The 114717-nt window shown below is 59.6% G+C and carries 110 protein-coding genes, 2 tRNA genes, 2 pseudogenes and 1 riboswitch (2 of these 115 running past the window's edge); of the genes and pseudogenes, 68 read left to right on the top strand and 46 right to left on the bottom strand.

The annotated features are described in order from the left end of the window. Together KBX13_RS05830 and KBX13_RS05825 are read right to left on the bottom strand one after the other, a co-directional pair. Positions 1-244, bottom strand: the 5' portion of a protein-coding gene (locus KBX13_RS05830; RefSeq protein ID WP_143110583.1) for a hypothetical protein. 107 nt of this gene lie to the left of the window's left edge; the window shows 244 of its 351 coding nt (coding positions 1-244); it begins with the start codon at positions 242-244; the stop codon falls past the left edge of the window. A 153-nt stretch (positions 245-397) separates the two neighbouring features. Then, positions 398-577: a hypothetical protein gene (locus KBX13_RS05825; protein ID WP_177224281.1), complete on the bottom strand. Its 180-nt coding sequence runs from the start codon at positions 575-577 to the stop codon at positions 398-400. Positions 578-642: 65 nt separating this feature from the next. Between KBX13_RS05825 and KBX13_RS05820 the strand changes: the two genes are divergently transcribed. The 6 genes from KBX13_RS05820 (at position 643) to KBX13_RS05795 (ending at position 7431) form a co-directional block, all read left to right on the top strand. Then, positions 643-1686, top strand: coding sequence for an ATP-binding cassette domain-containing protein (locus KBX13_RS05820; RefSeq protein ID WP_034666007.1), 1044 nt, complete (start codon positions 643-645; stop codon positions 1684-1686). Beyond that, positions 1683-2435, top strand: coding sequence for an ABC transporter permease (locus KBX13_RS05815; RefSeq protein WP_034666004.1), 753 nt, complete (start codon positions 1683-1685; stop codon positions 2433-2435). Before KBX13_RS05820 ends, KBX13_RS05815 begins: the two co-directional genes overlap by 4 nt. Continuing rightward, positions 2432-3169, top strand: coding sequence for an ABC transporter permease (locus KBX13_RS05810; protein ID WP_070362737.1), 738 nt, complete (start codon positions 2432-2434; stop codon positions 3167-3169). Before KBX13_RS05815 ends, KBX13_RS05810 begins: the two co-directional genes overlap by 4 nt. A gap of 73 nt (positions 3170-3242) precedes the next feature. Further along, positions 3243-3926 carry a trans-aconitate 2-methyltransferase gene (locus KBX13_RS05805; protein ID WP_034668635.1) on the top strand — a complete coding sequence of 228 codons (684 nt, stop codon included), beginning with the start codon at positions 3243-3245 and terminating at the stop codon, positions 3924-3926. Continuing rightward, positions 3923-5701 (top strand): ABC transporter ATP-binding protein, encoded by a 1779-nt coding sequence (locus KBX13_RS05800; protein WP_256021218.1) that lies wholly within the window; start codon positions 3923-3925, stop codon positions 5699-5701. The genes KBX13_RS05805 and KBX13_RS05800 overlap by 4 nt, the downstream gene beginning before the upstream one ends. Next, a complete protein-coding gene (locus tag KBX13_RS05795; RefSeq protein ID WP_256021217.1) occupies positions 5698-7431 on the top strand; it encodes an ABC transporter ATP-binding protein in 1734 nt (577 codons plus the stop codon). Before KBX13_RS05800 ends, KBX13_RS05795 begins: the two co-directional genes overlap by 4 nt. Positions 7432-7463: 32 nt before the next feature. Here KBX13_RS05795 and KBX13_RS05790 read toward each other — a convergent pair. Together KBX13_RS05790 and istA are read right to left on the bottom strand one after the other, a co-directional pair. Continuing rightward, positions 7464-7721, bottom strand: a pseudogene (locus KBX13_RS05790) (transposase); the annotation flags it as partial. A 94-nt stretch (positions 7722-7815) separates the two neighbouring features. Continuing rightward, entirely contained in the window at positions 7816-8820 is a 1005-nt protein-coding gene (gene istA, locus KBX13_RS05785) for an IS21 family transposase (protein ID WP_256021215.1), read from the bottom strand. 493 nt (positions 8821-9313) lie between these two features. On the opposite strand from istA, the gene KBX13_RS05780 reads away from it, so the two are divergent. Then, the gene (locus KBX13_RS05780) at positions 9314-9595 is read left to right on the top strand and encodes a type II toxin-antitoxin system RelE/ParE family toxin (protein ID WP_070362732.1); all 282 of its coding nucleotides are present in this window, start codon (positions 9314-9316) and stop codon (positions 9593-9595) included. Positions 9596-9629: 34 nt separating this feature from the next. Next, on the top strand, positions 9630-9890 hold the full coding sequence (locus KBX13_RS05775) for a HigA family addiction module antitoxin (RefSeq protein WP_070363545.1): 261 nt from the start codon (positions 9630-9632) through the stop codon (positions 9888-9890). 54 nt (positions 9891-9944) lie between these two features. Here the strand turns inward: KBX13_RS05775 and arfB are convergent, their stop codons facing one another. Together arfB and KBX13_RS05765 are read right to left on the bottom strand one after the other, a co-directional pair. Beyond that, positions 9945-10388: an alternative ribosome rescue aminoacyl-tRNA hydrolase ArfB gene (arfB, locus tag KBX13_RS05770; RefSeq protein WP_070362731.1), complete on the bottom strand. Its 444-nt coding sequence runs from the start codon at positions 10386-10388 to the stop codon at positions 9945-9947. Positions 10389-10458: 70 nt separating this feature from the next. Beyond that, positions 10459-10656: a putative glycolipid-binding domain-containing protein gene (locus KBX13_RS05765; protein WP_369415166.1), complete on the bottom strand. Its 198-nt coding sequence runs from the start codon at positions 10654-10656 to the stop codon at positions 10459-10461. A gap of 472 nt (positions 10657-11128) precedes the next feature. On the opposite strand from KBX13_RS05765, the gene KBX13_RS05760 reads away from it, so the two are divergent. After that, the gene (locus KBX13_RS05760; RefSeq protein ID WP_070479383.1) at positions 11129-12109 is read left to right on the top strand and encodes an NAD(P)-binding domain-containing protein; all 981 of its coding nucleotides are present in this window, start codon (positions 11129-11131) and stop codon (positions 12107-12109) included. 78 nt (positions 12110-12187) lie between these two features. On the opposite strand, the gene KBX13_RS05755 is transcribed toward KBX13_RS05760, so the two are convergent. The 4 genes from KBX13_RS05755 to KBX13_RS05740 form a co-directional block, all read right to left on the bottom strand. Beyond that, positions 12188-14080, bottom strand: coding sequence for a cation-translocating P-type ATPase (locus KBX13_RS05755; protein ID WP_256021212.1), 1893 nt, complete (start codon positions 14078-14080; stop codon positions 12188-12190). Next, positions 14077-14436: a helix-turn-helix transcriptional regulator gene (locus KBX13_RS05750; protein ID WP_046646453.1), complete on the bottom strand. Its 360-nt coding sequence runs from the start codon at positions 14434-14436 to the stop codon at positions 14077-14079. Before KBX13_RS05750 ends, KBX13_RS05755 begins: the two co-directional genes overlap by 4 nt. A gap of 187 nt (positions 14437-14623) precedes the next feature. Continuing rightward, entirely contained in the window at positions 14624-15172 is a 549-nt protein-coding gene (locus KBX13_RS05745; protein ID WP_256021210.1) for a DUF488 family protein, read from the bottom strand. 10 nt (positions 15173-15182) lie between these two features. Beyond that, positions 15183-16673: an HNH endonuclease signature motif containing protein gene (locus tag KBX13_RS05740; protein WP_256021208.1), complete on the bottom strand. Its 1491-nt coding sequence runs from the start codon at positions 16671-16673 to the stop codon at positions 15183-15185. A gap of 147 nt (positions 16674-16820) precedes the next feature. Between KBX13_RS05740 and KBX13_RS05735 the strand changes: the two genes are divergently transcribed. Together KBX13_RS05735 and KBX13_RS05730 are read left to right on the top strand one after the other, a co-directional pair. Continuing rightward, entirely contained in the window at positions 16821-17030 is a 210-nt protein-coding gene (locus tag KBX13_RS05735; protein ID WP_256021206.1) for a hypothetical protein, read from the top strand. Positions 17031-17168: 138 nt separating this feature from the next. Next, positions 17169-17663 (top strand): 2'-5' RNA ligase family protein, encoded by a 495-nt coding sequence (locus tag KBX13_RS05730; protein WP_256021205.1) that lies wholly within the window; start codon positions 17169-17171, stop codon positions 17661-17663. Between the two features lie 3 nt (positions 17664-17666). Here KBX13_RS05730 and KBX13_RS05725 read toward each other — a convergent pair whose 3' ends face one another. Then, complete coding sequence (locus KBX13_RS05725; RefSeq protein WP_256021203.1) at positions 17667-18725, bottom strand: FUSC family protein; 1059 nt, start codon at positions 18723-18725, stop codon at positions 17667-17669. 150 nt (positions 18726-18875) lie between these two features. Between KBX13_RS05725 and KBX13_RS05720 the strand changes: the two genes are divergently transcribed. Further along, positions 18876-20174, top strand: coding sequence for a nitrate/nitrite transporter (locus KBX13_RS05720; protein ID WP_256006421.1), 1299 nt, complete (start codon positions 18876-18878; stop codon positions 20172-20174). On the opposite strand, the gene KBX13_RS05715 is transcribed toward KBX13_RS05720, so the two are convergent. Continuing rightward, the gene (locus tag KBX13_RS05715; protein WP_256021201.1) at positions 20171-20968 is read right to left on the bottom strand and encodes a spermidine synthase; all 798 of its coding nucleotides are present in this window, start codon (positions 20966-20968) and stop codon (positions 20171-20173) included. The two genes, KBX13_RS05720 and KBX13_RS05715, sit on opposite strands and share 4 nt — an antisense overlap. Positions 20969-21005: 37 nt before the next feature. On the opposite strand from KBX13_RS05715, the gene KBX13_RS05710 reads away from it, so the two are divergent. After that, positions 21006-21425, top strand: coding sequence for a GNAT family N-acetyltransferase (locus KBX13_RS05710; RefSeq protein WP_071573323.1), 420 nt, complete (start codon positions 21006-21008; stop codon positions 21423-21425). Here the strand turns inward: KBX13_RS05710 and KBX13_RS05705 are convergent. Next, positions 21422-22864 (bottom strand): DHA2 family efflux MFS transporter permease subunit, encoded by a 1443-nt coding sequence (locus tag KBX13_RS05705; RefSeq protein WP_256021199.1) that lies wholly within the window; start codon positions 22862-22864, stop codon positions 21422-21424. The two genes, KBX13_RS05710 and KBX13_RS05705, sit on opposite strands and share 4 nt — an antisense overlap. 62 nt (positions 22865-22926) lie before the next feature. Here KBX13_RS05705 and KBX13_RS05700 point away from each other — a divergent pair, with 62 nt between their 5' ends. Further along, positions 22927-23880: a Dyp-type peroxidase gene (locus KBX13_RS05700; protein WP_256021197.1), complete on the top strand. Its 954-nt coding sequence runs from the start codon at positions 22927-22929 to the stop codon at positions 23878-23880. On the opposite strand, the gene KBX13_RS05695 is transcribed toward KBX13_RS05700, so the two are convergent. Both KBX13_RS05695 and KBX13_RS05690 read right to left on the bottom strand, forming a co-directional pair. Further along, a complete protein-coding gene (locus KBX13_RS05695) occupies positions 23877-25109 on the bottom strand; it encodes a DUF4185 domain-containing protein (RefSeq protein ID WP_256021195.1) in 1233 nt (410 codons plus the stop codon). The two genes, KBX13_RS05700 and KBX13_RS05695, sit on opposite strands and share 4 nt — an antisense overlap. A gap of 279 nt (positions 25110-25388) precedes the next feature. Next, positions 25389-25886, bottom strand: a complete 498-nt coding sequence (locus KBX13_RS05690; RefSeq protein WP_256021194.1) for a ferritin — start codon at positions 25884-25886, stop codon at positions 25389-25391. 154 nt (positions 25887-26040) lie between these two features. On the opposite strand from KBX13_RS05690, the gene fdnG reads away from it, so the two are divergent. The 3 genes from fdnG to nrfD are packed head-to-tail and all read left to right on the top strand — an operon-like array spanning position 26041 to position 31413. Next, positions 26041-29310, top strand: coding sequence for a formate dehydrogenase-N subunit alpha (fdnG, locus tag KBX13_RS05685; protein WP_205634829.1), 3270 nt, complete (start codon positions 26041-26043; stop codon positions 29308-29310). Positions 29311-29319: 9 nt separating this feature from the next. Continuing rightward, a complete protein-coding gene (locus KBX13_RS05680) occupies positions 29320-30318 on the top strand; it encodes a 4Fe-4S dicluster domain-containing protein (RefSeq protein ID WP_070362714.1) in 999 nt (332 codons plus the stop codon). Continuing rightward, the gene (gene nrfD / locus KBX13_RS05675) at positions 30319-31413 is read left to right on the top strand and encodes an NrfD/PsrC family molybdoenzyme membrane anchor subunit (protein ID WP_256007830.1); all 1095 of its coding nucleotides are present in this window, start codon (positions 30319-30321) and stop codon (positions 31411-31413) included. Positions 31414-31498: 85 nt separating this feature from the next. Here nrfD and selD read toward each other — a convergent pair whose 3' ends face one another. Further along, entirely contained in the window at positions 31499-32488 is a 990-nt protein-coding gene (selD, locus tag KBX13_RS05670; RefSeq protein WP_256007829.1) for a selenide, water dikinase SelD, read from the bottom strand. Positions 32489-32512: 24 nt separating this feature from the next. Here selD and KBX13_RS05665 point away from each other — a divergent pair. The 3 genes from KBX13_RS05665 (at position 32513) to selB (ending at position 35706) form a co-directional block, all read left to right on the top strand. After that, positions 32513-32607 (top strand) — tRNA-Sec (locus tag KBX13_RS05665). A 29-nt stretch (positions 32608-32636) separates the two neighbouring features. Further along, on the top strand, positions 32637-33926 hold the full coding sequence (gene selA, locus KBX13_RS05660) for an L-seryl-tRNA(Sec) selenium transferase (protein ID WP_070479411.1): 1290 nt from the start codon (positions 32637-32639) through the stop codon (positions 33924-33926). A gap of 7 nt (positions 33927-33933) precedes the next feature. Then, the gene (selB, locus tag KBX13_RS05655; RefSeq protein WP_256021192.1) at positions 33934-35706 is read left to right on the top strand and encodes a selenocysteine-specific translation elongation factor; all 1773 of its coding nucleotides are present in this window, start codon (positions 33934-33936) and stop codon (positions 35704-35706) included. Positions 35707-35724: 18 nt separating this feature from the next. On the opposite strand, the gene KBX13_RS05650 is transcribed toward selB, so the two are convergent. The 4 genes from KBX13_RS05650 to KBX13_RS05635 are packed head-to-tail and all read right to left on the bottom strand — an operon-like array spanning position 35725 to position 39060. Next, positions 35725-36150, bottom strand: a complete 426-nt coding sequence (locus KBX13_RS05650) for a cupin domain-containing protein (RefSeq protein WP_071573330.1) — start codon at positions 36148-36150, stop codon at positions 35725-35727. A gap of 49 nt (positions 36151-36199) precedes the next feature. Further along, a complete protein-coding gene (locus KBX13_RS05645; protein ID WP_256021190.1) occupies positions 36200-37213 on the bottom strand; it encodes a hypothetical protein in 1014 nt (337 codons plus the stop codon). A 38-nt stretch (positions 37214-37251) separates the two neighbouring features. Continuing rightward, on the bottom strand, positions 37252-38139 hold the full coding sequence (locus KBX13_RS05640; RefSeq protein WP_256021189.1) for a DMT family transporter: 888 nt from the start codon (positions 38137-38139) through the stop codon (positions 37252-37254). Positions 38140-38151: 12 nt separating this feature from the next. Next, positions 38152-39060 (bottom strand): DUF808 domain-containing protein, encoded by a 909-nt coding sequence (locus KBX13_RS05635; RefSeq protein WP_070362706.1) that lies wholly within the window; start codon positions 39058-39060, stop codon positions 38152-38154. A gap of 268 nt (positions 39061-39328) precedes the next feature. On the opposite strand from KBX13_RS05635, the gene KBX13_RS05630 reads away from it, so the two are divergent. From KBX13_RS05630 to KBX13_RS05595, 8 genes are all read left to right on the top strand, one after another. Then, on the top strand, positions 39329-40936 hold the full coding sequence (locus tag KBX13_RS05630) for an ABC transporter substrate-binding protein (RefSeq protein ID WP_070362705.1): 1608 nt from the start codon (positions 39329-39331) through the stop codon (positions 40934-40936). Between the two features lie 118 nt (positions 40937-41054). Further along, positions 41055-41981: an ABC transporter permease gene (locus KBX13_RS05625; protein WP_256021186.1), complete on the top strand. Its 927-nt coding sequence runs from the start codon at positions 41055-41057 to the stop codon at positions 41979-41981. Then, positions 41974-42939: an ABC transporter permease gene (locus KBX13_RS05620; protein ID WP_083290976.1), complete on the top strand. Its 966-nt coding sequence runs from the start codon at positions 41974-41976 to the stop codon at positions 42937-42939. The genes KBX13_RS05625 and KBX13_RS05620 overlap by 8 nt, the downstream gene beginning before the upstream one ends. Next, positions 42936-44615, top strand: a complete 1680-nt coding sequence (locus KBX13_RS05615) for an ABC transporter ATP-binding protein (RefSeq protein WP_070479428.1) — start codon at positions 42936-42938, stop codon at positions 44613-44615. Before KBX13_RS05620 ends, KBX13_RS05615 begins: the two co-directional genes overlap by 4 nt. A gap of 97 nt (positions 44616-44712) precedes the next feature. After that, positions 44713-44828, top strand: a riboswitch (TPP riboswitch). Then, positions 44824-45423 (top strand): ECF transporter S component, encoded by a 600-nt coding sequence (locus KBX13_RS05610; protein ID WP_070362701.1) that lies wholly within the window; start codon positions 44824-44826, stop codon positions 45421-45423. It overlaps the preceding riboswitch by 5 nt. Before the next feature lie 5 nt (positions 45424-45428). Next, a complete protein-coding gene (locus KBX13_RS05605) occupies positions 45429-46787 on the top strand; it encodes an ABC transporter ATP-binding protein (protein ID WP_256021185.1) in 1359 nt (452 codons plus the stop codon). Next, positions 46784-47545, top strand: coding sequence for an energy-coupling factor transporter transmembrane protein EcfT (locus KBX13_RS05600; protein WP_256021183.1), 762 nt, complete (start codon positions 46784-46786; stop codon positions 47543-47545). The genes KBX13_RS05605 and KBX13_RS05600 overlap by 4 nt, the downstream gene beginning before the upstream one ends. Positions 47546-47548: 3 nt before the next feature. Next, positions 47549-48028, top strand: a complete 480-nt coding sequence (locus KBX13_RS05595; RefSeq protein ID WP_256021182.1) for a (d)CMP kinase — start codon at positions 47549-47551, stop codon at positions 48026-48028. Here KBX13_RS05595 and KBX13_RS05590 read toward each other — a convergent pair. Further along, the gene (locus KBX13_RS05590; protein ID WP_070362697.1) at positions 48025-48561 is read right to left on the bottom strand and encodes a DUF402 domain-containing protein; all 537 of its coding nucleotides are present in this window, start codon (positions 48559-48561) and stop codon (positions 48025-48027) included. The two genes, KBX13_RS05595 and KBX13_RS05590, sit on opposite strands and share 4 nt — an antisense overlap. 7 nt (positions 48562-48568) lie before the next feature. Further along, a complete protein-coding gene (locus KBX13_RS05585) occupies positions 48569-49258 on the bottom strand; it encodes a hypothetical protein (protein ID WP_070362696.1) in 690 nt (229 codons plus the stop codon). Positions 49259-49439: 181 nt separating this feature from the next. On the opposite strand from KBX13_RS05585, the gene typA reads away from it, so the two are divergent. Genes typA through KBX13_RS05550 form a run of 7 tightly spaced genes read left to right on the top strand, consistent with a single transcriptional unit; the run spans position 49440 to position 56319 of the window. Beyond that, positions 49440-51356, top strand: a complete 1917-nt coding sequence (gene typA / locus KBX13_RS05580; RefSeq protein ID WP_070362695.1) for a translational GTPase TypA — start codon at positions 49440-49442, stop codon at positions 51354-51356. Positions 51357-51386: 30 nt separating this feature from the next. Continuing rightward, the gene (locus KBX13_RS05575) at positions 51387-53066 is read left to right on the top strand and encodes an ABC transporter family substrate-binding protein (protein ID WP_256021180.1); all 1680 of its coding nucleotides are present in this window, start codon (positions 51387-51389) and stop codon (positions 53064-53066) included. Continuing rightward, positions 53050-53925, top strand: a complete 876-nt coding sequence (gene mshB, locus KBX13_RS05570; RefSeq protein WP_070362693.1) for an N-acetyl-1-D-myo-inositol-2-amino-2-deoxy-alpha-D-glucopyranoside deacetylase — start codon at positions 53050-53052, stop codon at positions 53923-53925. Before KBX13_RS05575 ends, mshB begins: the two co-directional genes overlap by 17 nt. Further along, on the top strand, positions 53922-54299 hold the full coding sequence (locus KBX13_RS05565; protein WP_256021177.1) for a hypothetical protein: 378 nt from the start codon (positions 53922-53924) through the stop codon (positions 54297-54299). Before mshB ends, KBX13_RS05565 begins: the two co-directional genes overlap by 4 nt. A 13-nt stretch (positions 54300-54312) precedes the next feature. Beyond that, positions 54313-54639: a ferredoxin gene (gene fdxA, locus KBX13_RS05560; RefSeq protein ID WP_070362691.1), complete on the top strand. Its 327-nt coding sequence runs from the start codon at positions 54313-54315 to the stop codon at positions 54637-54639. Between the two features lie 6 nt (positions 54640-54645). Then, entirely contained in the window at positions 54646-55752 is a 1107-nt protein-coding gene (gene dapC, locus KBX13_RS05555) for a succinyldiaminopimelate transaminase (RefSeq protein WP_070479440.1), read from the top strand. A 30-nt stretch (positions 55753-55782) separates the two neighbouring features. Further along, complete coding sequence (locus tag KBX13_RS05550; protein ID WP_070362689.1) at positions 55783-56319, top strand: GtrA family protein; 537 nt, start codon at positions 55783-55785, stop codon at positions 56317-56319. A 13-nt stretch (positions 56320-56332) separates the two neighbouring features. On the opposite strand, the gene KBX13_RS05545 is transcribed toward KBX13_RS05550, so the two are convergent. From KBX13_RS05545 to KBX13_RS05535, 3 genes are all read right to left on the bottom strand, one after another. Then, positions 56333-57703, bottom strand: coding sequence for an amino acid permease (locus KBX13_RS05545; protein WP_070362688.1), 1371 nt, complete (start codon positions 57701-57703; stop codon positions 56333-56335). After that, positions 57700-59130, bottom strand: coding sequence for an amino acid permease (locus tag KBX13_RS05540; RefSeq protein ID WP_256021175.1), 1431 nt, complete (start codon positions 59128-59130; stop codon positions 57700-57702). Before KBX13_RS05540 ends, KBX13_RS05545 begins: the two co-directional genes overlap by 4 nt. 93 nt (positions 59131-59223) lie before the next feature. Beyond that, a complete protein-coding gene (locus tag KBX13_RS05535) occupies positions 59224-60162 on the bottom strand; it encodes a succinyltransferase (RefSeq protein WP_070362686.1) in 939 nt (312 codons plus the stop codon). Positions 60163-60277: 115 nt separating this feature from the next. On the opposite strand from KBX13_RS05535, the gene KBX13_RS05530 reads away from it, so the two are divergent. From KBX13_RS05530 to KBX13_RS05505, 6 genes are read left to right on the top strand one after another with little or no spacing between them, the layout of a single operon-like run. Further along, positions 60278-61081 (top strand): TIGR00730 family Rossman fold protein, encoded by an 804-nt coding sequence (locus KBX13_RS05530; RefSeq protein ID WP_070362685.1) that lies wholly within the window; start codon positions 60278-60280, stop codon positions 61079-61081. Between the two features lie 3 nt (positions 61082-61084). Beyond that, positions 61085-61921 (top strand): dihydropteroate synthase, encoded by an 837-nt coding sequence (gene folP / locus KBX13_RS05525; RefSeq protein ID WP_256007819.1) that lies wholly within the window; start codon positions 61085-61087, stop codon positions 61919-61921. Beyond that, positions 61921-62694 carry a glucosyl-3-phosphoglycerate synthase gene (locus KBX13_RS05520; protein WP_256021173.1) on the top strand — a complete coding sequence of 258 codons (774 nt, stop codon included), beginning with the start codon at positions 61921-61923 and terminating at the stop codon, positions 62692-62694. Before folP ends, KBX13_RS05520 begins: the two co-directional genes overlap by 1 nt. 9 nt (positions 62695-62703) lie before the next feature. After that, positions 62704-63060, top strand: coding sequence for a cell division protein DivIVA (locus KBX13_RS05515; RefSeq protein WP_256021171.1), 357 nt, complete (start codon positions 62704-62706; stop codon positions 63058-63060). Beyond that, positions 63032-63199 carry a DUF3117 domain-containing protein gene (locus KBX13_RS05510; protein ID WP_070362681.1) on the top strand — a complete coding sequence of 56 codons (168 nt, stop codon included), beginning with the start codon at positions 63032-63034 and terminating at the stop codon, positions 63197-63199. Before KBX13_RS05515 ends, KBX13_RS05510 begins: the two co-directional genes overlap by 29 nt. Before the next feature lie 32 nt (positions 63200-63231). Next, on the top strand, positions 63232-64095 hold the full coding sequence (locus KBX13_RS05505) for a methyltransferase domain-containing protein (protein ID WP_256021169.1): 864 nt from the start codon (positions 63232-63234) through the stop codon (positions 64093-64095). A gap of 21 nt (positions 64096-64116) precedes the next feature. Here the strand turns inward: KBX13_RS05505 and KBX13_RS05500 are convergent, their stop codons facing one another. Then, on the bottom strand, positions 64117-65505 hold the full coding sequence (locus KBX13_RS05500; protein WP_256000423.1) for a GH32 C-terminal domain-containing protein: 1389 nt from the start codon (positions 65503-65505) through the stop codon (positions 64117-64119). A 24-nt stretch (positions 65506-65529) separates the two neighbouring features. Then, the gene (gene glgA / locus KBX13_RS05495; RefSeq protein WP_256021168.1) at positions 65530-66687 is read right to left on the bottom strand and encodes a glycogen synthase; all 1158 of its coding nucleotides are present in this window, start codon (positions 66685-66687) and stop codon (positions 65530-65532) included. A gap of 121 nt (positions 66688-66808) precedes the next feature. Between glgA and glgC the strand changes: the two genes are divergently transcribed. Continuing rightward, positions 66809-68032 (top strand): glucose-1-phosphate adenylyltransferase, encoded by a 1224-nt coding sequence (gene glgC, locus KBX13_RS05490; RefSeq protein ID WP_070479448.1) that lies wholly within the window; start codon positions 66809-66811, stop codon positions 68030-68032. A 72-nt stretch (positions 68033-68104) separates the two neighbouring features. Here the strand turns inward: glgC and KBX13_RS05485 are convergent, their stop codons facing one another. Further along, positions 68105-68797 carry an O-methyltransferase gene (locus tag KBX13_RS05485; RefSeq protein ID WP_070363543.1) on the bottom strand — a complete coding sequence of 231 codons (693 nt, stop codon included), beginning with the start codon at positions 68795-68797 and terminating at the stop codon, positions 68105-68107. A 101-nt stretch (positions 68798-68898) separates the two neighbouring features. On the opposite strand from KBX13_RS05485, the gene sigE reads away from it, so the two are divergent. The 3 genes from sigE to tatB are packed head-to-tail and all read left to right on the top strand — an operon-like array spanning position 68899 to position 70339. Beyond that, positions 68899-69522 (top strand): RNA polymerase sigma factor SigE, encoded by a 624-nt coding sequence (gene sigE, locus KBX13_RS05480; RefSeq protein WP_256021165.1) that lies wholly within the window; start codon positions 68899-68901, stop codon positions 69520-69522. Positions 69523-69567: 45 nt separating this feature from the next. Next, on the top strand, positions 69568-69909 hold the full coding sequence (locus KBX13_RS11445; RefSeq protein ID WP_070362675.1) for a zf-HC2 domain-containing protein: 342 nt from the start codon (positions 69568-69570) through the stop codon (positions 69907-69909). 10 nt (positions 69910-69919) lie between these two features. Then, positions 69920-70339, top strand: coding sequence for a Sec-independent protein translocase protein TatB (gene tatB / locus KBX13_RS05470; RefSeq protein ID WP_252931059.1), 420 nt, complete (start codon positions 69920-69922; stop codon positions 70337-70339). 11 nt (positions 70340-70350) lie between these two features. Here the strand turns inward: tatB and KBX13_RS05465 are convergent, their stop codons facing one another. Continuing rightward, positions 70351-71499 carry an Mrp/NBP35 family ATP-binding protein gene (locus tag KBX13_RS05465; protein ID WP_256021162.1) on the bottom strand — a complete coding sequence of 383 codons (1149 nt, stop codon included), beginning with the start codon at positions 71497-71499 and terminating at the stop codon, positions 70351-70353. Between the two features lie 60 nt (positions 71500-71559). Between KBX13_RS05465 and KBX13_RS05460 the strand changes: the two genes are divergently transcribed. Together KBX13_RS05460 and KBX13_RS05455 are read left to right on the top strand one after the other, a co-directional pair. Continuing rightward, positions 71560-72111, top strand: coding sequence for a general stress protein (locus tag KBX13_RS05460; protein WP_070362672.1), 552 nt, complete (start codon positions 71560-71562; stop codon positions 72109-72111). A 53-nt stretch (positions 72112-72164) separates the two neighbouring features. Continuing rightward, complete coding sequence (locus KBX13_RS05455) at positions 72165-72905, top strand: hypothetical protein (protein WP_256021161.1); 741 nt, start codon at positions 72165-72167, stop codon at positions 72903-72905. 83 nt (positions 72906-72988) lie between these two features. On the opposite strand, the gene KBX13_RS05450 is transcribed toward KBX13_RS05455, so the two are convergent. After that, positions 72989-76702, bottom strand: a complete 3714-nt coding sequence (locus KBX13_RS05450) for a multifunctional oxoglutarate decarboxylase/oxoglutarate dehydrogenase thiamine pyrophosphate-binding subunit/dihydrolipoyllysine-residue succinyltransferase subunit (protein WP_256021159.1) — start codon at positions 76700-76702, stop codon at positions 72989-72991. Positions 76703-77262: 560 nt separating this feature from the next. After that, positions 77263-78162 carry a hypothetical protein gene (locus KBX13_RS05445; protein WP_256021157.1) on the bottom strand — a complete coding sequence of 300 codons (900 nt, stop codon included), beginning with the start codon at positions 78160-78162 and terminating at the stop codon, positions 77263-77265. 102 nt (positions 78163-78264) lie between these two features. Here KBX13_RS05445 and KBX13_RS05440 point away from each other — a divergent pair, with 102 nt between their 5' ends. Together KBX13_RS05440 and KBX13_RS05435 are read left to right on the top strand one after the other, a co-directional pair. Further along, positions 78265-79830 (top strand): carboxylesterase/lipase family protein, encoded by a 1566-nt coding sequence (locus KBX13_RS05440; protein ID WP_256021156.1) that lies wholly within the window; start codon positions 78265-78267, stop codon positions 79828-79830. 54 nt (positions 79831-79884) lie between these two features. Continuing rightward, positions 79885-80484, top strand: coding sequence for a hypothetical protein (locus tag KBX13_RS05435; RefSeq protein WP_256021155.1), 600 nt, complete (start codon positions 79885-79887; stop codon positions 80482-80484). A gap of 8 nt (positions 80485-80492) precedes the next feature. Here the strand turns inward: KBX13_RS05435 and KBX13_RS05430 are convergent, their stop codons facing one another. Further along, positions 80493-80954 (bottom strand): hypothetical protein, encoded by a 462-nt coding sequence (locus KBX13_RS05430; protein ID WP_070362666.1) that lies wholly within the window; start codon positions 80952-80954, stop codon positions 80493-80495. A gap of 124 nt (positions 80955-81078) precedes the next feature. Here KBX13_RS05430 and KBX13_RS05425 point away from each other — a divergent pair, with 124 nt between their 5' ends. Continuing rightward, positions 81079-82287 (top strand): MFS transporter, encoded by a 1209-nt coding sequence (locus KBX13_RS05425; RefSeq protein ID WP_256021153.1) that lies wholly within the window; start codon positions 81079-81081, stop codon positions 82285-82287. Between the two features lie 9 nt (positions 82288-82296). After that, a complete protein-coding gene (locus KBX13_RS05420) occupies positions 82297-83109 on the top strand; it encodes a nucleoside hydrolase (protein ID WP_256021151.1) in 813 nt (270 codons plus the stop codon). A 61-nt stretch (positions 83110-83170) separates the two neighbouring features. Here the strand turns inward: KBX13_RS05420 and KBX13_RS05415 are convergent, their stop codons facing one another. From KBX13_RS05415 to KBX13_RS05385, 7 genes are all read right to left on the bottom strand, one after another. Continuing rightward, positions 83171-84169 carry an L-lactate dehydrogenase gene (locus KBX13_RS05415; RefSeq protein WP_070362663.1) on the bottom strand — a complete coding sequence of 333 codons (999 nt, stop codon included), beginning with the start codon at positions 84167-84169 and terminating at the stop codon, positions 83171-83173. 129 nt (positions 84170-84298) lie between these two features. Continuing rightward, on the bottom strand, positions 84299-86194 hold the full coding sequence (locus KBX13_RS05410; protein WP_256021149.1) for a DUF3427 domain-containing protein: 1896 nt from the start codon (positions 86192-86194) through the stop codon (positions 84299-84301). Positions 86195-86256: 62 nt separating this feature from the next. Further along, the gene (locus KBX13_RS05405) at positions 86257-87198 is read right to left on the bottom strand and encodes a DEAD/DEAH box helicase family protein (RefSeq protein WP_256021148.1); all 942 of its coding nucleotides are present in this window, start codon (positions 87196-87198) and stop codon (positions 86257-86259) included. A gap of 29 nt (positions 87199-87227) precedes the next feature. Next, positions 87228-87623, bottom strand: coding sequence for a (deoxy)nucleoside triphosphate pyrophosphohydrolase (locus tag KBX13_RS05400; RefSeq protein ID WP_256021146.1), 396 nt, complete (start codon positions 87621-87623; stop codon positions 87228-87230). Between the two features lie 7 nt (positions 87624-87630). Next, positions 87631-89013, bottom strand: coding sequence for an amino acid permease (locus tag KBX13_RS05395; RefSeq protein ID WP_176754835.1), 1383 nt, complete (start codon positions 89011-89013; stop codon positions 87631-87633). Between the two features lie 84 nt (positions 89014-89097). Next, a complete protein-coding gene (locus tag KBX13_RS05390) occupies positions 89098-89982 on the bottom strand; it encodes a trypsin-like serine protease (RefSeq protein WP_256021144.1) in 885 nt (294 codons plus the stop codon). Positions 89983-90001: 19 nt separating this feature from the next. Beyond that, positions 90002-90973 carry a hypothetical protein gene (locus tag KBX13_RS05385; protein WP_256021143.1) on the bottom strand — a complete coding sequence of 324 codons (972 nt, stop codon included), beginning with the start codon at positions 90971-90973 and terminating at the stop codon, positions 90002-90004. Positions 90974-91086: 113 nt separating this feature from the next. On the opposite strand from KBX13_RS05385, the gene KBX13_RS05380 reads away from it, so the two are divergent. The 5 genes from KBX13_RS05380 to KBX13_RS05360 all read left to right on the top strand — a co-directional run bounded on the left by KBX13_RS05380 (position 91087) and on the right by KBX13_RS05360 (position 96965). Then, positions 91087-91770 carry a response regulator transcription factor gene (locus KBX13_RS05380; protein ID WP_256021141.1) on the top strand — a complete coding sequence of 228 codons (684 nt, stop codon included), beginning with the start codon at positions 91087-91089 and terminating at the stop codon, positions 91768-91770. Next, positions 91767-92909 carry a HAMP domain-containing sensor histidine kinase gene (locus KBX13_RS05375; protein WP_070479476.1) on the top strand — a complete coding sequence of 381 codons (1143 nt, stop codon included), beginning with the start codon at positions 91767-91769 and terminating at the stop codon, positions 92907-92909. The genes KBX13_RS05380 and KBX13_RS05375 overlap by 4 nt, the downstream gene beginning before the upstream one ends. Then, on the top strand, positions 92906-95041 hold the full coding sequence (locus KBX13_RS05370; protein ID WP_070479477.1) for a DEAD/DEAH box helicase: 2136 nt from the start codon (positions 92906-92908) through the stop codon (positions 95039-95041). Before KBX13_RS05375 ends, KBX13_RS05370 begins: the two co-directional genes overlap by 4 nt. Positions 95042-95130: 89 nt before the next feature. Continuing rightward, positions 95131-95949, top strand: a complete 819-nt coding sequence (locus KBX13_RS05365; RefSeq protein ID WP_070362655.1) for a trypsin-like serine protease — start codon at positions 95131-95133, stop codon at positions 95947-95949. 611 nt (positions 95950-96560) lie between these two features. Then, on the top strand, positions 96561-96965 hold the full coding sequence (locus KBX13_RS05360) for a hypothetical protein (protein WP_256021139.1): 405 nt from the start codon (positions 96561-96563) through the stop codon (positions 96963-96965). A gap of 3 nt (positions 96966-96968) precedes the next feature. Here the strand turns inward: KBX13_RS05360 and KBX13_RS05355 are convergent, their stop codons facing one another. From KBX13_RS05355 to putP, 3 genes are read right to left on the bottom strand one after another with little or no spacing between them, the layout of a single operon-like run. Then, positions 96969-97454: a DUF2269 family protein gene (locus KBX13_RS05355; RefSeq protein WP_070479480.1), complete on the bottom strand. Its 486-nt coding sequence runs from the start codon at positions 97452-97454 to the stop codon at positions 96969-96971. Between the two features lie 30 nt (positions 97455-97484). Beyond that, a complete protein-coding gene (locus tag KBX13_RS05350) occupies positions 97485-98120 on the bottom strand; it encodes an HNH endonuclease family protein (protein WP_070976274.1) in 636 nt (211 codons plus the stop codon). Positions 98121-98122: 2 nt separating this feature from the next. After that, a complete protein-coding gene (gene putP / locus KBX13_RS05345) occupies positions 98123-99709 on the bottom strand; it encodes a sodium/proline symporter PutP (RefSeq protein WP_256021137.1) in 1587 nt (528 codons plus the stop codon). A gap of 105 nt (positions 99710-99814) precedes the next feature. Between putP and KBX13_RS05340 the strand changes: the two genes are divergently transcribed. The 9 genes from KBX13_RS05340 (at position 99815) to KBX13_RS05300 (ending at position 111350) form a co-directional block, all read left to right on the top strand. Then, on the top strand, positions 99815-102940 hold the full coding sequence (locus KBX13_RS05340) for a DEAD/DEAH box helicase (RefSeq protein WP_256021135.1): 3126 nt from the start codon (positions 99815-99817) through the stop codon (positions 102938-102940). Then, positions 102937-103800, top strand: coding sequence for a hypothetical protein (locus tag KBX13_RS05335; protein WP_256021133.1), 864 nt, complete (start codon positions 102937-102939; stop codon positions 103798-103800). The genes KBX13_RS05340 and KBX13_RS05335 overlap by 4 nt, the downstream gene beginning before the upstream one ends. Next, entirely contained in the window at positions 103800-105005 is a 1206-nt protein-coding gene (locus tag KBX13_RS05330) for a DNA repair exonuclease (RefSeq protein WP_256021132.1), read from the top strand. The genes KBX13_RS05335 and KBX13_RS05330 overlap by 1 nt, the downstream gene beginning before the upstream one ends. Beyond that, positions 105006-107642: an AAA family ATPase gene (locus KBX13_RS05325; protein WP_256021130.1), complete on the top strand. Its 2637-nt coding sequence runs from the start codon at positions 105006-105008 to the stop codon at positions 107640-107642. It abuts the gene before it with no gap. A gap of 54 nt (positions 107643-107696) precedes the next feature. Then, positions 107697-108170: a MarR family winged helix-turn-helix transcriptional regulator gene (locus KBX13_RS05320; protein ID WP_256021128.1), complete on the top strand. Its 474-nt coding sequence runs from the start codon at positions 107697-107699 to the stop codon at positions 108168-108170. Positions 108171-108191: 21 nt separating this feature from the next. Next, on the top strand, positions 108192-108425 hold the full coding sequence (locus tag KBX13_RS05315) for a PspC domain-containing protein (protein WP_256000447.1): 234 nt from the start codon (positions 108192-108194) through the stop codon (positions 108423-108425). A gap of 88 nt (positions 108426-108513) precedes the next feature. After that, on the top strand, positions 108514-108672 hold the full coding sequence (locus KBX13_RS05310; protein WP_177221736.1) for a hypothetical protein: 159 nt from the start codon (positions 108514-108516) through the stop codon (positions 108670-108672). Positions 108673-109658: 986 nt separating this feature from the next. Next, complete coding sequence (locus KBX13_RS05305; RefSeq protein WP_256021127.1) at positions 109659-110108, top strand: hypothetical protein; 450 nt, start codon at positions 109659-109661, stop codon at positions 110106-110108. Between the two features lie 573 nt (positions 110109-110681). Beyond that, positions 110682-111350, top strand: coding sequence for a hypothetical protein (locus tag KBX13_RS05300; RefSeq protein WP_256021125.1), 669 nt, complete (start codon positions 110682-110684; stop codon positions 111348-111350). A gap of 158 nt (positions 111351-111508) precedes the next feature. Here the strand turns inward: KBX13_RS05300 and KBX13_RS05295 are convergent, their stop codons facing one another. Further along, the gene (locus KBX13_RS05295) at positions 111509-111886 is read right to left on the bottom strand and encodes a hypothetical protein (protein ID WP_256021123.1); all 378 of its coding nucleotides are present in this window, start codon (positions 111884-111886) and stop codon (positions 111509-111511) included. Then, positions 111849-112052, bottom strand: coding sequence for a hypothetical protein (locus KBX13_RS05290; protein WP_256021122.1), 204 nt, complete (start codon positions 112050-112052; stop codon positions 111849-111851). Before KBX13_RS05290 ends, KBX13_RS05295 begins: the two co-directional genes overlap by 38 nt. 888 nt (positions 112053-112940) lie before the next feature. Here KBX13_RS05290 and KBX13_RS05280 point away from each other — a divergent pair. The 3 genes and pseudogenes from KBX13_RS05280 to KBX13_RS05270 all read left to right on the top strand — a co-directional run. Beyond that, positions 112941-113345: a hypothetical protein gene (locus KBX13_RS05280; RefSeq protein ID WP_256021120.1), complete on the top strand. Its 405-nt coding sequence runs from the start codon at positions 112941-112943 to the stop codon at positions 113343-113345. Then, complete coding sequence (locus KBX13_RS05275; protein ID WP_210575394.1) at positions 113338-113667, top strand: transcriptional regulator; 330 nt, start codon at positions 113338-113340, stop codon at positions 113665-113667. The genes KBX13_RS05280 and KBX13_RS05275 overlap by 8 nt, the downstream gene beginning before the upstream one ends. Positions 113668-113792: 125 nt before the next feature. Continuing rightward, positions 113793-113987, top strand: a pseudogene (locus KBX13_RS05270) (IS256 family transposase); the annotation flags it as partial. A gap of 180 nt (positions 113988-114167) precedes the next feature. Here KBX13_RS05270 and KBX13_RS05265 read toward each other — a convergent pair. Both KBX13_RS05265 and KBX13_RS05260 read right to left on the bottom strand, forming a co-directional pair. Continuing rightward, positions 114168-114241: transfer RNA gene (locus KBX13_RS05265), tRNA-Arg, on the bottom strand. An 85-nt stretch (positions 114242-114326) separates the two neighbouring features. Then, positions 114327-114717, bottom strand: the 3' portion of a protein-coding gene (locus KBX13_RS05260) for an alpha/beta fold hydrolase (protein WP_070976305.1). The gene runs 1205 nt beyond the window's last position; the window shows 391 of its 1596 coding nt (coding positions 1206-1596); its start codon lies beyond the right edge, outside the window; its stop codon occupies positions 114327-114329.

The following is a 114717-nucleotide window of genomic DNA, read 5'->3' as shown; positions in this document are numbered from 1 at the left end:
GGACCATCAGGCCGCCAACCTCGTGAACGGCGCTGGCCAGCTGGGAAATAAAGTCGGCGGGCAACTCGAGGCCCACAGCGGTTTCCACGTGCGCCGCGAAGACGATGGAGGGGTGCTCAGCACGCACCTTCGGTTTCGAGCCATTACCAGAGCGCTTATCCGGAGAAGCCTTCTGCTCCCACTCCAGCGGGATAGTGATCGTCCCCTGAGTACGGGGACTCCCCGGATTTACAGGCTGATTCACCGAGAAGATTGTTAACAACGCCTGCGGATTCTTACGCCCATCCTTGGTCTTCGTCCACTCGCCACTCAATGGTGTGCTGGTTTTGCGCGATCTCGGTTTCAGCAATGTCCATCAAACGCACGAGACGGGACTTGACCCACATGCGAGGTTAGGCTAACCTAACGTAAGAATGACTGTCATCGTCTGAGAGGACAACACGCTGCCGCCACCGTTGTGGCGGTCGCGGGGAAGCCGGTCGCGCCGGGGTGCCGGGATCTCGTCGGCCACCCCCGGCTCCTCGAACCGGTCCTCGCCTTCGCCCGCGATGCGGGCATCCATATCGAGGTGCCACATGACAACCCGACCACGGGGCCGCTGCCGACAGCGGCCCACTGCGATACCAAAGAAAAGGGGAAACGATGACGGATCAAGCTGAACGAGGTGCGGCGATCGTCGTCCGCGACCTCACGAAGAGCTACCCGATTGCGGGCAAAGCGGGCACCCCGCCCGAAGGCGGGGCAGGTGCCCCGCCGGACGGCGGGCGCAAGGGAAAGCGCGGTGCCCGGATGCGCAAGCATGTGCTCGACGGCGTGAGTTTCACCGTGCCCACCGGGGCGATCGTGTCGTTCCTCGGCCACAACGGTGCAGGCAAGACCACCCTCATCCGAATCCTGTCGACGCTCATCACCGCCGACTCCGGCGAGGTGAGCATCTTCTCGCGCGACGTGAAAGAGGACCCGGCGGGCGTGCGCGCTGACATTGCCACCACCGGCCAATTCGCGGCGATCGACGAGAACCTCACCGGCCGGGAGAACCTGGAGTTCTTCGGGCGGCTGCGTGGACTCGACCGCGCCGCCGCGGCCGCCCGCGCGACGGAACTGCTCGCGCAATTCTCGCTCGCAGACAGTGCCTCGACGCTGGCGTCGGCCTATTCGGGTGGCATGCGGCGCCGCCTCGACATCGCCGCGTCGCTGTGCGTCGTGCCCAGGCTGCTGTTCCTCGACGAACCCACGACGGGGCTGGACCCGGTCAGCCGCGAAGAGCTGTGGGGCTTCATCCGGCAACTGCGGGACGACGGAATGACCCTGGTGCTGACCACCCAGTACCTGGAAGAGGCGGAGGCGCTGGCAGACCACGTCCATCTACTCAAGGATCGCCGCATCGTCGCCAGCGGAACGCCGGAGGAATTGCGCCGCGCCTTCGGGTCGCACGTGCTCCGCGTGTCCTTCGCCACCGCCGCCGAGGCGGAGGCGTTCGCCCGCTGCCTCGGGGGAACGTGCCTGGACGGCGCCCGCGTCGCGGGGAAGTCGGTGTCCCTCGACGTCGACCCCGGACCGCGGGTCCTCGAGGCGGTGGCGCAGGCGATGGAGGCCTCGGAAGCGTTGCCGGATTCGCTGAGCGTGTCGCCGCCCACCCTCAACGAGGTGTTCATATCGATGAACGCAGGGGGTGCGGCGCGATGAGTGCGACGTCGGTCGCGGCGTTTCTCCGTCGGGATCTGCTGCTGTTGCGACGCAACACCGCGTCGCTGATCTCCATGTTCGTGGTTCCGCCCCTCTTCCTGCTGTGCCTGTACGCGGTGTTCGGGTACTCGGCGGAGCAATCCGGCTTCGGGTACCTGCGTTTCGTGCTCGGCGGCTGCCTGTTCCAGGCGGCGATGTTCACCGCCGCGGCGTCGGCGATGGCGGTGGGACAGGACGTCGAATCCGGGCTCGTTGACCGCGTGCGCGTGTTGCCCGGGGCTACAGGCGGCTATGTCGCCGGCAGGCTCGTCACCGATGTGCTGCGGATGTCCGCGTCGATCGCGGCGCTGCTGGTCGTCGCGTGGGCCTGCGGCCTCGACATGGCTGTCGGTGACGTCGCGTGGACTGTCCTGTGGTCGCTGCTCGCCGCGGCGGTCCTGTCCCTGGTCACGGACGGGGTGATCCTGATGGTGCCCGCCCCGGTGTCGACGGCCTCATCGATCCAGGCGCTGGAAATGCTGCTGCTCATGTTCTCCACCGCGTTCATTCCGGCGACCGCTTTGGACGGCTCCCTTCGCGACGTCGTGCGCCACATGCCTTTTTCGCCGGTGATCGAGGTGATTAGGGCGGCGTCCCCGGACGCCTTCCCGGATCGCGCCGGGGAAGAGGCCGCCCTGTGGCTCGGTGTCGCGGCGGTCGCCGGAATCGTCCTGTTCATCCGCCGGTTCACCTCGAGGAGCGAATCATGATTGGCGCCATCTTCGTGCATCTGCGGCGCATCGCCCACATTTGGCTGCGGCGCCCCGACTTCTGGTTCATGACGTTCATTGCTCCGCTCGTGTACCTGTTCATCGTCAACCGCATGTTCGGTGGCCTGGTCAGGCAGCTCACCGGAGAGTTCGAACTCCGGAACGCGGTCATCCTGGTCGTGACGGCGTGGGCGTTCATCCTGGCCATCACGGGATCATCCACCGTGTTCGTTGAACGCAGCAATGGCTTCCACGAGCGGTTGATCACCATGCCGGCGCCGTACGCGGCCGTGCCGGCCGCACGGATCATTGCCGAGTTCATCCGGATCATGGCGATGACGGCCGTCGTCGCGGCGGTGGCCGCCTTGCTTTCCGACGGCCCACCGGAGGTGTCCTGGTGGTGGAGGATCACGGTGACCGGCGCGATGGTTGCCGCGGCGGCCGCATGCACCGGCACGTACATCGCGTTCTCCATCACCAGCCCCCAGGGATCCGTGGCCCTTATCCCGTTGATAATCGTTGCGATGTTCGTCAATACGGTGCTCATGCCCGCCGACCACTTCCGTCCCCTCCTGCGCGGAATCGCCGGGCACACCCCCGTATCCGCGGCCGGTGAGGCCGTCAACGGTACCGGGGCTGCGGGTCTGGTGGTCTGCGCGGCCTGGTTCTTAGGCATCGCCGTGCTCGCGGCGTGGGGCATCGCCGTGAAAACGAGGCCGGGGGAGTCTGCATGACGGCCCGCGAATCCGAGCATCTAACCCGAAACCGCCGCGTGGACGCGGCCCACACACCCGGAGACAGAACCAGATGAAGTCGATCGCCCAGATCGTCCAGAACAACCGCAGGCTCCTCGCGGCCTACGAGGACAAGGTCCAGCCGAGGTTCCTAAGCCGCTATGCGCGCGAACCGATGGACGCCGCCGCCGTGTACCGGAAGCTCCGTGCGCTGGATCCCGGGCCGGATGCGCCGGCCCGGGTCCTCGACCTCGGTTGCGGAACCGGGTGGCTCGCCCGCACGCTCGCCGCTGAGTCTCGCTATCGCAGGGCGAACATCGTCGGCTACGACCTGTCGCCCAATGCGATCCGCATCGCCCGCGAACGCGCCGCCGCCGACGGGCTTGGGGCCCGGACGGAATTCCACGTTGCCGACATCCTCACGCCGCTCGCGGGAGAGCCCGGCGGGGCCTGTGAAATCTGGGTGTGTGGCGCGCTCCACCAAATGAAGGATGCGGGAGCCGCGCTCGGCAGGGTCTCCGGGCTGCTCGCCGACGGCGGCATCGCTTACGTGCAGACGTTCGTCGAGGATCCCGACGTGAACGAGCGGGTCGACATGGCCGTCATGGCGAAGATGGGCCACCGGGTGTTCCGGGGCAGCGAGCTCGAGGACCTCGCCGAAGCCAACGGGCTGAAGCTGGACGGAGCCTCACGCGCCGGCATGGTGTATTTCTGCACTCTCGCGAAGAAAAGCGCGATCGGGGAGGCGGGGAAGTGAGCGCCGTGGACGGGACCGTAGGCCCGTGGTCGCTGCTCGCCCCGATTCGGACCCGGATGCGTGCGGTGGTCGCGTTATCCGTCCTGTCGTCGGTGGCTACCGTCGCTTCGCTGGTCGGCATCATCGACATCGCGATGACGTACCCGGAGGCCCCGGTGCATCGGACGTGGTTGGCCGTGGCTGTCATCGTCGTCGCCGCAACGGTGCGCATGGCCGCGGACGGCGCCGCCGGCATGCTCTCGCACCGGGCGGATAACGACCTGCAGCTCCACCTCCGGCGCCGGCTGGTCGCCCAAATCCGGAAGTTACCGCTGGGCTGGCTGGACGCCCGGCGCTCGTCGGGAATCATCGAGTCGGTTGAGAAGGACGTCGCGGCTGTCCACCAGCTCATGGGCCACACCGTCGGTGAGACCGTGGTGGCGGTGCTGGTTCCCCTGCTTTCCCTCATCGCGCTCGTCGCGGTGGATTGGCGGATCGCGGCGGTGGCGGTCGTCCCGGTGCTGGTCACCTTCGCCCTGATGGGCGTGATGATTTCGCGCGGAGCCGGTCTTCAGCGCGACTACGAGCGAGCCTCCGAAGGAGTGACGGCCGCGGTCATCGAGCTGGTGCGCGGTATCCCGGTGATGAAGTCCTCCGGACGCGCCAGCCAGGGCGCGGGTCGCTACGATGCCGCGGCGTTGTCGTTCGTCCGCGCGTGGTCCGCCTGGTCCCGGCAGTCGAACATCTATCTCGGGCTCATCGACGTGGTGACGTCCCCGACCACAGTCCTCGCAGTGGTGTGCGGGGCCGGCCTCGCTTTGAGGGACGCCGCGGGCGGCATACCGGAGGGTCTCGTCGCCGGGCTGGTTCTCGGCCTTGGACTCTCCGCGGCGATCGTGAGGGTGGCTATGAACTCCGAACCCATCATCGCGGGGATCGCCGCCCTGAAGTCCATCGCGGAGGTGCTGGGCACGCCGCCGATCGCCGAGCCCGCCGATCCGGTGCCCGTGCACGGAGGCGCGCTCGAGGTCCGGAACCTGGTCTTCTCCTACGGGGATGGGCCGCGGGTCCTCGACGGGATGTCCGCGACGTTCGAACCAGGGACCCTCACTGCGCTGGTGGGGTCCTCCGGTTCCGGAAAGTCCACCGTCGCCCGGCTGTTGGCGCGTTTCCACGACCCCGTTGAAGGCTCGGTGCTGCTGGGCGGCGCCGATCTTCGCGACATCGCCGTGCGCGACGTGCACCGCTCGGTGTCGGTGGTGTTCCAAGATCCGCAGTTGTTCACGCTGCCGTTGCGGGAGAACATCCGGCTGGCCAGGAGAGACGCCACCGACGACGAAATCATGGCGGCCGCGAAGCTCGCGAACCTCGATACGGTCATCGCGGCGCTGCCGAAGGGCCTGGATTCGGTGGTCAACGTCGACGTAACCTTTTCCGGTGGTGAGGCGCAGCGCGTGGCCATCGCGAGGTCGATCGTCACGGACGCGCCGGTGCTCATCTTCGACGAGGCAACCGCTTACGCGGATCCGGCTTCCGAGGCCCTCATCCAGTCCGCAATCGAGCGTTTGGCCCGTTCGCGGACGGTGATTGTGATCGCGCACAGGTTGAGCACGATCCGCAACGCCGACCGCATCCTCGTTCTCGATGGGGGAGCGGTCGCGGAGGCGGGTACCCACGACGAGTTGCTTGCGCGCGGTGGCCGCTACCGGGATTTGTGGCGCGCGTTCGCGCTCGACGACGAACCATCCGCCCCGCGGGGCACTGAAGCAGACGATGAAAAGGCGGGGAATCGATGATTCGGGACTTGTGGTCGATGACGGATCGGCGCTCGAGAATGACGCTGGTGTGGCTCATTGCGTTGGCCGCGCTTGCCGCGCTGGCCCAGGGAGCGGCGTTCGTCGCGCTGCTGCCGCTGCTGTCGGCTCTGGCCGAGGGAGATGATGCGACGGCGTGGCGTTTCACCGGCGTCATCGCCGGCCTCGCGGCCGCCCATGCGGTGTTGTCCCTCGCCGCGGGGACGGTCGGCAGGGCGAATTCCGCAGCGGTGCTGTCGTCCCTGTTGCGTTCCCTGGGCGAACGCGTGCTGACGTTGCCACTCGGGTACGTCACCAAGTCCACGGCCGGCCGCTTCTCGGAGATGGCGTCGTCGGGTATCGCGTTCGCGGCGTCCGTGCCGCACGTGATCCTGCGGCCCGTCATCGCCGCGGTGGTTACGCCGACCGTCATCGCTCTCGGAATTCTGGCGGTGGATTGGCGCGTCGGTTTGGTTCTTGTCGCGTCGGCGCCGGTGCTCTTCTTCGCCTACCGGGCCATTGGCCGGGTCGGCGGGGAGTCGGACGAAGCGCATGCTGACGCCGTCGCTGCCGTCTCCGGCAGGCTGATCGAGTTCACCCGCGGCCAGCAGGCGATTCGCGCCGCGGGCGACGGTTCGGCGGCGGACGCGATGGTGGATGAGGCGATCCAGGCCCAACACGATGCGTTCGCGAAGGCGACGTCGACGCAAGGCGCGGCCATCGGACGGTTGGGCTCGGTCGTCCATGCGGTGTTCACGGCGGCGGTGATCGTCGCCGTGGCAGTCGCCGCGACGGGCGGGATGGCGCCGGCGCATTTGACGCCGATACTCATCGTGGTCGTCCAGTTCACCGAACCGATCACCACCGCGGGAGCGTTGTCCGGCGGTTTCGGTGCGGGCCGCAACACGTTGACTGCGTTGCGTGACCTGCGGGCAATCCCCGCCCTTCCCGAACCTGCCGCACCGGAGCTGCCCGACGGGCATGACGTGGAGTTCCGCGGCGTGAGCTTCGGGTACGGGGATAAGAAGGTTCTCGACGGCGTCAGCTTCCGTGCACCTCAGGGAGCGCTGGTCGCCATAGTGGGACCGTCGGGGGCGGGCAAGACGACGGTCATGCGGCTGCTGTCGCGTTTTCATGATCCGGACTCGGGGGAGATCCTCATCGGCGGGGTGCCCTTGCCTCGGATCGGCACCGACGGCGTGAACTCGCTGGTGACCCCGGTGTTCCAGGAGACGTTCCTTTTCGACGCGTCCGTGCGGGACAACGTGGTCTTCGCCGACCCCGGATTCGGTTCCAGGCCCGGTGACGGAGACCGCTTGCGCGAGGCCGCCCGGCGATCCGGGGTGGACCGCATCGTGGAGCTGCTGCCTTCCGGGTGGGATACCCCGGTGGGGGAGGAGGGGACGCTGCTGTCGGGAGGCGAGCGGCAGCGCGTCGCCATCGCCCGGGCGCTTCTGAAGGATTCCCCGGTGGTGCTTCTCGACGAGCCGACGTCCTCGCTGGATGCGGCCACTGAGCGGGCGATCGTCGGCACGATGGAAGCGTTGCGCGGCGATCGCACCGTGATCGTCGTCGCCCATCGCCTGCACACCATCCGCGATGCCGACCTCATCGTCGTGCTTTCGGAGGATGGGACGGTCGCAGAACGGGGCACGCACGATGAATTGCTGGCGAAGGGCGGCCGCTACGCCGAGTCGTGGACGTGCCGGACGGGAGGCTCCCCGGGCGCCTGATCCTCATCATCTGGTCGATGCCCCTCACGGGCGCCCTGCCGCAGCTTCGGTACTGCCACATCGATCGTGCCGACACGGGTGTCGAGCTCGCGGTGGCGGTACCCGTTGCGGTGGTTGACCCGCTGTTCAGAAGCCACGCCGTATTCGGCGCCGCAGACGGTGTCGGCCTGGGCGGAGAGGATCTGGTTGATAAACCCTTGCAGCATCTGCCGCATCAGGTCAGGGGAGGCTTGGGCGAGTAGATCGTCCAAGTAGGTTGCTGGGTGGATAGAATGCGGTGCAGCGGTCATCGTCATGTGCCTTTCGGTGAGATGTGGTAGTTGAGTCGAAAGGTTGACTGACGGTGGCCGCCCCACTATTTCCGAAGCCCACCATCAGCAAGCGTTACACCACACTAAGGGACGCAACCCACGGGGTATCGGGAAGTGATGTCAAAAGGTGCTTTTCATGCGCATCAAAAATGTCTCTGCGGCTTGACTGCTGGTGACGAAACGGCACCGCCTGGTTGATCTGGTCAACCAGCTGTTTAATGCGCGAGTTGAGCTCGTCTAGATCGACGCACTGGTGGCCATCGAGTGCGTGGATGACCTTGTGGGTGACGATCTTGACTGCAGCTTCGACAATGGCTTTGTCTTTCGGCCGTCTCGACCTCGTGGGCAGTGCTGCGGCGTTGTAATGCTCCAAAAACTGCTCGTAGGTGTCGTTGACCTTGCGGTTTCGATCCGCCGCGCTGATCGCGTTCGACGCAGTCGAGGCATTATCCGGCACCACAACCTCAGGCACGCCCCCGAAGTAGGCGAACGCGTGGTGGTGGGCATCAAGCCAGGAATGCTGGCGCTCATCCGGACACGCGAGGGCAAAAATCATCCCGGAATACGGCATTGAGGCGACAAACACGCTGACCTTGATCCCCGGTGTGCCGTCAGGGTCGAACAGGCGCATCTTGGTGCCTGCCCAATCCACCTGCATGGTGTGCCCCGGAGTGTGGGTGATGCGTGCGGTCAAACCGGCCGCGTCGACATGGGACGCCACCAACTGGCGAAACCGGTCGTAGCTGTAATGGAGCTGGCCGGGTAAAGCAGGTGTGGTGGTGTAGCGCGCCCACAGCACTTGCAGTGTCTGCTTGTCACGCCCCGTGCGGGCTTTGACCACCGCATCGAAATCGATGGGGACGAATTCGCCCTGGCCGGTGCTGCGCCCATCGACGAATAACTCGTCGAGCTCATCATCCGTCAGCGCCAAAACCTGGTCGACGGTGCGAATCCCGAGGGATCGAAGCACCTGGTTCGACCGGGAAATCGCGCGGTGCGAGCACCCGAGCTGTTGTTCAATCTGGCGGTACGAACGCTGCTGCACAAGCAGCTTCATCACCGTCCGGTAATCCGTCATCAGCGGACTCCTTCCGGTAACCGGCTACACCCCTGTGGTGCAACCACCCGAAAGCATCACCCGCCACCGCCAACCCCGCTACCGGATACCCACTAAACCGCTACCCGAAAGTCACCACACCGCTACCAAATAGCCGGTCGCAACATTTTGGGCTACTTTTCAAAGAGCGCTGACACTCTGAAGTCGGCCATCTAGCCGTCCTCCTTCAAAACAGGTCAGACACGGCACCACCGAATTGCGATGCCGCCGAAATCCAACCTGCCCCAAAGCAGTACCAACTACACGGAAAACCAGTACCAACTACGCAGACACCCCGTACCAACTACACCAAAACGGCACCGGGAGCGATAGCGCCATGACCGCATCCTGCGGTACTTCTCTGGATTTACTTACTGTCTTTCGCGAAAAGGTTTCTTTGCGCCGACACGCCGTCGAGTTCAAATTTAACGTGTAGCGTTATTGACGCTTCGCGTTATGGGAGATAGGGTGAAGCGTGATCCAGTCGTTCGCTGACAAAGACACTGAGCGTTTGTGGAATCGAGAGCGGGTTCGCTCGATCGATTCCCGCATTCACTCAGTAGCGCTGCGCAAGCTTCGCCAGCTTGGGTACGCGCAGACTGTTGATGAGTTACGGATTCCCCCGGGGAACCGGCTTGAGGCGTTGAAAGGTGATCGGCGGGGTCAGTTCAGCATTCGAATCAACGACCAGTGGCGGATCTGTTTTCGGTGGTCTGCCGCGGGGCCAGAGGAGGTTGAGATCGTTGACTACCACTGACAAGCTCCCTCCGATTCACCCCGGTGAGATCCTCATGGAGGACTTTCTCAAGGAAATGGGGATCACCCAGCACAAGCTCGCAGTCTCCATCGGCGTTCCGCCCCGCCGGATCAACGAAATTGTTCACGGTAAGCGCGCTGTAACCGCGGACACTGCTCTTCGCTTGGCTAAGTTCTTCGGAATGAGCCCCCAGTTCTGGCTCGGGTTACAGACCCAGTACGACCTGGATGTGGCAGAAGACAAAATCCTCGCCGAGATCGAGAGGATTCAGCCGGTTCACGCTGTCTCGGCGTAGCAGTTACCCGAACCAGGTCCGTCAGCGTGAGGATATGCACGCGGATGGTTCGAACTAGGGAATTTGGGGACGCCGTCGCGTGGACTTGAGCTCCGAGCGCCGCTTTTTCGCTTCGAGACGGCGCCGCACCGAGCCGCGCGTCGGCTTCGTTTTCCGCCGCGGGGGAGGCGGTGGGGCGAGCGCCTCGCGCAACAAGATGGCCATGCGTTCCCGCGCCTCGGCACGGTTGCGGACCTGCGACCGCTGCGTCGATGCGCTCACGGTGAGCACCGTGCCGTCCAGGCGGTGTTCGAGGTTGTGGAGAGCGCGGCGGCGTTGGGTGTCGGAAAGCGATGCGCATTCCGCGATGTCGATGGACAGCTGCACCTTACTGTCGGTGGTGTTGACGCCCTGGCCGCCCGGGCCCGATGCCTTCGCGAACCGCTCCGACAGGTCCGCCGCGGCGACGACGAGGCCACCGGGGATCCCCGGTCCGGGCGCGATGGTCAGATCGTTCATACCGCCCAGCGTAGTTAGAGTTGTTTCCGGATCAGACCCGACGTGCGAGATCAGGGTAATGTACGACCACTCAGTCACCGTCGACCTCCAACTCGACGTCGACTCCCCGTGTTCCGCTTTCGTATCGGACATTTTCAGCATCGACGGAGCTGTAGTACTGGTCTGATGCGATCACCTGGAGGGACGGTATATCAATCCAAGCCATGATCAGCTGCGTTTTCGGAACCTGAGTCTCAAGCAGCGTCAAGCGACGAATAGGCATTGTGATGGTGAGAGGACACAGACCGAGATCGCAATCGAGTACGGCTTTCAGGTCGGCGGACTGGACGATACCGGGGAGGGCAGATCTTCAGGCTGGGCGCCCTCTTCATTGGTTTCCGCCGACCACACGCCTTGCTCGGACCTAAACAGCTCGAGGCTTCGCCCCATCCGTCGCCTTCAACGTTCACCGACACACGTTCGGTCACGCAGTTCTCCGCGGCGCGCAGCTCCCACTTATACGTGCGCTCCGTGGTGAGGATTTTACTACGCTTGATGGTGCGAAAAGGCAGGTAGCTTTCGACTGAAACTCGGTCGAGTTCAAGTTCAACGTGTAACGCGGGGCATTAAGGTGGAGATCGTTGATTACCATTGACAAGCTCCCCCGTTGGTGAGCTCGAGGAGACACACCTGGGCGGGCATGTGCCCGATGAGAAACGACACTGAGTGGCGCTTCCGGGAGATTCTGGAGGGATGATCGATTGGCTGAGCATCACACGGCTATCGTCGTCGGTGGTGGCCAGTCCGGCCTAGCCACGTCGTACTACCTGCGACGCTACGAAGTGGACTTCTTGGTCCTAGACAACCAGGAGGAACCTGGTGGAGCGTGGTTGCATACGTGGCCGTCATTGACGCTTTTCTCCGCCGCGGAATTCTCCAATCTGCCCGGCTGGCCCATGCCGCACTACCCGGGGTACCCGCCTGCAAGTCATGTCATCGACTATCTGGAAAGCTACGAAAAACGGTACGACCTCCCGGTGAGGCGCCCAGTGCACGTTCGAAGCGTGTCCCACGAGGGAGGGACGTTCACCCTAGATTCGACCGCCGGTCAATTCACGGCGGAACACGTTGTCGCTGCCACAGGCACGTGGTCCGCGCCCTTCGTGCCCTACTATCCCGGCACTTTTCACGGACGCCAGTGGCATTCGTCGACCTACCCTGGTCCCGAACCATTCCGCGATGCGAAAGTTGCGGTGGTCGGTGGGGCGAACTCGGGTGCTCAGATCGCCGCGGACCTCATCGGGACGTCGGAGGTCACATGGTTCACACGTGAGCAACCGCGCTGGATGCCTGATGATGTCGATGGTCGCGATCTCTTTCTCCGCAGCCGCCGCCGGATTCTCGGTGGCGATGCCGACCCGAACCTCGGGGACATTGTCGCATTGCCTCATCTACGTGAGCTCCGCAACTCCGGTCAGCTCACCGCTACCCCCATCTTCGATAGCTTGAACGAGCTGGACCACGACCACCTGATCTGGTGCACTGGTTTTCGCCCAACCCTCGGTCCATTCCGCCACCTCATGCGCGGCCGCGAAGCCGCGGTGAAGAATCTGCATCTAGTCGGTTATGGCAACTGGACCGGCGACGGCTCGGCAACGCTGATGGGTGTGGGGCCTTTTGCCAAACACACTGCCCAGGTTGTTGCGGGCCGTGTCGATAAAGCTCGGCATCAAAAGTTTTGAGATGACGCTTGGTCCCTGAGCAGAACGATCCTTCTAAGATCCGCGTTGGGGAGCCAGCGCGCTGGACGAAAGTGTGGCTCAGCGCTTCGCTTGTGCAGCCCGCAGGCCGTTCAAGATCACGATGACTTCGGCGACCTCGTGAACCAATACGACGGCGGCCAAGCCCAGCACGCCGCTGATCGCCAGCGGCATCAACACGATGATGATAGCCAGAGACAGCACGATGTTCTGGTTGATGATCCTGCTGCCTCGGCGGGCGTGTTGCAGTGCCTGAGGGATCAGCCGGAGGTCGTGGCCGGTGAAGGCGACGTCAGCGGACTCGATCGCGGCGTCAGAGCCGGTCGCTCCCATCGCTATACCCACCGTTGCGCCCGCCAGTGCCGGAGCATCGTTGATGCCGTCGCCGATCATGGCCGTCGGTGTCTTGGAGGAGAGTTCGGCGACGATGCTTGCCTTGTCCTCTGGGCGTAGCTCGGCGCGCACATCGTCGATCCCGGCGATCTCAGCCAGCGCCCGGGCGGTGCGAGTGTTGTCGCCGGTGAGCATGCTCACCTTCACGTCGTTAGCGTGCAGGGTCTGCACAGCTTCGGGAACCTCGGGACGCAGCTCGTCGCGGACCCCGATCGCTCCGGCGAGGGTGTCATCGACGGTGACCAGGACGCAGGTCTGACCTTCGGACTCCATGCGCTCAACGTCTGCCTTCAGTGGCCCGGCGTCGATCCACCGGGGGCTGCCCACCAGCACCCGTCGACCTTCGACGGTGCCGCCGATGCCATGACCGGCTTCCTCGCTGATGTCCGAGGCGGCGGGTGCTTCGGGCGCCGCTGCCGCGATCGCCGCGGCGAGGGGGTGCGTCGATTGCTGCTCAACTGCCGCTGCGAAGGAAAGCACCTGGGCCCGATCGAATCCGTCCGCCGGGACCACCCCGGTAACCTCGGGCTGGTTGCGGGTAAGAGTTCCGGTCTTGTCCACCGCCAGGTGACGGATGCCGCCGAGCCGCTCGAACGCAGCGCCGGACTTGATGACCACGCCAAACTGGCTGGCCGCGCCAATCGCGGCCACGACCGTCAGCGGCACGGAGATTGCCAGCGCGCACGGCGACGCTGCGACCAGGACCACCAGCGCGCGGGTGATCCACGTCTCGGGGTCGCCGAGCAGCGAGCCGATCACGCCCACTAGCACCGCCAGGATCATCACCCCGGGCACTAGGGGTCGGGCAATCCGGTCGGCGATCCGGGCGCGGTCGCCCTTTTCCGCCTGTGCCTGCTCGACCAGGTCCACGAGTGTGGTCAGCGAGTTGTCAGTTCCAGCTGCGGTCGTCTCGACCTCCAGCACACCGGCGGAGTTGATCGCTCCCGCGGGCACCTCGTCGCCCGGTGCGACCTCCTCCGGAATGGATTCTCCGGTGATCGCTGAGGTGTCAAGGCTGGAGCGTCCGGAACGAATGATGCCGTCCGTGGCGATCCGCTCCCCGGGGCGTACAAGCATCAGCTCGCCAACTACGAGGTCCTTCGCTGCGACCTCGACCGCCGTGCCGTCGCGCAGCACCGTCGCGGTCTGCGGCACCAACTTCAACAGTGCTCGCAGTCCGCTCTGCGCCCGGTCCATCGCCTTGTCCTCCAGCGCCTCGGCGATCGAGTACAGGAACGCTAGCGCCGCGGCCTCTCCGACGTAACCGAGGATCACCGCGCCGCCCGCGCTGATTGTCATCAGCAAGCCAATGCCGAGCTTGCGCTTCGTGACAAGGTTCCGGGTAGCGCCGGGCGCGAACGTATACGCCCCTAGCAGCAGGCCGACCCAGAACAGTACTGTCGCGGGTGCCTCTAGCCCAGACCAGTCCAGCGCCAGGCCTATGACGAGGGCTATGCCGGAGAAGATCGGCAGTAGCAACTCGGGGTCCTTCCACCATGGCCGATCGAGAGCTTCGATTTCCGTGGCTGGTTCGTGTTCGCATCCACATGCTGAAGTCATGCGTCCACTCCTTTTCCGTCGCAGCCGGGCACCGAGCACTCAGGGTCGATGCACGGGGCATTCTCGTCGACAGCCAACGTCGCGTTCACTAGCGCGTTGAGCGCTGTCGCGAGGTGCGGATCGGCGATTTCGTAGCGTGTCTTGCGGCCCTCCGGCTCGGCGACGACGATGCCGCAGTCACGCAAGCAGGTCAGGTGGTTCGAGACGTTCGAGCGGGTCAAGTCCAGGTCGCGCGAAAGCACAGCCGGGTAGCTCGGGCCGTCGAGTAGGGTCATCAGGATTCTGGAGCGCGTCGGATCCGCCATGGCCCGGCCGAGCCGGTTCATGACATCGAGGCGCGAAGCAATAGTCAGCATGCGCTGAACTATACAGTCAATACTGAACTATTTCAAACGCGCTGAACTGACATTGAAGCGAAGAGTTTGCTACCTGTTCAATCAATGCGTTTTTAGAGGCTTTTTGAGAGGTTAGCGCCCCTCTAGCTAAAAATGGGCGCGTACTGCGGAAATGGGAACAGGGGCAGCGGTGGGTAGTTGAAACGTGCTACTTGGTCTCTTGCTCCGGGTAGCGCACTTTCTTATCCTCGCCGACGACAGCTCCGTCGTTGAACTTCGCTGCACTTAGGGTGGGGCCGTGCTGTGTCATTCCCATGATGTGCTGCACGTTGTCGCCGTGGGCCAGGAGGTGGTCGGCGATGATGCGTCGGTGGCAACGCCACCAGACTGCCTCTGAGCACATGATTACTGTTGGGCATGTCCTGGCTTGTTCCCTGAGCGCTTGGAGTGACTGTGCGAATTCGTCGCCAAGGGCGTGGTCCGCGTAGTTGTGAAAGCTTCGGTTGCGCCAGTTGCCGTTCACCTCGAAGGGGACTGTTTTGGACACGTTGCGCCGCCCGGTGAGCCCTTCGTTTCGGGAGTATTCGATGCCGTGCCCAGGTAAGTGTTGGGCAAGTTGATCGTCGTTGAACCAGGGGTACTTCCTGGAGCCGGGAAGCTTGCGCACGTCCACGACTGCACGCACGCCGGAAGCCTCGAGCATGCCCACGAATTGGTCAAACTCGAGGTTTGAATGGCCGACGGTAAAGATCTTCATGCCTCCGACCCTAGGCGCTTTGAGATAGTGGAGCCGTAACGGGAGGTGAGAGGCCTGGCGGATACAAGGCGGGGTCACGCTCTCCGGTCCGTACGCAGTTGCACCTGCCTTTTGCGGCGTAGATTCTGCTGACTGCCGAGTGTTTCGCAGGCACCGATTGGTTGAATTTCATTGGATCGGACGGGTGCTTTCGGTATCCCGCTTTGCCTGTTTGCGGGTCGAAATCCATGTAGCCCTTGTCAAAGGAGCCGTCTCTGTTGTCGTTGTTGCATCTGTGGTGCTCGCGGCAAAGACCAGTGAGGTTTTCGATATCGGTGTGTCCGCCCTTTATCCAGGCGAGGATATGATGTGCCTCACATTCTGACATAGGGGTGGTGCAGCCGAGCCAGGAGCATACTCCTTGGATGGCGAACATTGCGATTCGCTGTTCGACCGATGCGAGCCGGGTGGTTCTCCCCATCCACAGTGGTACTGAGGTGACGCCGTCCACTTGGAGGAGGAAGTCTGTAGTTCCGTCCATACCGAGGCGTACAAGATCGAAACAGTCGACTTCGATGCCGGTGTTGGTGCCGTAAAGCATGGAAGCATCGCCGTCGGCGAGGTCGTCGAGAGTAAGTGCAATGACCACCGAGGCAGCGCCGCCGTTCGCCTTCTGGTGCGATTGCTCGTGTTGTTTGAAAATGGCGAAGAACTGGTCGAACCGACGTTGCTGCCGGGTGCGGGAGTCCACTTCGTCGTGCATCGCTGCTGGAAGGTTGGAGTTTGGCGCGAGGCCCTTGTCTGTGTGCGCTTTGATCAGGGCGGCATCTCCAGCCGTAGCGTTGATGTAGATGTCTACAGTGCCATCCGATTTGCGACGACCAATGGACATGCCACGATTTTCATACCCGGCATTAGGGTTGGTATGTGGGGCGTGTTTCCGGTTGACGTCGCTGACTGCGCGGCGAACGAACTGCCGGAGGTCTTCGGGGTTGCGACGTAAGCCCTCGGTCATGGCTGCGGAGTAGATGCGGGTGCGTTCGTCCACGCCAGCTTTGAGCAACTTGTCGAGTTCGCGCCGGATGATGTTTTGCTTCTCTGCACTAACCTGGGAAGACGTTCTTCTGGCAGTTGCCTGCTGCTGCTCCACTTCATGGGTGCGAGCGAAAAGCTCCTCGGTGCTTTCCTCGCTGGCCGGGGGAGTGCTAGGTGCTGGCGGCTGGCCGAAGAGGAGTCGGCCGCGTTCAAGGCGGTTGTAGGCTTCGCCCTTTGACAGGTCGAGGCACTGCTGGAGGTACGCGTTGGGGTAGTTAGCGCCGACAATTCGGCCAGCTTCTTCGCGCTCGGCGATGAAGGCGAACGCGGCGTCGATAGTTGCCTTCTTTTTGAATTGCTCCTCGAGGCGTTCCATTTCGTGCCGGATATCACTGAATGTGAGGGCGGAGGGGTCGGCGAAAAGCTCACTTAACGTGCGCAGCGCTGCCGAAATATCGTTGACGCATCGGGTGATTGTGCTGGTCATGCCCCCCTCCTTTCGTGAGTTGCTCTCACCCTATCAACCCCCGCCGACACAGATCGGCACGATTCGAACAAGTGAACGAACTTTCTGGCGGTTTGGTACGTTGAGACGTGGCAGACAATCACTTGAGGGTGGAGGCGCTCGACGAACATGGCAAGCAATGACAGTGATGATCGCTACCGGTACATGGGTCTCGAGATGATTCCGACGCCATGTTGCAAAGCGAAAACCAGTGAGCCTTGCCCAGGGACGGGGTGGATGTGGCGGTTTGGAAACGGTGTCATGGCGCTGAAGTTCAACGATGACAAAGTGCTCACCGGCACTGGATATGGGTTTGATGACTACAAAGATTGGGGCTGAGGAGGCGACCTGCAAGACGTGATCTTAAGCGCTGCCGCCGACGGGCTGAGCCTTCCCGATGCCCTCGAGCGTGTCCGCAAGGCGTTCGGCAACCCCGACGTTATCGTGGACCTGAAAGACATCAACGAGTGAGGTCGTATGTCCCCGGAGAACATTTTGCTGCGCTTGCCGAAGACGCAGGAGCAGGAGATTCGCAAGATTTATGAGGAGCTGGCGCAGCGCGGATTTCCCGTTCAGCAGCGCCCGCACGTGTCAGTGACGTTCGCTCCTCAGATGGCTCGAAAGGTGATCGCCCGAGCAGGGGAACTCCTGCCCCAGTTATTGCCTGCGCGTCTGGACAGGGTAGGCACGGTGGTGTTCGGGACGAAGTCGAAGCAGACGGTGGCGTGGCTGCTGCAGGGCCCGGACGAGCTTGAGCGAGCAGCGCGGGAGCTCAACGAGCTCAATCCCGATGGCCGTGGTGCTCGGTGGATTCCGCACCTAACGATGGGGCTGCGCCTGCCGAAGGCGATCGTAGGGGACCATATCCAGGCACTTGCTGAAGTGACATCGCCACACTTCAGGGCTGTGGATGTGGAGTATGCGGCGCTGTACCAGCCGCGGTATGGCTCCGAGTATCGGTTTGAGGTTTAGGCCTTAGGCTTTAGGGGTGGCAGCCTTGAGGCGTTGGCGTACCAAGTGCGGGTTGGTTCTGGTATATCCGATGGCGATAATTACGAGCGCTGAGGCAGCACCGAGGATGGTTTCCGCACTGCGCGCAAGGAGCATTGGCGCGACGGGGGCAGGTTCGACGGCTTGGATCATCAGCAGGGCGGTCGGGGTGATGAAGCTCGCTGCCAGCGTGTAGTTGCGGGTGACATAGGTTTCTGTCAAGAACTGCAGGATGATGATCCATACCACGAACTGCCATTCCTGCATGTGGTGCGAGAGGAGGAACCCGGCGACGAGAATGCCGGAAAGGGTGCCGAGCATACGTTGCAAGGCACGAAAGTACTGCACGCGGTAGCGGTTGTTGACCAGCGGAACTACCGCAGCGACCATCGCCCAGTAGAAGTGCGACAGCGGGTCAATGAGAGCGACGGAGATGATGCCGATCGTTCCAGCGAGCAGGGGAGCGAGGAAGAATCGCGCTGCCTCTCGCTTCAGCGCCTGCTTATCGACGCCCACTTCCTCCCCTCGCGGTTCACGCACATTGGGACCTTCCCCTATGAGGTGCGATATTCTCCCGAGCCCAAAGCAAAGACCGGCCGTCGCAGCAGCGACTGCTGTAGCGATCAGTGGGTGTGCCGGGTGGGCAAGGGACCCCACCGCGGCGATTGCGAAGAGTACGAAGACGGACCCGGTTGGGCGTGTACCTGACCACAGCGCGATGGTCGCCCACACCGAGGACGCGACGGCAGAGATGAGCATAATGAGCCATTGGTTGGTGTGGGTCCAGGACATCGTCGCGCCAATTGCGATCGCGACCACGATGGCGGTACCAGCAAGGAGCTGGTGGCGTGCCCTATCCTGTCGGGTTTCGTGGCGTCCATAAACACCCGTAAACGCGCCAAAGTTGGCGTAGATGGCAAGGTCGAAGCGGCCGATCCAGAGCAGGAGTAGGAGTGGGATGGCTACTCCGGCGGCTGTGCGGAAGGCAGGGATATGGTCCCGGCGTGCGGGTGCCATCGTGAACATGGCGCGAAAATGGTTCAAAGATCAGCCCTTTCTCCCGGAAGTAACAGAGTTGTTACCTTAGCCCTCTGCCAGCCCTCTGTCACAGAACCCAAAAACGCCAATTGTGTCGGAGGCGGACGTACACTAAGTCCATTCAAATTCTCTTTTGACTGCGAGGGAGTAGCGGACATGGCTGCGACTGAAGGGCATATTCAATCCGCTGGGAAAATCCCGGCACGTCACCTGATGGTCATTATCGGTGCCTTGCTGGTAGAGGTGGCGTTTTCAATAACGCTGACTGGTCTGAGTTTCTTTACACCGGCGGTGCTCGGGGACTTTCCTGGGACCCGTGCAGGTGCGTTCATGATTTATTTCACTTTGTATGGCTTCGCTTCCGCGGCGTCAATGCCGGTGGCTGGCATGCTCATTGACCGAATCAAGGCGCCTGGCTTGTTGGTCCTTGGTGGTCTCATTGCTGCGGGTGGCTTGGTTGTCTTTTCCGCCGCACAATCTCTGTGGTGGTTTTATGCAGCCGGAATCGTCATTGGTATCGGCGTGGGGCTTTCGCTGCAGTACGTCCCGATCGTCGTTATCAATCGCTGGTTTGTGGCTAAACGAGGAACCGTGTTGGGCATCGTCCTGGCGGGAACAGGAGTGGGCGGTGTGATCCTCGGCGTAGTAGTGCCGATCCTGCTGAGGACCGTTGGATGGAGGACCTCGATGGTGATTATGGCCGTCGCAATGGTTGTGCTGACAACGGGACCGGCGTTGTTCCTGATCCGCAGCAATCCTGAGGATCTCGGCCTACGCCCGTACGGTGCGGAGGTGGCACCGGCAGATGAAGTGACCACGAAAACTGGTAACGAGCCGGGAATGACGCAGCGGGAGGCTTTTGGCAGCATCTGGTTCTACGTATTGGCGGCCTCATTGCTGTTGTTGGGCGCGATCTACGGGATGACGCAACACTTCGTGAACTATCTTTCTGGCAAGCCGTGGGGTGTGGAGCTTCGCCCAGAGGAAATTTCAACAATCATTATCACGGCAACGATTTGTCTGATCGTGTTCAAACCGTTTCTTGGCTGGTTCATCGATAAAATCGGCCTGGAGCGGGCCCTGTGGATCGTGCTGCTGATTGCGGCCGGCGCGACCGCGGCGTGGGCATACATGACCACGCTCCTGCCTTACGTGTTCTTCGTGATCTTCATCTTCCTCGGTACTGCAAGCGGCACCGTCGCCCCACCACTGATCGCAGAGCACTCGTTTGGTCAGAAAGAGTTCTCGAAGATTTGGGGCACGCTGGGGATGGCCTACCCAATTGGGCTTTCAATTGGTGCGGCTGTCTGGGGGTGGGTGAAAGACTACTTCGGCTCCTACGGCTACGGCTTTGTCTCTGTGCCGGTGTTCACATTGTTGGTGCTGCTCGGAGTGAGCGCAACGTTCCGCGGTGCCCGCAAGCTTTGGGTGCCGGAAGCGCAGCAGTTGGCCTAGTCGCGCCGGGCAAGGCTATCGGTGGAAACGCCCGTGAGCAGGGCCGTACCGTCTTTCACGGCCACGGTGGGGTCGGAGGTGGCGTCGAAAAGTAAGGGTGCGTTGCTCGCGGCGACGATGACGTTGCCGTACTCGTGGCCGTCGAGCATCGCTGGTGGTGCGACAACCGCGGTGTGGGGGAAGACCTCGAGGAGCCCGGCTATTTCGGCTCGGGTGTTGGGAAGCTGCTGCCTATCGCCGATGTTTGCGATGTAGATGCCTCCCGGGCGCAGTGCCACGGTGCACGCGCGGAAAAACTCGACGGTGGTCAGCGGGCGAGGGGTGGAGGGGCCGCTGAAGACGTCGCGAATGATGACGTCGAGGCTGCGTGGTTGGCAGGCGTGAGTGAACGCGCGTGCTTCTGCACAGCGAATCGTGACAGGCTCGACGTTTTCGTGAAAGGCCCAACGCACGAGCTGCGCAAGCCTGTGGTCGATCTCCACCGCCGTTTGATGGCTTTCGGGGTAGCGGTGCGCGAAATGCGCAGGCAGCGTGCACGCGGCCCCGCCGAGGTGGACTGCGCGGAAATCCGAGGGCACGGTGTCGCCGGGGCGGATGAATCGCGTGATCCACTGCATGTAGTCGAACGTCAGCACCTCCGGCGCACCGAGTACAACGTAGGAGCTGGGGACGCGGTTGAGTTCGAGGGTGTAGCCGCCGTCGCGAAGTTTGTCGGCGATGATGGTCGCTCTGCCGGTGTCTACGGGGAATGTTCCCGTAATGGATTTCTTTGGGGTGCGGGGTTTACGTCGCATTTCATGCTCTACCTTTCAGCGTTTATTCTTACCTGTTATGTACACATTGCGTGAAGCCCGCCCTGAGGACCGCCAGGCGGTCGTGGATGTTTGGGACGAATCTGGCATTACCCAGGAATGGAATGACCCGCCGACTGACTTCGATCTTGCGATGGAAAGCCCTGGTAGTACGGTGCTCGTTGCTGAGTCTGCAGAAGGTGTCGTTGACGGTGCGACTATCGTAGGTTTCGACGGCCACCGCGGGTGGATTCACATGACAGGAGTGCGCCCTAGCGCTCGGGGAGGCGGCGTGGGGCGCTTGCTTTCCGACGGTTGCGTGCAATGGCTGCGCGAACGTAAAGCCCCAGCAGTGCACCTGATGGTGGCAGAAGGCAACGACGCAGGGCGTGCTTTCTGGGAGCACCTCGGCTACTTCAAGATTGAGCCACCTGTGTACATGATTTCCCTGGAAGATTAATCGTTCCAAGACTGGGTGCGCACAAATCTGGTGGAAACCAGTACACCAACGATGACGAGGCTCAACGGCAGAAGCATAGACGTGGACATCGCCTGCGCGAATGGTTGGTGAAGCACGTCGGGGAGCGCTTGGGTGCTCCCGCCGCCGGAAAAGTCGGCAGCCGCCGGCCCGAGTTGGTGCGCAATCTGCTGTGACATCATCGCCGCGATCCCTGCTGAGCCAATGACCGCGCCGAGCTGTCGCACGGTGTTATACACGCTGGAACCCGCCCCGGCCAGGCGGGGATCGAGGTTTCGTGTCGCGATCATGGACAATGGCCCCCACACCATTGAGTTGCCAAACCCGTTGATCACGGAGACCACGAGTAACCACATTGGGGAGACACTCGGGTCGGTAATGAAGGCCGCGGCACCAATCGCGACCGCGACGAGCGAGAGCCCTGCGATCGCGAACGGCTTGGGCTGATGCGTGTTGGTGAGCTTGCCGACCCAAGGCGAGAAGCATCCAGAAATCAATCCCGCGGGAAGCAGGAGCAACGCTGCTTGGGTTGGCGAGTAGTGTTGCACGTTTTGCACGTAGATCATCCACGGAATGACGTAGGTGGAGATTGCAAACCCAACCGTAGAAATTGCTACGCAGGCGAGGGAAAAGTTTCGGTCAGAAAACAGCTCCAACGGCACCAATGGATCCCGGGTGGTTTTTGTTTGCCACCATACGAAGAGCGACAGCAACACGGCGCCGGTGCAAATGAGTGCAACGATGGCGAAGCTCCACGAAAATGTCTGTCCTTCCTGGATGCCGAACACCAGGCAGAACATGCCCGAAGCCGACAGAGCGACGCCAACCCAGTCAAATGTCCGTGCATTCTGCTCGAGCTTCGGCACGAAGACCCACGCCAATGCGATGCCAACAATGCCCACCGGGACGTTGATGATGAAGATCCACGCCCAGCCCCAGGCGTCCACGAGGAGACCGCCGAGCAGCGGCCCAACGATTGTCGCTACCCCTGCCGTTGCGCCCCAGACGCCCATGGCGCCACCCCGCTGCTGCGGTGCGAACGTGCGCAGCATCACCGACATCGTCTGCGGTGTCACTAGGGCACCGCCAAAGCCCTGCACAGCCCGGGCAAGAATCAGTGCCTCGATCGAGGTTGCCAAGCCGCACGCCAGCGAGGCGACCGTGAACAGGCTCAAGCCACACAGGTAGACAGTTCGTGGTCCCACCCTGTCACCGAGCCGCCCCGTAATCAGCAGCGGCACCGCGTACGCCAGCAAGTACGAACTGTTCACCCAGATAATCTGGCTGTAGGTGGCGTTAAACGCGGTGGAAATCGCAGGAATAGCGACGGCAACGATCGTCGAGTCCACCAGAATCACGAAAAACCCGACCATCATCGACCACAACGCCGCCCAGGGCCCTGTGCTGCGGGAAGTCTCCATCGCACTGACTCTACCGGGTGGTCGCCAGTGGCGAAAGAGCATAGGGGCATATGATGGCACCTATGAGCGACATACATTCGACAGAAGTCTCCCAGAACGTCATCCTGCCGCAGTCAAAAGACGCAATCTTTTTGACGTTGACCATCGCGCCGGGTCATGAGGGGGAGGTGGTGGACATCATCGGTGGCCTCGCGGGGCTCGTCAACGGCGTCGGCTTCCGCTGGCCCGAGGCTCACTTGAGCGCAGTGCTCGGCATCGGTGCCAAGATGTGGGATCGCCTCTTCACCGTGGAAAAGCCTGAGGGCCTCCATGAGTTCGTTGAACTGCAAGGAGAGAAGCACCACGCGCCGTCGACACCGGGCGACCTGTTCTTCCACATTCGTGCCGACGAATACGACGTCGCCTTCGAACTTGCGCGCCGCATCACGAAACAGCTCGGCGACGCCATCGAAGACTTCGATGAGACGCACGCCTTCCAGTACCAGGACTTCCGCGACCCACTCGGGTTTGTCGACGGCACCGAGTCCCCGCGTGGCCAAGACGGCATCGCAACGGCGATTATCCGCGAAGGAAAGTGGGCGGGTGGCAGCCACATCGTGCTGCAAAAGTACGTCCACGATCTGAAAGCCTGGGACGATTTACCCGTCGAGGAGCAGGAGCGTGTCATCGGCCGAACGAAGCACGAAGACATCGAGTTCGACGACGACGCGAAACCGGCCAACAGTCACGTTGCTGTGAACTCGATCGAAGATGAAGACGGCGAATCGTTGGAGATCGTCCGCAACAACCTCACCTTCGGTGACGCAGCCGGCCAGCAGGGCACATTCTTTATGAGCTACGCGAAGGACGTCGCCATCACCGAGCGGATGCTGCGCCGCATGTTCATCGGAGAGCCAGTTGGCAACTATGACAGAATCCTCGACTTTTCCACGGCACTCACCGGGTGCAACTTCTTTGCCCCGCCGAAGGCATTCATGGAAAACGTCGAGGATTACGTGAGGGACGAGCTGCGCTAGCCCACGAGTTGCTGCAGCTGCGGTGGCAGGTACTGGCGGATGGTGGGCCACGTCACCGCAGCGATTAAGCCCAGCCCGGCGAGCACACCAACCGTGATGAGCGCCGCCTTCGTCTTGGAACTGCCCTCCGAGGACATCAGGTTATCTTCGGCGTCCATGTCATCGGTCTGCGGTGGGTTTGGTGTGACGTTGACGTCGACATCGTTTTGGTCGTGCGGGCGCATCGCTTCAGGGTCAATACCGAAGAACGTGTCCAGGCCCTTGACGTTGAACTGCGTCGACATGTAGCGTTCGTTGGTGTTCGTGTTCCACTGCGAAATGACGACGTCGAGGTTCGCGATCGTGGAACCCGGTACGATGTACCCACCGTAAGGTTGGGAGAAATTCATCGGCGTCTGCTGAAAGTCCCAGTAGCCATTCTTGGCGATTGTCGCGACAGGCACGTCGTTCCAGCTTTGTGGCAGCGTATCCGAAATGCGGACCTCGACGGCGAGCGTGGCCTCGTTGAACATCACGAACACCCAGTGGTTGTCGATGTATCGCAGGTTCATCTCGCCGGCCTTGATCTTGTTACCGTGCAGGATCGCGCCAGCTTCGTTGCCCCACTCGCCGGTGTTCGGATTAAACAGTTCCCAACTTGGCTGGTCGCCGATCTGGTCCTCGGTGAACCGAGCCAGGTACACCGGGTGCTCGCGCTGGAAGCCGGACATCACTGCGTAGATGTAGCCGTCTGGCCCTTTTTCCCAAGAGATGAGCTGGCCAAGGCCATTGAGGTAGTAGTTAGGGGTGCGCCCGATGCTCTTCCAGGTTTTCCCCTCGTCTGTGGACTTCCATGTCTGTGTCTCGAGCACATTGCCGATGCCACGGTTCCACATGCCCTGCATGTACAGCGTTCCGTTGATGTTGATCACGTCGGACGGGATGAGGGTCAGGTTGTCGCCTTCTTTCCGGTAGTAGTTGATCAGGCCGTATGCGTCACGGTGCCCCTTGAGCGGGCGAAGGATTTCGATCTGTCCGTTATTCATTCGCGCAACCACGCCAATGGGGCTGATCCAGTCGCCTTCCCCAAACTTTTTGCCGCGGAATGAGTCGCCGAAGATCATCGCGAACTCATCACCGTTGAGCGGGGTCATCGTACCTAGATCGCCAGCCCCGATACCGACGTGCGCGGCCCACGGGCCGAGCACATCACCCATGATTTGGACGACGGTGCCATCTGGCATCTTCATCGGTTTTTGCTTTGGCTTCGATGGAAGGTCTTCGGGTCCATTAGGACGGACAGTAGGCCACGCGGGCAAAATCGAGTTGGTTTGCGCCTGCGCGCAGGGAACCGAAATCCCCGTCGCAGCAAGAGCAAGAGTAGTGGCACAGGCGATAATTCGGGTCAAAGGCGGCAAAGGCATGGGGCTCCTGGGATGAAACGTCGTGAGGCAAAATATTCGACGTCCCCTTTCACCGCAGCAGGCTGTGGGGAAGTGGACGTCGATAATTATTGGGCGAATATTGGGTTAGTTCGAAGAATCGTTGCGCTGACCAAGACCCGAGTCCAGGCGCAGCAGTCCAGAACCATCATTGCCGACAAGTGTCAGCTGGTCAACAATCTCGGAAACCGTTGCCTCTTCGCCGATCTGCTCGTCGAGGAACCACGTGATGAGGGAGCGGGAATCGAAGTCCTTGACCTCATCGGCGATGCCAGCGATGTTTCGAATCATCGCGGAGACCTTGCGCTCGTGCTCCAGCGCTGCCTTGAACGCTGCGAGCGGGGAATCGATCGATGGAGCGTCGAGTGCGACGGTGTGCAAGGTGACGTCGTGACCCCGGTCGATGAGGTGCGTTGCGAACTTCTCCGCGTGGTCGCACTCTTCGTGTGCCTGCTCTGCAAACCAAGAGGCGAAGCCCGGGAAAGACTGTGCCTCCATGGTGTAGGCGAGCTGGCGGTACAGCAGTGCCGCCTGGTATTCCGCAGTGACCTGCTCGTTCATTGCATCTTGCAATTTCTTGTCCATAGTCAAGCTCCTTTGAAGGTGTAGTTGAAAACTGATGTTACGGCGCTATTTTACGCCTGCGAGGCAAAAATGCATCAAAAGTAAGGGTATCCTAATCAATGACCTGGGGGTATGTCGATGGGGAACCTTCGCAAAATGGGCTATCCTTGCCGGTATGTCTCGTTTTAGTCCCTTAAATTGGCCGGTTGTGCGCCAGATACGCGGTGGTGACGCCTTCGCCCGAGGCGAAAACACCGAATCTGCGCGCAGCCAAGAAATGGAAGGCCGCATTGTAGAAGCGGATCGCGTTGTCAAGAGCGTGTGTCCGTACTGCGCTGTTGGCTGTGGCCAGCGCGTATATGTAAAAGACAATAAGGTCATTCAAATTGAAGGCGACCCGGATTCTCCGCACTCACGCGGACGCCTGTGCCCGAAGGGTGCAGCTTCCGAGCAGCTCGTCAACGCGGAAAACCGCGTGACCGACATTCTGTACCGAGCACCGCGCTCCAAGGAATGGGTCAAACTTGACCGAGAAACCGCCATGGAGATGGTCGTCGACCGCTTCTTGGAAGCTCGTGAAAACGGCTGGCAGGATTTTGACGACAAGGGGCGCCCAGTGCGTCGAACCATGGGCATCGCAGGCCTGGGCGGCGCCGCGATGGACAATGAGGAAAACTACCTGATTAAGAAGCTGTGGACTGCAGCGGGCGCGGTGCAGGTAGAAAACCAAGCTCGTATATGACACTCTTCCACGGTTCCCAGTTTGGGATCCTCGTTTGGACGCGGTGGAGCGACCCAGCCACTGCAGGACATGGCGAATGCGGACTGCATTGTCATCCAAGGGTCAAACATGGCCGAAGCGCACCCAGTTGGGTTCCAGTGGGTCATGGAGGCGAAGGCGCGTGGCGCACGAATCATCCACGTCGACCCTCGATTCACGCGTACGTCGGCGATGGCACATAAGCACATCCCGATTCGTGGTGGTACCGACATTATTCTGTTGGGTGCTGTCATCAACTACGTGCTGGAAAACAATCTGTACTTCGAGGAGTACGTCAAGGCATTCACCAACGCTTCGACGTTGATCAGTGAAGACTTCCAGGATACGGAGGACCTTGAGGGTCTGTTCTCTGGATACGACCCTGAAACGGGTGGCTACTCCAACGATTCGTGGCAGGCGCGTAAGAAGTGGGATGCGCAGACTTCGTGGGACGTTGAGAAGGATGAAACCCTTCAGGATCCGCGAACAGTCTTCCAGATTTTGAAGCGCCACTACTCCCGCTACACCCCGCAGGTTGTTGCTGAGTCGTGTGGTATTTCCGAGGAGGACTTCTACTTCCTCGCGAACTCGATTGCGGAGAACTCTGGCCGCGATCGCACCACCTGCTTCGCGTACGCGCTTGGCTGGACTCAGCACACGTTGGGCGCACAGTTCATCCGTACGTGTGCGATCCTGCAGACGCTGATGGGCAACATCGGCCGTCCGGGTTCGGGCATCATGGCGCTGCGTGGCCACGCATCGATCCAGGGCTCCACGGACGTGCCGACGCTGTTCCACATCCTGCCTGGCTACCTGCCGATGCCTCAGTCCACGCACCAGACGTGGGACGAGTACTTGGCTGCAGTGTCGAAGCGTGATCAGAAGGGCTTCTGGCAGACCGGCGACACCTTCGCTGTGTCGTTGATGAAGGCCTACTGGGGTGACGCCGCAACCGAGGAGAACAACTGGGGCATGGACCTCATGCCAAGGTTGACTGGTGCGCACTCGACGTACCACACGCTGCAGCTGATGAACCAGGGGCTTGTCGACGGCTACTTCGTCTTCGGCCAGAACCCTGCGGTTGCGCAGTCGAACGGTCGCATTCAGCGCATGGCGCTGACCAAGCTGAAGTGGCTCGTCGTACGTGATTTCTCTGAAATCGAAACGGCAACGTTCTGGAAGGACTCTCCAGAGGTGCAGTCCGGTGAGATTTCGCCGGAGGAGATCGACACTGAGGTGTTCCTCTTCCCAGCTGCGAACCACGTTGAGAAGGCAGGTACGTTTACCCAGACCTCGCGCGTGCTGCAGTGGCGCTACAAGGCCAAGGATGCGCCGGGCGATGCCGAGAGTGACCTCGAGTTCTTCTACGACTTGGGACTTCGCTTGAAGGAGCGAGTCAAGGACTCGACCGACCCGCGCGACGTGCCGTTGCAGAAGATCACCTGGGACTACGAGTGCGATGAGCACGGTGAGATTCTGCCGGAGTCGGTGCTGAAGGAGATCAACGGCTACTATCTCGACGGTCCTCGCAAGGGACAGCTTGTAGACAAGTTTGCGGATCTCAAGGCTGACGGCTCAACCTCCTCTGGTTGCTGGATTTACTGTGGTGTGTACGCTGACGACGTCAACCGTTCGGCGAACAAGCGCCCAGGCCAGGAGCAGAACGCGATGGCGTTGGAGTGGGGCTGGGCATGGCCAATGAACCGTCGCGTGCTCTACAACCGTGCTTCTGCGGATCCGGACGGCAAGCCATGGTCGGAGCGCAAGAAGCTGGTCTGGTGGAACGAGGACAAGGAGCTGTGGGAGTCCGACGATGTTGTGGACTTCCCGGTCAACCGCGCACCTGGGTTTAAGCCAGAGCGCGACGCGGTCGGTCCTGCAGCGCTTGCAGGCGATGATGCGTTCATCATGCAGGCGGACGGCAAGGCCTGGCTGTTCGCGCCAACCGGAATGGTTGACGGCCCGATGCCGACGCACTACGAACCACAGGAGTCCCCGTTTGCGAACCCGCTGTACAAGCAGCAGCAGTCGCCGTCGCGAATTGTGATGCGTGGGGAGGACAACCTCTCGGCGCCGAACTTTGGCGAGCCGGGTGTTGGCGTGTACCCGTACATGCTGAACACTTACCGTCTGACGGAGGCGTACACCTCTGGTTCGATGACGAGAAGCTTGCCGTTCTTGGCGGAGTTGCAGCCGGAGCTGTTCTGTGAGGTCTCGCACAAGCTGGCCGAAGCGGTCGGGCTCAAGAATGGTGACTGGGCGACGATCATCTCGCCGCGCAACGCCATCGAGGCGCGAGTGCTGGTCACGGAGCGCATGAAGACCCTGGTCATCGACGGTCATGAGTTCCAACAGATCGGTATGCCGTATCACTTCGGCGCAGGTTCCTACGCCGAGGTCGAAGGCGATGGACCGAACGACCTTTTGGGCATCATGCTGGACCCGAACGTCAACATCCAGGCGTCGAAGGTTTCCGCGGTTGATATCCGGCCGGGCCGACGCCCGCGCGGCGAGGACCGCATGAAGCTGGTGCGTGAGTACCAGCGCCGTGCGCGCCTGACGGAGGACACCGGTACCAAGCTGACCGACGAGTCGAAAGACGTCATCGTTGGTGAGCAGCTCGGTGACACAGAGGCGGCGAAGTACGACTCGACGAAGAAGAATATGGCGAACGGGGAAGGATAGGTTTTGACGATGAAAACGAAGAATCAGATCACCGAATCCCCAGCCAACATCGGGTACGAGAAGGAAGCTCGTAAGGCTTTCTTCACGGATACGTCGATTTGTATTGGCTGCAAGGCGTGTGAGGTTGCATGTAAAGAATGGAACCGAAACCCGCAGGACGGCTACAAGTTGTCTGGTAACTCCTACGACAACACCGGTTCGCTGAACGCGGACACGTGGCGCCACGTGGCGTTCATTGAGCAAGGCGAGGACCGGATTCTGCAGGCTCGTGAAGAGGGTGCAAAGCTCGTCGGGCTTGGAATGCCGAGCGTCAAGCCTGCCGAAGAGGCTTCCACCCGCGCGGTATTGCCGGATACACCGGATTTCCGCTGGCTGATGTCCTCCGACGTGTGCAAGCACTGCACGAACGCTGGTTGCTTGGACGTGTGCCCGACGGGTGCGTTGTTCCGCACCGAGCACGGCACCGTCGTCGTACAGGATGACGTCTGCAATGGCTGCGGTACCTGCGTTGCTGGCTGCCCGTTCGGCGTCATTGAGCGTCGTAGCGATGGTGGCGTTCGCAAGCGCAACGAGCGTTCCGGCAAGGGCGAGGACTTCACACCTGGTGAGAGCGCGCCGATTAAGAACATCGGGGTGGCCCAGAAGTGCACCATGTGCTTCGACCGCCTTCAGGTCGGCGAGCAGCCAGCATGTGCCAAAACCTGCCCGACGACGTCGATCAAGTACGGCACGTACGACGAAATGCTCGCGCTTGCGAAGGCGCGCGTGAAGGAACTGCACGCGCAGGGCATGACGGAAGCTCGCCTGTATGGCGCAAACCAGAACGACGGTGTAGGCGGTACAGGCTCAATCTTCCTGCTGCTGGATGCGCCAGAGGTCTACGGGCTTCCGCCAGACCCAGTGGTTCCAACGGCGAACTTGCCGGAGCTGGCGAAGCGCGGCGTCATTGCCGCAGCCGGAATGGTTGGCACTATTGCAGCCGCGGTCCTGATCGGAGGTAGGAAGTAAATGGCTGAGTTTGATAGCTACCGTCCACCGCAGGAGCCGCGTCGTCCGCGGCGACGTGATCAAGCGGAAGGCGAGCGCCCACGTGGCCCGAAGAAGCGTCGTGGCGAGGAGCTAATGGTGCCGGAGGCAAGCTTTGAGCACTTTGACTCCTACTACGGTAAGCCGATTGTGAAGTTCCCTCCGTGGGAGTGGCCGATTGGTGTCTACTTCTTCCTCGGCGGCCTCGCCGGAGGCTCCTCCTTGTTGGCCGTAGGAGCTGACGCGACAGGCAACAAGGAGCTGCGTCGCAACATGCGGATTAGTTCGATGGCTGCCGCCGCGGTGGGCTCCGGTTGCCTGGTGCTTGACCTTGGTCGCCCGGAGCGTTTGCTGAACATGTTCCGCGTGTTCAAGCTGTCGTCGCCGATGAGTGTCGGCTCTTGGTTGCTGGGCTCGTTCTCCTCGTTGCAGGGGCTTGCTATGCTTCCGGAGCTCGACGAGCTGACTGGCAAGAAGCTGCCGCTGCCAAGCCCGCTGCGCTCGTTTATTGAGTTCGCAGCGACCCCGGCTGGTATTGCTGGCGGTGTGCTTGCCTCGCCGCTCGCGGCGTACACCGCGGTGCTGATCGGCAACACGTCGGTGCCTGCATGGCAGGAGGCGGGAAAGAATTTACCGTTCGTGTTCGTATCATCTGCGACCGCAGCGACGGGCGGCATGGGCTTGCTCACCACTTCGACGGAGAATGCCGCTGTGCCGCGAGCACTCGGTGTCGTGGGCGCAGCCGCCGATGTAGCAGCGACGTCCTACATGACGAGCCAACTGGACGACGTCTCTAAGGAAGCGTTTTCCACGGGAAAGGCAGGCAAGCTTTTCAAGGCTTCCGAGGTTTGCCTCGCGGTTGGTGGCGTTGGCGCGCTGTTCAGTAAAAAGAGTCGAGTACTCGCAGGTATTTCGGGTGTCGCGTTGATGGCGGGTTCCTGCCTGACTCGTTTCGCGGTGCTCGAGGCCGGTAAGCAGTCCACCGAGGACCCGAAGTACGTCGTTGAACCGCAGCGGGAGCGCCTGCGCAAGCGCCGTGAAGCGGGCAAGGTTGATGACGGCATCACTACCGCCTAGCTGCGACTGGAGCTAACACACAACACTGCCCCTCTCACACACCGTGTTGGAGGGGCAGTGTTGTATTTCTAGTTTGGTATTTCGGCTACTTCACCTGAACGCGGCCGGTGCCTGCGACAGTTTCGCCGATGACGGGGTAGCCGGGGATCTCGCCGATGACGAGCAGCCCGCCGGAAGTCTGGGCGTCCGCAAGGAGCAGCAACTCGTCGCCGTCCAGATCAGAGTCGATGTTGGGGCGTACCCAGTCGAGGTTGCGCTTCGAGCCTCCTGGGATGTAGCCGGCCTCGAGCGTTTCACGGGCGCCGTCGATAAATGGGACCTTCGTGTGGTCGATGACGGCGTCGATCCCGGAAGCGCGTGCCATCTTGAACAAGTGGCCGAGGAGGCCGAAACCAGTGACGTCGGTAGCGGCTTTCACACCGGCGGCGACTGCCTTTTCGGAAGCTTCCTTGTTCAGCGTGGTCATTACTTCGATGGCCTGTGGGAAGACATCGCCAGTTGCCTTGTGGCGGTTGTTCAGTAGGCCAGAGCCGATCGGCTTGGTCAAGGTGATGGGCAGGCCGGCCTCTGCGGCGTCGTTGCGTATGAGCTTGGCCGGGTCCACGATGCCGGTGGCAGCCATGCCGTAGATCGGCTCAGGTGCGGTGATCGAGTGCCCGCCGGTCACGCTGATGCCGGCTGCGGTGGCAGCGTCCATGCCACCGTGCAGTACGTCGCGGATGAGCTCTGAGGGGAGGACATCCCGTGGCCAGGCGAGCAGGTTGATGGCGGTGATTGGGGTGCCGCCCATCGCGTAGACGTCAGAGAGCGCGTTGACGGCCGCGATCTTGCCCCAGGTGTAGGCGTCATCGCAGACCGGGGTGAAGAAGTCGGCTGTGGAGATGACGGCGAGGTCGTCGCGGACGTGAATCGCGGAGGCGTCGTCGCCGTCGTCGAGGCCAACGATCACGTTCGGGTCAGCGAAACCAACCAGTCCCTGGACGGCTTCTTCGAGCTCACCGGGTGGAATCTTGCACGCACACCCGCCACCGGATGCGTACTGGGTCAAACGAATCTTAGAATTATCAGCAGCCATACCTACATGGTAGCGTTGCTTTTCGGAGGCGTACGTGTCCTGGTGGCCACCCCAGTCTTCAAAACTGGTGAGGTCGAGCATCTCGGCCTGGCAGGTTCGATTCCTGTCCGTCTCCGCCAAAACGTTGTGTTGTTGTAAGGGGAAGCACATGAATGATCCTCGCCGTCGAATCCCTCGCACAGACGCACTGCTTACGCTTGCAGCGCAGGAGCACACCGCGTTGGCGCCACACGCGCTTAAGGCGCTCGCAGGGAAGTTGCAGCAGCGCGCCCGCGACGGCGAGATCACCCCTGAAGAGGTCACCCCGGAGTTTCTCCACGCTTGTCGACGCCACCCCGGGTCCCTGACGCCAGTCCTCAACGCAACAGGCGTGGTTGTGCACACCAACATCGGCAGAGCACCGCTTGCCCCGCAGGCAATAGACGCGATGGTGGATGCCGCGCAATATGTGGATGTAGAGATGGACCTCGCAGCAGGCGTTCGATCCCGCGATAGAGGCAGGGCCGCCACGGATGCAATCCTGGCTGCATGTCCAGCGGCGGAGGACGCGCTGGTAGTAAATAATGGCGCAGCGGCGTTACTCCTTGCCGTGGCTACGTTCGCCGAGGGGCGTGACGTCGTTATCTCTCGCGGCGAACTTATCGAGATTGGGGCGGGGTTCCGCCTGCCTGAGCTCATTGAGAGCGCACGAGTGTCTTTGGTTGAAGTCGGCGCGACAAACCGTACGCATCCCTTCGACTATGAGCGGGCGCTCGACAACGCGGGAGCGGTGCTGAAGGTGCATCCCTCGAACTACAGGGTGCACGGGTTTACCGCGGAGACCACTATCGCGCAGCTTCGCGAGCTTGTCCGGCCCCGCGGCTGCGCCCTGATCGCTGACATCGGCTCGGGCCTGCTTCACCCTGATCCGCTGCTGCCGGACGAGCCAGATGCCACCACAGCTTTGCGCGATGGCGCGGACGTGGTGCTGTTTTCCGGCGACAAACTACTTGGTGGGCCGCAGGCAGGCGTTATGGTCGGAACGAAGAACGCCATTGCGAAGCTGAAGCGGCACCCGCTGGCGCGCGCAGTGCGCATCGACAAGCTGCGCCTCGCGGCGCTGGAGGCAAGCCTGAACATCGCCAGCACACCAGTCCACGACTACCTACACGCAAACTCCGACCAGCTCAAAGCCCGCGCAGTAGCGATTGCAGCGGAGGTTGGAGGCAGTGTGGTTCCGCACGACGGCCGCGTTGGAGGAGGCGGCGCGCCGGGCTTCCCACTGCCCGGTTGGGCTGTTGCGCTTGATCAGTCGTTGGCAGCCCCGCTACGGGCAGGTACCCCGGTTGTGCTCGGACGTGTCCACGAGAATGAGTTGTTGATTGACCTGCGCTGCGTGCCACCCGAGCGCGACCACGAGATCGCAGCCGCGATTCGAGCGGCCCAAGGAAAGGACTGAGTGTTACGTGTTTGTAGTTGCGATAGCTGGCCACGTCGACCATGGAAAGTCCACCCTGGTCAAAGCGCTTACCGGAATGGAACCGGACCGCTGGGAGGAAGAGAAAGACCGGGGGCTCACGATCGACCTCGGGTTCGTGTGGACCAACGTCGATGGTGAAGACATCGCGTTCGTGGACGTCCCTGGGCACGAGCGCTTCATCGCGAACATGCTCGCGGGTGTTGGGCCAGTCACGGATGTCTTGTTTGTCGTCGCTGCGGACGAGGGCTGGATGCAGCAAACATTGGACCACCGGGACGCTATCAATGCGTTCGGCGTCCAGCACGGTGTGATCGCGATGACACGGGCGGATAAGGCGGATGCTGGGCGTCGACAAGCTGTGGCTGAAGAAACTCGCCGGAATGTCGCTGGTACCAGTATGGAGCGTTGGCCTGTCGTCGAAGTTTCTGCCAAGACGGGCGAGGGGGTTGAAGAACTCAGGAGTGCGCTTATAGCGATGCTTCGGCAACAGCCGACGGCGGACCCCGCCGGGCGAATCCGGATGTGGGTCGACAGGGCGTTTCACATCAAAGGTGCCGGCACCGTTGTTACGGGGACGCTCACCAACGGAACAATTCAACCTGGGCAGACGCTGACGCTACAGACCGCTGCAGGTCAACGCGAAGTCACCGTGCGTGGTATCCAGTCGGAGGACACCGCAGTTGAAGAAGCCAAGCCGACGATGCGCGTCGCGCTCAACCTTCGCGGAGTGAGCGTCGACGAAGTTTCGCGTGGCGCGGCGCTGTGCACGCCAGAGAAGTGGCACACGACCTCTGTGGTGGATGTGCGCCATACCCACGGGGCTGCACTGAACGACGTGCCGCAGGAGGTTGTGGTGCACGTCGGTACTGCAGGAGTCAGCGCGAAAGTGCGACCGTTCGGTGCAAAGCACGCCAGGCTCATCCTCGAGCACGACCTGGTGCTGAGCATCGGGGACCGGTTGGTGCTGCGAGGCTCCGGTGCGCAGCAAATTCTCGGCGGGGTAGAGGCTATCGACGTCGACCCGCCCGCCCTTCCCCGGCGCGGCGACGGGCGGAGGCGCTCGGCGCAGCTTGAGGAGCTGCCGGATATCAACGTGGAGATCGCCAGACGGGTGGCCGTGCGGCCAGAACTGTTGGCAAGCCTTGGATTTGAGGTCGGCGATAAGCCCCCGCAAGGTACCGTGGCGTTTGCCGGGTACTGGATTCGCGCGCAGCAGGTAATGGAGTGGAAAGACACGTTGCTGCAGGCATTGCAAGCACACCTTGCGGCGCATCCACTGTCGGCTGGGTTAGCTACTGGCGCGGCCGTGGAAGCTCTGCATCTGCCAGACGCGAAGCTGTTGCCGCTTGCTGTCGCCGCTGCGAAACTCAACACTCGCGACGGGTACGTCTGCAACACCTCCGAGGTCGATCTCGGGGAGGCAGAGCCAGGGGTCCAGAAACTCGAGGCGCAGCTTCGTGCCCATCCATTTAAGGCGCCCGAGGCGCGCGATCTCGAACGGCTCGGCCTGGGGGCGAAAGAGCTTGCGGCAGCGGAGCGGGCCGGAAGGATTCTACGACTCGGTGGCGGCGTAGTCGTTGCCGCAGATGCGATCACGCTTGCAACCGCGAGGCTGCGGGACTTGCCTCAGCCTTTCCGCACGACGGACGCGCGCCAGGCGCTCGAAACGACCCGCCGCGTTGCCATCCCGCTGCTCGAGCTTCTAGACGCACGCGGAATCACCCGCCAGATAGAGGCGGGTGTTCGAGTACTGACGTAGCAGCCTCGTTCGGCTGTTCTAGTGTTCGTGCTCGTCTGCGTCCGCGTCGGCCTTCGTCTCGTGGACAGTGCCAGGCTTATGCTCTGGAGCGGCGTAGATTGAGTACACCTTCGCCGGGGCGTCGGACTCGTTCACGAAGTTGTGCCACTGGCCAGCAGGAACGAACGCTGCGTCATCGTCGCCGATGACCTTGTCAACAGTCAGATTGTCTTCGGATGGGCCGATCATCGCGCGCAGCTTGCCGGATTCGACGCGAATGAACTGGTCGTGATCGTCGTGAATCTCTGCGCCAATCTCGCCACCTGCTGGGATGCTCATGACCGTCAGCTGAAGGTGCTTTCCGGTCCACAGAGTGTCACGAAATGCATCGTTATCAAGCGTTGCCTGCTCAATGTCGAACGTAACTGGGTTCGGCCCGTGGTCAGTGCGCAAAATCTTGGACATGATTCCTCCTCGCAAATAGGTTCGGTTTCACTCCACAGCATAGCGCGCTTTAGGGCTTGCGGTGCCGGCCTGCGTCTTGGCTGCGGCGCCGCCGTGCTTTTTGAACCTCGGTCAGGTAATCGCCGTCGTCGCTGCTAGGGGGCTCAGCAGTAGCTGTCTCAGCAAGTATCGACGCCTCTTCGTCCTCCACGACGTCGATGTCCACCAGCGGTGCAGGCTCAGCACCCTGAGTGTTCGTTCGCGGCCGGGTAGGAACTGCGGCACGGGAACGATCAACGGTGACAGCCCACGAGCCGTCGGGGAACTGAACCGTTTCAAATTGTTTCCCACCGTCCGGGCTAGAGTGCGTGAGGTCAGGCACGTGCAGCCACATCGGGTCTGCTGCGTCTGAATAATCAGCAATGTCGAGGGCCGCCATGCCATCCAAGAAAAATGCGCGGGCGACTACACATCCGTTGTCGGGCGAAGGGGCGTCGAGAAGCATGGCACGAACATCGTCAAGGTCAGCTGCCGAGACGCAGCCGAGCACGCGCTCACCCAACGTCACTACGACGTCGGCGTCACCCGCGGTTTGTAGTCCAACAAACCACTGGCCCGGCGCGAGACTTGCGAGCTGCTCTGCGCTGAACTCGCCTCGCTCCGTATCGATGATCGCCATGTCACCGCTTGGCAGCACAAGGCAATCAGGACCCGCATTGTTGCGAGGGACAGCGAGCTGAGGCGGTGGCAAAATCACATCGACGGCGAACTTGCCGTGCTCAGCATCGAACTTCACCGCAGCCAACGTCATCGGTAGCAGCTGCGACTGATGGATTCGCTCCAAGTCGACGTAACGGGCTCGGTCGAATTGAGCAATCTCTCCAAGAACACCGGCGCTGAGCCTTCGTACCCGCCAGTTTTCCTCGACCGCGTTTGGCTCGAGCACTACCGGCACGTATGACGTGTGGCGCGTGCCGCCGAATGCAGCAAACAAAGGCGACTGCACGACGTCAACGACGGTCACCTCCTCGCCAGCGCCCCACGTCGATGGCGCAAGCGGGTACACGGGGAGAGAGAGTTCCACAGCGTCATACTCCTATCTGCATCCAAAAAGTCACAACCTCATTGCTGCGGCCAGCGCCGCGGGGCCTGTTCAACAGGCGGCGGGGGAGCAGCGCCAAACCATGCGATTACAACACCCGCGACCGTGACACACAAGATACCTAACACCAGATGGGGAGTGAGCACGTCACCGCGAAACACCACGCCGAGAACCGTGCCCAGCACCGGCTCCATCGCGAACAACGTGCCGACAATCTGCGCCGATGTAAACCGCGCAGCCAGCGTGTCCGCCATATAGGGGATGACGACGCCAACGAAGCCCGCCAACGTCAGGAGCATCCAGCTATGCGCATCGAGCTTGACTGCATCATGAATTGAAAAAGGCAGCGTGAGCAAAGCTGCGATCGTGATTGCGATTGCAAGCTCTCCCATTCCACCCGAGGACTTGCCCACCTTTTCCGCGAAGATTGTGTAGAGCGCACAGAACGCGGCGCCGCACAACGCGAACACCACTCCCAGGGGATTGAGCCCCGACGAAGGCCCAGCAATCAATGCAACCCCGGCGAGGGCAACCAGCGCCCACAGCCGAATCCACCATTGCCGAATACCAAAAAATGTCACGCAGCACGGGCTCAAGAAATCGATAGTGATTGCAGCACCCAGGGGGATACGCGCGATAGCTGCGTACAAAAACTGATTCATCAGCGCGATCGACGCGCCGAAGATGAATGCCTGCTTCCACTGCTCTTTCGACATCTCACCAGGGTTCGGCCGAAAAAGTACGAGAAGAATAACGGCGCCCAGCAAGAAGCGCAGTGTTGAAATGCTGACGGTACTAGCGACGACGAACAGGGAAGCAGCTAGCAACGCGGAGACCTGATTGCCCAGGGACCCAACGAAGATAAGGCCAATGGGGCGAACCAACGTACGGGTCGAGCGCGCTGCCATGGAACCTCCCCCTTACCGGACGCGCCGAATCGCGGACACCACACCGACCACGATCAGGCCAACTACCAGGCCCGCGGTCAGAGAAATCCCAGTCTCCACGAACCAACCAAGGACACCGTTATGCACGGTGTTCACAGCGCGTTCGATCACCTCATGAATCACATGCAGTCCAAAGACCTCGTCGAGGCCACGAAGGATGAGGTGCCCGCCAACCCACAGCATCGCAACGGTGCCGATCACACCGATCGCCGAAAGCACAACGGGCATTGACTTCACCATTGCGCGCCCCAGCCCCGCTGCGCGATCGCGTTGGATCATCGCTCGGCCGATGTCATCGATCTTGACTAACAGCGCCACAGCGCCGTAGACCGCAAGGGTGATGAAAATGCCCACCGCAATGAGCACGGCAGCTTCCATCCAAATGGATTGATCCGCCACCTCGTCAAGGGAGATGATCATGATCTCCGCGCTCAAGATGAGGTCTGTTCGAATTGCGCTTTTCACGAGTGCATCTTCGTCCTGAGCAGTACGGTGTACGGCCGCATCTTCGTCAGCCTCAACATCACTGGTCAATTTGTGCACGATCTTCTCGGCGCCCTCGAAACATAAATATGTGCCACCAATCATCAAAATTGGCACCATTGCCCACGGCGCAAACGCGTTGAGCGCCAACGCGATCGGCAAAATGATGAGCAACTTGTTCCGTAGCGAACCTTTCGTGATCTTCCAGATCATTGGAAGTTCGCGCGCCGGGGTGACGCCGGAAACGTATTGGGGCGTGACGGCGGCGTCGTCGATGACGACACCTGCGGCTTTGGCAGACGTTTTCGCCGTGAGGGAAGCCACATCGTCTGCAGAAGAAGCTGCGGTTCTGGCGATGAGGGCGACGTCGTCAAAGAGGGCGAGGAGACCTCCGGCCATGTGTATTTCCCTTCCTAGGAATCGTTGCGGTGGGCGACCGAAAGTCTACACGGCGCTCTCTAGATACCTTTGTGCGCTCAAGGGCGAAGGAACTGTGAAAAGGCTGTCAGTAAGCACCCCCAAAAGTGTAGAACCATGTCAGAAACCTGAATTATTTACCATTGTCGCAATCTTATGTGGTGGAATAGAATGCATCTCATCGGGTGTGATGTAGTCCACTTGAATGAAGGTAATTGAAGCTAGCTAACAACAATCTGAAGGAGGCGCTGTGCGGACAGTAAAAGCTGCAGCGATCTTGGCGGTAGGAACCCTCACACTCGGATTGGCTGCGTGTGGTGGATCCGGCAACGATGAGGCTGCGAGCGGTCAGACTGAGTCGACCGGCGGCGACAACTATGTACTGGCATACGGCACCGAGCCACAGAACCCACTGATTCCGGGCAACACGAACGAGACTGGTGGCGGACGCATTATTGATGAGATCTTCTCGGGCCTCGTCTACTACGACACCGAGGGCAAGATCCACAACGACCTTGCAGAGTCCATCGACCTTGAGGGCGACACCCTCTACAAAGTCACGCTGAAAGACGGCGTGAAGTGGCAGGACGGAACTCCAGTTACGGCGAACGACTTTGTTGACGCATGGAACTACATCGTTGCGAATTCGCTGCTCGGCGAGAGCTTCTTTGAATCCATCAAGGGCTACGACCCAGAAGGCGTGCCAACCCTTGAGGGCCTCAACGTCATCGACGATAAGACCTTTACCATCGAGCTGAGCCAGCCTGAGGCGGATTTCCCAACCCGCCTTGGCTACTCCGCGTTCTTCCCAATGCACCCTTCGGCGTTCGAAGACATCGACGCCTACGGTGAGAACCCGATCTCCAACGGCCCATACAAGCTGGCGGAGTGGAACCACAACCAGGACGCAACCATCGTTCCGAATGAGGAGTACGCTGGCGACAAGAAGCCGCAGAACGATGGCGTGACTTTCGTCTTCTACGCACAGCAGGATGCTGCATATGCTGACCTGCTCGCGGGCAACCTGGACGTTCTCGACGCTATTCCAGATTCCGCATTCGCAAGCTACGAAACGGAATTGGGTGACCGCGCAGTAAACCAGCCTTCGGCAATCTTCCAGTCCTTCACCATTCCGGAGAACCTGGAGCACTTCAACGGTGAGGAAGGACAGCTGCGTCGTCAAGCTATCTCGATGGCGATCGACCGTGATGAAATCACGAAGACGATCTTCCAGGGCACCCGCACCCCGGCGACCGACTTCACCTCGCCAGTCATCCCTGGCCACTCTGATTCGCTCAACGGGGCAGAGGTACTCGAGTACAACCCAGAGGAAGCAAAGCGCCTGTGGGCTGAAGCAGACAAGATCAAACCATTCACCGGCGAGTTCTCCTTGTCCTACAACGCTGATGGCGGCCACCAGGCATGGGTCGATGCAGTTGCAAACTCCATCCGCAACACCCTTGGCATCGATGCAGTTGGCAACGCATACCCAGACTTCAAGTCCCTGCGTGATGACGTCACGAATAGGACCATCAAGGGCGCATTCCGTACCGGCTGGCAGGCAGACTACCCATCGCTGGGTAACTTCCTGAGCCCGCTGTACGCCTCCAATGGTGGTTCCAACGACGGTGACTACGCTAACCCTGAGGTGGACAACCTGCTGAAGGAAGCCGCTGCTGCGGGCGACGTCGAAGCCGCTACACCTATCTACAACAAGGTGCAGGAGCAGCTCCTGAAGGACTTGCCGGCAGTTCCGCTGTGGTACGCGAACGTCAACGGTGGCTCCTCGGAGAACGTTGAGAACGTCGCGTTCAACTGGAAGTCCGTTCCGGTGTACACGCAAATCACCAAGAAGTAACAAAACCCCTACGCTCTGACCCATCCCACCCCGCCTGCGTACAAGCATGCGGGGTGTTGGGTTTGGGTGCGTCCATAAGCTCATGTTCAAAACGAAGAATTAAGGAGAGCCTGCAACCATGTTGCGATATATCGGGCGACGGCTCCTTCAGATGATTCCCGTGTTCTTTGGGGCCACGCTGCTGCTCTATGCGCTGGTGTTCCTCATGCCCGGTGATCCTGTCCAGGCCCTCGGCGGCGATCGTGGCTTGACCGAGGCCGCGAGAGCGCGCATTGAAGCCGAATACAACCTCGATAAACCTTTCATCGTCCAGTACCTGCTCTATCTGAAGGGCATTATGGTTGGCGACTTCGGAAAGACATTCTCTGGCCAGCCCGTCGCCTCTGTGATGGCAAATGCGTTTCCGGTGACCATCAAGCTCGGCCTGATGGCGCTCGCGTTTGAGGCGTTCTTCGGCATTCTCTTCGGATTCTTCGCAGGAAGCCGCCGCGGTGGAATTTTTGATTCGACCGTGCTGGTTGTGTCCCTGTTTGTAATCGCAGTGCCGTCCTTTGTCATCGGCTTCGTGCTGCAGTACCTCGTGGGCGTGCGGTGGGGCTTGCTCCCCGTGACAGTGGGCAGGAATGAGTCTTTCATTGCCTTGTTGATGCCGGCCGTCGTGCTGGGCGCCTTATCGTGCGCGTACGTGATTCGGTTGACCAGACAATCCATCAGCGATAACCTCCGCGCGGACTATGTGCGCACCGCACGTGCTAAGGGTCTGTCTAAGGGCACAGTGATGTCCCGCCACGTGCTGCGAAACTCCCTCATTCCAGTGGTGACGTTCTTGGGTGCTGACCTCGGTGCGCTCATGGGCGGTGCGATTGTGACAGAAGGCATCTTCGGCATCAACGGTGTCGGTGGCACGATTTACCAGGCCATCATTAAAGGTGAGCCCGCGACAGTCGTGTCCTTTACCACCGTGCTGGTGATCATCTACATCGTTGCCAACCTGATAGTTGACCTGCTCTACGCAGTACTTGACCCAAGGATCCGCTATGCATAACTCTCAAGATCTCACAGCAGCTGCCCGCGCTGGGCAGGAGTATTTCATCGCGGAAACGGACGAAACCGGACTCGGTGCTGTTGACGCAGTCCAGGACGAGTCCGCTCCTACAAGCCAGTGGGGCGAGGCCTGGCGCGCGTTGCGACGCCGTCCTCTGTTTTGGGTATCCGCACTCCTGATTTTGTTCGCCATTCTGCTTGCCTTGGTGCCGGGCCTGTTTACTAGCGTGGACCCGCGTGAGTGCATGTTGTCGCGCTCACTTGGCGCGCCGGAGTCCGGTCACCCGTTTGGCTTTGACCGTCAAGGCTGTGACATTTACGCTCGCACAATTTATGGTGCGCGGGCATCGGTCACAGTCGGTGTGCTTACTACGATCGTCGTGACGGTCCTAGGTTCACTGATCGGCGCGATCGCCGGTTTCTACGGCGGTATCTGGGACACCTTGCTGTCTCGCCTGACGGATATCTTCTTCGCTGTACCACTCGTGCTGGCAGCGATCGTGGTGATGTCCATGTTCCAGAACCAGCGCTCCATCTGGATGGTGGTGTTCGCGCTCTCTATGTTCGGTTGGACGCAGATCGCGAGAATCGCGCGCGGCGCGGTGATGGGTGTGAAAAACGACGAGTTTGTGACTGCCGCCCGCGCATTGGGTGCGAGTGACGTGCGGATTATCTTCTCGCATATCTTGCCCAACGCGGCAGCACCGATCATTGTGTACGCTACCGTCGCGCTGGGTACGTTCATCGTCGCAGAGGCAACGCTGTCGTTCCTCGGCATCGGTTTGCCGACGACAGTCGTGTCGTGGGGCGGCGATATTTCTGCCGCACAGGCATCCCTGAGGACCCAGCCCATGGTGCTGTTCTACCCTGCAATTGCTTTGGCACTGACAGTGCTGAGCTTCATCATGATGGGTGACGCCGTACGCGACGCCCTTGACCCTAAATCGAGGAAACGATGAGCGAGTTACAAGATCAACCGCTACTCGAGATAGCGGACCTGAAAGTTACATTCGAGTCAACTACCGGTGTTGTCGAAGCGGTGCGTGACTTCGACCTGACGGTGTATCCAGGCCAGTCGATCGCTATCGTGGGCGAGTCCGGGTCGGGAAAGTCCACTGCAGCGATGTCCATCCTGGGATTGTTGCCCGGAACAGGCAAGGTCACCAATGGTTCCATCAAGCTCAACGGTGAAGAGCTCACCGAGCTTGATGAGAAGGGGTGGCAGAAGGTTCGGGGTAACAAGATTGGTCTGGTGCCACAGGACCCGATGAGCAACCTCAATCCAGTGTGGAGGATTGGCACACAGGTAGAGGAGTCCCTCCGCGCAAACCATGTTGTGGAGGGCTCTGAACGTCACGCACGCGTCGTCCAACTGCTCGAGGAAGCGGGACTTCCAGAGGCCGAACGCCGCGCCAAACAGTACCCGCACGAGTTTTCGGGTGGTATGCGACAGCGTGCGCTCATCGCTATCGGTCTCGCGGCACGCCCAGAGTTGTTGATTGCCGACGAGCCAACATCCGCGTTGGATGTGACGGTGCAGAAGAAGATTCTCGACCACCTGGAGACGCTGACGGAGGAACTCGGCACAGCGCTGCTGTTCATCACGCACGACTTGGGACTGGCCGCCGAGCGCGCAGATCACCTGCTAGTCATGCACCGCGGACGCATCGTTGAAAAAGGCCCGAGCCTGCAGATTCTGCGCAACCCGCAGCACCCGTACACGAAGCGCCTCGTTACTGCCGCACCTTCCTTGGCATCCGCTCGTATCCAGAGCGCGAAAGCTCAGGGCATTGAGTCCAGCGAGGAGCTCGCCTCGGGACACCACGACTCCGAAGAAGTGGTGCTGAGCGTGCAGAACTTGGTGAAAGAGTTCGACGTCCGCGGGCAGAAGGGCAAGCAGAAGGTGCTTCGTGCTGTAGACGACGTCACGTTCGATGTTCGCCGTGGCACAACGCTTGCGCTCGTCGGTGAGTCCGGCTCCGGTAAGTCCACGGTGGCGAACATGGCGCTTCGCCTCTTGGAGCCAACGAGTGGCCGTGTCTTGTTTGAAGGACAAGATATCGCGAAGCTTAAAGGGCGCGAGTTGTTTGAAATGCGCCGCAAAATGCAGGTGGTGTTCCAGAATCCATATGGTTCGCTGGACCCGATGTATTCCATTTACCGCTGCATTGAGGAACCGTTGACGCTGCACAAGGTCGGTAACCGAAAGGAGCGCGAGGCGCGAGTCGCCGAGTTGCTTGATTTGGTGCAGATGCCGCGATCGGCGATGCGCCGATACCCGAATGAGCTATCCGGTGGCCAGCGCCAGCGCATCGCAATTGCACGCGCGATGGCATTGGGTCCGGAAGTGATTGTCCTCGACGAGGCTGTTTCGGCGTTGGACGTGCTCGTTCAAAACCAGATTCTCCAGTTGCTGACTCAGCTGCAGGAGGAGATGCGCCTTTCATATCTGTTCATCACTCACGACCTAGCGGTGGTTCGCCAGACTGCTGATGACATCGTGGTGATGCGGCAGGGTAAGGCAGTGGAGCAGGGCCGGGCCGATGACATCTTCGATAACCCTCAGGATCCGTATACACAGAACCTGATTAATTCGGTGCCTGGTCTCAACATTGAATTGGGAGTAGGAGAGTAGGTCCCACCTGCTGATTTGTTACGTGCGTTACGCCACAATCGCAGCGATGAATACTGCGATTGTGGCGTAGCGTTTAGGGAATGTACAGTATTGTCACAACTTCATACACGGGTGTCTTCGTTGGAGAGAAAAGCGAAGGCTGAGATGCACAAGCGAACCGTTGAACCTGATCCGGGTAATGCCGGCGTTTAGGAAGGAATGTAAGCGTATGAATACGCGTGGAAGCCATTCGTGGCGTGTCATTGATATTGTTACTGCAGCCGTTTTGGGGGTGGCATGCGGGCTCATTTTTTGGATGTGGAACAGCGTCGGGTACGCAGGATTTAAGGCCTTTGATGCGCTCACCCCGGGGCTTGGTGGCCTGTTCACCGGTATCTGGTTCCTCGGTGGCACGCTTGGTGGGTTGGTAATTCGCAAGCCTGGCGCTGCGGTGTTCGTGGAAGTGCTGGCGGCGTCTGTGTCCGCGGTCATCGGAAGCCAGTGGGGGATCGAGACGCTGTATTCAGGATTGGCACAGGGTCTCGGTGCAGAGATCGTGTTCCTGATCTTCGCCTACAAGAAGTTTTCGACGACTGTGGCGGTGCTTGCCGGTATGGGCAGCGCAGTGGGCGCGTTCGTGCTTGAGCTGTTCCTGTCTGCCAACTTCGCGATGGGCCTGGCGTTCAACGTGATTTACCTCAGCTGCATGCTGGTATCGGGCGCGTTGCTTGCTGGTATTGTCGCAAAACTCTTGGTTGATGCTCTAGCCAAGACTGGTGCGCTTGACCGCTTCGGTGCAGGACGCGAGCGGTTCCAACAGGAGGTGTAGCCTCGGTGGCTACGGGGGACCAGGTCATCCAGGCACAAGGCCTGGGCTATAAACACGCGACTCGCCCGAAGCCTGCGTTTACCGGGGTGGACTTGACCGTCTCTCGTGGGGAGCGCGTGCTGCTCACGGGAGATTCTGGCGCTGGCAAATCAACGCTGCTTGCCGTACTAGCTGGGTTGGCGGCAGATGGTGAGGAAGGCCAAGTTCTTGGCACCGTGAGTGTCAACGGCACGGTTGGCATGGTGATGCAGGACCCAGAGGCGCAAACGATTTTGACTCGCGTTGGCGACGACGTTGCGTTTGGTGCCGAGAATATGGGGATTCCGCCAGAGGAAATCTGGCCCCGTGTGCGGGCTGCGCTGGATGCAGTGGGCCTGGATGTGCCGTTGGACCACAACACCGCGCATCTTTCTGGTGGGCAGAAGCAGCGACTCACATTAGCGGGAGTATTGGCCATGGGTGCTGACATCATTCTGCTGGATGAGCCGACTGCAAACCTTGACCCGGAAGGGCGCGACGATGTTGTGCGGGCAGTCGATGCCGTGTGTCGCCGCACAGGGGCGACCTTGATTGTGGTGGAGCACCGACCTGCGCACTGGGTAGGTTTCGTGGACACGTTCTACCACCTCACCGCGGATGGGCTACAGCCCAGCGGCCCGGATCAGCTCCCAATGCCACCGCAGTTGCCGCCAGCGGTGAAGGTCCCTGCCAGCGCGGTAAGCGCGCTGCGTACTGAGAATCTCCGGGTTGCATTCGGTTCACCCCGCAACATCGCGGTACCAGAGGGCTTTTCTACCGTGATTACAGGCAAGAACGGTGTTGGAAAGACGACGCTAGTGCAAGCGCTCGCTGGGCTCGTCGCGCCACTCAGTGGCACTTTGGAGTACTCGCCGCGGATTCGAAGCGGGCTGACTACACCGTCGCACCGCTGGAAGTCGAAGGACTTGGCCCAACGGATTGGTTATGTGTTCCAGGAACCGGAGCATCAGTTCGTGACCGCGAATGTGCGCGATGAAGTTGCGTTGTCGGGTGCGTCGGCACACCGCGTCGATGAGCTGTTGCAACGACTGAAGCTTGAACACGTAGTAGCAGCAAATCCCTTTACACTTTCAGGAGGAGAGAAGCGCAGGCTTTCGGTAGCGACTGCGCTAGTGAATGCCCCTGAGCTCCTCATTCTTGATGAGCCGACCTTTGGGCAGGATGACAAAACCTTTGTAGAGGTAGTTTCATTGATCCGCGAGTTGGCCGACGAGGGGAAAACCATCATCTCAATTACTCACGATGAGGCCTTCGTCAGTTCGTTGGGCGACCATATGGAGGAGCTGCGCAACGAGACGAATGCGGAAGGCGGGGTGCGGGAATGAACGTGCTCAATGGGGTGAATCCGGTAACACGGATTCTGGGATTGGCGTTGCTGACTACACCGCTTATGGTGACGATCGATTGGGTTTCTGCAGTTGTCGCCATTGCGTTTACGCTGGCAGTCGTGCCGCTGTGCGGGCTGTCATTTAGGACGTTTTTCAAACGCGCGTTACCAATTCTTGTTGTTGCCCCGCTCGCGGGTATCCCGATGGCGCTATACGGCCAGTCAGGTGGGGAAACCTACCTTGAGTGGGGTCTCATCCATGTGACGGAGCTGTCCATTTCGCTCGCATTATCAATGGTGCTTCGCGTGTTTGCCATTGCGCTGCCCGTCATTGTGTTGTCTGCGCACGTGGATCCAACGGATCTTGGCGATGGGCTGTCCCAGGTGTTGAAGCTGCCAGAGCGCTTCGTTCTGGGATCAGTCGCTGCGTTTCGTATGTTGACGCTGCTTCGTGAGGATGTTGAGGCGATGCGAATGGCGCGCCGTGCCCGTGGCATTGCTGATACGGGACGCGTGAAGTATTGGTTTTCGTTGGCTTTCGGCTTGCTGGTGATGTCTCTGCGCAGGGCAGGCAAGCTTGCCACCGCGATGGAGGCTCGCGCATTCGGTGGCCCGCAAAAGCGTACGTGGGCTCGAGAGTCGCGGCTTACCAGGCGCGATTGGGTTGTCATGGTTGTATGCATCGCTGTCGCCTGCGTCGCGCTGGGGCTTTCGGTTGTCACGGGGTACTTCCGGCCAGTGTGGAGCGTCTCGTAGCTCATGGCTTACACACTGCTTATCGACGGCCCCTCCGGCGCCGGCAAAACCACACTGGCGGAGCAGATCGGTGCAGCTCTGGGGATACCGGTGGTGCATTGCGATGAGTTTTATCCTGGCTGGAGCGGGCTTGAAGAAGGATCCAGAATTGTGGAGCGGGATGTACTTTCGCTCAATGAGCCGGGATACTGGCGTTGGGACTGGGAGCGTCAACGCCGCGGGGAGTGGGTCAGCCTTGACCCAGAAGGCGACCTTATTATTGAGGGCGTTGGTGCAGTGACCGAGGCGTCGATCGCGGCGGCGCGGGCGCGTGGCTGTGTGAACACGCTGTGGGTAGAGGCGGCAGAGTCGCTGCGTCGTTCGCGGGCGTTGCAGCGTGACCCAGGGTATGCGCCGTTTTGGGATATGTGGGCGGCCCAGGAGCAGGAGCACAGAGCTAGGCGAGGTGCCGTTTACTTCGACGTGACTATTGAGCGGCGTTAGTCAGCCGGGGTGAGCGTGACGCGCTCTGCCCAAGTGAGGTCGATGCCGAGGCTGGAGAGCCACCGCATCGCGTCGTCGCCGTGGCGGGTAATTCCCTCGACGGCGTTGAGGGTCACTTCCATGGCGCGTTCAGCTTCTTCTGCAGTGATAAGCCCTGCGGACGTCGCCGCGGCAAGCTCGTCGATGTCAAGGACTTCGATCGGACGTCCGGTCAGGGACACTAGGTCGACGTAGAGGTCGCGCGTCTGCCAGACGCCATCTGTTTCGGTGATATCTGCGACGTCGAAGTAGAAATCTTGTTGTACATCGATGCCTTGGCGGAAGTGGAAGATGTTTGCGCGGAGACCAAGCGATGGAAGCAGCCAGCTTTCCAAGTATCCAAACCGTGGGTGGTTTGCGCCTCGGGCCATGTAGAGGCCGAAGTTGGTCGTCGTGAAGACATCCACCTGGCGCAGGAACCCCTTCGGATCGGTGTTGACCTTCGCGGAGATGTCGAAGGTTTCCTGCTTCACTGGATGAAGATCGACGGTCATAGGCTGGCTACCTTACGTTGAACTGTGCTGCTGTTGGGGCGAAGTGACAGACATTGTTTTCGGTGCGCGCGGCACCATTGATCACTGCGAGGACTTTGCCGGGCCCTGTTTTTGCGGTTGCGGACAGGGTGGTTGGTCCTGTTGGGTTTATCTGATTATTCGCAAGCGGCGTTACACCGGTCTTGCCCGAGTTGAGGTTGATCCAGTACGCGTTCATGAGGCCTTGACGCTCTGCCGCTGGTGGAGTACCGAGGGCGGTAAACACGAATGTGGCTTCCCCAGCTTTGGCGCCTGGGGCTGGTGCGGGTGCGGGTCCAGGTACAACGAGTGCGGAGGCCGTGGAGTGCAGGCCTGGACCGATACAGTTACTAGAGACCGTCGGCCAGTAGAACTGCGTAAACGCCGGTGCGTCTTTTGGCAGTGGCGGGCCGCCAAGTTCGCCTGTACCGGCGAAGAAGTTTACGGCGGTGCGCAGTGCGTTAGCTACCTGTGGCGGTACGAAGGGTTGATCTGCGAATTGGTTGACGCGAGCAACGGTGTTGTTCGTGGGGCGTCCGAGTCCATCAACCGCGGATGAGAGAGATGACGGGATGCTGGGCTGTTGAGCGCTCGCGAGTGGTGCAGTAACGAGGGCGCACGCAGCGCAGAGCGTAGTAAGGCGGATCGCGGCGCGACGCGTGAAGTGGGAGGGGCGCACGTGGTGACCTAACTTTCCTTCGCATGACAGGTAGGGTGGCCGTCGAAAAGCCATAACCCTAGTCACAATAGTCACTTTTGTAACAGGGTCAAGTGGGGAGCGGGCTACAAGGTGCATGTTTTGTGCTTTGCGAGTAGCATTTAACCGTTATTTCCACCTATGCGAAGGAGCACCGGTTTCAGTGTCGCATCCTGAATTTCGAAACGTAGCGATTGTCGCTCACGTTGACCACGGCAAGACTACATTGGTCAACGCAATGCTGGAGCAGTCCGGCGTATTCTCTGACCACGGCGAACACGGTGACCGCGTGATGGATTCCGGCGAGCTCGAGTCCGAGCGTGGCATCACCATTTTGGCGAAGAATACCGCTATCCGCCGCAAGGGGAAGGGCAAGAACGGTACAGACCTTGTTATTAATGTGATCGATACGCCGGGTCACGCCGACTTCGGTGGTGAGGTCGAGCGTGGCCTGTCCATGGTTGACGGCGTTGTCTTGCTTATCGACGCCTCCGAAGGCCCACTGCCGCAGACTCGTTTCGTGCTGGGCAAGGCACTGGAGGCGAAGAAGCCGGTCATCATCTGTGTAAACAAGACCGACCGCCCGGATGCCCGCATTGACGAAGTTGTTGAAGAGGCCCAGGACCTGCTGCTCGAGCTTGGTGCGGGGCTGGAGGATCCGGAGGCAGCAGAGGCCGCGGAGAACCTGCTCGAGCTCCCTGTGCTGTACACGTCGGGTCGCGCTGGCCGGGCTTCGCTCGAGAACCCAGGCAACGGTAATCTGCCTGACAATGATGATCTGCTCCCGTTGTTCAACGTCATCTACGACGTGCTGCCGGAGCCTTCCGCTGAGATCGATGCACCGCTGCAGGCGCAGGTCACGAACCTTGACTCCTCTTCGTTCCTGGGCCGTATCGCGCTGATTCGCGTGTACAAGGGCACCGTCAAGAAGGGCGACACTGTTGCTTGGGTGCACTATGACGCCGAGGGTGAGCAGCACGTGAAGAACGTGAAGATTGCCGAGCTGCTGGTCACCGAGGGGCTCGACCGAGTTCCGGCGAAGGACGGCGTCGTCGCGGGTGACATCGCTGCAGTGTCGGGCATCGACGAAATCATGATTGGTGACACGCTGTGCGACGTCGACCACATTGAGCCGCTCGAACGCATCAAGATTGACGATCCCGCAATTTCTATGACGATCGGTGTGAACACCTCGCCGATGGCTGGGCGCAACGGTGGCGATAAGCTGACCGCCCGCATGGTCAAGGCGCGCCTGGACCAGGAGCTCATCGGTAACGTCTCCATCAAGGTGTTGCCGACCGAGCGTCCGGATACCTGGGAGGTGCAAGGACGCGGTGAGATGGCCCTGACCGTGTTGATTGAGACGATGCGTCGTGAAGGCTTTGAGCTGACCGTTGGTAAGCCACAGGTCGTGACCAAGGAGATCGACGGCAAGGTGTACGAGCCGTACGATCACATGGTTATCGACGTCCCCTCCGAACACCAGGGTGCTGTTACCCAGCTGATGGCGGCCCGCAAGGGCCAGATGACGGCAATGGGCAACACGGGCTCCGGCGATTGGGTTCGCATGGAGTTCGACGTTCCGGCTCGTGGCCTGATTGGCTTCCGTACGACGTTTCTGACCGAGACCCGTGGCGCTGGCATTGCGAACTCCTACTCGATTGAGCACCGCCCATGGGCGGGCGAGATCAAGGGCCGTCCGACCGGTTCGCTGGTCGCTGACCGCTCTGGCCAGGTCACCGCGTACGCGCTGACGCAACTCGCGGACCGTGGCGATTTCTTCGTGGAGCCTGGTGCAGAGACCTACGAGGGCATGGTCGTTGGTGCGAACAACCGTGATGAGGATATGGACATCAACATCACGAAGGAAAAGAAGCTGACGAACATGCGCTCCGCAACTGCCGACGCGACCGTCACGTTGGCGAAGGCCCGTACGCTGTCCTTGGATGAGGCAATTGAGTTCTGCGACGAGGATGAGTGCGTTGAGGTCGCTCCGGAGGCGATGCGAGTGCGCAAGATCATCCTCGACTCCACGGAGCGTGGCCGTGCCCGTTCACGTGCAAAGCAGCGCAATAAGTAGTTACGCACTGGTGCGGTAGTATCTACTGCGATGAATCCGCACATCTTTTCAGCGCCACGTCGCTCGCGATCACTGCGAGTCGGCGTGGCGCTGTTTGCGTGCTCTGGCGTGGTTGCGCTTTCTGCATGCGCCGCGTCGCCTGGCCCGCCGCCTCTCGTTGATCCGAACGATGTTGCTGCTCGTGAGATGTATGAGCAAGAGGATTCCACGACTACTTCCGCTCGACCGGAGGGCAAGACTCGCGTGCGCTCCCAGGTGGAGGTTGGTGTGGATTCGCTCCGAAACGGGCTGAACCCGCACCTTATCGCTGATGAATCTGCGGTTGTGAAGAGTGTGGCGAATCTGGTGCTTCCCAGCGCATTTCATGATGGGGTGAGAAATTCCGCACTGCTCAATGGGGCGACGGTGCTCTCAGAATCGCCCCGTGCAATGACGGTGCGCTACATCATTCGCGAGACCGCGCAATGGTCTGATGGCACGCCGGTGACCGGTGCGGACTTTGTGTACCTGTGGCGGGGGATGCGGGACACGCCAGGAGTACGAAACCCGGCCGGGTATCGCGCGATCGATGCCGTGCGTGTCAGTGGCGCGACGGGCAAGGTCGTCGACGTTGACTTCGCTGTGCCGGTTGCGGATTGGCGTGGCCTTTTCGACCACTTGCTGCCGGCGCATGTGTTTGCAGCCGACGGCTCTGATTTCGGGGTGGCGCTGCGCGACACGATTCCGGTTTCTGCTGGCCGGTACATGGTGCGCGGGGTAGACCGCGGTCGTGGAACGATTACGCTGAACCGCAATGATAGGTTTTGGGCGGCCAATCCTGCCAAGATCGATATTTTGACGCTGCACGCGGTACGCGGGACCACCCAGATTGCAGATCAGCTGCGCACCGGCCAGCTGGTGTTTGTGGATCGGGTTCCTAGCGAGACGACCGGGCGCGTGCTCAGCCTGGTACCGGGTGTGCAGACGCGGATGCTCGATACGCCACGGGTGCTAGGCGCTGTGCTTTCTGCGACGTCTGGGATGTCGCCTGAGGTTCGTTCGGAGCTTCGTTCGCTGATCGACGTTCCGTTGCTTGCAAGCATTGCGTTGGACCGCACGGCTGATGTTTCGGTTGAAAAGCACGGTCAAGTGAGTACGCATGAGCCGCACGCGGTGTATCAACACGTTGCGGCTCACGGTGCGATTCGCATTGGTGCCGATCTTGCAGATCCCGCAGCGGTAGCAGCGGCTCGATCGATGGCGGACATGCTGCACGATCGTGGAGTGTCGGCACGAGTTGTCGCGACGGATTTCGGTTCGCTGATTCGCTCAGGTCTCGAGGAAAATACCGTTGATGTTTTGGTGGCGTGGCAACACGATCCGGAAAATTTGCCGGATGCTGCGAGTCGCTTGGACTGCGTCGCTGGCGCCCCTCGTGCAGGCAACCTCGCCGGTTTTTGTGAACCTCAGTCGGTGGGGCTTGCGAAAGAAATCTTGGCCGGTTCGTACGGGCTTAAGCAGGCCACCGAGGCGGTCAATGAGGTGCTCGAGCAAGAGGCACTATGGATGCCGATTGCGCGCGAGCGTCGTATTATCGCCCTCGGGGAGGGCATCATCGGGGCGGATGCAGATTTGAATAACTGGAAAGCAGGCTTATCGACGGCCGCTTCGTGGCGCCTGCAACCGAAACGAAACGAAGGAGATCGGATTAATCATGCACAACTCCCGTGACCTACAGGGCTACCGGGTGCTCGCCGTGCACGCGCACCCCGACGACGAGTCCATCACCATGGCGGGAACGCTGTTTGACCTCGCGCGACGCGGCGCGGACGTACTAGTGGTGACCTGCACGTTAGGGGAGGAAGGCGAGGTCATTGGAGAGCCTTACCAGCTGTTGACGAATGACCATGGTGATCAGCTAGGCGGGTTCCGCATTGCGGAGCTGCACGGCGCGCTCCAGGCAATAGGTGTTCGTGGCGAGTTTCTCGGCGGAGCAGGATGTTTCCGTGACAGTGGGATGGCGGGGTCGGAGGCCAGCAAGAACCCACGTGCATTTGTCAATAGCGGGCGTCGCGCAGTCGACGCGTTGCTGGAAGTACTGCGCCGGGAGCGTCCACACCTCGTTTTGACCTACGGCCCCGACGGTGGGTACGGGCACCCGGATCATATTCGTGCGCACGAGATCGTGCACGAGGCCGCTGAGGAGTTTGATATCCCGCGCATCCTGTGGGCAGTGCGCAAGAGGGAGGAAACCGACGCACTTTTGCCTGAGGTCGCGCCTGAAGGCTGGCGCTTGCCAAAGCCTGGCGAGCTCGACGGCGTGGACAGCGTCGATGTTTCGGTGCGCCTGGACGGTGAGGCGTACAGCGCCAAGATCGCTGCGATGGCGGCGCATGCGACACAAATCTGGGTTGCGGACGGGCGGACCAGCGCGACGAACCCGCACGCGGTGCTGGGCAAGGGGCCAGTGATGTACTACGCGCTGTCCAACTTGATTGTGCAGCCGATTCAGCCGTGGGAGCATTTCCAACTGGGCGGTGGCGAAGCGGTCGTCGATACGTCGGATGTGCTCAGCGGACTTGAGCGATGACTGAAACCCGTTGCAAGGCGGACATTGCCCGCGGCGAGAAAGCAGCAGGTCTCATCTGGCTTTCTGTCGGCGCGCTCATTTCACTTTTGTTAGAAGCTGTCAACTTGGACACACGTATTGTTGGAATCGCGGTGCCGTTTACGGTAGTCATCGCTGCGCTCTTTAATGCGGTGCTCACGAAGACTGCGGCGCTGTGGTCAGATCATCTGCTGGTCAAGCTCGTTCCACTCATTGTTTGGGTGGTAGGTTTCTTTGTTCTGCTTATCGCTCTCCCGGCGCGGGGAGCGGTCGTGCTCCCCGCGAGCCCGCTGACGCTGCTGCTCCTTTTTGCGGGTTTGGGTGGGGGCGTTTGGCCCCTTTTCGGTCGAAAGTGACATACTGGAACGCATGACTTATGTGATTGCTCAACCATGCGTGGACGTAATGGACCGCAGCTGCGTCGAAGAATGCCCAGTCGACTGCATCTATGAGGGCAAGCGCATGCTCTACATTCACCCAGACGAGTGCGTCGACTGCGGTGCATGTGAGCCAGCTTGCCCGGTAGAGGCCATCTTTTACGAGGATGACACCCCGGAGGAATGGGCCGAGTACTACGACGCAAACGTCGGCTTTTTCGACGAGCTCGGATCGCCAGGCGGGGCGACAAAGCTTGGGCCACAGGATTTCGACCACCCATTCGTGGAGGCGCTACCACCGCAGAACCAGGACGGTTAAACCTGCATGAGCACGCACCATCGCGCCGGCTTAGAGGAGCAGCTACCGGAGTTCCCTTGGGATACCATCCTCGATGTCAAGCAGAAGGCAGCCAGCCATCCCGGCGGACTCATTGACCTCTCGGTCGGGACACCGGTAGATTCAGTCGACCCTTCCATCCAGCTTGCCCTGGCTGAGCATGCCGCTGCGCCTGGCTACCCGCCGACGCAGGGGTCGGCGGAACTACGCCAAGCGATTGCCGACTCGCTGGAGCGCCGATACAACATTCAGGACCTGCACACAGACGCTGTGCTTCCCGTCATCGGCACAAAGGAGGCTGTCGCGTGGCTTCCAACCCTGCTCAACCTGCGCGGTGGCATAGTGGTGATCCCGGAGATCGCGTACCCAACCTACGAGGTGGCCGCGATCATAGCGGGATGCAAGGTCGTGCGATCTGACGTTCCAGTCGATGGTGCGTCCCTAGTATTCTTAAACACCCCGAGCAACCCAACCGGTCGCGTCCTCTCCGCAGAGGAGATGCGCGTATGGGTTGACTACGCGCGGGACACCGGCGCGATCATCGTTTCAGATGAGTGCTATATGGGTCTGGCGTGGGACGAAGAGCGTGCGCCAGTATCTTTGCTTGACCCGGCGGTCAGCGGTGGTGACAACACCAACCTCTTGGTCTTGCATTCGCTGTCAAAGACATCGAATATGGCCTCCTACAGAGTCGGTTTCATCGCTGGTGACGAGAAGCTGGTGCAAGAACTTCTGCTGTTGCGCAAGCACACCGGAATGATGGTGCCAGGACCAATCCAAGCAGCAACGCTGGCTGCACTCCGCGACGATCAGCACGAAACACTCCAGCGGCTTCGCTACGCCAACCGTCGGGTGACACTCTTGCGCGCGCTGCTCGCGGCAGGGTGCAGCGTTGAGCATTCCGAGGCCGGGCTGTACCTGTGGACACGCAGGGAAGGCGCTGATGCCCGCCAGACGCTCGACTGGTTCGCGCAGCGTGGAATCCTCGTTGCGCCAGGGGACTTTTACGGCCCTGGCGGCTCGCAGCATGTTCGAGTTGGCCTCACGGCTTCCGACGAGGCCATCGCTGAGGCCGCACAGCGACTCTCGGAGTAACACGTGACCACTCCAACAGAGCATCGTGGGATGCGTGCGCTTCGAAGCCTGCGCGAGTTTTTGCGCTTCGGCATTGTGGGAGGCTCCGGCGTCCTGGTCAATCTTTTGGTGTTCTACCTCACCAAGAAAGCGATCGAAGTCGGCTTCAATCTGCATGAGGGCGACATCTTCTTCAACCTTTTCGGCACCCGCTTTAACGTCCGCTGGTATCACGTGCTTGCTACCGTGGCGTTTCTCGTGGCGAACACATGGAACTACCAGCTCAACAGGTCGTGGACCTTCCGGGGCCCGCAGCGGCGTTCGTGGATCCGCGGGTTTTTCCCGTTCCTCACCACCGGCGTGATGGCATTCGTTGTTTCGCTGGTGTTCTTGACGTTGTTTATGAACCCGAACTCCCCAATTGGTTTGCCGGACAGCATTTTCGACGACTCCACCGGTCTTCGCACGAAGTCCTACTGGTCGCAGGGCCTGGCGACGCTGATCGCGACACCGGTGAACTACATCATTAATAAAATTTGGACGTTTTCGAAGCCGAAAACAGCTCCGAAAACGTCCGCGTCTTCCTAGTTGTGCTTGCCCGTTAGACGCTTTCCTTGGATGGGCGCACCAGGAAAGATGCGCCGATCAATACCGCGGAGACGATGAGGACCGCGATAATTTGGCCTCTGGTGGAGGCGTCGAAAAGCATGAGGATGGTGAGTCCCACGAGGGCAATCAGCGTTGCCCACGGAACCCAGGTCGCTCCGCGTACCTGCACTGCGGAGTTCTTGATCTGCGGGTGCAGTCGGATGTAGCTCAGCGTGATCATTACCCACGTGACCATGAGGCAGCCGCCGACGGCGTTCATGAGGAAGTCGAGCAGCCCTGGTGGGTTCCACCACTGCAGGCCGACTGCGGCGAAGGCGAAGAACATCGACACCAATACGGAGTTCATTGGGACGGCGTTCTTGTTCGTGGCGCGAAGCCAGCGCGGCGCGTCGCCTTCGAGTGCCTGCTGGTAGGCGAGGCGAGACGTGCCGTAAATCTGGGCATTGAACGCGGAGAGCAACGCCAGCACGATGACGGCCTCCATGAACCCGACCACGCCTGGGATGTTTGCCATGCTGAGCACCTGGGTAAATGGTGAATCTGCTGCGGAGTCGGCACCGTCGATTTGAGCATATGGGATCAGCAAGATGATGACGATGATGCTTCCGATGTAGAAGAGCGCGATGCGCCAGATAATGGAGTTGACCGCGCGCTTGACGGCCTGCGCGGGGTTCTCCGACTCTGCCGCCGCGATGGTGACAACCTCGATACCGCCGAAGGCGAACGCCACGGCGAGCAGCCCAGCGGCGACGCCGGCGAAGCCGTTCGGCATGAAGCCCGACTCCCGGACGTTGTCCAGGCCGACGAAGTCGTGGCCGGGGAGGATGCCGAGGAAGAGCGCGGCGCCGATGGCCAAGAAGAGGATAATGACGGCGACCTTAATCATGGCGAACCAGTACTCAAACTCGCCAAAGCCTTTCACCTGCGCGAGGTTGATGACAGCGAAGAATACCACTGTGACCAGCGCTGGAACCCATTGGGGGACGCCAAACCAGCCAGACATAATTGCGGCTGCGCCGGTGATCTCGGCGCCACCAACCATGATGAGGAGGAACCAGTAGAGCCAGCCCAACAGGAAGCCGGCCCAGTGGCCGAACGCCTGGCGCCCGTACGTCGCGAACGAGCCGGAAGACGGGCGGGCTGCAGCCATCTCGCCGAGCATGCGCATAACCGAGATAACAATCAGGCCTGCGATCGCGTATGCGACCAAGATGGCGGGGCCTGCGGCCCGGATGCCGACGCCCACTCCGAGAAAGAGACCGGCGCCTACCGCCATGCCCAGACCCATCAGGGTCAGGTGACGCGATTTGAGGCCGGTGCCCAGCGTGGCGTCGTCGGATTCAGTGTTGCGTTGAGTTGTCATCGGATGTTCCTCTCGGCGGCGTCCTTAGCGCGTTGTTGGAAAGTGTCGGTGCGGGTCCAGAGGACGCCAGCGATTGAAATGATGCCCACGACGACTGCTACCGCGAACATTTGGAAGCGGCCGTCAGGGTTGGTCAGCATGAGCACCACGATGGCTCCAGCCAGTACAACCGTTGCCCACGGCAAGACTCCTGGAGCCCACATGCGAACGTGCGTGATCTCGTTGCGCTTCACTAGCTGCGGGTGAATGCGCAGGAACGAGAATGTGATGGCGAACCACAACACGATCAGGCAGCCGCCTACCGCGTTGAGCAGGAATGCGAGCAGTCCAGGGGGATTCCAGTACTGTAGTGCGACAGCTACGAAGCCGAAGAACACGGAGAGCACGACGGCGCGCATCGGTACGCCGCGGTGGTCGGTGCGTGCGAAAGCCTCGGGGGCGTCGCCGCGCAGGGCCAGGTTGTGGAGGAACCTGGAAGAACCGTAGATCTGTGTGTTGCACGCGGAAAGCAGCGCGATGACGATGACTGCTTCCATAATGCCTACCGCGCCCGGAATGTTTGCCAAGTGCAGCACGGCGGTAAACGGGGACTCGGAAGCGTCGTTCGCCCCACCGATGTCTTCGTATGGCAGCAGCAAGACGATAAGCAACACTGATCCAATGTAGAAGACGCCGATTCTCCAGATGATGGAGCGGATCGCAGAGTGCACGGCAACCTCGGGGTCTTCGGATTCGGCCGCCGCGATGGTGACCAGCTCAATACCGCCGAATGCGAACGCAACTGCAAGCAGTGCCGTGGCGACGCCACCCCAGCCGTTCGGCATGAACCCGAACTCGGCAATGTTCGTCGTGCCGACGAACGACGTTCCCGGCAGGAGCCCCAGCCACAGCGCCACGCCGAGGGCGAGGAAGAGACAAATCACGGTGACCTTAATCAGGGCAAACCAGAACTCGAATTCGCCGAGGTTTCGCACTGCGGCGAAGTTAATCGCCGTGAAGATAACAATCGCTGTCAGCGCCGGGATCCACGGAGACACCGCGAGCCATGATGCGATGATGGCGGAAGCGCCGGTGATCTCGACGGCCATGATCATGATCATCATGAACCAGTAGAGCCAGCCGATGGCAAAGCCTGCCCACGGACCGAAGGCCTGCTCCGCGTAGGTAGAAAACGTGCCCGAAGAAGGGCGCGCGGCAACCATCTCCGCGAGCATCTGCATGATGCACACGGTGATTGCGCCAGCGATCATGTACGCAATGATGACAGCGGGGCCTGCTGCGGCGATACCCACACCAGTGCCAAGGAAGAGCCCGGCGCCAATTGCTGAGCCGAGGCCCATCATGGTCAGGTGCCGGGTCTTCAGTCCGCGCTGTAACGATGTCGACGCCTGAGTTGGGGCAACAACCGGTGAAGCTTTCAAAGACATGGCAATTACCTTAAACACTCATGTACATTCATGCCTATCATTCCCCGATGTGTCGCTCCGTGCACTGCGAATTCGGCCCGTAAAACTAGAGCGTTAGCTGCTTCGCGCGCGCAGTACGGGCGTGGTGCTTGCCGGCTCTTGGTGGATGCTGATATCACTCTGACCAGCAATCTCACTTGCTGGAATATGTGTCTCATTTCTTGTGTCGTAGATAATTGTCGACGGCTCCAGCATCACATTGACACCGATCTCGCAGTTGTCCCCGAGATCCACCCCGATTACACCCGATGCGGGGTGAAGCGTGCAATTGCGTCCGACTCGTAGCGGGATCCGGTTATGTCCGCTGCCGCGCGCAGCCATCAGCACCGCCGACAACGCAACCTCGGTACCTTCACCAACCGTGACAGCGGAGGAGAGCCGCCCCTCAATCTTTGCCGGTCCAAGAGCGCCGGAGTTGTGCGAGACGTAGCCCTCACGGATCACGGACGTTCCTGGAGCCAAGTAGGCCCCGAGGCGGACGCGCTCCGCCTCAGAGATTGAGACCCCAGTCGGCACCACGTAGTCGACCATGCGGGGAAGCCGTTCGATACCGTAGACATGGATGTTGCCCCTGCTACGCAGGCGAGTTCGCACGAATTCGAAGTTATCCGCCAAGCATGGACCCTTATTCGTCCATACCACCGGCTCGAGGTGTTCGAGGCAGTCTTCCATGTTGACTTCGAAGGGGCGCACCAGGCGGTGGGAGAGCAGGTGGAGCCGAAGGTATACGTCGTGGGCATCCACAGGGGGTTGGGACAGGTCCGCGATTGTGGTGCGCACCGGCACGTGCTCGACGAGCCGGTCCGAGTCCATGCCCACCAGGCTGAGGAATGCGTCCCCAAGTTCGTGCGCGCTGACTCTGCGGGATCCGGAAGTGAGGCCGGAGGGGTCGTCGATAAGTGAAGGGGAAGGGTACCAGGTGTCGAGTACCGTACCGTCCAGCGAAATATTGGCAATACCTGTGGCCTGCGCTCCTTGTAACATGCTTGTCATCTTAAACGCACAGTCACAAAGGGCCGGACTCGGACGACAAGCGGGGGAGGGGTTGGCCTAGCATATAAGTTTTTGGCAGAGTCGAACTCAACGTGTTTTGAGGAAGGAAGGACCCATGGCACCTCACAAGTCACCGCGACCGGACAAGGAGCGAAAACTGCGCGGCCCAATCATGTTGCGAAGCGAGGACACCGAACAGCCGACGACGCACGACCGTCGCCTCCTGGAGTCCTTGGGCTACAGCGATCACGACTGGAAGCACGCGGACCCGTGGCGTGTGATGCGAATCCAGTCTGAGTTTGTCGCAGGCTTCGACGCACTGAGCGACTTGCCGAAGGCGGTCACTGTGTTTGGCTCCGCACGCCTCAACGAAGGCACGGAAGAGTATGCGCTGTCATGCGAGGTAGGCAAGGCGCTCGTCGAGGCGGGATACGCGGTCATCACTGGTGGCGGTCCAGGCTTGATGGAGGGGCCGAACCGCGGTGCCCACGATGCCGACGGCATCTCGGTGGGGCTCGGCATTGAGTTGCCGTTCGAGCAAACGCTTAACGATTGGGTCGACCTCGGCCTGAACTTCCGCTACTTCTTCGCGCGCAAGACAATGTTCTTGAAGTACTCGCAGGCGTTCATCGCGCTGCCGGGCGGGTACGGGACCATGGACGAGCTGTTCGAAACGCTCGTGATGGTGCAAACCCAAAAGGTTACCAACTTCCCGATAGTGCTCATGGGTACCGAGTTCTGGTCCGGCCTGGTTGCGTGGATTGAGGAGCAGCTGCTTGGCCGCGGCCTCATCTCGCCGGGCGATGAATCCCTGTTCTACGTCACCGACTCCGTCGACGACGCGATCGCGCACATCGTGCACGCACATAAGGTGATGACAGACGCGCGCCTGCGAGATGCTCACAACGAGGACGTCTAAGAGATGCCTGGCCGCATCGCAGAGGTTATGGCGATCATCAACCGGACGCCAGATTCGTTTTACGACAAAGGAGCAACGTTCGCGATAGAGCAAGCGCTGGATCGAGCCGATACGGTGATCGCGCAGGGAGCGTCGATTGTCGACGTCGGCGGGGTAAAAGCAGGTCCCGGCGACGAAGTCGACCCCGCAGAGGAGATCGAACGCGTCGTCCCTGTCATCCGGGGCATCCGCCTCCGGCACCCGTCAATACGCATCAGCGTGGACACCTGGCGCGCCGACGTTGCACAGACTGCAATCGAGGCGGGTGCCGACCTAATCAACGACACCTGGGCTGGCTACGATCCCGAGCTCGTCGAGGTCGCCGGAGCGCATCGCGTTGGGTACGTCTGCTCCCACACCGGCGGTGCGGTACCTCGCACACGCCCACACCGCGTCCACTACGACGATGTCGTCGCCGACGTCATCCGGGAAACCACAGCGCTCGCCGAGCGCGCCGTTGCTTGCGGCGTGCCCGAAGAGCTCGTGATGATCGACCCAACGCACGACTTCGGCAAGAACACCTTCCACGGACTGGAGTTGCTGCGCCGAGTCGACGAGCTCGTCGCGACAGGGTGGCCAGTCCTCATGGCGCTGAGCAACAAAGACTTCGTCGGCGAGACGCTCGACCGTGCAGTTGGCGAGCGAGTCGCAGGGACGCTCGCAGCGACAGCGTGGTCCGCCGCACGCGGCGTCGCAGCCTTTCGCGTCCACGAAGTCGCCGAAACCCTCGACGTGATCCGAATGACCGCCGCCATCCAGGGACATATGCCACCGATCAATACCGTGCGGGGGCTTGCGTAGTGCGCGTCAGTGTGGTCATCCCGGCGCTGAACGAGGCCGCAACCGTCGGACACGTTGTGCGACGCTGCTGCGTTGCAGATGCAGTTCGGCGCGATGGGGAAGTACTGGTCATCGACTCGGATTCACACGACGACACCGCGACGCTTGCCGCCAGGGCGGGGGCCCGTGTGGTGAACTGGCGCGAGGTCAGCGCGATTGAACCGCAGGAAGGCAAGGGTGAAGCACTGTGGCGCGGTGTGAAGGCCGCGCGCGGAGAGTTCGTCGTGTTTATCGACGCCGACGTCACCTCCCTCGAGCCGTGGTGGATTGATGCACTCATCGAGCCCTTCAAGACCCCGGAGATCCACCTTGTGAAAGCTCGTTACAAAAGATCCCTGGACGGGCGGCCTTCTGGCGGCGGGCGTGTCACGGAACTGACTGCAAAGCCGTTGCTACGACGGTTTTTCCCAGCATTGGGCGATATTGGTCAGCCACTGGCCGGCGAATATGCAATACGTCGAGATACAGCGCTGCGGCTGCCGTTCGTGGCGGGATACGGCGTTGAGTCGGGGCTGCTCATCGACACCTTCGCCAGGTATGGGCGCAATGCTATTGCGGAAGCGGATCTTGGAACTCGCGTACACCGCAACCGCCCGCTTGAGGAGCTGGGGCCGATGGCGGACGTGGTGGCGTCGACAATTCTCGACAGGGCGTTGGTATCCGGACAGCTTGGTTCCGAGCAGAAGACGAGGCAACGGCTGCCCTGGTGCGAAATTCTGAGCACTGAACGCTAGTATGATGACATGCTTTCTTGGATCATCCTGATTATCGCCATTGCCGTTTTTTGCGTGCTTGGTTTCTTGCTCTTTAGCCAGCTGTTTGGGCGCGGCGAACAGCTGCCACCCATGATGGAGACCGAGGACGTCAAGTCCGCGAACCGGCTCGCAGTTGAGGAGGGCAACATTGGAGACGTGCACCTTGAAGTGATGCACCGTGGCTACCGGATGGACCAGGTCGATGACCTGCTTACCGCACTCGGTGAGAAGTACGGCTTTGCTCCGACTATCAGTCAGCTAACCGAAAACAGCGTAGTATTGGATACAAACGTTTTGACTGAAGGAGAAGCGACAGATGGCAGCAATGAAGCCGCGCACCGGTAATGGACCAATGGAAGCCGCAGAAGAAAGCCGGAAGATTGTCATGAGGATTCCGTCCGACGGGGGCGGTCGCCTGGTCATCGAGATGAGCAAGGAAGAGGCTACTGAGCTCGGAAATCTGCTGATTGAAGCCGTAGGATAAGAATTCTCTAAACTTAAGGTAATATATCCAGCATGCTCAAAGACATAATTGATGTGCTGGCAGATCCTATAGACCTTACTCGTCTTCATGGTGAAGGGGAGTTTTCACGCCTCGTTTCCGAAAGTGGCCACTCGTACGATGTGGCGAAGCAGGGCTACGTTACGCTGGCGAGCGGAAAAGGTCTGCAACATGTCGGTGACTCGTTGGAGATGGTCCTCTCCCGCGAGTCATTTTTGTCGCAGGGGCACTTCGCCCCGTTCGTTGAAGCGATGACGGAGCACGTAGAACACGTGCTTGACCTCAGCGCGCCTGAGGAAGACCACCCTGTGATCCTCGAAGTCGGCGCGGGGACCGGCTACTACCTGTCGCACACCCTGGACTCCGTGGTTGGTGCGCGCGGTGTCGGACTTGATATCTCGGTTCCAGCTGCGAAGTATCTTGCAAAGGCACATCCGCGAATCGGCTCGATTGTGGCCGATGTGTGGCAACAGCTTCCAATTGCGACCGGGAGCATCCACGCGATTACCGTGGTGTTTGCCCCGCGTAACCCAGCAGAATTCGCTCGCGTGCTTGCGGATGACGGCCAGGTTGTAGCGCTCATTGCGGATCAAGGCCACCTCGATGAGCTGCGTGAGCCCCTCGGTATCTTAGGTGTCGAGCCCGGCAAGCTGGACCGCCTCGTCGAGCAGTCAGAGGGCCACCTGGAGCTGGCCGAAGACCCAAAGGAACTTGTCTTCCCGATGCGTTTGGGCCGCGAATCTATCGCGGCCCAGGTCGGAATGAGCCCATCCGCCCGCCACATTGAGCGGGGCGAATTGGCGCGTCGTCTTGACGCCCTGCCGGATCACATGACCGTAACCGCGCACGCACAGCTCGTGCGCCTGCGCAAGGCGTAAGCCGTTCCGCTCAGGAAGCAGCTAGCGGCTACGACGCCACTCGTTCAAGATGCTGGCGTCGTCTTTGGCGCGGGAGCGGATGCCGATGCATCCGTTCTCCGGCCAGATGCGCGAGGACATCACTACTGCACCGCCGTCGGCATAGACCTCGAGCGTCGAACCGTCCACGATAACCGTGATGGTATCTTCCTCGTCCTCGCCGATTTCGGCTTCCGCAACTTGGCCATCGAATCGATCGACGGTGAGCTTGTCGCCAGCATGGGTGACCCGAGCTGCGACCTCACCATTACCGTCGACAATCTCAGCGACGACACTGCCACCTGCGGAGATCTCGCATAGCGCAGTCCACAAATGGGCGCCGCGCGTCGTGCTCACCGCCTCGGGGAGCCCTGGCGCAGGTACCTGGTACAGGTGGCCATCCTGGAGTGTGACATAGCGTGGCAGTGTGAGCGTATTTGCCCAGCCTTCGGTTTCCCAGTTCGGCTCTTTCGTCGGGGACCCTTGGCGGCCAGAGGGGGTCATAAAGCCAAAGAGATAGGTGCCTTGGTAGCGCTGCGCCGGGTCCATCGCAACCGGGAGGTAGTTGGTGTTGCGGGGGCGAGTGAAATCGTGCCCGAAATCGAGCGCCTGTGCAGGTGTGGTTACCCGGAACGTGTTGTTCTCCAGCTTGCCGATGATGTAGGCCGAACGGTCTTTGCCACCGCGCTCAAGCGTGAAGAAGAAGACGTCGTAGATCTTGGAATCAACTTCATCGCGGAGCCTGCAAATACGTGGCGCTACTAGCGTCTCATCGAGGTCGATTCCGGGGTCGCCATCAAAAGTGAGAGGTCCTTCGAAGCGCCACTCAACGCCATCGATAGAGCGAAGCACGACTGGCTTCGGCGTATCGACGCTGCCCGTGATCGCCAGCATGAGCCAGCCATCGTGCTCCTCGCGCTCGTCATCTTTCCAGTCAGGAACGACGCAGGGCGAGCGGAAGTTGTTGTACTCAGGCGTGTCCTCGACGATATCGCCAAGTCGCTGTACGCCAGGTGTGGCGTTTGTATCTTCGAGGAGTTCATCGCACAGCCCTTCCAGCTCAGGCGCGTGGGCGAGCTGGATGGTGTTGCCAGCAGCAGTTGCTGAAGTGAAATACAGGTAGATGCCTTCCGGCGCACCAATTACGGCACCTGCTCGAACCGCGGATTCGCCACCGGCGGGGACAATGGCATCGTTGCATTCGACCCAGCTAAACGGGTCGCCATCGCTGACGTTGTGGCCCCAGCGGCTCGGGGCTTCGGGTGTGGGGCGGTATTGGTAGAAAATATGCCAATTGTTTTCTCCTTCGCGCCCGTCGAAAATGACACCAGCTGGCCCCTCGAGGATGCCACTGTCTGCGGTGACGTGAAGTTCTGGTCGGAAAGTACTCATCGTTAAGTGGTGTTCACCCCTGCGTTATTTCGTGAGTTGTTCGTAGATCTTGACGGTGTCTTGCGCAATTGTCTTCCACGAGAAGTCATTGCGGGCGCGCTTCAGGCCAGCTTGGCCCAGCCTTCGGGAGAGATCCTTGTCACCAGCCACCCGGTTGACTGCCTCGGCGAGATTGCGCTCGAAGGCTTCCGGCTGCGTTTTGTCGTAGTCAACGAGCACACCCGTCTCACCATCCACGACGACCTCCGGGATGCCACCCACGCGAGATGCCACAACAGCGGTTTCGCATGCCATGGCCTCCAAGTTCACGATGCCAAGCGGCTCGTAGATTGACGGGCATACAAAGACGTCGGCTGCGGAGTAGACCTCGCGGATCTTTTCTGCCGGCAACATGTCCTGTACCCAGAACACACCATCGCGCTCAGATTGCAGCTTTTCGACGAGCCCCTTCGTCTCTGCGGCGATCTCCGGTGTATCAGGCGCACCTGCGCACAGCACGAGCTGGACGTCTTCCTCAAAGTGCGACGCCGCCTTGAGGAGGTGCGCGACGCCCTTTTGGCGCGTGATTCGACCAACGAACGCGACGATCGGCTTCGCCGGGTCTACACCGAGGTCTGTCAGGACGGTTCCCTCGGTGGGATACCACTTTGCCGGATCGATGCCGTTGAGTACGACGTGAATCTTGTCCGCCGGGATGCTCGGGTACGCACGAAGGATGGCTTCTTTCATACCCGCGGAAACGGCAATGACTGCGTCCGCGTTCTCGAAAGCGTTCTTCTCGCTCCACGAGGAAACGTTGTAGCCACCGCCGAGCTGCTCGCGCTTCCAAGGGCGGTCAGGCTCGAGAGAGTGCGCAGTGACAACGTGCGGAATGTCGTAGAGAAGGCCTGTGAGGTGGCCACCGAGCCCGGCGTACCACGTATGGGAGTGAGCCACGTCAACATTGTTGGCGGCGTGGGCGATCCGAAGGCCCGTCGATAAGGTCTTGATGGCACCGTTCGCGTTTTCAAGGGCAGGGTCAACCCCGTGGACGTAAACGTCCTTCATGTCGCGGGGAGTGCCCATGCAGTGAACATCGACGTCAACGATCTCCCGCATAAAGCGAGTGAGCTCTGTGACGTGGACTCCGGCTCCCCCGTAAATCTCGGGAGGATACTCTTTGGTCATCATTCCGACTCTCATACCGCCCGAGCATAGTGACGAATTCACGTCGGTGCAGGAAAGCAAAAACTGAAATGTAGCGCTGCCCACTTTAGGAGGCAAAAGGCTGCAAGGTCACGAAGTTTTCAATAGGCTCGGAAGCGTGAGAAGTCAGCCTAGAGTACTTGCAATTGTCCTTGCCGGTGGCGAAGGGAAGCGCCTGTTTCCGTTGACCGCGGACCGAGCTAAACCGGCCGTTCCTTTTGGAGGCAACTATCGATTAATTGATTTTGTTCTGTCGAACTTGGTCAACGCTGGGTACATGCGAATCGCAGTGTTGACACAGTACAAGTCGCACTCGCTGGACCGGCACGTGGCGACGGCTTGGAACGTATCTGGCCCGACTCCGCAGTACATCGCATCGGTGCCGGCGCAGCAACGTCGTGGCAAGCGCTGGTACAACGGCTCTGCAGACGCGATTGTGCAGTCGCTCAACCTCATTTACGACGATAAGCCGGATTACGTGCTGGTCTTTGGTGCAGACCACGTCTACCGGATGGATCCTTCGCAGATGGTGGAGAACCACATCAAGTCAGGCAAGGCTGCAACGGTGGCCGGTATCCGCGTGCCTCGATCAGAAGCTACGGCGTTCGGATGCATCCAGTCCGAAGAGGACGGCACCATCACCGAGTTTTTGGAGAAGCCCGCGGATCCACCAGGAACCCCGGACGATCCGGATATGACGTTCGCTTCGATGGGTAACTACGTATTCTCTACGGAACCACTGATTCAAGCGCTGCTCGAGGACGAGCAGAACGAGGACTCTGATCACGATATGGGTGGCGACATCATCCCGTACTTCGTGCGCAAGGGTGAAGCAAATGTGTACGACTTCTCGCAGAACGAAGTGCCCGGCGCGACAAAGCGCGACAAGGGATACTGGCGAGATGTCGGTACGATTGATTCTTTCTACGAGGCGCACATGGACCTCATCTCTTCGTACCCAGTGTTCAACTTGTACAACTCGACGTGGCCGATTCACTCCACAGAGGACGGCAACCTTCCACCAGCGAAGTTTGTCGTGGGAGGTATCGCACAGGAGTCGATGGTGGCGTCGGGATCAATCATCTCGGGCGCTACCGTACGCAATTCAGTGCTTTCCACGGATGTGCGTGTTGAGGAAGGCGCGACCGTTGAAGGTTCTGTGCTGATGCCAGGTGTGCGCATCGGTAAAGGGGCGGTGGTCCGCCACTGCATCCTCGATAAGAACGTCTATGTAGCTGACGGTGAAATTATTGGCGTCGACCTTGAAAAGGACCGCAAACGCTACACTGTTTCGGACAACGGCGTAGTGGTCGTCGGCAAAAATCAGGTGGTGCAGGAATAACTGACACTCATAGGCAAGGCCCGCTCGAAGCTCAGCGAAGTTCGAGCGGGCCTTGTTCGTGCGTACGTAGAGCTAGCGCTTCGTAATGATGGTCAGGCCACCGTCGAGAGGCAGGCGAGCTACGAGCGCTCCGTGGTCGGCGGCGAGGCTGCTCACGTACCTATCTGCCTCTCGTGCTGCCTCGGTTTCGCGGTCCCTGCGTGTCGAATCGCTGACAGTACCGTCCAGCAGAGAGTCGGCGAGAATCAGCGTGCCGCCCTCGCTGAGGAGCGGCCAGGCGGCATCAATAACCGCGGTGAACTCGATCGGCGAGACATCCGCGTAAACGAGGTGGTAGGCGTCGTTCGCAAGCCTGCCCATAACCTCAAGCGGGCGCGCGGTGAGGAAACGTGTGCGGGAGGTTGGGTACTCGGCGGCACGGAATGCCTCCTTTGCGCCGGTTTGTAGCGTGACCTCGGGTTCGATGCAGGTAAGCGATGCGCGCTCTGGAAGACCACGCAGCAAGTGGAGCCCGACGACGCCTGCAGCCGGAGTGATGGCGACTGCGCCTTGCGACTGACCACTTGGGCAGGCTGCAGCGAGCGTCGAAAGTAACGTGCCGACGATGACCGACGGCGCACGGACTCCGTTCTCCTGCGCTTCTACGCTGGCGTACTTCAACGCTTCGCGGAAAGCAGCAGGGAACGGCTGTTGCTCGGCATCAGTGAAAGACTGATGGATGTAATTTGTCAACTGATCAAAAGCGGTCGCACTCACAGCCAACATCATAACCAGAACTGTCCTCACAGCGTGTGTGCTACGCGCATGCAGTAACCTTTACGTTTTTCCGTTGGTGAATGGGATTTCAATCTGCCACAATATGAAGCATGCAACCTGATGATGCTGTCGCCCAACATGATTCCGTCGCGCCCGAAGATTTGCGCGGTACGGCTGCATTTGATGCTGGGGTGGGGGCGATGCCTTCGTGGGCTGAGCTCGTCGCAGAGCACGCCGACAGTGTGTATCGTCTTGCGTACCGTCTTTCAGGTAACCAGCACGACGCGGAAGATCTTACGCAAGAAACCTTCATCCGCGTGTTCCGTAACTTAAAGAGTTACCAACCGGGTGCGTTCGGTGGCTGGCTTCATCGGATTACAACGAATCTGTTCCTTGATATGGTGCGCCACCGGGCGAAGATCCGGATGGAAGCACTCCCGGAAGACTATGAGCGCGTTCCCGGCACTGATATGACTCCGGAGCAGGCGTATAACGTCGCGCACCTCGATCCTGCCCTGCAGCACGCACTCGATGAATTGAGTCCGGACTTCCGCGTTGCCGTGGTGCTTTGCGATGTCGTCGGTATGACGTACGAAGAAATCGCTGAGACGCTTGGAGTCAAGATGGGTACCGTCCGTTCACGCATCCATCGCGGTAGAACTCAGCTGCGTGAATCGCTCGAGGAGCAGGCGCGGCATGACGTCGCCACCGAAGAGTTAATTCGACTACGCTAGGGCGCGAGATAGTGGTTGACTACGGATGCGAAAGGAGCGTTACCGATGCGAGCGTTTTGTTCCACTGAGCATTTGAACCCTGAAGCAATTGCAGCTTTCGCAGACGGTGAACTTTCGCGCTCTGCAAGCCGTCGCGCTATGAAACATATGTTGGAGTGCCCAGAGTGCTTCCAAGATGTTCTTGTGCAGCGGCGAGCGTCCGCACGTGTAAAGGCTTGCAAGGATGACGACCTGCGAGCCCCAGATTCGCTGGTGGCGAAGCTCAGCGGCCTGTGCCACGAGATGCAACCTGCCGAGCCTTGCGGTGAAGATGCTCATCACAAGGAACGATCACCGATTGTGGCCGCCGTTGACGCCACGCTTCGGGCGCTGCGGCACCGAGAGTAGGATGTGATCCGTGTTTTCCAGTATTGGCTGGGGTGAAGTCTTTTTCATCCTGATCATCGGCCTCATTGTGATTGGTCCGGAGCGGCTCCCAAGCGTTATCGAGGATGTCCGCGCAGCCATTTACGCTGCGCGCAAGGCGATCAACAACGCGAAGCGGGAGCTCAACGGTGAGCTCGAGGAGTTTGAGGAGCTACGCAAGCCACTGGATACGGTGTCGCAGTACGCGTCTATGGGGCCAAAGCGCGCGATGGCGAAGTTTTTCTTCGAAGATGACGAGGAATTTCTCGAAAGTTTTGATCCGCGCAAAATGATGGAAGACGATGCGCCTCTGGCTCGCCAACCATCAAAGCCACAGTCCCGGGCAAAGAAAGGGCCGGAGGACGGGGGACAGCCCAGTGGAGGGGGATTCTCCTGGGCTGACGTTACCTAGTTCCCACCGATCTATTCGTCAGTGTGCTTCACACCAAGGTTGAGGGACTTGCCAGCAAGTGAGTTACGGCGAATCTTCAGCTTGGTGACGATCTCCTGGATCGCCGCAGCGGCAGGGGAGTCTGGTTCTGCTGTGACGACAGGGGTTCCGGTGTCACCGTTTTCTCGCAGCTTCGGATCCAACGGGATGGAACCCAGCAGCGGCACGTCACTATCTGTGAGCGCGGTCAGGCGCTCCGCAACCTGCTGGCCACCACCTTCACCAAAGATATTCATGACGGAGCCGTCAGGCATGACCATCCCGGCCATGTTCTCGATGACGCCAGCAATTCGCTGCTCAGTCTGCTGAGAAATTGTGCCGGCACGCTCAGCGACCTCAGCTGCGGCTGCTTGCGGAGTGGTAACAATGAGCAGTTCGGCATTTGGAATCAGCTGCGCCACTGTGATCGCCACATCGCCGGTCCCCGGTGGAAGGTCAAGGAAGAGTACGTCAAGATCGCCCCAGTACACATCAGACAGGAACTGTTGGATTGCGCGGGTGAGCATCGGTCCACGCCACACCACAGGGGCATTGCCCTCCACAAATTGCCCCACAGAGATGTGGCGGACGTCGTGTGCGATCGGCGGCATGATCATGTCTTCGACCACAGTCGGCCCCATGTCGGAAGAGCCGAGGAGACCAGGGACGGAGTGTCCGTAAATGTCGGCGTCGACAATTCCGACGCTGAGGCCCTGTGCTGCCATTGCAGTGGCCAAGTTCACTGTCATCGAGGACTTGCCGACGCCACCTTTGCCTGAAGCTACCGCGAACACCCGGGTGCGCGACGCCGGGTCAGCGAAAGGGATGTCGGGCCCGGGCTGCTGTGCACGCAGCTTCGAAGCCATTTCGCGACGCTGCTCCGCGCTCATAGTGTGAAGCGTGACTGTCACGTTCTCCACGCCGTCGATTTCCTCTACGACTGCGCGGACGTTGCCCTCGATGGTGTCACGCATCGGGCAGCCGGCGATGGTGAGGTAAATGCCGACGGTGACGTTGGGGCCGTCGATACGTACGGACTCCACCATCCCGAGTTCGGTAATGGGTTTTCCAATTTCGGGATCGTCAACGCGAGCAAGCGCTTCGCGGACCTGGGATTCTGAAATGAGTTCTGCGTTTGCCATAACGGGCTTCAGTATAGTCAGAGAAGCTGGATGTTCATACGAGCAGAGGAGTGACAACGAATGGCCCAACTCAACAACAACCGCCTGGTAGCGCGCGAAGTGCCAACAGGGTGGCCGGTAGGCAGTTTTAATACCTACCAGGAGGCGCAAGAAGCTGTTGACACGCTGTCGGACAAGGAATTTCCGGTAGAGAAGCTCACAATTGTCGGTGTGGACTTGATGCAGGTTGAGAGTATTACGGGCCGCCTCACGTGGGGCAAGGTACTTGGTGGCGGTGCACTATCGGGCCTGTGGATGGGCATGTTCATCGGCATCATTTTCTCGCTGTTCGCGGAAGAAGGTGGGTGGGGCATCTTCGCCTCGTGCGTCGCGATGGGTGGCGTGTTCGGAGCAATTTTCGCAGCTATCGCTTACGCGTTTACAGGTGGAAAGCGTGACTTCGCCTCAGCGACAAGCATCGTCGCGCGCCGATACGATGTGCTGTGTGCACCTGACGCTGCGCGTCGAGCCCGCGACATGATCGCCGCAATGCGCCCACAGCGCGACACTGGACGGCCAACTGAGCCGTCGTCCACCGATAGCGACGCCTCCGAAGACAACGCAGCGCGCTAGACTAGCTCTGTTTTCCAGGCTCGTCTGAGCACACTACGAAGAAGGTATTTATGGTGTCCCTGCGTCCTCTCCGTACACTGATTGCTGCGGCACTGGCAACGAGCCTTGTCGGCGGGTTGACTGGCTGCACAGATGACTCGCTTTCACCGGTGAAGTTTGTCAACGGCGAATCCCGCGGCAACATCGTCAAAATCGGGATTGATACCTCAGAACCTGAACAGGTAGTGCTGGGGGAGATCTACTACGAGATCATTACAGCGATGGGGCACCCTGCCGGAGTAGTCCCGTTCAATGACGTGTACTTCCGAAATGCAGCCGAACTGCTGCAAGAAGAAGACGTCGATATGGTCGTTGCGTGCTCTGGTGTTCTGTTGCAAGCGCTAGACGCACACGGAGCGAAAGAGCTCGACAACGATATAGCGCACGATCGTCTCGACGGTGCGGATCCGTCAGAAGCGACGTTCGCTCTTCTTGCGGGTGCGCTGCCCAGCAACATCCAATCGGTTGACCCTTCCCCTGCGCAGGGCTGTGCGTCGCACGTGGAGCTCGAGCACCTTCCTAACAGCGTTATCCCGCTGTTCTACAAATCAAAGTTTGCGCGCAAGGAAGTCAGGCGCATCAACGCAATGACGCGCGTGCTCAGCACAGCGCAGTTGGAAGAGATGAGCGAGGAAGTCGCGCAGGGCAAAGAACCCCGCGCTGTTACTGCGGATTGGCTCCGTGAATACGCCAGCATCAACGTTGAAAACCCCGATGCCAACGGCGGGGAAGCCGAAGCGACAACTACTCCGTAGGCGCAAGCCAAATGAGTGAATCCGCAACAGGGAAGCGCCCCAACCGCAGTAAGCGGTTGGGGCGCCATTGTGCGTAGCGCTAGTTACTTCGCAAACGCCTCATCCAGCAGAGTCTTCTCCTCTTCCTGGTGGACCTTCGCCACGCCGGTTGCAGTGGTCGACTGCGCACGGCGAGAGACGCGGACCATTTCAGGCATATCCGGAATCAGTGTGCGCAGGTGCTCGTTGTAGAACGGCCATGCGCCTTGGTTAGCGGGCTCATCCTGAACCCAGCGAATTTCCTTCGCGTTCGGGTAGTTCTCGAACGCATCCCGGATGCGGTTGAATGGAATCGGGTGCAGCATCTCGATACGGATGATGGCGACGTCGTCGCGCTTATCCTTCTTACGACGCTTCTCCAGCTCGTAGTAGATCTTGCCGGAGCACAGCAGGATCGTGGTGACCTTGCCATGGTTCGCGCCGTCAACCTTGACGTTGCCGCGCTGGACGAATGCTGGGTCGTCGATAACTGACTGGAACTTGTCTACCTCGATGAAGTCTGCAGGCTGCGAGACCGCGGCCTTGTTGCGCAGCATCGACTTCGGAGTGAAGACAACGAGCGGACGCTTCATCTCGCCGAGCGCCTGACGGCGCAGCAGGTGGAAGTGGTTTGCCGGGGTAGAAGGCTGGGCAATCGTCATCGAGCCCTCGGCGACCAGCTGGAGGAAGCGCTCGATACGGGCGGAGGAGTGGTCCGGGCCCTGGCCTTCGTAGCCGTGTGGCAGGAGGGCAATCATACTGGAGAGCTCGCCCCACTTGGTCTCGCTGGAGGACAAGTACTCGTCGATGATGGTCTGTGCGCCATTGGCGAAGTCGCCGAACTGCGCCTCCCATGCGACCACAGCGTCCTTGTTGCCAAGGGTGTAGCCGTACTCGAAGCCCATACCTGCATATTCGGTCAGTGCAGAGTTGAACACCTCGAAGCGTCCGCCGTTGTCTTGTTCTTCCGCGTTTGCGTCGAGTGGGTTGTACGGAGTGCCGTTATTCGGGTCGTAGAGCACCGCGTGGCGCTGCGTGAACGTACCGCGCTGTGAGTCCTCACCTGCAAGGCGGACAAACTTGCCCTGCTCTGCAAGGGAACCGAAAGCGAGCAGCTCGCCCCAGCCCCAGTCGATGTCGCCGTTTTCGAAGGAACCACCGCGCTTCTTGAGCACGTTGTTCAGGCGCTTGTTCGGCTCGAATTCCTCAGGCAGCTTGCCGTACGAATCCGCAAGGCGCTTGAACGTATCCTCGCTGATCGAGGTGTCCAGGCCACGAGTGAGCTTCTGCGAGTCCGTGATGCCGGTCTGCTCGCTTGGCTTGCCCTCAGCGGACTTGACGTCGGAGAAGACTGCGTCAAGCTGATCGTGGAAGTCCTGTGCCGCGATCTTGGCTTCTTCCTGCGTGAGGTCGCCACGGCCGATGAGGTCCTTGGTGTAGCGGGTACGCACCGAGTCGTGGGAGTGGATGCGGTCGTACATCACTGGCTGCGTCACGGTCGGGTCGTCTGCCTCGTTGTGGCCGCGCAGACGGTAGCAGATGAGGTCGATGAAGACGTCCTTGCCGAAGGCGCGGCGGTATTCGGTTGCCAGGTGAGCAACCCAGGCGGCTGCCTCCGGGTCGTCGCCGTTGACGTGGAACACTGGGCAGTTGAAGCCCTTGGCCAGGTCGGTGGCGTAGTAGGAGGAGCGGCCAGAGTCAGGGGTAGTGGTGAAACCAATCTGGTTGTTCACAACGATGTGGACGGTGCCACCAACGGAGTAGCCAGGGAGGCGAGACAGGTTCAGTGTCTCCTGCACGATGCCGAGGCCAGCGAATGCGGCGTCGCCGTGCAGCATAATCGGAACCACTGGATTGTCGTCGCGAACACCGTTTTCACGCAGCGTGTCTGCCTTTGCGCGGGCAATACCGACGAGCACTGGGTCAACAGCCTCGAGGTGTGACGGGTTCGCGGCCAGCGAGACCTTGATCTCGCCGTCGCCGAACATCTGGATGTGCTTGCCCTCGAAGCCGAGGTGGTACTTCACGTCGCCGGAGCCGCCCTGCTGCGCGGACTGCATGTTGCCCTCGAACTCGTTGAAGATCGTAGCGACAGGCTTGCCCACGATGTTGAACAGCACATTCAGGCGACCACGGTGTGGCATGCCGATGACAGCTTCGTCGAGGCCTTGGCCAGCGGCGGTATCAATCACCGCGTCCATCAATGGGATGAGTGTTTCGGCACCCTCGAGGGAGAAGCGCTTCTGGCCGAGGTACTTCGTCTGGAGGAAGTTCTCAAATGCTTCAGCAGCATTGAGCTTCTGCAGGATGTACTTCTGCTCAGCATTCGTCGGCTTCGGCATGCCAGCCTCGATGCGCTCGAGCAGCCACTCACGCTCATCGCGGTCGAGAATATGGGTGTATTCAGCACCGACGTGCAGGGTGTAGGCAGCACGTAGGCGACTAAGCACCTCGCGCAACGTCATTGTTTCCTTGCCCCCGAAACCACCTACGTGGAACGTGCGGTCGAGGTCCCACAGCGTCAGGCCGTGGGTTTCCATCAGCAGGTCACGGGAGTCCGGTTGCTGCAGGCCCGGCTGGCGCCAACGAAGCGGGTTCGTGTCAGCAATGAGGTGGCCGCGGGAGCGGTACGCCTCGATGAGCTGCATGACACGGGTGTCCTTGTTCACGCCGGAATTCGGCAGGTCCTTCGCCCAGCGCATCGGGAGGAACGGGATCTCGAGGGACTCGAAGATGGAATCCCAGAACTTATCGTCGACGAGGAGCTGCGAAATATCGCGCAGGAACTCACCAGACTCTGCACCCTGGATGACGCGGTGGTCATAGGTGGAGGTCAGTGTCACAAGCTTGCCGACGCCCAGCTCCGCCAAACGGTCCTCGCTGGCACCTGCAAACTCTGCAGGGTAGTCCATTGCGCCGACACCAACGATGGTGCCCTGGCCCTTTGTCAGACGCGGAATCGAGTGGCGGGTACCGATGCCACCTGGGTTGGTCAGCTGAATGGTTACGCCAGAGAAGTCGTCCATCGTGAGCTTGCCGTCGCGCGCGCGACGCACAATGTCTTCGTAGCTTTCGACGAACTCCGCAAACGACTTGTTCTCGCACTCCTTAATCGCAGCGACGACCAGGGAGCGGGACCCGTCTTTCTGCGGCAGGTCGATTGCTAGACCCAGGTTGATGTGCTCAGGCTGAACTGCGAAGGACTTCTTGCCGTCCTCCTTGTAGTTCTTATTCATGTCCGGGTGGAGCTTAGTGGACTGAATGATTGCGTAGCCAAGGATATGCGTGAACGAAACCTTGCCGCCGCGAGTGCGCTTGAGATGCTCATTGATCAACGTGCGGTTTTCAAACATGAGCTTGACCGGCATATCGCGCACGGTGGTGGCGGTTGGCACCTCGAGCGATTCATTCATGTTCTTCGCGATAGCGCGGAACGCACCCTTGAGCTGTTCCTCGCCTGGAGTGACCTCGACACTATCGAGCTTGTCCAACGGGGAAGCGGTCGGCTTCTTGGTGCGCTTTGGAGCTGCTTCGGCGGCTGCGCGGTCTACCTGGGTTTGACGGCCGTCCTGGGTAGGAGCGCTCGTGGAGCTGGTGACGCTCGTCGCAGTCTTCGAGGAACCTTTTGGTGCCGGGGTGTTTGCCACCGTCGGCGGGGTGCCCTTCTTCTCGAAAAGATCGCGCCACTCCGCGTCAACGGAGTTGGGATCCTGTTTGTACTGCTGGAACATCTCCTCAACCAGCCAGTCGTTCTGGCCGAACGTATCTTCGCTGCTCACGGCAGGTGCTCGCCTCTCTTCTTGGGTTGTATGTAACTTTTCAACGACTTTAATTGTCTGGGATTAGGTAGTGCTACCTTACATTCCCGAAAAGCCCTCGTACTTGTGAGATCTACCCCCTTTAGCGGTTGATACACCACAAATGGGCATATCTTCCGTTTTGAGTGAGAAGGGTCTCATGAGAACCGTTATCAATGATACGTCCTCATTCGACAACAAGTATTTGAACGGTTGCTTGCTCGTGATTGATTGATTTCGAACTCTTGAAGAGGTGAGGCGGGCACGTCGACTTTGGCCTGGCGTGCGGGGAAGTACAGAGTGGGCGTCGAGCAGCATTCACGGTGGCAGCTGTCGAGAAGCGCTCGTGTGCAGTCTCGGGGGGACCAAGAAGGTGGGGCCAAAGCAGGCTCGCGTATTTGAGGGGGCGCTGTGTTTCGGTAGCGGTGCAGGGTGTGGTTCTCCAACTAAAGCAGAGGTGCTACCGGGGGTAGGCGAAAGATGGAAGTGCGTGATTCCCGCCTCAGTTTTGGGGGAGGCGGGAATGAACTTCGGAGCCGAAGCTATTTGGTAATTTCTTGCTGATTGGTGTCGCGTACTTTGTCGTCGTCACCAAAGAGTCGGAGTACCCAGCGCAGAAGGTTCTTTGGATTCGCGCTGAGGCCGGCCTCCTCCTGGTCAGGCTTTTCCGGAAGAGGGCTCAAGAATTGGGAGGGAGGAGTGCCGAGGGCGACGGCGATGTTATCCATCAGGTGGTCGGCAAGCTTGCGGTTGGCGGCGGTGCCCGCGATCGCGCCGAGCCCCAGAGGCAGCATCTTGCCAATCCATGCTCGGCGGAACCGCTTCGTAAACGACTTCATGGCCACACGAGACAGGATGCCATTGACTTCGGCGAGGCCCGGGCCAGCAAAGCGCGTCAGGACATTTTTCGACGCCAACTCCCTCGGCCGAGCTCGGTCCGCGCCGAGCAACGTGTCAACAATCGCAACGCCCTGGGCGCCCATCATGACCGTGAGCACGCCTGCGCGTCGGCGCTCTTTGTCTTCGATATTGACGTCGCGCAAGTACATGGAAGAGAGGGTGTAAAACGCGGCGAGGTCTAAGAAGACTACCGATTCGCCAGCAACGGCTGCTGCGCCGGTGACGAGCCCTACGCCAGGAACCGCGGCTGCTGCGCCCACGCCTGCACCTGTTGCGGAGACTACGTTTTTAAAATGCTTGTCCATCGTGTGCTGGATTTCCGCAGGACTTTGCTCCGGGTGTTGACGGCGAAGCCAGTTCACGTAAGCCCGAATGGCACCGGACTGAAGATGGACAGCCTTATCTACTGCTGCGATAAACGCTCGGCCTGCTGGGCCTGCTTCCTCCTCGAGGGAGCTTAAGTCTTCAGCACGGGCGTCTTCAATAATTTCGACTACAGTTTCGTCGTCTTCGTGCTTGTCTTTGCGGAACTTTTCTAACATGCTGTGTGTTTTTCTCCTTATTAATTATTGGTACGAGCGTTCATCGTACCCGCCTTAGAAACTCCACGAGAATAGACAGAATTCCGGGCTAGGCTAAAAGGCATGCATCTCAACAGCAACAATCCGCAGGAGCACCTCCAGGTGCAGACCACCTCGGGAATCGTTGCTGGCACTATTGATCCACAAACCGGGGTTCGCACTTGGCGCGGGGTACCCTACGGTGCAGATATGGGCGGTGAGAACCGATTTCGGGTCCCACAGCCTGCGCCTTCGTGGTCAGGTGTGCGCACCACAACCAACTATCGGCCACCTGCGATGCAGACGAATTTCGGGTGGAAAGACACAGTAATCGGCACCGAGGACTGCCTACACGCAGACATCGTTCGGCCTGATACGGACGACGTACTCCCCGTCGTCATCTATTTTCACGGTGGATCGTTCGTAAGCGGATCGAGTCATGAGAAAGTACTCCAGGGGCACTTTCTGGCTAATGCCACCGATATCGTCTATGTCTCCTTAAACTTTCGCCTCGGGGTGCTTGGGTACTTGGATCTGCGCAGTATCGGCGAGGACTGCGCTGCCAACCCCGCCATTTTGGACCAGATCCTCGCGCTGCAGTGGGTGCACGAAAACATCGCGGCCTTCGGAGGGGATCCGAATAACGTAACCATCATGGGTGAGTCAGCCGGGGCAGCTTCAGTAATCCATATGATGTGCGCTCCGGCAGCTCGGGGGTTGTTCCACCGGGCAATCGCCCAGTCGACTCCGCTTTCTTCCGTTCATACGAAGGCACAAGCCGCGATGTGGACGTCGACACTTCTTGACGGCATGGGGCTATCGCGACTATCTACCCTCGAGCACCTCCGGGAGGTACCGGCCGAGGAACTGGTTAGAGTGGGGCAGTCCATGCTGTTTACTGGCCGCGAGCTGCGCGAACTGAATTTGAGCTTCATGCCGACGGTCGATGGCACCACGCTGCCAGCTCACCCGCTGGACATGTTCCGCGCCGGGCAACAGGCGTCGGTGCCGTTGATCATCGGGACCAATGCGGATGAGGCCAGCTTTGCAAAGGCTCTGTATCAGCGGACGAAAGCCCGTCAGCGTGCAGCACGCCGCTTGCTCGAGGCATATGATGCGAAGAACGCGACAGCGGTCATCCAGGCGTATAGCGACGTGAGCCAGCGAACGGACTTCGCCGAGTTTCTCGCTGACGCCGTGTTTTGGGGACCGTCGGTGATCGCTGCAGGGGAGCACCGTAAGGTGGCTCCGACTTGGATGTACCGCTTTGAATACGCATCGGCGACGATGCGGCGGCTCGGGTTGGGAGCAATGCACACAGCCGACCTGATGGCGGTGTTTGGCGATAGGGAAGGTACACGCTCATCGAAGATCGACCGGTTTGGCTCCACCGTTGCGTTTGAAGCAGTAGTTGAAGTGATGCAGCGCAACTGGGGGTCGTTCTTTCATACCGGCGAACCAGGGCCGAACTGGCCCCGCTACGATTTTCGTGGCGACGACCACCCCGGGCGCGCGACCGCAATCATCAACGAACATCCGTCAATCGTGTACGACCCAAAACGTCACAAACGCCGGGCATGGGAGGCTTTTGACATGCGTAGCTGGCAGGGCCGCGAAGCGTGGATGCGCATCATGGGGTCAGAACAGTAGGCTTGGCATCGTCCGCCGGTGACAACCACGATGAGGAAGAGTAGAGGATTCTTCGTGAGCTTTTTAGAAGACATTGCCGCGGCTCTAGACCGTGAAGGTATTGAGTCTCGTGTGCACGATGACACGATGTTTGTTCCTATCACCCCCGAGATTGAGATCCAGTTCGTTGTTATCGACGAGCAACTGCCAGCGGCGAACGTGTATATCGCGGCTGCTGACGTTGATGAAGACGATGAGGACTTTGAAGCAGCATTGGTCGCAGTTATATTTTCTGCCGAAGATGCTGTGTCCGCTGTCGCTGAGCATATAGCCACTGACGAGGTGGTTACCGTGTTCCGCAGCCTGCTCGAGGCTGCAGATGAACGTATCGCCGGGCTTGAATTCTTTCCGGACGCCGAAAACCATCAACTCGTCTTCGCAAAAGTTGGTACAGAGGCTGAAGTCCACGTGGAGGTCGAAGTTATCGACGCCACAGCCACTGCCCACGTGCAGTTTGTGGTTCCTGGAGACGATGAGGAAGCAGATCCCGAAGAACTTAACTTGGGTAGCTTCACCGACATCGACAGGCTTTTTGATGTCTTGAATCTGGTTGCTGACCAGGCTGAAGACTGGGAGGGTCAGATGCTTCCGCTTGACGACGAACCAGGGCAGTAGCCAACCGGTTACGCTACGTTCAGTCCAGCGAACAGGGATGAAGGAGAGCGGACGGGATCGAAGTGGCCGTCGACTAGCCAGACATACGTTGCCGCGTATGGGTGTGGCAGAAGATGAAGCATGTCCTCCGTCGCGTCGGGGTAGAGCGCACGCATCCAACCCTCAGCTACCGCGGGGTTGACCGGCGCACCCGACTGGGCGGTGAATCGTGCTTCGATGATGTACGCGGGACGTGCAGACGCTCCGTAACCTTGCACCATCGCCTGAGCCCGCGGGCCGACTCTCCGCCGCGTAAGCGCAAGGTTGATGTGTTGCTTGTCTATGACTCGCGGCAATGCGATGACCGGCGGGCGCCACGAGCCAGTTGGTCGTGCAAGAGAGCGAGGGTGCTTGACTGTGGCGCTGAGGGCTTGGACGGTGTCGTCAAAGCGATGAATAATTTCTTGAGCAATCGTTGATTCGTAGAACATGCTTCGAAGCGTACGAGAGTAGCTGGACACGGAGTGGCCAAATCACCCATGAATTCGAACACCTGTGCTAACTTTGTTGCGTGATGGGATGTTAACGCGAAGAAAGACTAGTGTTGTCGCTGGTATGACGGAACAAACATATAAGGGCGGCGCTTCACCAAAGCTGCCTTCAGTGATATGGGTGCTGTGCACCGCAGCGTTTATCATTGCGCTCGGCTACGGGTTCATCGCCCCGGTGTTGCCACAGTTCGCCGCCAGCTTCAACGTGTCCATGGCGGCCGCTGCAGCGGTGATCTCCGCGTTTGCGGCAGCTCGCTTGCTTGGTGCGCCAGGCGCGGGCGCGCTGGTGGATAAGCTCGGATCGCGGCCGGTGTACCTCACCGGGCTGAGCATTGTTGCGACTGCAACCTTTGCCGTGGCGTTTGCTCAGGCGTACTGGCATATTTTGGTGTTGCGCTTTATCGCTGGCTTCGGATCCACGATGTTTACGCTCTCAGCACAGGCCTTCATCGTTCGCGTGATTCCTCCTGGCATCCGCGGGCGAGCGAATGCACTTTATGCGTCGTCATTCTTGCTTGGCAACATCTTCGGGCCAATCATCGGCGCTGGCCTCAGTTTCCTTGGATACCGAATTCCGTTCGCAGTCTACGGTGTTGGTGTCGGTCTTGCGGCAACTATCGTGTGGGTTGCTACGTCTCGGCAACACAAGCCAGAGGCGCCGAGAATACAGCAGCCGCCAATGCCACTGCGCCGAGCCTGGAAGCAACCCACGTACCGTGCGTTGCTCGCTGTTGCCTTTACAAATGGTTTTGTGAACTTTGGTGCGCGCGTTTCGGTCCTTCCGCTGTTCGCTGCGGCGATATTTGCAAATGGTGGCGCGGCATCCGGACTTGCGTTGACTGCGTTCGCGCTGGGCACGGGTGTCACGCTGCAGTTTTCTGGTCGGCTGGCTGACCGAATCGGACGTCGCCCTTGCATTCTCGCAGGTCTTGCGGTCTCGGCAATATTCACGGGCACACTCGGACTCGCCACGACAGTGTGGGTGCTGTTGCTGGTCTCAGTGTGTGCGGGTGTTGGCGGTGGGCTGATGAGTCCTGCCTCGCAGGCGACGTTAGCTGACATCATCGGCAACGACCGCTCAGGTGGCAAGGTGATTTCTACCTATCAGATGGTGCAGGACTCCGGCCAGATTGCGGCGCCGATTGTGATCGGCTTTCTGGCAGAGGTGTTCGGCTTTGCTATCGCGTTTGGCGCCTGCGGAGTAGTTGCTCTGGTCGCTCTATTGCTCTGGGCAATGTACGGTAAGGAATCTCTGCACAGGTCCACTGCGTAAAGGAGCACGGTGCGAATAATTGTTGACTGCGTCCCAGGGGTCGAGGACACGCTTGCGTTGGCATATGTCGTTGCTGCGCACCATCGTGGGCAGGCTGAATTGGAGTGCGTGACAACCTCAAGCGGTAGCGCCTCAGCTGCGCAATGTGCCCAGCATGCTGCGTGGGTGTTGGCACGCTGCGGCCTGCCCGCTGTTGCGGTCGCAGCAGGTTGCGACGCGCCAAAACATCAACCGACGCGCGATGCTGGACTGGGTGACGCCCGAGTCCCAGAACGCTACGTCGCGAATGACTGGGACCTGTTGTGGGCCGACGCGTGCGCGCGAGGTACACGGGACCTGTGTTTGATTTGCACGGGCCCGTTGACAAACCTCGCCGAGTTTTCACGGCGCTACCCCGAGTACTTCGACGCACTTGAGCACATCGTTGTGTCTGAATCCAGCCTTCTACTCGACCGAGAAGCCTCCGATGTGGTGCTGCAGGACACCCCGGTGGCGATCACTGTCTGTGCAGCACCGGAAACGTTGGGACAGGTAGATGTGCAACGGTGCGCACCGCTGGCAGAAATCGGGGCCACCGCGGTTACTGGCGTGTCGCTACTCGCGGCCCAGGTCGCGTTAGGTGATATCCAGGCTGGTGGGCAGTGTGTGACGCTCGCGCCTGCCGAGGAAGATGATGACCCGAACGCGCTAGTGCTTGACGCCGCAGATGTAGACGAAGAGGACGTCGTCAAGCTTTTCGACGCCTGCTGCGCCACGTTCGACGCTCTTGCACGCGGCGATGATGCTCTGGACGTAACGAGGCACCTCCGGGCGGAGGACTAACGCAGACAAAACGCCCACCGGAATGTGTCCGGCGGGCGCAATCGAAGGGTATGAGAAAGGCTTATGCCTCGGTGAGGCCAGCTTCGACCATCACGCCACGAAGGGTGTTGGCGGAGTGATCGAACTTTTCCTTCTCGCTATCTTCAAGGTGCAGCTCGACAACTTCGCGGACACCGTTGCGGTTGATAACAGCCGGGGTGCCGATGTAGATGTCTTCCTGACCGTACTGGCCTTCAAGGAGAGCAGAGACTGGCAGTACGACGTCCTCGTTCATCAGGATTGCGCGGGTGATGCGGGCAAGGCCAGCACCGATACCGAAGGACGTGGAGCCCTTGGCTTCGATGATCTTGTAGGCGGCATCGCGGGTTGCGACGAACATCTCGTCGATGCGCTCGTAGATCTTCGGATCGGTTTCTGCTTCCTTCTCCAGACGACGACGTAGCGAAACGCCAGCGACGGAGCCGGATGCCACGACAGGCAGCTCGGTGTCGCCGTGCTCACCGATGATGTAGGAGTGAACAGAGCTTGCGGAAACACCGAAGTACTTGCCGAGGTTGCAGCGCCAGCGTGCGGTGTCCAGGATGGTGCCGGAACCCACGACCTGTGCGGAGGAAAGACCGGTCTGCTTCCAGGTGGCGTAGGTCAGGACATCGACAGGGTTGGTTGCAACCAGGTAGATGCCGTTGAAGCCGTTGGCCATCACTTCCTTGTTGATGGACTCGAAGATCTTCACATTGCGGCCCACGAGCTCAAGGCGGGTTTCGCCGTCGCGCTGTGCAACACCTGCACAGTTGACGATGAGCGCTGCGTCGCGGCAGTCCTCGTAGGTGCCGACCGTGATCTTGGTGTTGTGGCCTGAGTACGGCATTGCGTGGTTGAGGTCCTCGACCTCACCCCACGTCTTCTTCTCGTTCAGGTCGATAATTGCGAGGTGGTCGCAAATACCCTGGTTGAGGATTGCGTATGCGAACGCGACGCCGACATCACCAGCACCAATCAAGACAATCTTGTTGCCTGGCGTGATGTTATTCGACGGGGTAGACGGATTGGTGATAGTCATGTGATCTCTCCTGAATCCAGTAAAACTATGTTCCGCTCTCTATCATTGCAGATTTTCCGCCACATTGGGAATACCAATCGAAATATGTAACCAAGATAACGGAAATAGCCGGGCACAACCGGGCGGCGTTTACTTGCGGATGTCGGAGATACCTACATTTTGAGGGGCAGTGATGGTGTCGAAAAGGATTTGAGGCAGCGCAAGCTCAAGCTTGAGGTTTGTTGTTACGACATCGAGTGCAACGCCGTCTTTCCCAGGCATTGTTGTTTGCTTTGGATTCTCGGATGTAACCCGCCCCAAGTAATAAAAGTTTGTGGCGTCCGCGTCTTTTCGCTGAACAAAGAGGTGCAGTTCAGCATCGCCGTTGAGGATAGGCTGAAGCTCTCTGCTTTTTAAAGTGCGCCTGGACTTACTAAACCAGTACAGCGTTGAGAGATCGAGAAGCTCATCTTCATAGCGCACGCTTTCCTCCATCTCATCGCTTTTGTGATACGTGACAAAGATTGGGCATGTCTGTGTTCGCTTGTCGGTCCGATATCCGTAAACAGTACTGCTGGAATCGCTATACCAGTTGAGAAGACGAATTGCGTCTTTGCGAGTGTACGTCTTGCCGCGAACAAAACGGTCACTGCCGTTGTAGTGGCGTTGATTAATAAGTAGGCCAGTAGCGACGATGTCATCAACATGCGCGCGAAAACTCACCGCAGGATCCGGGTGGTCTCGGGAATAAGATCTGTAGATTTTACGAAAACGAGGATGGAGCACAAAGCGGTCTCCGTCACGAATTGCAATTGGAGTGTTTCCGTACTTTTCCCGAACTGCGTTGATAAACCACTGGAGATTGAGTATCCGTTCCACGGACTCGAGTACCTGATTGGAAGAATCGAGATCGTGCTCGTTCAGAAGCGAGCGGAACGCTTCGACCGACATTTCACCTTCGGCAAGCAGAGTTTGCAGCAATAATAGCTCCTGGGGGCGTTTTCCATTCAAAAGCTCCCGCGTTAACATGCGCAGTACGGCATCTTCAAACTCAGAAGGGCAGGTCGATACGACCTCAAAGTAAGCGAGGAGCGACCAGTAGTTTGCGGATTTAGCATCAGTAGATGCCAAAAGGTAAGGATCCATCGCGTCGTGGTGTTCAAAATCCTCGAGGGAAGGAACACGACCCAGCCTGGACCGTAGAGTCTCGATTGCGTCTCTTTTTGCCTGTCGGCCATTAATGCGAGCCTGCTTTAACGATTCGATGATGCGGTGGAAGGAAACCTCATCAAAACTCACCGTCGAAGCACCGGCGAGCGGTCTACGCCGCGTACGTCTAAGTTTGTCTTTGATGTTGTCTTTGTTTCCAGAACGGTCGCCGGTGAGTGCGAGCGCGATATGGTAATTGTTCGTGTAGTTGCCGATGACATCGATCACTCTGAGAGATGACTTGTTTTCCGCCTTTCGAAGCCCACGACCAAGCTGCTGCGTGAAAATGATCGAGGACTGCGTTTCGCGCAAAAACATCACAAGGTTGACCTGAGGGATATCAATACCCTCGTTAAAGATGTCGACGGACAAGATGTAATCTAGATCGCCGTTTTCAAGTGCTCTGACAACTTTGAGACGTTCTTCCATGGAGTCACTGCCGGACAAAGAGCGTGTACGAAGTTGCTTCCCATGGACAATGGAATCGTTTAAGTACTCAGAGAGCGCCCTCGCCTCTTTTCCGCGACTGCAAAATATAAGCCCTTTTGTCCCTTTAGCGAATGAATAGTCCTCCAGAATCTTCACCAAATGTGCAGCTCGCGCACTCGAAACGAGCTGTGAGGATGGCGTGGAGCTTGTGACCGAGAACTTCCCACCCTGGTCATAATCAGTTACCCCGTAATAATCGAATGGGACGAGCATCTTATTTTCGAGCGCGCCTTCCAGTCGGATCTCATAGGGCACCTGGTAGTCGAAGAGTTTGTATAAGTCGAAGTTATCGGTCCGCTCGGGAGTAGCAGTCAGGCCCAATGTGAATTTAGGGCGGAAGTACTGCAAAATGCGCTGGTATGTATTGGCACCAGCTCTATGCGTTTCATCGATAATGACGAGATCGAACGCTAGGGGGAGAATTCTTGCAGGTTTTCAGGCTTGCTCATGGATTGCACGGTTGCGAACAAATAGCGTGCGTCTAGCTGTTTTTGCAGGCCAGAAAAGAGTCCAGTTTCTTCAGGGGCAGACTCTAGGACTTTGCTAAACTCTGCAGCCGCGTTGCGGAGGATCTGTTCATTGTGCGCGAGGAAAAGCATCCGCTGCGGTGCGAAGTTTCGGGCCGCCAACGCAGCCAAAATCGTCTTACCAGTACCGGTCGCTGAAATAATCAAGGCACGCTGTTCGCCGGCATCAATCACGCGCTGCAGCCCCTCGAGCGCTTCCACCTGCATTGCATTTGGCATAATGCGTTGTGCGGATGTGCAACCGACAATACTTTGTCGGTCTGGACTACGTACAGGTTGTGGGCTCCACGAGTTTTGCTCGTACTCGTTAATCCACTGTTCTGTGAGCGGTTCGGAGCGAGAGTACTGCCACTCAAACGCTTGGTTCAGCTGGTCAGCAATGTCGCCGTCGTTATGGGTAGAAAAACGAAGATTCCATTCGGTGTTGCTGAATAGTGCATTCCGCGTCATATTTGAGCTACCTACCAGCGCAGTAACGTGATCGCCATGCTCAAAGAGATAACCCTTCGCATGATGAGGCATATCCGTAATGATTCGTACCTCGATATTTCGAAACGTGAGAAGCTCGCGAAGCGCATCCGGGTGGTTAAACCCCAAGTAGTCCGAAGTAATGATCGTGCCTGTGCCATTGAATCGAACCAGTTTTTGCTTGAGTGCGCTGAGACCATCGAGTGTGACGAACGCGATTGAAAATCGGAAACTGTCGGCATACTCCAACTCAGCGCTGATTGCACCAAACATGTTCTCGACGTCATTGTTAGTAACGAGAACGGGATTTTCCAAGTACGCCTGAGAATGATCTGCCTGGAGAAAGCCGTGTTCCACGGCTCGACGCAACGAAGCACGAGTTCGCATTAGGAAAAAATCTCCTGAATCCGCTCAACAGCCTCGATATCTGCTGGGGCCCACTCCAGGTGGTGGAGCTCTGCGATGGGGAACCAACCGGAATCAGCATGCTCGGTGAGCACAGGTTCTCCAACGTGCAGCTCGCAGAAGTAAACAGCGAGCCGTATGGTGACAGAGTCGTATGAATGGGTGGTGGTGCAGATATGGTCAATCACGCGGGTGTCGATACACAGCTCTTCTTTGAGTTCTCGCTTGAGCGCAGCTTCGGGGGTTTCTCCTGGTTCAATTTTCCCACCAGGAAATTCCCACAGTCCAGCCTGAGCCTTACCGCTACCGCGTTGGGCGGCGAAGATGGTGCCGTCGTGAAGAATGGCTGCACCAACCACATCAACCGTGCGTGTCATACTTCCACTACTTCATCTCGTAAGTGACGTGCGCTGCCGCAACTGCCTTTGGGCGCCCGGTGACAAAGTAGAGCACAGTCATGATGACCACGAATGCAACGCCTACGGCGAGCGCCATGTGATACTGCGGCAGCCAGACCATGATGCCGAATGTGAACAAGATGAAAATGATCGCGAACCACTGCCCGTAGGGCCAGAACGGTACAGGGAAGCTCAAGGTCTCGCGCTCTGCCGCGGACATGTTGCGACGAGATGCGACGTGCGCCAGCAGGATCATCAGCCACACAAACACGGTTGCGAAGGTGGCCAGCGCTGCGATGGTCTCGAAGATGTTCGGATAGAGCGCGTTGAGCACCACGCCGATGATGAGTACGAGCAACAGGGTAATGGTCGTCATTACTGGGATGTCGCGGATGGTGCGCTTCATGATCTTCGGGGCTAGGCCTTCCTTCGCCAGGCCAGTAAGAACGCGCCCAGTGCCGAACAGGTCTGCATTAATTGCAGAAAGGGCAGCAGTGATGACCACCAAGTTGAGCAGTGCAGCGGCCCAGTTCACGCCAAGTGTGTCAAAGATCTGAACGAAGGGGCTTTCTTCACCAGTCATTGCACGCCACGGGTTGAGCATCAAGATAACCAGGATGGCGAGGACATAGAACAGAAGGATGCGCAGCGGTACGGTGTTGACGGCCTTCGGGATCGAGCGGTCCGGATCGTCTGCTTCGGTGCCGGCGACGCCGATGATCTCAGTTCCGCCGAAGGCGAAGAGTACGAGGATGAACGCTGCGATCATGCCTTCGATGCCGTTCGGGAAGAAGCCACCGTCGTTCCAGAGGTTAGAGATTCCGGTCGTCTCTGGGTCGGTACCCAAACCAAATGCGAGGATGGCAGCACCGCCGACGATCATCGCCATTACGGCGACGACCTTAATGAGCGTGAATGCGAACTCCAGCTCGCCGAACCAGCGCACGGATGCGAGGTTCGCCGCACCAATGACCAGCAGGGTAGTGGTAATCCATACCCATGCTGGGGTGTCCGGGAACCAGAACTTCATATAAATGCCGATGGCAGTCAAGTCCGCAAGGCAGACGATCATCATCTCGAATGCGAACATCCACCCGGTAATGTACCCGCCCAGGCCACCAAGGTGCTCCCTGGTGTACACCGCGAACGACCCACGAACCGGGTGCTGCACACTCATCTCGCCCAGGGCGCGCAACATAAAGTAGACGACGGCCCCTCCGAGTAAGTATACGAGGAGCACCGAGGGGCCGGCGGCCTGAATCGCGCCGGCGGAGCCGTAGAAGAGCCCGGTGCCGATCGCCGAGCCGAGGGCGATGAAGTGGATATGGCGGTGTGTAAGCCCCTTGGGCTTCGACGAGCGGGAAGTCATGGCAGACATCATAACGTTTAATTACGCTGCTCTGTAAATTATTCACAGGTAATTCTGTGAGTTCGGTCGCGTTTTCAGGCAGCGCTACTGTGCAGTATCAGCATCACGCTTCCGTGAGCGTGCAACTGCGGCAACTGCCAGTGCGATAACGACGGCGGCACCGGCAGTGATGAGCATCCACGTCGGCGTACCGCCGTCATTTTCTGTGGGGGTCGTTTCGGCCGAGTCTTCCTTGGCGGAGATTTGCTCACGGATCCAGTCCGCCTGCGAAGCAACTGGCGCAAACGCAACCTTCGGGCTCACTCCTTCCTCAGCGGAGTCCGGGTTGTCTGGATCCATAAACAGTGATGCGGACGCGATGGCTGCGACCTTGCCCTCACTGAAGAGCGCGCCGCCGGAATCACCGGGCTGGGTTGCTGCCCCACCTTTCATGGTGGCTTCGACGCCGTCGGTGCCGTCAAACAGAATCATCGGGGTTGGGCCGTCGACGGTAGCGTCTGCGTACGGAAGGGTGCGTCCGGCACCAGAGCCATCAGAGGACCAGCCGTAGAAAGTAGCGTCGCTGCCTGCAGCTGGGATATCGCTAGCAAGCTCAGGATAAGCATCGAGTCCGAGGTCCTCAGAGGTGTGCAGCAGCGCGATATCGCCTTTCGGGGTGGTCATCCACTTATCGACGTCATAAAACTTCTGGTTATCACCCTGGCCAGTACGCACGGACCCACCAGCTTGTGGCAGGTGGTCCATACAATGGCGCGCAGTAATAACCCAGTGGGACGCAATGGCGGTACCTGTGCACACGCCGGTGTCTGGGTCATCGTCCGCGGTGCGGACGGAGACTACTGCGTTGGACTCTGCCGAAGGCTCAGCGAACGTATCGGACTGCATTGCCAATGCAGGTGCTGCCGGGAGTGCTACGAGCGCGGCAGCGACGCAGGAGCTAAGAATACGAGTGGAAGTGTTCAGTTTCATGGTGAAGTATTCCTTTTCTTTATTGCTTGAGAGGAGGGAGATCGGTCCGGGTTGCGCGAGCCACGACCATGCGCATCGCGGCCTCGAGTGGTCCACGGGCGTAGAAGCTGCGCCACAGCACAGCGAAGGCGAAAGCAACTGCCAGCGTGAGTACTGCGTATACCACCCCGCTGTGGCCGTTGGCCGTGACAACGTGTGCGCAGTACACCGTCAGAGGCATCCGGCCCATGTCACAACCAAACGGAACAAACTGTGCGAGGATGAGACACAGCGCAGTGATACCAGTCGCGACGGCGCACTCGCTGATCACTGAAATGAGTCCCCCGGTGTGCCCATTCGGATCGATCGCGGCGATGAATAGGCCAGCACCTGCCGTGTTGAGGTGCAGCCGAGCTGCAATCACCGCAGGCAGCACCGCCGCCGCGACAATGACTGCGACCCAACGACGCCATGGGTGGTGGAGGATGACACGCCACGACACCATGCCCGCAACCATGAGTGCCGCCCACGAAAAGACCGGGTAGGGGGCACCGAAGACTGCGGCCGGTAGCGCCACAACCCTCCCGAGCGCCGTCGTTGCAGCCGAAGCAAAGAGCAACCCCGCAAGCAGCAAGCCCAAACGCGCAGTTGGCCAGTGGGGAAGCGTCGCTAAGCAGAGGTAGCAGATGCCAAAGACGAGGAGCACAACCTCGATGTCGCCAGCGAACGGCACGAGGAGCGCATGCAGCACAATCAGTAGCGTCCCACGAACATAAAAGCCATGGCGACAGCGCGCAACAGCCTCGCCGCCTACCGCTTGGGCGCGCCGGGCCATCAGCTCCATCGAGATGCCAGCCAGGAACGCGAACGTTGCCGCGGGGAAGCCGTAGAGCAACTGACCCGTGACGCCAGCAGGATGGGTGAGGTGCGCGAAGATCATGGCTGCGAGTGCTACGGCTCGCGCGTAATCAATACCGTGAACTCGCAGATCCGGTGTGGAAGTCTTTGACATGCTCCTCACGCTATGCAGGGCGATGTTGCGAGAGCGTTAACATTGCGACCCCGTAAGAAGCCCCAATTAGAATCACAGCAGAATACAAGAATTCCAACGTGGAAGGGGCTGTTGTGGCTGCACCGCCGAAGATTTTGATCGTTGAGGACGAGATGCTGCTCGCCGATGCGTTAGGTAAAGCACTGCGCCGCGAGGACATGCTCGTTGATGTGCGTTACGACGGCCGCTCCGCGCTCGACCGCCTGGAATCACAACCGATAGATGTGATCGTGCTCGACCGAGATATCCCCGAAGTTCACGGCGACGACGTCTGTGCAACCGTCCGTGAGCTGTACCCAAACACGCGAGTGCTGATGCTCACGGCGTCCGCAACACTTGAGGATCGTCTCGAAGGCTTCGAGATTGGGGCGGACGACTATCTGACTAAGCCGTTCGAGCTGCCCGAGTTGCTGGCTCGCGTCAAAGCCTTGTTGCGACGAGCCGCACCCGAAATAGCCTCGACGCTCACTTGCGGCGACGTCATCCTCGATCGAGGCACTCACCAAGTCCGCCGAAGTGGCGCGTCGATTGCGTTGTCGCCGAAAGAGTTCGCGGTGCTTGAAACACTGATGCGAGCACAGGGGCACGTTATTTCCGCGGAGCAGCTCTTAGAAGAGGCATGGGACGCGAACGCGGACCCGTTCTCCAATTCGATTCGCGTCACTATCTCGCACTTGCGGCGCAAGCTGGGGCAGCCTTGGATTGTGCAAACAATGCCCGGCGCTGGCTACTACGTTGCGGAGGAGCCGTACCAATGAGGCTTTCACTTCGTGCGCGTACGTCGTGGTTGTTCGTGGCAACGGTTTTTACCGCAGGGCTGAGCCTGACCGCGGTGGTGTACCTCTATCTGCGCCTGACTCCGGTACCTGTGCAAGCTGTCATCGAGGGCGTCGGGGGCGTTCCCGGCAGTGACGGAGCATTTATTGATGGGTCCGTGCCCATCTCACACGAGGTGCTCAACGTGATGCTCGGCGCCTCGCTCGTCGCGCTGTGCGTGCTGACGGCGCTCGCCGGCGCCATCGGTTGGTTCGTCGCGGGTGTGTTGCTCAAACCCGTACGTACCATCGCGGCGACTGCACGTCTGGTCTCTGCCGGCGATCTTGATCAGCGGTTCGACTACGAAGGCCCCGCTGACGATGTCGCTGACCTCGCGCACGCACTCGACTCGATGCTGGAGTCCCTCGCGCACTCCATCGCGGCACGGCAACGCTTTGCATCAAACGCGTCCCATGAGCTGAAAACCCCGATCGCTACCATTCAGACCATCGCAGATGTCGCGCTACTAGACCCGAATGCACCTGCAGAGGAGCTACGCGACGCCATCCGCGACATCCGCACCGTGAATGCGTCGTCTGCGGAGATGGTCACGTCGCTGCTGAACTTCAGCCAGGCCGAGGCCAAAGTACTCGAGGCGCGCGACATTGACATCTCAGAGCTCATTACCACTGTCGCCTCGAGCGCCGAAGGTATCGACGCCACCATCGAGCCAGACATTCACGTCCTCGGCGACGTCGTGCTATTGCGCCACGCGATCCAAAACCTCATCGAGAATGCTCGTATCCACGGCGTGGACGGGACTGTGCAGGTGCGTGTTTGCCGGACTGGATCCGGTGATGGGGTCGAAGTGGGCGTCGTCAATGATGGGGACGTGTTGGACCCTGCCACAGTCAGCCAGCTCGTAGAGCCATTTAGCAGGGCGAATGCGCGCGTTGCTGGTGCGCGTCCGGGGCACGGACTAGGGCTGGCGCTGGTTGATACGATTGCGCGTGCGCACCACGGGGAGTTGGAGCTCGAGGCGCGAAGCGCTGAAGTTGGTGGCGGACTCGTGGCGCGGATGACATTGCCAGTGGCGAATAGGAAAATCACTGCAGGGTGGCGTACTGTGGGGAAACAATGATCACTTCCGAAAACGCCACCGGCGGCGAGAAAGAGCCGGATATGAATGTGTCGGAAAATCAGGAAAACCCGCAGGATGTCGCAGCGGATGCTGCACGTGAGGACACCAGGGATGCGGGAGTTTCTGAGGAAACCGGCGCTGCGCAAGACGCAGCCAATGCCGAAACTAATGAGACTGAGCAGATTTTGAGCCTTGCCGACGTCGTCGGTGGCGACGTGGCGGACCTCGCTGGGAGCGAGGCGGACGAGGCCACAGAGGCAGACGAGACCGCTGAAGAGCCAGTGAACGGGTTCGAGAACCTGAATCTGCCTGAAGAAGTCGTGGATGCCGTGAAGAAGGTTGGCTTTGAGCAGCCATCCGCGATTCAGGCTGAAACCATTCCACTGTTGATGGAAGGCCGCGACGTTGTCGGCCTTGCGCAAACGGGTACCGGTAAGACGGCCGCGTTCGCGCTGCCGATCCTTTCACGGATCAACCGCAAGGAGCGCTACCCGCAGGCACTGATCCTCGCGCCTACACGTGAGCTTGCGCTGCAGGTATCAGACTCCTTCCAGTCGTTTGCAGACCACCTTGGCGGGATCTCCGTGCTTCCGATTTACGGTGGCCAGGCATACGGTATCCAGTTGTCCGGTCTGCGCCGCGGTGCCCAGATCATCGTGGGTACTCCGGGCCGCGTCATCGATCACTTGGAGAAGGGTTCGTTGGACATTTCCAACCTGCGCTTCCTTGTCCTCGATGAAGCAGACGAGATGCTGAACATGGGCTTCCAGGAAGACGTGGAACGCATCTTGGAGGACACACCGGAAGAGAAGCAGGTTGCGCTGTTCTCTGCGACGATGCCGAACGCTATTCGCCGTATCTCGAAGCAGTACCTCGACAACCCGACTGAAGTCACGGTGAAGTCGAAGACGCGCACCAATACGAACATCACCCAGCGTTACCTGTTCACGGCGCACCGCAACAAGCTCGATGCGATCACCCGAATCCTTGAAGTCACTGAGTTTGAGGCAATGATTGTCTTCGTGCGTACGAAGCAGGAGACTGAGGAGCTGGCTGAGAAGTTGCGTGCCCGCGGGTTCTCCGCAGCTGCGATCAACGGTGACATCGCTCAGCAGCAGCGTGAGCGTACCGTTGATCAGCTTCGCGACGGCCGCCTTGACATCCTGGTCGCTACCGATGTCGCTGCTCGTGGCCTGGACGTTGAGCGCATTAGCCACGTGCTGAACTACGACATCCCGAATGACACCGAGTCATACGTGCACCGCATTGGCCGCACCGGGCGTGCAGGCCGTACAGGTGAGGCGATCCTCTTTGTCACTCCGCGTGAGCGTCGCATGCTGCGCTCCATTGAGCGCGTAACCAACGCGACCATCGAAGAGATGGATCTGCCGACGGTCGACGAAGTCAACGAGAGCCGCAAGACGAAGTTTATGGACTCCATCACCGAGTCGCTCGAGGCGAGCGAGGTGCAGGTGTTTCGGTCCATGGTCCGCGAATACTCCGCTGCCAACAACGTGCCGATGGACGACATCGCCGCTGCTTTGGCAACGCAGGCTTTGGCGGGTGACGAGTTCCTGATGAAGGAGCCGCCGAAGGACCGTCGCGATCGGCGGGACCGTGATCGGTGGGATCGCGACGACCGCCGTGGCCGCGGGCGTGACCGTGATGACCGTCGTGGAGGCCGCAGCCGCTTCGACCACGATTCGGAGAACTTCGACACCTACCGCCTGGATGTTGGCAAGCGCCAGCATGTTCGCCCGGGTGCAATCGTTGGCGCGCTCGCCAACGAGGGGGGCTTGAGCTCCAAGGACTTTGGTCGCATCACTATCGGTGGGGACTTCACCCTGGTTGAGCTGCCGAAGAACCTGGACAGCGCGGTCCTTGATCGTTTGACGGATACCCGTATTTCCGGTCAGCTGATCAATATTCAGCGTGATCACGGTGCACCTCCGCGCGGACGCGGCGGGCGCGGGCGCGGTGGATACGACCGCGATGATCGCCGCGGTGGACGCGGGCGCGGGCGTGGCGGTTACGACCGCGATGATCGCCGCGGTGGCCGCGGGCGGGGACGTGGCGGTTACGACCGTGACGATCGCCGCGGTGGCCGCGGGCATGACCGCAGCTGGGACTAAGCGCCCTTGATCCTGAGCGCACCTGCTGAGTAATGACTACTCGACGGGTGCGTTTTTCATTGCTTGGTTGTGCAGTAGACTGCACAGGCATGAAGTTGAATCGCCGTTTGCTCACGCTGGGGTGGGCGCTTGCGCTCGGAGTGGGCGTCGTAACGAACTTGCCGACTGCGCAGGCACAGAACCTGCAGCGCGTAGAGCAGGGCGGAGCCGTGATGGTTGAAGGCGGCGGTTACTGCACCGTCGGATTTAATGAACCGTCTCGCAGGCGAAGCCTGGTTGCGGCGCACTGCGGACCGGACGGTGCGCGTGTGCGCATCGTGGACCACAACGCGAGGGTTGCTTCGCCACAGCTCGGCACCCTGTATCGCTCGAAGGCGTACGACGGCCGCCTTGGCAATGACTGGGCCGCTATCCAGTGGGATGCGCCGGTGCAGATCGGCGGCAACCGGTTCTCCGGTGACGCGTGGGTAAACCCAAACACAATCGCCGTAGGTGAGCGCGTGTGCTACTTCGGGCAAACCTCGAACCGACCGACGGGCGCCCCCACGTGTGGTCGCTTCGGCGGAGCAGAAGGAAATACGTTCTTCGTCGAAGCGCCGATGACCCGTCCCGGCGACTCCGGTGGCCCGCTGTGGATTCCGGGCCGCGGATTTGTTGGCGTTGTTTCTTCGCAGTGGGTTGCACAAAAGGTACCGCTGCTGGGTTCGCGCGACCTGGTCGTTGGCGTGCACGCTACTGATGGGCCTCGCGTCGCTGAGTCACGCTTGTTGGGCCTGTATGCGCAGAACCTCATGATGCCGGCTTCGGGCTCGGCCGTTGGCCCGGCTGCTGATGCGGTTCGTGGCGCTGTGACTGACGGGTTCAGTGCACTCGCAGGGTTCCTACCAGGCGTAGTGAATTACAGCTAGCTCATTAGCATTCCTGCAGAACTGTGCCAGTATAGAAGTATGTTGACAAGGAAATTCATATCTTCGCTGGCCGTCGCAGCATGCTCGACTGCAGTCCTCGTGCCAAGCGCTACCGCGGCACCAATCCAGCCGACCCAGGGCGATGCTATCTATACCGGTAGTGGTCTGTGCACGCTGGGATTTAACGATCATGAAGCTGGTGTCAGTTACACCGCTGCGCACTGTGGACACGATGGGGCTCGTATCGCGTTATACGACAGGAAAACTGATCGTCCCACTACGGAGAGCATCGGGACGCTGCATCTCTCACCTGGATACGATCATTCATTTTCGAATGACTTTGCCTGGATCGAGTGGGACCGGGGCGTGTCGATGGGCGAAAACATCTACTCCGGTGACGCAAAGGCCGACATCACTTCGATCAAGCGGGGCGTGAAGACGTGCTTCCACGGGGAAACATCCCACACGGGCACGAACGACGTTACCTGTGGGAAGTTCCATCGCGCTGCGCGTGGTGGGGGAGGATTTTCTGCGACTCTCGGGAGCCGTCGTTGACAGCCACGATGTTCGGGAATCGCGCTGCGCGTGGTGGGGGAGGATTTTCTGCGACGGTGGGCTCACCCCAGTCAGGCGACTCCGGTGGACCGATTTGGGTCGAGGAACAGGACGGGACAAAGAAGTTTGCAGGGGTCTTGTCAGCCGGCCCAGCATTCGGCAACGCAGGTTTCGCCAGCATAAATGGCATCAAGATTAACGGAAAGGATTGGCTGTGGGCCGCCCCGATTGTTGAGGGGAAGAGGGTGAGTCAGTCCGAGGCGTCGGACCTGGTTTTTGGAGCTGCTGGCATAAATGAAGCCGGTCTCTACGACCGGCTGCTGTCCTCCGACAAGAGCTCGGAGCGGGACTCCTCGTCGAAATCCGAAAGCTCCAGCGATATGACACCGGGTGAGATTGCCGCGATCGTTGTTCCGATCGTGTTGGCGTTGCTTAGCCTGGCGTCGTCGATAAAGTTTTAGTAACTACACAGTTGGTGCTGGCAAGAACATCAGCACCAACACGATGAACCACAAAAGGTTAAAGACACCAGCGAACGCGGAAGCCTTCGCTTTCGACTTTTCAAAGTTCGCGGTGACATCGGCTGGGTCGGCCTCGGCTGGCTCCAGCTCACCGAGTGTACCGACCATCTTGCGCTGGGTCGGGATGACCACGAAAAGCAGCAGTGCCCAGGCGATGACTGCCAACACGATAGAGGTGTGCAGGAAGTAGTTCGTCTTGTACGCAGCCCAGTCGCCGAAGAGGATGGCGACACCGAGCAGCGGAACGAGTGATGACGCGATGCCGTAAGTGCGCGAGATGCGGTACAGGATCGACGCGCGACCGGCAGCGGCCGCATCGCCCGCCTGTGCCTCGGCGGCCTGGCGCGGGAACATCGAGGTGGATACGACGATCGGGCCCAGCAGCAAGATGGCGGCTGCGACGTGAAGGAAAGTTAACAGAGTAGTCATAGGCAACCACTGTACTTGATACGTCCACCATCACCTAGGCGAATTGGTGGTAGGGAACATACCAATTCCAATGAGGTGGGCGGCGACGCCTCGCCATCCCTTGCATGCACGGCGCATTGTGCGAAGGTCATTGGTGGTTACGCGCAGGTCGTACATGTTTGCAACGCGTGCCAGCTGCCGTGCGTATGCGCATTGCTGCGGGATCGATGGAGGCATCCACTCGCTCGGTAGCATGTCTGACTTTTGTTGGTTCGCCTTGCTCGAGGTCACGATGAGGTTGTGGGGGTCATTCGCGAACCGGAGTCGCTGCTCGTCGCTCCAGGCGAAAGCACCCATGTCCCATGCTGCGGAGAGGGGGAAGAGGTGGTCGAGCTCCACATCCTTAGGTCTGATGCGTTCGCGGGTGTACGGATCGATAACGTCAACCGGCTCCCACTGCCGGTGGGGAACGTTGCAATTAGGCTGCTCAAACGCGTACGCCATGGCATGCTCGCGAGTCGTACATCCGGTGGCATGGCGCTGCCAGCCTGGTCCGAAGTTGTCCCGCTCGTAGCCGATGATAGTAACGCGTTGGCGGGTCGTGGGGGCGTCGATACGCGAAAACCCCGTTGGAAACGGGGCGTACGCGATGGTCAGGATAAGTAGCAGAGTGAGGTAAACACGCACGTCTAGTTAGACGCGTGGGAGGCCCCTTCGGTTCCCGCAGTCGCCTTGAGCGCGTCAGCGAACGTTGCGTCCGGAGTGGTGAGCGCAAAGTTCGTCACTGCAAGAGCACGGTCAAACTCGTCTTCGACGCCCTGCTTCGGCTTGGTCAGCAAGGAGACAGCGACAAGCGCGATCGTCGCGAATGCGATACCCGGAACGATTTCGTAGATGATGCCGGACAGCGTGTCGGAGGAGCCCCACACGAAGACCGTGATTGCACCGACGATCATGCCAGCGATGGTGCCCGGGGCGGTGAGACGACGCCAGTACAACGATGCAATTACAACGGGGCCGAAGCTTGCGCCGAAGCCTGCCCACGCGAACGCGACCAGGCCCAGGATCGTGTCCGATGGGTTGATCGCCAGTACCATCGCGACCGCTGCAACCAAGACCACCATCGTGCGCGAAAGCACCAGCAGGGCAGTCTGGCTCGGACGCTGCTTCGTCACGGCCCGATAGATGTCCTCAATAAGCGCGGAGGAGGTGATCAATAGTTGGGAGGACATTGTGGACATAATCGCCGCGAGCACCGCTGTAAGGACGATACCTGCAATGAGTGGGTGGAAGAGGATGCGGGCCAGGTCCAAGAAGATGGTTTCGAAGCCGCTTTGGTCAGTGACACTGTGCGGTGTTTCGGCGAAGAAGACCGTCGATACGAGCGCGGTGAACACCGCACCCGCAAAGCAGATGGTGACCCAGCTGATTCCGGTCCGGCGTGCGCTGGCTGCCTCAGCCGGGGAGCGCAGCGCCATGAAGCGGGTAACAATATGTGGCTGTCCCAGGTAGCCGAAGCCCCACGCCAAGTTGCCGATGATGGTTGCCAACGAGACACCGGCGATCATGTTGAAGTAGTCCGGGTTGCCGGCCTCCCACGGGCCGTAGGCGTTGTGGGAAGCGAACGAGAAGATATCAGAGGGGGTATCGAGCGAGATCAGTGCCATCAGTGGCACCGTGACCAGCGCCAAGAACATCAAGACCCCTTGGACAACGTCGGTATAGCTCACAGCGAGGAAGCCGCCGATGAACGTGTACAGCACAGTAATCGAACCGACGATGAGTACGCCTGTGAGGTAGTCACCGTGGAAAGTGGATTCGAAGTAACGGCCACCCGAGACCATGCCTGACGAAACGTAGAACGTGAAGAAGAAAATAATGATCACGGCCGCGACAAACCGCAGGACGTGTGAGGAGTCACGGGTGCGGTTCTCGAAGAAGGACGGCAAGGTAATCGAGTTATTTGATACTTCCGTATAAGCGCGGAGGCGTGGTGCGACAAACTTCCAGTTCGCCCACGACCCGGCCAAGAGTCCAATAACGATCCACAGCTCGCTCATGCCGGAAACGAACAATGCGCCCGGCAGCCCCATCAGCAGCCAGCCCGACATATCTGATGCGCCCGCGGATAGGCCTGCTACGAATGGGTGCAGTCCACGGTCGCCAAGAACGTAGTCGTCATACTTGCTCGTCTGGATCCACGAATAAAACCCGATGGCAACCATGACACCGAAATACAACACAATGGCAAGGACAAGCCAGAAGCTATCGGCCATGTTTGCCTCCCTAAAGCAATAGAAAAAATAAGCGAGTAGAGTTTTAAAGATTACCGTTAGAACCGTAGTCGATGTAGCGAAATCAAGGATGGTATAAGGGTGGGCTTGCCAAAATTCCTTCTTCACGGGCTGTGGCTGCCAGATTCTGGTTTGCAGGTCTGGGTCGAGCAGGTGGCTGGCCATAAAATCATCACACTCGACGAAGTGCCGAAGGGGACCTTCCCCAAACCGGTCCACACACTGCTGGAAGGGGTCAAGTTCCGTCACCGCGGCAAGGTCATGTTGCGCACGCCGAAAGGCAAACTATTGCGGCTCCGGGTGCCGACGGCAGCATTCGCCCCCGATGAGGCAGTACAGTTTCTACGAGCAATGTCCTTCCTCCTGGACCCAGACGTTCCGGCACCGGAAGGGCTCACGGAGCAACAGCGGGCGTCGGTAGCCCCGGATCTTTTGTGGCTCATCCAGATGTTTCTCGGGCTGGAGCGGTTTGTGCAGGCTGGGAGGGTGTCGATTCACGTGCCGTCTCAGGACTTTCAGTGGTTCGCGCAGTGGCAGCTCGGCACCGGGGTGGAGGAACGCGGTTGGCTCGCGGACATGATTGCGGCTGCGCCGGGAGTACTTACGGAGAACAACCGACGGCTCGACGAAGATTGCTCGCGCACATTTGTGCACTGGATCGCGTCTGCCCAGCTGCGTAACTCCCCTATGCTGCGTGGTGAGCGCCCGTTTCCGTGGCACGATTTTGTACAGTCGTTGCTTCACGGCACGCCGTTAAGGCGAGGCTCTAGCGCGTTTTCGCGACAGATGAGCCAGTGGAACGGCTCAATCACTGCGACAAATTTCCAACTGGTGTTCATCGTGGAGCAGCCCGCAGACGCAGACGAAGGGGGCGATGAAGCGCTCACGCAGTGGCCGATTCGGGTGAACGTGCGCTCTGGCGATGAGTCGCCGCGGCCCATCCGGCTGTCGGAGTATGACGCCTATACGGTGCAGCAGCTTCACTCCGTGCTTCGCGACGCCATCAGGGTCTCCGAACTGATTGATCCGGCAACGCACCGTCGTGCCGCGACAACGCCGGGCTCTGCGCTCGATGGCGACTGGGACGTGTACCTATCAGCGGAAGAGATTGTGCAGTTCGTGGAGACTGAGGTGAGCAAGCTTCGGCTTGCGAACTACGCGGTGATGCTGCCACGCGCCTGGACAACTGCGGAGACAACGTCGAAGCTGCACCTTTCGGAAGCGAAGAACCCGTACGACGCAACCGCGGTGACCCGGCTTGGCTTCGGCCAGCTGGTCAATTACGACTGGCGCGTCAGCATCGGCGGAACTGAACTGACGGATGACGAAATGCAGCGGCTCGTCGAGTCGAAGTCTGGGCTGATCAAGCTGCGTGGCGAGTGGGTGCTCGCCGATACACGACACCTCGAGCGCACGAAGCGGTACATGGAGAAACTCCACGGGACGGCGCTGGCGCGGGCTAAGCGTGAAGCAGAAGAAGCCCGGACGACCGCGCAGCTTGCAGCTGATGCGGGAGCAGATGACGCCGAAGTGCTCGCTGCCCGCGCCGACCAGCTCGAGGAGGAGTACCAGAAACTCGAAGCGTCAGAGGAACACGGCGCGGTGACCGCGGAGGAGCTGCGTCAGCTTGCGCTGGAGAGTGGGCCAGACTCGCCGCTTGAGTTCACTGGGTCCCGTTGGTTTACGTCTCTGGTCGGCGGAATGGACCGCCCGGCGCCGGAGCGCGTCGACATCCCAAGAACTGTGCATGCTGAGCTCCGCGAGTACCAGCGTCGTGGCGTGGATTGGCTCTACTACATGTCCCGCAACCACCTAGGTGCCGTGCTTGCCGATGACATGGGGCTCGGTAAGACGCTCCAGCTGCTCACCCTGCTTGCCGTCGAAGAGGAACGCGGGCAGCGCACCGGACCAACCCTCGTTGTTGCGCCGACCTCCGTGGTGGGCAACTGGGCACGCGAAGCTGCGAAGTTCGTGCCACACCTTTCTATATATGTCCACCACGGCAGTGCCCGGTACAAGGGAGAGGAACTGCGCGAGGCTCTCAAGAAGCATGACGTCACCATCACCTCCTATGGGATCGCATCGCGCGATGTGATCGACTTGTCTTTGATCGAGTGGGACCATGTGGTGCTCGACGAAGCTCAGGCGATTAAGAATGCGGGGACGAGGGCGTCGAAAAGCGTGAGAGCGCTGCCAGCTCGCCACCGTATCGCGCTGACGGGCACTCCGATTGAAAATAAGCTCTCCGAGCTGCGCAGCCTCCTCGACTTTGTGAACCCTGGCATCCTCGGCTCGCAGTCCTTCTTCCGCAACCACTTCGCTCGAGCAATTGAGTCGCGCCGGGACGAGGGCCTCGCCGACGAGATGGGGGAGCGCCTGCAGCGCCTCACCGCACCGTTTATCCTGCGCAGGCTGAAGACAGACACCGCTATCATTGACGACCTGCCGGACAAGGCTGAGCATGTACTGACAGTGGACATGACTGCGGAGCAAGCGGCGCTCTACACAGCACTCGTTGACCGCATGCAGCGCGAACTGCAGGAACGCAAGGGTATGGCGCGTAAAGGCCTCGTGCTTGCCACGATCACTCGCATCAAGCAGATCTGCAACCACCCGGCTCACTTCCTGGGCGATGGATCACCAGTACTTGCCGACGGCCACCACAGGTCCGGCAAGGTCGCCCGCCTTGTGGAGCTGCTCAATGAGGCAGTGCGAACCGACCAACGAGTGTTGATCTTTACCCAGTACAAAGCGTTTGGTGACATCCTGCAGCCATACCTGAGCGACTACCTCGGCGAGATCATTCCGTTCCTCCACGGTGGGGTAGGAAAGAGCGCGCGAGACGCAATGGTTGCGCGTTTCCAGGAGCCGAACGGGCCGCGCGCGATGCTGCTGAGCCTCAAAGCAGGTGGTACCGGACTCAACCTGACTGCTGCATCGATGGTGATCCACCTTGACCGCTGGTGGAATCCCGCCGTGGAAAACCAGGCGACGGACCGTGCGTTCCGCATTGGCCAGAAGAAAGACGTCACGGTGTACAAGATGATTACGCGCGGAACCATGGAGGAATCGATCCAAGACATCTTGGATGGCAAGATGCACCTGGCAGGTGCGGTGATTGGCGAGGGCGAAGGCTGGATTACGGAACTCGACGCTGACGATCTGGCACAGCTGATGAGCTACCGAGGAAACGGAGGCGAGCGCAACCTATGAGCACTCAGCGACCACGCGAAGACAACGTTATTTATGCAAACTTCGGCGCACGTCGGCGCTCCCCGGAGCAGGAGCAGGCGAAGCAAGCTTCTGAGACTCGATCGCGGTACAAAGACGTTCCTGCGACGTGGAATGCCGCAGGCCGCAGGATCTGGGAAGCAGTCGTGCGATACAGCGATGCTGGTCGCATCAAGCGGGGCATTGCGTACGCCAACGGCGGCCACGTTGCCGAGCTCTATCCCCGGTTGGGCGGGATTGATGCGGTTGTGACGGGGTCACAAATCGAACCGTTCCACACTGTGATCGAACTGCCACGTCGCACTGCCGCTGACATAGGCGGGCTGCTGTCCGACATTGCGCACGACTCCGCCGCATTGATGAAAGCGCGCAATGGCGTCTATACCGATGAGGCGTTGGACACCCTGATCGCCAACGGTCCTGAGGAGTTTCGGCTGCACTGTAGCTGCCCCGACCCCGCCGTAGCCTGCAAACACATTGTCGCAGTGGGGTATCAGGCAGCACAGCGCATGAGCGAACACCACGAGTTCATTCTCCAACTCCGGGATAGTTCGATTGCGCGACTGACCGGCATGGCGCCACCGACTGTGCAGCACGAGGCAGCGCAGCCTGACGCGCCGGGCGAAGTCACGGTGTCTGCACCGCGCCCGCAGCCGGACTTTTGGGAAGGCGGCGCGCTACCTGATTTGCCTACCCCGAAAGTCGCTCCGATGATCGAAGACTCTGACATCACGATGTTGCACAAGGCGATGCAGACAATTTCCTTTACCAACATCGACCAGCTGCGGGCTGTCTCCGATATCGAAGATCTGTTCTATGCGTTGACTGAAACCGATGACTAATGTCCGAGCCGTTTGGTAGTAGTGAGTATGTGAACACGTTTCGATTTATCCACTCCTCTGACCTGCAGCTTGGCATGACTCGGAAGTTTCTGCGCTCCGAAGCCCAATCGAGGTTTGACGACGCCCGCTTGCGCGCCGTTGAACGCCTCGGCCAAGTAGCCACGGAGCATGATGCAGCCTGTATTGTGATCGCCGGCGATGTGTTTGAGCACAACGCGCTCGAACGTGAGACGCTTGGTCGAGCACTCGAGGTGCTGAAGCGCCTGCCAGTGCCGGTGTACTTGCTTCCGGGCAACCACGACCCGCTGGTGGCGGACTCTATTTTCCACGCCACCGATGACCTTGAGAATGTGCTCGTGCTCGATTCCTTCGATCCTGTAGAGGTCGTCCCTGGTGTTGAGCTTGTCGGCGCGCCTCTCAAAGCCCGATATGCCTCTGAGGACTTATGTGCTCGCGCCGTGCGCGACTTAGAACCGACCGATGAGATTCGCGTGCTTGTCGGCCACGGCCAAGTGGATGGCTACGGCAAAGAACAGGCGGAAGCGCTCATCGATCTGGATTTGCTGGAGGAGAAGCTGGCCTCGGGGGTGATCGATTACGTCGCGTTGGGGGATACGCACTCTACGCAGTCACTCGGCACGAGTGGGCGCGTGTGGTTCTCGGGCAGCCCGGAAACCACTGATTTCCACGACTTTGCTATCGGTGGCCCTGGTGGCGGCGGCGAGGTTGATTCCGGTAACACGCTCGTCGTCGAGATTACGAAGTCCTCCACGGAAGATTGCGTTGTAAACGTCGAGCCGGTTGAGACGGGAGCGTGGACATTTGAGGCACTGGACTGGGAGGTCAGTGACGAAGGTGACGTCGAAAGGATAGTGGAGCAGCTTGAACGCTACGAGCACAAGGACCGCACTGTGGTGAAGTATTCCGTCCGCGGCACGCTTGGCCTTGCGGCGATGGCGACCTTTGAGCAGGCGATCGGGCGGCTTGAGCCGGTGTTCGCTGCGTTGTATGAGCGTGAACGGCTCATGAGCCTGCACCTGGCGCCCAGCGATGACGAGCTCGAAAACCTTCCGCTGAGCGGGTACGCGGCCGAGGCGATGCGGGACCTGATTTCCCAGGCATCCGCGCATGACGATGCTAAAGGCTCTGCGACAGCACGTGACGCTGTGAACCTTCTGTTCCGATTCTCCAAGGAAGTGAACTAAATGCGCATCCATTCGATCACCATTGAAAACTTCCGTGGTATTCAGTGGCTAGAGCTTCGTGACCTGCCAGATACCGGTGTGATCGTGATCCATGGCAATAACGAGGCTGGCAAATCCACCATCCTTGACGCGCTGACGACAGTGCTCAACGAACGCCACACTGCCGGAGGCAAGAAGATTGGCGTGCTCACTCCGATCGGGAGGGACGTTTCGCCTGCAGTGCGGCTTGAGGCGACGGTTGGCGATTACAGCTTCACCATTGCCAAACAGTGGGGGAAGGGGAAGTACTCGGAGCTCAACATCACCAGACCGCAGCTGCGCCAGTACACCGGCCGCGAGGCTGACGACGAGCTTGCGCGGATCCTCGCGGAAAACCTTGACCAGGAGCTCGCCTCGACGCTCTTCCTGCGCCAGGGGCAGTTCGCGGCAGGGATCAGCGCAGCGGGCATCCCAAGTGTTGTGCGGACCCTTGATGGGGATGCCGGACTCAGCGCAGAGGAGGCTGCTTACGATGACACCGCGCTCATGCAGCGTGTCAGCGACGAATATGCAGCGTTCTTCACACCCACGGGTCGCCCGCGAGGCGAATACGACAAGCTTCAGAAAGCAGTCGAAGACGCACGCCAGCAGCATGAGGAACTGGTGACACAAAAGCGGAAGTTTGACGGAGAAGTCGTCGAAGTGGAGCAGCTGCAGCAACAAATGCAGCAGATTCAGGATGAGCTGCCCCAGGCGCAGCAGAACCTCCAAGCCCAACAAGTCGCCGCAAAACATGCCGAAGAGGTCGTCGCTCAGCGCCAGGCTGCGCAAGAAGCCGTGAAATACGCGGAGCTTACAGCACAACGCGCCGCACAAGACGTGGAGAACAGGAAAAAGCTTGAGCAGCGCCTTGCGCAGTTACGTGAGCAACACGTCGCGCTCGAGAAGAAGAGAGCGCTCGCGCAGCAAGCCAACGATGAGGAAGCAGTAACCATTGCCTCACTCACCGATGCCTTAAAGCGGCGCCAAACCGAGTTGGCGAAAGCGCGTGAGAACGCACGTCGTACCCGTGCCATGCGGGAGTACGCGCTGTGCCAGCAGGAGCTTTCAGAATTGCAAGCAGTGCTTGACCAGATCGAGGCCGCACAGACTGAATATCAAAAGCTTGTTTCCGAATCACCCGTCCGACCTATCACCGACGCGGACGTGACTCGTGCTGAGGAAGCTGCAAGCGAGGTGAAAATCCAACGCACCATCCGCGCCGCGGCGACCGCAAAGCTGACCGTGCGTGCCGAAGACGCCACGTTCGTCCACGATGACGCTCCCACACACGTCGATGGGGAGCGCACCATCGAGCTTTTCGACGCCACCACCCTCCAATTCGGCGAATTCCACCTCACGTACCGCGCGGGTGCCAACAGTGTGGGTGAACACGGCGCGGTGGAGGCAGCCGAGCGTGCGCTTGAAGAGGTGCTCGCGGAGCTCGGTTGCGAAGACGTTGCGGAAGTGCGTGCGAAGCGTGACGAGCACCGAGCCTTTGCTCAGGACGTGGAGGATGCGAAGCGGCGTCGAGAAGATATTCTCGCAGGCAGAGACCTGTCTGCGCTCCAGGAGCGCCACGTGCGACTGCAGAAGTTGCGCGCGGAACACGCAGCGACCCTAGGCGACAACCCCACGGTGTTGGAACGCGAAGCAGCGGAGCGCGAGTTCGAAGCGGCGGAGGCAGCCTTGCAAGCGGCACAGCATGACGCAGAAGTAGCTGCCGCCACGCTGGAACCTCACCAAGACCGCAAAGCGCAACAAGCGCTGCTGGTACTGGAGACGAAGCTTTCTGCGCACGATGAAGCTGTGCATAACGCAGATGAAGAGCTGCGCGTGGAACAGGAACGCATCACATCCGAAGAGTTGGATCAGGCACAGCAAACCGCTGCAGAAAGCCTTAGCACCGCGCGTGCCACGCTGGATGAAGTGACGGCGGCGGCTAAGGACGCGAATGTTGATATGGCACAGGCACTCCTCGAGAGTGCACAGACCCGTTTAGTGAACCTGCAGGATCGCTACACAGCGGCCGACAAGCGCATCGCGGAGCTGAAAAGCTATTTCGAGATGGCCTCTGGCATCGCAGAAAAAGTCGACCGCGCTGAAGCAACCCTCGATGCTGCCGAATCTGAATACCACCGCACGAAGCGTCGCGCCGAGGCAACCAAACTCTTATACGACACACTGCAGCGCTACCGCGAAGAAGCGAATGCGCGCTATGCGGCACCGTTCGCCGCGGCGCTCGAAGGGTACGCGGGGGCGTTGTTCGGCCGAGATGTTGAATTTGAGCTAGACGACCAGCTACAAATCACTCGACGAAACGTTGCGGGTGTGTCACTACCGATCGAGGAGCTATCCGGTGGTGCGCAAGAGCAATTGGCACTGCTGACCCGCTTCGCGATAGCGGAGCTTGTTGCCCGCGACGGCACCTCGCCGGTTCCTGTGGTCATTGACGACGCCCTCGGGGCAACAGACCCGCACCGCCTGCAACTGATGAATGCACTGTTTAATAGGGTGGGCAAGCATGCTCAGGTCATTGTGCTGACTTGCTATCCCAACCGTTACGACGGCGTGGCCAGCGACAACCGTTACGAAATTGAGCAGCTGAAGACTAGTTGATGGATGCTATGAACATGATTGGGGAGCACTGAGATTTCTACTACAGTGAGAGGTATGTCTGACGCACCACACTGGCTCAGCGACGCCGAACAGGACCTCTGGCGGCTGATGCTTGCCACTTCGCGGAAGATTTCCCGCGCTATTGACGACACCCTCCTGGCGGATTCCGATCTCTCTTCGCCAGAGTTCTCGGTGCTTGTCAGTCTGTCAGAAGCCGAGGAACACACGATGCGGTTGCGTGATCTGTGTTCGGTTCTGGAGTGGGACCGTTCCCGCACATCACATCAGGTCACTCGCATGGCGAAGCGCGGGCTGGTGTCGAAGCAGAAGAGTCCAGGTGATGCCCGGGGTGTTCTGGTCACCTTGACTGACGACGGCTTGCGTCGCTTGGAGGCTGCAGTACCGGGCCACGTTGAAAGTGTTCGGCGTCTCGTCTTTGACCACCTTGACCCCAACGATATCCCGACGCTGACCAAGTTCTTCCAAGGAGTACTTGGGGCTCAAGCCAACTCCCAGCTCCATAGATAGCCAAAAGGAAAGCGAGGCGCCATGTCCTTCCCGATGAACCAACCCCAGTACCAGCCAAACCCTAGCCCAAAGCGACTGCAGCGCTCCATGGTGGACAAATATATCGCGGGGGTCTGCGGGGGAATTGCGGAGTATGCTGGCCTTGATCCTGCACTTGTTCGAATCGGCATCGTGCTTATCGGACTCGTTACGGCGTTTGTGCCTTTGTTCATTCTTTATCTCGTGGCCTGGATCGTGATTCCGCCGGAGTTCTAACGCGTGAACGCTCTCTGACGAAGTTGGAGTGCTACACTCAACTCGCTCTATACCGAGCTGTCTATTTTGTGTAGGGGAGATGTTTGCGATGTCGGAACCGTTGGAGAAGATGCGTAATCGCCGACCGGCCTCGGCCCGCCCGCTGGCGTTTGTAAAGGTCGATCCAGATCGGAGTGATTCTGGTGATGATTTCCAGTGGATCGTGGATCTGGCCAAGGGGAGCGCAGAGAAGGAAAATACGTGGTAGCTGCTGTTTTGTGCTTGATGATCCTCGTATGATGGTCGAAGCAAGAAAGAGTCAAGAAAGAGTTGTTGCAGGTGAATCCGTATTTTGACGGCTGAAAAGTGGGAAAATGTCGATTTTGCGGCGGACCAAGCAAGAAAAGATTGCAAGGAAGCCCTAATTCGCATGCCATCGTTGCCAGGTAGGAGCCACGACAGCCTTTGAGTGGGAAGCATTAAGCAAATTTAAGAGAGTTGGCTGCCCCGCTCGAAAAATTACAAACCCCCAGCACCAGGCAGCGGGGGTGGTGCGGGGATTCGGAAAACTCCTCCAGCTGCTCCAACCCCATATCGTCCGGTGTTCCACATTCCACGGCCACATCCAAAATGCTCCACGCCATCACGCATACCTGGAAAGTCACTGCCACGCTCCGGCATCCGTTTCGTAGCTGGATCAGGTCCGTGAGACGGAAAACCGCGCTGTCCAGGAAGGTAGACATACGCCGGTAGCATCAGACACACCACCCGACAAGCTGAGTAAGCCGGTCACGACTCCGACGTTGAATCCGCCGTGTGCTCGGGGTGGTTTCTCGATTTTTGCTGGCTGTATTCCATTTCCCAGAAAACTCGTGAAAGGCTGACCCCCGAAAAGGAGGGCACTTTCGTTCCGATTTTGTGTACATAGCTAGAGAAATTGATGGAGCTTGGGTAGTTTCGGTCTGAGAAGGGGATAAAACATCTAGGTGATATTACTTTCCGATTGTCTCATGAAAACAAGACAGTTGACGCCAAAGTTATTTCAACTATGACAGACGTCTCAATATCCGGAAGGCTTATTGTGTCCCGCAGTTACATCTTGAATTCGCAAAGTAAGCAAAAAACTACTCGTTCTGCCAGAAGAAAAATGGTTGCTTTCCTGATGGCTACCGTTCTTCCAAGTCCTCTTTGTTCGTAGTTCCCGCTGCAAGTGCTGACAGTATTTCAGAATCTGCCCCAATCTGTGGTGAAAGGGTGGAAGGGTTTCCACCGGAGTTTTATGAAACTCTCGACAATGCCTCGAAAGAAGCTACTCCGGAAGGCGTAGCCGCGGCGCTTTTTCCGAGCGATCCGGAAGCTCAAGCTGAGATAATGCCTTCGCTTCGTGAAGTTGAAGCAATCCAGAAGCAACATTCTGATTCGGAAGAGGTTTCTGTTCGTGCGGTTCCGGCCGCTATTCTGCCGTTCATTGCTGCAATTGGTGGCTGCGTCGGAGGGGCTCTTGGAGGAGCGGCTGTAGGCGAGCTGGTTAGTAAAATAAGGCATGGTCACAGACTAGAAGCCGAAGCACGTGTTGATGCGCTAATTGGTGGCTGCATCACAGGGGCGGTCCCTCCGTTGCTTCGTCCTGTCGCAAACGCTGCAAAGGTCCCCATTCGTAATGCCGTATTAGCGCTTATGATTAGGTGGTATCAGATTACTTAAGAGCTGAGTAGGATATTTATGGAAAATGGGTTTTGGCCTCTTTGGCAAGTAATCGCCGCGTCTCTTTTAGGAGCTATCGCGGCCACCATTATATCGCTCCAGAGTGAGCCGGGGACCCTCGTGGAAGCGATTTTAATCTTCTGCTTGTCTTCGGTTTTTCTTTTTATCGTGTTCTTTTCTGCAGCGAGATTATTCAACGCGCTCTACCGACGTTGGAACTCTTTCAATCAGGAGTAGACGTAAAATTATAACGTCAAATTGTCCTCGGTCGGGTCCAGGTCAGTCCGCTCCGAGTATTGCGGGTCCTCGTCCTTAGGCGACTGCTCGCCTGGAATTAAAGCGTTCCCAGATCTCGTCAACCCTCACGCAGAGTACAAAGAGACGAAAAACCGGGAGGTCTACCTCCACCCCCTTGAGTTCCGCAAGCGTTTTGAGTTGCCTCACAAAGGTATCACAAACGTCGGTGTTGAGCGCCGTATGTGCCTTGTCCGTGCCAACGGCACCTCGCTAGCTTGCCCGCTCGTGCTGCGGTCCAAAGAGAGCTCGACTTCCAAGGTGTAGATTCCGCTCGCAGTGAAGGAAGTACCGTCCAAGGAACAAGCTCCGAAGGTGTGCCGTCAGACGTCTGTCACCATTAACAACACCGCAGCCGACGGTGCCAAGCTCAGTCAGGACGGACCCGCTTACAAGAACCCAGAGTGGGAAGAGGTCTACGGCCAGCGAAACTCCATTGAGTCGCGTGACGACAAGCTCACAAACGCTCGCGGCGTGGGAATTGGCGACCAAACCAACCGACTCATGCGCGGCTGGGCCGGCCAACTGCTGGCGTCCGCAGTGAGTTGTGTCGCGGTCAATGTCCTGCTCCTCGCGTCCGACTGCGAGTGGTTCGAGCATGAGCCTGGCGAGCCGAAGCGCCACACCACCTGCTACACCCAGGACCGCGCTGCAGCACGAATACGCTGGCCGGCACGTTCCCGAATGCGCTGCCAGTGGCCGCATAACCCGTCAGACTGCAAGGTTTTCGCAGAAGAAAGCCTTTCGATCCAGAAGTCGTGTTCGAAAACTCTAAAGCCCTGGAATTGGTTGCAAAAGACCGACTCCGTGGCCTATTTTATTGGGAAAGCGACCAAATTTAGAGCAAAAGGGGCTTTCACGAAACCTCCTGACCAGTTATATCAGGTTCGCGGTTACACCCCGGTTACACCGGGTTCCGCCTCCGGTTACACGACACATGACTACTAACCGTGCCGGCCAGCGGCTTCCTCGGCGGGAGCAAGCACCACGAGTGGCAGTGCCCACTGTTCGTTTTCCTCCGACTGCAACCCGTGTGGAGTCTTGGACATGTGGCCCCACGGCAAGTCCCCCAGCTTAAGCGTCCTGAGAATGTTGAGGTCGAGGAACTAGGCACCGGGGTGCTCGTCTGCCCACTGCTTAACTTCTTCTTTCGTTGTGAGCCAACGTGGCTCGGCGCCGCCCGCAATCGCGCGAGCAATTCCTTCGGCACCGCCGAAGCCTTCGTGGTCGGTGAGCCAGTTCTCCCCGTCACGGGGCTCATCACGGTATGCGTAACGGAAGCCGTCCTCGTTTAACGCGACGGAAACCGTCTTGGCCTCGTTCTCGACAGTCCAGGAGCCGTTTTCGTTCTGGCTTGCCAGCACGGCTCGTGGGTGGACGTTATGGGCGCTGTAGTAGATCTTCTTCATGGTCTGGTCATTCTCCTTGTGCTCTGCGTTGTCCGGGCTAGGCGTTCGCTTCGCGTTCTTCTCGCTCGTTCTCATGCCGCTCGAGCTCCTTCTCCAACTTGTCGTTTAAGTCAGCGAATTTGTTGGCGTAGGCGGTCACCAAGCCGAGCGAGACCACCTCCGAGTGGAACTGGTCGCTCACGGTTTTCGTCTTGCCCGCGTCCCATTCGGCGACGAGGTCTCGCATTTCGTCTTTGTTCATAGGCTTCCGCTTCGTGACCCGAGACGTGCGCGAGATCCGCCAATACCAGGCGTGACGCTCCTTCAGTTCGTCAGAGGCAATTTCTTCTCCAACCAGCGCTTCGTGACTTCGGTGCTAAACTAATCGGCGTGGCCGGGGTTTCTGTATACTGTTTCAACTGAGATACAGTAAAAGCGGAGGCATGAATGGATGTAAATAAACTATACATCATATCTTCAGTGATTATGGCAATTGCGGGAGTCGTCGTGCTTTTTAGCCGAAATTTTCTTGCAGCCAGCGCTATGCTTATCGCCTCAGGGTTAGCCGCTGACATTTACCGCTTGAGGAATAATATGAGTGGAAATCAACGGTAATTTCAGAAGACTTGCCTACACCTTTAGCTAGCGACCACCAATGGTGGTCGCTAGCTTTTTGATGCATCTAGTCAGGCCGATCTGCGACCTCCTCAGCAACCGATAAACAGACGTTTACGTCCTCAAGCTCCGTCGACACCCTTGCGGATGCCGACGGGTCACACTAAGGCAGCTACGCGCAAATCACACCGATGTGAGACACACCGAGCCAGTCTGTGGTAGTAGGCGGTGGTGTGGTGGCTCAATGCCAAAGAACCGACCACACTGCTACTGCGGCGGTGATGCCAAACGCAATGGAACAACCGGCAAACGCACTACCCGATGGCGATGTAAGGCCTGTGGAGCCTCAGTCAATAAAAGTCGGCCAGATGTCACGGTAGCAGACCACCAGCCCTGTTAGACCCCATGCGTAGCTATATCCCCACTATGCGCAGTCCTTCACTTGCATACTTTGCAAGCATTATACTTGCATGTACAGCAAGTGTTGCACTTGCCTTAATTGCAAGCCAGTGAAGTTGACGTTAGGGGAAGAATAATGAGCGACGACCTTAAGATCATTCACGACGTTCAAGAACGCACCACGTGGACGCAGAGCTGGTGGGCGGTGGCGATAGTGGCGCTTGGCGTCGGCGGCGGTCTCGCGCTAACCAAGCTGTCATGGTGGTACGGCCTCGCGGTTCTTGTACCGACGTTCGTTCTGGCCTATCTCCTCAAGGATAAGATTGCAAACCCATTCGTGCGCCTCGATCCAAATATGGGTCCGAGCAACGATCGCGCAACCTGGTCACGAGTATTGCTACCCGGTGCAATGATCATGTCTACAACACCGACGCCGGATTCGTGGCCGTGGATGATTGTCTGCGGCGTCGTTGTCTCTACGGCGACGGCATGGATGTTGTATGAGAACCGCAGCGCCGCCGTAAAGGGCGTCAATGTCTAAGGATCCTTCACTACGCCCAGCAAAGCTGGATCCGGTCATCCACCCCATCAACCGGCTTAAAATTTGTGCCACGCTGTTCCATTCAGGCGCAACCGGCGGCAGGCAGATGAAATACGCCGTGCTTGCAGAGCTCACCGAGCTTCCTGCCGATACGCTTTCCAAGCAGTTGAAACATCTTGAGGACAGCGGCTATATCAGCCGCACCCGCGAATATGGCTCCACGCGCGCGAAAGACGCCGTTTGGGTCGCGTTGACGCAGACTGGAACAGAAGCCTATGCACAGCACGTTGCGGCGCTTAAAGCCATGACAGAGGGCTCATAGATTGCGCAGATACTGCGTAATGTGCTGCCACAACTACGGAAAGTCGAGGTAGTCGTCACTCCCCAGGAAGTGCCCACCGTTCTCAATGGCAGTGAGCGGAGCCGAGAAAACATCGGCAAGCGTGATGGCTGTATCTAAAAACAGAACTGCCCGACGATCCCGTAGAAATCGCCAGACAGTCCAACTGGGGCCAGGACCAACTCGCCAAAGTACAAACCCTGACCCACAACGAGAACCAAGCCGACCACGAAACAGGACGACCAGCCCTCTACGACAATGCTATCGACACCAACTACGCCCAATTAATCGGCATCCAAAAGGCCAAATCTAGCCCAAGCGACACGCCGAGTCAGACACACAAAACGGCGTTCAGACAAAGAAAAATGACCCCTCCGACCGAGCGGAGCGGGTCATTTTTGTGTTCGCGGCCGTTTTCCTTCGGCCGGCAGGAGGTTTCGTGAAAAGATTGGAACAGTTTCGTGAAACCCCATGGAATATTGTGTCCCCGACAGGATTCGAACCTGCGACCTTCGGTACCGGAAACCGATGCTCTCATCCGCTGAGCTACGGAGACGCATTGCTTGTGAGCAAGCAATGACGCAATCTTAGCACCAGAAATGCCTGGCACATAACTGGCCTAAGACTGCGGAAAGTAGCTGCTATTGGGCCTCCCAGTAGCCTGGTGCATCAGTGCGATCGGCCTTGCCGGTGCGCAGGTAGTTGATGACGGTGGCGTCGACAACTTTATTGCCGGTGCCGAAGTGTGCGTGGCCTGGGCCGTGAATCGTGACTACCTGGGTGCCCATTCTGCGGGCGAGTTGTCCGTGGCCTGAGTACGGCGTCTGGGGGTCACGGGTCGCGGATAGCTGCAATGGGCGAGTCTTTAATGCCGCCCCGTTCAGGGGTGCCATTCCGGTGACTGCGCCGGCCCCGTTGCAGTACCACCCTGAGCCGCGTGAAGCGTTGAAGAAAGTAAACGGGTCTCCCGTGAGCTGTGACCATGCAAACGAGGGGAGCAGCGTCGGGTCGCCGGGGACAACGTTCTCATTG

Source organism: Corynebacterium sp. CCUG 51687 (genome assembly GCF_024453995.1).
Classification (GTDB): domain Bacteria; phylum Actinomycetota; class Actinomycetes; order Mycobacteriales; family Mycobacteriaceae; genus Corynebacterium; species Corynebacterium pseudogenitalium.
The sequence above is the reverse complement of the archived record's forward strand: the minus strand, read 5'-3'. Positions and strand labels throughout refer to the sequence as shown.

Coding starts and splice junctions, on each gene's coding strand:
- KBX13_RS05825 (WP_177224281.1), bottom strand. CDS start 577: ATGTGGCACCTCGATATGGATGCCCGCATCGCGGGCGAAGGCGAGGAC.
- KBX13_RS05820 (WP_034666007.1), top strand. CDS start 643: ATGACGGATCAAGCTGAACGAGGTGCGGCGATCGTCGTCCGCGACCTC.
- KBX13_RS05815 (WP_034666004.1), top strand. CDS start 1,683: ATGAGTGCGACGTCGGTCGCGGCGTTTCTCCGTCGGGATCTGCTGCTG.
- KBX13_RS05810 (WP_070362737.1), top strand. CDS start 2,432: ATGATTGGCGCCATCTTCGTGCATCTGCGGCGCATCGCCCACATTTGG.
- KBX13_RS05805 (WP_034668635.1), top strand. CDS start 3,243: ATGAAGTCGATCGCCCAGATCGTCCAGAACAACCGCAGGCTCCTCGCG.
- KBX13_RS05795 (WP_256021217.1), top strand. CDS start 5,698: ATGATTCGGGACTTGTGGTCGATGACGGATCGGCGCTCGAGAATGACG.
- istA (WP_256021215.1), bottom strand. CDS start 8,820: ATGACGGATTACCGGACGGTGATGAAGCTGCTTGTGCAGCAGCGTTCG.
- KBX13_RS05775 (WP_070363545.1), top strand. CDS start 9,630: ATGGAGGACTTTCTCAAGGAAATGGGGATCACCCAGCACAAGCTCGCA.
- arfB (WP_070362731.1), bottom strand. CDS start 10,388: ATGAACGATCTGACCATCGCGCCCGGACCGGGGATCCCCGGTGGCCTC.
- KBX13_RS05755 (WP_256021212.1), bottom strand. CDS start 14,080: ATGACTTCAGCATGTGGATGCGAACACGAACCAGCCACGGAAATCGAA.
- KBX13_RS05750 (WP_046646453.1), bottom strand. CDS start 14,436: ATGCTGACTATTGCTTCGCGCCTCGATGTCATGAACCGGCTCGGCCGG.
- KBX13_RS05745 (WP_256021210.1), bottom strand. CDS start 15,172: ATGAAGATCTTTACCGTCGGCCATTCAAACCTCGAGTTTGACCAATTC.
- KBX13_RS05740 (WP_256021208.1), bottom strand. CDS start 16,673: ATGACCAGCACAATCACCCGATGCGTCAACGATATTTCGGCAGCGCTG.
- KBX13_RS05735 (WP_256021206.1), top strand. CDS start 16,821: ATGGCAAGCAATGACAGTGATGATCGCTACCGGTACATGGGTCTCGAG.
- KBX13_RS05730 (WP_256021205.1), top strand. CDS start 17,169: ATGTCCCCGGAGAACATTTTGCTGCGCTTGCCGAAGACGCAGGAGCAG.
- KBX13_RS05720 (WP_256006421.1), top strand. CDS start 18,876: ATGGCTGCGACTGAAGGGCATATTCAATCCGCTGGGAAAATCCCGGCA.
- KBX13_RS05715 (WP_256021201.1), bottom strand. CDS start 20,968: ATGCGACGTAAACCCCGCACCCCAAAGAAATCCATTACGGGAACATTC.
- KBX13_RS05710 (WP_071573323.1), top strand. CDS start 21,006: ATGTACACATTGCGTGAAGCCCGCCCTGAGGACCGCCAGGCGGTCGTG.
- KBX13_RS05705 (WP_256021199.1), bottom strand. CDS start 22,864: ATGGAGACTTCCCGCAGCACAGGGCCCTGGGCGGCGTTGTGGTCGATG.
- KBX13_RS05700 (WP_256021197.1), top strand. CDS start 22,927: ATGAGCGACATACATTCGACAGAAGTCTCCCAGAACGTCATCCTGCCG.
- KBX13_RS05695 (WP_256021195.1), bottom strand. CDS start 25,109: ATGAAGATGCCAGATGGCACCGTCGTCCAAATCATGGGTGATGTGCTC.
- KBX13_RS05690 (WP_256021194.1), bottom strand. CDS start 25,886: ATGGACAAGAAATTGCAAGATGCAATGAACGAGCAGGTCACTGCGGAA.
- KBX13_RS05680 (WP_070362714.1), top strand. CDS start 29,320: ATGAAAACGAAGAATCAGATCACCGAATCCCCAGCCAACATCGGGTAC.
- nrfD (WP_256007830.1), top strand. CDS start 30,319: ATGGCTGAGTTTGATAGCTACCGTCCACCGCAGGAGCCGCGTCGTCCG.
- selD (WP_256007829.1), bottom strand. CDS start 32,488: ATGGCTGCTGATAATTCTAAGATTCGTTTGACCCAGTACGCATCCGGT.
- selA (WP_070479411.1), top strand. CDS start 32,637: ATGAATGATCCTCGCCGTCGAATCCCTCGCACAGACGCACTGCTTACG.
- KBX13_RS05650 (WP_071573330.1), bottom strand. CDS start 36,150: ATGTCCAAGATTTTGCGCACTGACCACGGGCCGAACCCAGTTACGTTC.
- KBX13_RS05640 (WP_256021189.1), bottom strand. CDS start 38,139: ATGGCAGCGCGCTCGACCCGTACGTTGGTTCGCCCCATTGGCCTTATC.
- KBX13_RS05635 (WP_070362706.1), bottom strand. CDS start 39,060: ATGGCCGGAGGTCTCCTCGCCCTCTTTGACGACGTCGCCCTCATCGCC.
- KBX13_RS05625 (WP_256021186.1), top strand. CDS start 41,055: ATGTTGCGATATATCGGGCGACGGCTCCTTCAGATGATTCCCGTGTTC.
- KBX13_RS05620 (WP_083290976.1), top strand. CDS start 41,974: ATGCATAACTCTCAAGATCTCACAGCAGCTGCCCGCGCTGGGCAGGAG.
- KBX13_RS05615 (WP_070479428.1), top strand. CDS start 42,936: ATGAGCGAGTTACAAGATCAACCGCTACTCGAGATAGCGGACCTGAAA.
- KBX13_RS05610 (WP_070362701.1), top strand. CDS start 44,824: ATGAATACGCGTGGAAGCCATTCGTGGCGTGTCATTGATATTGTTACT.
- KBX13_RS05600 (WP_256021183.1), top strand. CDS start 46,784: ATGAACGTGCTCAATGGGGTGAATCCGGTAACACGGATTCTGGGATTG.
- KBX13_RS05595 (WP_256021182.1), top strand. CDS start 47,549: ATGGCTTACACACTGCTTATCGACGGCCCCTCCGGCGCCGGCAAAACC.
- KBX13_RS05590 (WP_070362697.1), bottom strand. CDS start 48,561: ATGACCGTCGATCTTCATCCAGTGAAGCAGGAAACCTTCGACATCTCC.
- KBX13_RS05575 (WP_256021180.1), top strand. CDS start 51,387: ATGAATCCGCACATCTTTTCAGCGCCACGTCGCTCGCGATCACTGCGA.
- mshB (WP_070362693.1), top strand. CDS start 53,050: ATGCACAACTCCCGTGACCTACAGGGCTACCGGGTGCTCGCCGTGCAC.
- KBX13_RS05565 (WP_256021177.1), top strand. CDS start 53,922: ATGACTGAAACCCGTTGCAAGGCGGACATTGCCCGCGGCGAGAAAGCA.
- fdxA (WP_070362691.1), top strand. CDS start 54,313: ATGACTTATGTGATTGCTCAACCATGCGTGGACGTAATGGACCGCAGC.
- dapC (WP_070479440.1), top strand. CDS start 54,646: ATGAGCACGCACCATCGCGCCGGCTTAGAGGAGCAGCTACCGGAGTTC.
- KBX13_RS05550 (WP_070362689.1), top strand. CDS start 55,783: ATGCGTGCGCTTCGAAGCCTGCGCGAGTTTTTGCGCTTCGGCATTGTG.
- KBX13_RS05545 (WP_070362688.1), bottom strand. CDS start 57,703: ATGACAACTCAACGCAACACTGAATCCGACGACGCCACGCTGGGCACC.
- KBX13_RS05540 (WP_256021175.1), bottom strand. CDS start 59,130: ATGTCTTTGAAAGCTTCACCGGTTGTTGCCCCAACTCAGGCGTCGACA.
- KBX13_RS05535 (WP_070362686.1), bottom strand. CDS start 60,162: ATGACAAGCATGTTACAAGGAGCGCAGGCCACAGGTATTGCCAATATT.
- KBX13_RS05530 (WP_070362685.1), top strand. CDS start 60,278: ATGGCACCTCACAAGTCACCGCGACCGGACAAGGAGCGAAAACTGCGC.
- folP (WP_256007819.1), top strand. CDS start 61,085: ATGCCTGGCCGCATCGCAGAGGTTATGGCGATCATCAACCGGACGCCA.
- KBX13_RS05515 (WP_256021171.1), top strand. CDS start 62,704: ATGCTTTCTTGGATCATCCTGATTATCGCCATTGCCGTTTTTTGCGTG.
- KBX13_RS05510 (WP_070362681.1), top strand. CDS start 63,032: ATGGCAGCAATGAAGCCGCGCACCGGTAATGGACCAATGGAAGCCGCA.
- KBX13_RS05505 (WP_256021169.1), top strand. CDS start 63,232: ATGCTCAAAGACATAATTGATGTGCTGGCAGATCCTATAGACCTTACT.
- KBX13_RS05500 (WP_256000423.1), bottom strand. CDS start 65,505: ATGAGTACTTTCCGACCAGAACTTCACGTCACCGCAGACAGTGGCATC.
- glgA (WP_256021168.1), bottom strand. CDS start 66,687: ATGAGAGTCGGAATGATGACCAAAGAGTATCCTCCCGAGATTTACGGG.
- KBX13_RS05485 (WP_070363543.1), bottom strand. CDS start 68,797: ATGTTGGCTGTGAGTGCGACCGCTTTTGATCAGTTGACAAATTACATC.
- sigE (WP_256021165.1), top strand. CDS start 68,899: ATGCAACCTGATGATGCTGTCGCCCAACATGATTCCGTCGCGCCCGAA.
- KBX13_RS11445 (WP_070362675.1), top strand. CDS start 69,568: ATGCGAGCGTTTTGTTCCACTGAGCATTTGAACCCTGAAGCAATTGCA.
- KBX13_RS05465 (WP_256021162.1), bottom strand. CDS start 71,499: ATGGCAAACGCAGAACTCATTTCAGAATCCCAGGTCCGCGAAGCGCTT.
- KBX13_RS05460 (WP_070362672.1), top strand. CDS start 71,560: ATGGCCCAACTCAACAACAACCGCCTGGTAGCGCGCGAAGTGCCAACA.
- KBX13_RS05445 (WP_256021157.1), bottom strand. CDS start 78,162: ATGTTAGAAAAGTTCCGCAAAGACAAGCACGAAGACGACGAAACTGTA.
- KBX13_RS05440 (WP_256021156.1), top strand. CDS start 78,265: ATGCATCTCAACAGCAACAATCCGCAGGAGCACCTCCAGGTGCAGACC.
- KBX13_RS05430 (WP_070362666.1), bottom strand. CDS start 80,954: ATGTTCTACGAATCAACGATTGCTCAAGAAATTATTCATCGCTTTGAC.
- KBX13_RS05425 (WP_256021153.1), top strand. CDS start 81,079: ATGACGGAACAAACATATAAGGGCGGCGCTTCACCAAAGCTGCCTTCA.
- KBX13_RS05415 (WP_070362663.1), bottom strand. CDS start 84,169: ATGACTATCACCAATCCGTCTACCCCGTCGAATAACATCACGCCAGGC.
- KBX13_RS05400 (WP_256021146.1), bottom strand. CDS start 87,623: ATGACACGCACGGTTGATGTGGTTGGTGCAGCCATTCTTCACGACGGC.
- KBX13_RS05395 (WP_176754835.1), bottom strand. CDS start 89,013: ATGACTTCCCGCTCGTCGAAGCCCAAGGGGCTTACACACCGCCATATC.
- KBX13_RS05390 (WP_256021144.1), bottom strand. CDS start 89,982: ATGAAACTGAACACTTCCACTCGTATTCTTAGCTCCTGCGTCGCTGCC.
- KBX13_RS05385 (WP_256021143.1), bottom strand. CDS start 90,973: ATGTCAAAGACTTCCACACCGGATCTGCGAGTTCACGGTATTGATTAC.
- KBX13_RS05375 (WP_070479476.1), top strand. CDS start 91,767: ATGAGGCTTTCACTTCGTGCGCGTACGTCGTGGTTGTTCGTGGCAACG.
- KBX13_RS05370 (WP_070479477.1), top strand. CDS start 92,906: ATGATCACTTCCGAAAACGCCACCGGCGGCGAGAAAGAGCCGGATATG.
- KBX13_RS05365 (WP_070362655.1), top strand. CDS start 95,131: ATGAAGTTGAATCGCCGTTTGCTCACGCTGGGGTGGGCGCTTGCGCTC.
- KBX13_RS05355 (WP_070479480.1), bottom strand. CDS start 97,454: ATGACTACTCTGTTAACTTTCCTTCACGTCGCAGCCGCCATCTTGCTG.
- putP (WP_256021137.1), bottom strand. CDS start 99,709: ATGGCCGATAGCTTCTGGCTTGTCCTTGCCATTGTGTTGTATTTCGGT.
- KBX13_RS05335 (WP_256021133.1), top strand. CDS start 102,937: ATGAGCACTCAGCGACCACGCGAAGACAACGTTATTTATGCAAACTTC.
- KBX13_RS05330 (WP_256021132.1), top strand. CDS start 103,800: ATGTCCGAGCCGTTTGGTAGTAGTGAGTATGTGAACACGTTTCGATTT.
- KBX13_RS05325 (WP_256021130.1), top strand. CDS start 105,006: ATGCGCATCCATTCGATCACCATTGAAAACTTCCGTGGTATTCAGTGG.
- KBX13_RS05320 (WP_256021128.1), top strand. CDS start 107,697: ATGTCTGACGCACCACACTGGCTCAGCGACGCCGAACAGGACCTCTGG.
- KBX13_RS05315 (WP_256000447.1), top strand. CDS start 108,192: ATGTCCTTCCCGATGAACCAACCCCAGTACCAGCCAAACCCTAGCCCA.
- KBX13_RS05310 (WP_177221736.1), top strand. CDS start 108,514: ATGTCGGAACCGTTGGAGAAGATGCGTAATCGCCGACCGGCCTCGGCC.
- KBX13_RS05295 (WP_256021123.1), bottom strand. CDS start 111,886: ATGAGAACGAGCGAGAAGAACGCGAAGCGAACGCCTAGCCCGGACAAC.
- KBX13_RS05290 (WP_256021122.1), bottom strand. CDS start 112,052: ATGAACAAAGACGAAATGCGAGACCTCGTCGCCGAATGGGACGCGGGC.
- KBX13_RS05280 (WP_256021120.1), top strand. CDS start 112,941: ATGAGCGACGACCTTAAGATCATTCACGACGTTCAAGAACGCACCACG.
- KBX13_RS05275 (WP_210575394.1), top strand. CDS start 113,338: ATGTCTAAGGATCCTTCACTACGCCCAGCAAAGCTGGATCCGGTCATC.